This is a genomic window from Nonomuraea sp. NPDC049725 (genome assembly GCF_040674795.1).
GTDB lineage: Bacteria > Actinomycetota > Actinomycetes > Streptosporangiales > Streptosporangiaceae > Nonomuraea > Nonomuraea ceibae.
Genome location: NZ_JBFANJ010000001.1, coordinates 328,725 through 440,205 on the forward strand (window position 1 = coordinate 328,725; position 111,481 = coordinate 440,205).

The 111,481-nt window shown below is 71.4% G+C and carries 112 protein-coding genes and 2 pseudogenes (2 of these 114 only partly in view); 48 read left to right on the forward strand and 66 right to left on the reverse strand.

The features are described from left to right. From AB0J53_RS01755 to AB0J53_RS01795, 9 genes are all read right to left on the reverse strand, one after another. Positions 1 to 2,342: the 5' portion of an NADH-quinone oxidoreductase subunit G gene (locus tag AB0J53_RS01755; RefSeq protein ID WP_357584696.1), read on the reverse strand. The gene continues 40 nt to the left of window position 1, outside the view; only the first 2,342 of its 2,382 coding nucleotides appear in the window; the start codon lies at positions 2,340 to 2,342; its stop codon lies beyond the left edge, outside the window. Positions 2,343 to 2,344: 2 nt separating this feature from the next. Further along, positions 2,345 to 3,634 (reverse strand): NADH-quinone oxidoreductase subunit NuoF, encoded by a 1,290-nt coding sequence (gene nuoF, locus AB0J53_RS01760; RefSeq protein ID WP_219504495.1) that lies wholly within the window; start codon positions 3,632 to 3,634, stop codon positions 2,345 to 2,347. Beyond that, entirely contained in the window at positions 3,631 to 4,287 is a 657-nt protein-coding gene (gene nuoE / locus AB0J53_RS01765) for an NADH-quinone oxidoreductase subunit NuoE (RefSeq protein ID WP_364167872.1), read from the reverse strand. Before nuoE ends, nuoF begins: the two co-directional genes overlap by 4 nt. Further along, on the reverse strand, positions 4,284 to 5,609 hold the full coding sequence (locus AB0J53_RS01770; RefSeq protein WP_219504490.1) for an NADH-quinone oxidoreductase subunit D: 1,326 nt from the start codon (positions 5,607 to 5,609) through the stop codon (positions 4,284 to 4,286). The genes nuoE and AB0J53_RS01770 overlap by 4 nt, the downstream gene beginning before the upstream one ends. 46 nt (positions 5,610 to 5,655) lie before the next feature. Next, on the reverse strand, positions 5,656 to 6,309 hold the full coding sequence (locus tag AB0J53_RS01775) for an NADH-quinone oxidoreductase subunit C (RefSeq protein ID WP_364168539.1): 654 nt from the start codon (positions 6,307 to 6,309) through the stop codon (positions 5,656 to 5,658). 38 nt (positions 6,310 to 6,347) lie between these two features. Continuing rightward, positions 6,348 to 6,899: an NADH-quinone oxidoreductase subunit B gene (locus tag AB0J53_RS01780; protein ID WP_219504486.1), complete on the reverse strand. Its 552-nt coding sequence runs from the start codon at positions 6,897 to 6,899 to the stop codon at positions 6,348 to 6,350. A 2-nt stretch (positions 6,900 to 6,901) separates the two neighbouring features. Next, positions 6,902 to 7,297 carry an NADH-quinone oxidoreductase subunit A gene (locus AB0J53_RS01785; RefSeq protein ID WP_219504483.1) on the reverse strand — a complete coding sequence of 132 codons (396 nt, stop codon included), beginning with the start codon at positions 7,295 to 7,297 and terminating at the stop codon, positions 6,902 to 6,904. Positions 7,298 to 7,364: 67 nt separating this feature from the next. Further along, entirely contained in the window at positions 7,365 to 8,609 is a 1,245-nt protein-coding gene (locus tag AB0J53_RS01790; protein WP_219504481.1) for a geranylgeranyl reductase family protein, read from the reverse strand. Positions 8,610 to 8,758: 149 nt separating this feature from the next. Continuing rightward, positions 8,759 to 9,475, reverse strand: coding sequence for a demethylmenaquinone methyltransferase (locus AB0J53_RS01795; RefSeq protein ID WP_219504479.1), 717 nt, complete (start codon positions 9,473 to 9,475; stop codon positions 8,759 to 8,761). A 79-nt stretch (positions 9,476 to 9,554) separates the two neighbouring features. Between AB0J53_RS01795 and AB0J53_RS01800 the strand changes: the two genes are divergently transcribed. Next, positions 9,555 to 10,760, forward strand: a complete 1,206-nt coding sequence (locus AB0J53_RS01800) for a hypothetical protein (RefSeq protein WP_219504477.1) — start codon at positions 9,555 to 9,557, stop codon at positions 10,758 to 10,760. Here the strand turns inward: AB0J53_RS01800 and AB0J53_RS01805 are convergent. Then, entirely contained in the window at positions 10,757 to 10,975 is a 219-nt protein-coding gene (locus AB0J53_RS01805) for a DUF4229 domain-containing protein (RefSeq protein WP_364167875.1), read from the reverse strand. The two genes, AB0J53_RS01800 and AB0J53_RS01805, sit on opposite strands and share 4 nt — an antisense overlap. A 257-nt stretch (positions 10,976 to 11,232) precedes the next feature. Here AB0J53_RS01805 and AB0J53_RS01810 point away from each other — a divergent pair, with 257 nt between their 5' ends. Further along, the gene (locus AB0J53_RS01810; protein WP_181616591.1) at positions 11,233 to 11,454 is read left to right on the forward strand and encodes a BldC family transcriptional regulator; all 222 of its coding nucleotides are present in this window, start codon (positions 11,233 to 11,235) and stop codon (positions 11,452 to 11,454) included. 130 nt (positions 11,455 to 11,584) lie between these two features. Here AB0J53_RS01810 and AB0J53_RS01815 read toward each other — a convergent pair whose 3' ends face one another. Together AB0J53_RS01815 and AB0J53_RS01820 are read right to left on the reverse strand one after the other, a co-directional pair. Further along, positions 11,585 to 11,827, reverse strand: coding sequence for a hypothetical protein (locus AB0J53_RS01815; RefSeq protein WP_219504474.1), 243 nt, complete (start codon positions 11,825 to 11,827; stop codon positions 11,585 to 11,587). Between the two features lie 10 nt (positions 11,828 to 11,837). Next, the gene (locus tag AB0J53_RS01820; RefSeq protein ID WP_364167878.1) at positions 11,838 to 12,848 is read right to left on the reverse strand and encodes a hypothetical protein; all 1,011 of its coding nucleotides are present in this window, start codon (positions 12,846 to 12,848) and stop codon (positions 11,838 to 11,840) included. A gap of 123 nt (positions 12,849 to 12,971) precedes the next feature. Between AB0J53_RS01820 and AB0J53_RS01825 the strand changes: the two genes are divergently transcribed. Continuing rightward, positions 12,972 to 13,268 carry a PLD nuclease N-terminal domain-containing protein gene (locus AB0J53_RS01825; protein ID WP_219504470.1) on the forward strand — a complete coding sequence of 99 codons (297 nt, stop codon included), beginning with the start codon at positions 12,972 to 12,974 and terminating at the stop codon, positions 13,266 to 13,268. A gap of 147 nt (positions 13,269 to 13,415) precedes the next feature. On the opposite strand, the gene ccsA is transcribed toward AB0J53_RS01825, so the two are convergent. The 6 genes from ccsA to AB0J53_RS01855 form a co-directional block, all read right to left on the reverse strand. Beyond that, positions 13,416 to 14,360, reverse strand: a complete 945-nt coding sequence (gene ccsA, locus AB0J53_RS01830) for a cytochrome c biogenesis protein CcsA (protein WP_357584704.1) — start codon at positions 14,358 to 14,360, stop codon at positions 13,416 to 13,418. Then, positions 14,350 to 15,909, reverse strand: a complete 1,560-nt coding sequence (locus tag AB0J53_RS01835; protein ID WP_364167880.1) for a cytochrome c biogenesis protein ResB — start codon at positions 15,907 to 15,909, stop codon at positions 14,350 to 14,352. The genes ccsA and AB0J53_RS01835 overlap by 11 nt, the downstream gene beginning before the upstream one ends. Further along, positions 15,909 to 16,631 carry a cytochrome c biogenesis protein CcdA gene (locus AB0J53_RS01840; protein WP_219504455.1) on the reverse strand — a complete coding sequence of 241 codons (723 nt, stop codon included), beginning with the start codon at positions 16,629 to 16,631 and terminating at the stop codon, positions 15,909 to 15,911. Before AB0J53_RS01840 ends, AB0J53_RS01835 begins: the two co-directional genes overlap by 1 nt. Next, entirely contained in the window at positions 16,624 to 17,190 is a 567-nt protein-coding gene (locus AB0J53_RS01845; RefSeq protein WP_364167882.1) for a TlpA disulfide reductase family protein, read from the reverse strand. Before AB0J53_RS01845 ends, AB0J53_RS01840 begins: the two co-directional genes overlap by 8 nt. 56 nt (positions 17,191 to 17,246) lie before the next feature. Continuing rightward, the gene (locus tag AB0J53_RS01850) at positions 17,247 to 17,888 is read right to left on the reverse strand and encodes a histidine phosphatase family protein (RefSeq protein WP_219504451.1); all 642 of its coding nucleotides are present in this window, start codon (positions 17,886 to 17,888) and stop codon (positions 17,247 to 17,249) included. Positions 17,889 to 18,016: 128 nt separating this feature from the next. Then, positions 18,017 to 18,937 (reverse strand): LysR family transcriptional regulator, encoded by a 921-nt coding sequence (locus AB0J53_RS01855; RefSeq protein WP_219504448.1) that lies wholly within the window; start codon positions 18,935 to 18,937, stop codon positions 18,017 to 18,019. A 249-nt stretch (positions 18,938 to 19,186) separates the two neighbouring features. Between AB0J53_RS01855 and AB0J53_RS01860 the strand changes: the two are divergent. After that, positions 19,187 to 19,885 (forward strand): annotated as a pseudogene (locus AB0J53_RS01860) (EamA family transporter); the annotation flags it as partial. 59 nt (positions 19,886 to 19,944) lie between these two features. Here the strand turns inward: AB0J53_RS01860 and hemL are convergent. The 7 genes from hemL to AB0J53_RS01895 all read right to left on the reverse strand — a co-directional run bounded on the left by hemL (position 19,945) and on the right by AB0J53_RS01895 (position 27,379). Further along, the gene (hemL, locus tag AB0J53_RS01865; RefSeq protein WP_219504446.1) at positions 19,945 to 21,234 is read right to left on the reverse strand and encodes a glutamate-1-semialdehyde 2,1-aminomutase; all 1,290 of its coding nucleotides are present in this window, start codon (positions 21,232 to 21,234) and stop codon (positions 19,945 to 19,947) included. Between the two features lie 17 nt (positions 21,235 to 21,251). Continuing rightward, positions 21,252 to 21,881: a bifunctional DNA primase/polymerase gene (locus tag AB0J53_RS01870; RefSeq protein ID WP_219504444.1), complete on the reverse strand. Its 630-nt coding sequence runs from the start codon at positions 21,879 to 21,881 to the stop codon at positions 21,252 to 21,254. Between the two features lie 129 nt (positions 21,882 to 22,010). Then, entirely contained in the window at positions 22,011 to 22,994 is a 984-nt protein-coding gene (hemB, locus tag AB0J53_RS01875; protein ID WP_219504435.1) for a porphobilinogen synthase, read from the reverse strand. Further along, on the reverse strand, positions 22,991 to 24,535 hold the full coding sequence (locus AB0J53_RS01880; RefSeq protein WP_364167885.1) for a uroporphyrinogen-III synthase: 1,545 nt from the start codon (positions 24,533 to 24,535) through the stop codon (positions 22,991 to 22,993). The genes hemB and AB0J53_RS01880 overlap by 4 nt, the downstream gene beginning before the upstream one ends. Further along, a complete protein-coding gene (hemC, locus tag AB0J53_RS01885) occupies positions 24,532 to 25,452 on the reverse strand; it encodes a hydroxymethylbilane synthase (RefSeq protein WP_219504431.1) in 921 nt (306 codons plus the stop codon). The genes AB0J53_RS01880 and hemC overlap by 4 nt, the downstream gene beginning before the upstream one ends. Next, entirely contained in the window at positions 25,449 to 26,705 is a 1,257-nt protein-coding gene (locus AB0J53_RS01890; protein WP_364167887.1) for a glutamyl-tRNA reductase, read from the reverse strand. Before AB0J53_RS01890 ends, hemC begins: the two co-directional genes overlap by 4 nt. Next, positions 26,702 to 27,379, reverse strand: coding sequence for a redox-sensing transcriptional repressor Rex (locus tag AB0J53_RS01895; RefSeq protein WP_219504427.1), 678 nt, complete (start codon positions 27,377 to 27,379; stop codon positions 26,702 to 26,704). The genes AB0J53_RS01890 and AB0J53_RS01895 overlap by 4 nt, the downstream gene beginning before the upstream one ends. 125 nt (positions 27,380 to 27,504) lie before the next feature. Here AB0J53_RS01895 and AB0J53_RS01900 point away from each other — a divergent pair, with 125 nt between their 5' ends. Then, the gene (locus AB0J53_RS01900; RefSeq protein ID WP_219504426.1) at positions 27,505 to 27,741 is read left to right on the forward strand and encodes a glutaredoxin family protein; all 237 of its coding nucleotides are present in this window, start codon (positions 27,505 to 27,507) and stop codon (positions 27,739 to 27,741) included. Here AB0J53_RS01900 and AB0J53_RS01905 read toward each other — a convergent pair. Further along, complete coding sequence (locus AB0J53_RS01905; protein ID WP_364167888.1) at positions 27,738 to 29,192, reverse strand: antibiotic biosynthesis monooxygenase; 1,455 nt, start codon at positions 29,190 to 29,192, stop codon at positions 27,738 to 27,740. The genes AB0J53_RS01900 and AB0J53_RS01905 overlap by 4 nt on opposite strands. Positions 29,193 to 29,370: 178 nt before the next feature. Here AB0J53_RS01905 and AB0J53_RS01910 point away from each other — a divergent pair, with 178 nt between their 5' ends. The 3 genes from AB0J53_RS01910 (at position 29,371) to AB0J53_RS01920 (ending at position 31,692) form a co-directional block, all read left to right on the forward strand. Further along, positions 29,371 to 30,009, forward strand: a complete 639-nt coding sequence (locus tag AB0J53_RS01910) for a sigma-70 family RNA polymerase sigma factor (protein WP_219504424.1) — start codon at positions 29,371 to 29,373, stop codon at positions 30,007 to 30,009. 71 nt (positions 30,010 to 30,080) lie between these two features. Further along, complete coding sequence (locus AB0J53_RS01915) at positions 30,081 to 30,806, forward strand: DUF5667 domain-containing protein (protein ID WP_364167890.1); 726 nt, start codon at positions 30,081 to 30,083, stop codon at positions 30,804 to 30,806. A gap of 10 nt (positions 30,807 to 30,816) precedes the next feature. Beyond that, a complete protein-coding gene (locus AB0J53_RS01920) occupies positions 30,817 to 31,692 on the forward strand; it encodes an HAD-IB family hydrolase (protein ID WP_219509600.1) in 876 nt (291 codons plus the stop codon). A 21-nt stretch (positions 31,693 to 31,713) separates the two neighbouring features. Here the strand turns inward: AB0J53_RS01920 and AB0J53_RS01925 are convergent, their stop codons facing one another. The 9 genes from AB0J53_RS01925 to AB0J53_RS01965 all read right to left on the reverse strand — a co-directional run bounded on the left by AB0J53_RS01925 (position 31,714) and on the right by AB0J53_RS01965 (position 38,928). Then, a complete protein-coding gene (locus AB0J53_RS01925) occupies positions 31,714 to 32,709 on the reverse strand; it encodes an LCP family protein (RefSeq protein WP_364167892.1) in 996 nt (331 codons plus the stop codon). 2 nt (positions 32,710 to 32,711) lie between these two features. After that, a complete protein-coding gene (locus AB0J53_RS01930; RefSeq protein ID WP_219509598.1) occupies positions 32,712 to 33,296 on the reverse strand; it encodes an RNA polymerase sigma factor in 585 nt (194 codons plus the stop codon). 72 nt (positions 33,297 to 33,368) lie between these two features. Then, positions 33,369 to 34,163: an SDR family NAD(P)-dependent oxidoreductase gene (locus AB0J53_RS01935; RefSeq protein ID WP_364167894.1), complete on the reverse strand. Its 795-nt coding sequence runs from the start codon at positions 34,161 to 34,163 to the stop codon at positions 33,369 to 33,371. A gap of 67 nt (positions 34,164 to 34,230) precedes the next feature. Beyond that, entirely contained in the window at positions 34,231 to 35,106 is an 876-nt protein-coding gene (locus tag AB0J53_RS01940) for a lysophospholipid acyltransferase family protein (RefSeq protein ID WP_364167896.1), read from the reverse strand. Then, positions 35,103 to 36,158 carry an NAD-dependent epimerase/dehydratase family protein gene (locus AB0J53_RS01945; RefSeq protein ID WP_364167898.1) on the reverse strand — a complete coding sequence of 352 codons (1,056 nt, stop codon included), beginning with the start codon at positions 36,156 to 36,158 and terminating at the stop codon, positions 35,103 to 35,105. The genes AB0J53_RS01940 and AB0J53_RS01945 overlap by 4 nt, the downstream gene beginning before the upstream one ends. A 23-nt stretch (positions 36,159 to 36,181) precedes the next feature. Then, entirely contained in the window at positions 36,182 to 36,280 is a 99-nt protein-coding gene (locus AB0J53_RS01950; protein WP_018654693.1) for an AURKAIP1/COX24 domain-containing protein, read from the reverse strand. Between the two features lie 177 nt (positions 36,281 to 36,457). Further along, complete coding sequence (locus tag AB0J53_RS01955; protein WP_043629748.1) at positions 36,458 to 36,661, reverse strand: helix-turn-helix domain-containing protein; 204 nt, start codon at positions 36,659 to 36,661, stop codon at positions 36,458 to 36,460. Positions 36,662 to 36,972: 311 nt separating this feature from the next. Continuing rightward, the gene (locus tag AB0J53_RS01960) at positions 36,973 to 37,755 is read right to left on the reverse strand and encodes a phosphatase (protein ID WP_364167900.1); all 783 of its coding nucleotides are present in this window, start codon (positions 37,753 to 37,755) and stop codon (positions 36,973 to 36,975) included. Between the two features lie 9 nt (positions 37,756 to 37,764). Continuing rightward, positions 37,765 to 38,928, reverse strand: coding sequence for an acetoin utilization protein AcuC (locus tag AB0J53_RS01965; protein ID WP_364167902.1), 1,164 nt, complete (start codon positions 38,926 to 38,928; stop codon positions 37,765 to 37,767). 109 nt (positions 38,929 to 39,037) lie between these two features. Here AB0J53_RS01965 and AB0J53_RS01970 point away from each other — a divergent pair, with 109 nt between their 5' ends. The 4 genes from AB0J53_RS01970 (at position 39,038) to AB0J53_RS01985 (ending at position 42,553) form a co-directional block, all read left to right on the forward strand. Further along, positions 39,038 to 40,177 (forward strand): histidine kinase, encoded by a 1,140-nt coding sequence (locus AB0J53_RS01970; RefSeq protein WP_364167904.1) that lies wholly within the window; start codon positions 39,038 to 39,040, stop codon positions 40,175 to 40,177. Continuing rightward, positions 40,174 to 40,842 (forward strand): response regulator transcription factor, encoded by a 669-nt coding sequence (locus AB0J53_RS01975; protein WP_364167906.1) that lies wholly within the window; start codon positions 40,174 to 40,176, stop codon positions 40,840 to 40,842. The genes AB0J53_RS01970 and AB0J53_RS01975 overlap by 4 nt, the downstream gene beginning before the upstream one ends. An 80-nt stretch (positions 40,843 to 40,922) precedes the next feature. Next, complete coding sequence (locus AB0J53_RS01980) at positions 40,923 to 41,813, forward strand: ABC transporter ATP-binding protein (RefSeq protein WP_364167908.1); 891 nt, start codon at positions 40,923 to 40,925, stop codon at positions 41,811 to 41,813. Further along, positions 41,810 to 42,553 (forward strand): ABC transporter permease, encoded by a 744-nt coding sequence (locus AB0J53_RS01985; protein ID WP_364167910.1) that lies wholly within the window; start codon positions 41,810 to 41,812, stop codon positions 42,551 to 42,553. The genes AB0J53_RS01980 and AB0J53_RS01985 overlap by 4 nt, the downstream gene beginning before the upstream one ends. A gap of 45 nt (positions 42,554 to 42,598) precedes the next feature. On the opposite strand, the gene proC is transcribed toward AB0J53_RS01985, so the two are convergent. Beyond that, complete coding sequence (gene proC, locus AB0J53_RS01990) at positions 42,599 to 43,393, reverse strand: pyrroline-5-carboxylate reductase (protein WP_219509588.1); 795 nt, start codon at positions 43,391 to 43,393, stop codon at positions 42,599 to 42,601. Between the two features lie 19 nt (positions 43,394 to 43,412). After that, on the reverse strand, positions 43,413 to 44,267 hold the full coding sequence (locus tag AB0J53_RS01995) for a proline dehydrogenase family protein (protein WP_357584717.1): 855 nt from the start codon (positions 44,265 to 44,267) through the stop codon (positions 43,413 to 43,415). A 68-nt stretch (positions 44,268 to 44,335) separates the two neighbouring features. Here AB0J53_RS01995 and AB0J53_RS02000 point away from each other — a divergent pair, with 68 nt between their 5' ends. The 8 genes and pseudogenes from AB0J53_RS02000 (at position 44,336) to AB0J53_RS02035 (ending at position 56,345) form a co-directional block, all read left to right on the forward strand. Continuing rightward, positions 44,336 to 44,785: a hypothetical protein gene (locus tag AB0J53_RS02000; RefSeq protein WP_308125976.1), complete on the forward strand. Its 450-nt coding sequence runs from the start codon at positions 44,336 to 44,338 to the stop codon at positions 44,783 to 44,785. A gap of 115 nt (positions 44,786 to 44,900) precedes the next feature. Then, the gene (locus tag AB0J53_RS02005) at positions 44,901 to 48,698 is read left to right on the forward strand and encodes a LamG-like jellyroll fold domain-containing protein (protein WP_364167913.1); all 3,798 of its coding nucleotides are present in this window, start codon (positions 44,901 to 44,903) and stop codon (positions 48,696 to 48,698) included. A gap of 169 nt (positions 48,699 to 48,867) precedes the next feature. Next, positions 48,868 to 50,736 (forward strand): molecular chaperone DnaK, encoded by a 1,869-nt coding sequence (gene dnaK / locus AB0J53_RS02010; protein WP_219509586.1) that lies wholly within the window; start codon positions 48,868 to 48,870, stop codon positions 50,734 to 50,736. 7 nt (positions 50,737 to 50,743) lie between these two features. Continuing rightward, entirely contained in the window at positions 50,744 to 51,358 is a 615-nt protein-coding gene (gene grpE / locus AB0J53_RS02015; RefSeq protein ID WP_219509585.1) for a nucleotide exchange factor GrpE, read from the forward strand. A gap of 19 nt (positions 51,359 to 51,377) precedes the next feature. Then, on the forward strand, positions 51,378 to 52,556 hold the full coding sequence (gene dnaJ / locus AB0J53_RS02020) for a molecular chaperone DnaJ (RefSeq protein ID WP_364167915.1): 1,179 nt from the start codon (positions 51,378 to 51,380) through the stop codon (positions 52,554 to 52,556). A gap of 3 nt (positions 52,557 to 52,559) precedes the next feature. Beyond that, positions 52,560 to 52,862, forward strand: a pseudogene (locus AB0J53_RS02025) (helix-turn-helix transcriptional regulator); the annotation flags it as partial. A 54-nt stretch (positions 52,863 to 52,916) separates the two neighbouring features. Then, positions 52,917 to 55,487 carry an ATP-dependent chaperone ClpB gene (gene clpB / locus AB0J53_RS02030; RefSeq protein ID WP_364167917.1) on the forward strand — a complete coding sequence of 857 codons (2,571 nt, stop codon included), beginning with the start codon at positions 52,917 to 52,919 and terminating at the stop codon, positions 55,485 to 55,487. A 219-nt stretch (positions 55,488 to 55,706) separates the two neighbouring features. Further along, a complete protein-coding gene (locus AB0J53_RS02035; protein WP_364167919.1) occupies positions 55,707 to 56,345 on the forward strand; it encodes a hypothetical protein in 639 nt (212 codons plus the stop codon). A 358-nt stretch (positions 56,346 to 56,703) separates the two neighbouring features. On the opposite strand, the gene AB0J53_RS02040 is transcribed toward AB0J53_RS02035, so the two are convergent. Next, the gene (locus AB0J53_RS02040; protein ID WP_308125975.1) at positions 56,704 to 57,234 is read right to left on the reverse strand and encodes a tetratricopeptide repeat protein; all 531 of its coding nucleotides are present in this window, start codon (positions 57,232 to 57,234) and stop codon (positions 56,704 to 56,706) included. Between the two features lie 180 nt (positions 57,235 to 57,414). Between AB0J53_RS02040 and AB0J53_RS02045 the strand changes: the two genes are divergently transcribed. Further along, on the forward strand, positions 57,415 to 57,693 hold the full coding sequence (locus AB0J53_RS02045) for a hypothetical protein (protein WP_364167921.1): 279 nt from the start codon (positions 57,415 to 57,417) through the stop codon (positions 57,691 to 57,693). Positions 57,694 to 57,697: 4 nt separating this feature from the next. On the opposite strand, the gene AB0J53_RS02050 is transcribed toward AB0J53_RS02045, so the two are convergent. Beyond that, a complete protein-coding gene (locus AB0J53_RS02050) occupies positions 57,698 to 58,360 on the reverse strand; it encodes a TetR family transcriptional regulator (RefSeq protein WP_308125974.1) in 663 nt (220 codons plus the stop codon). Between the two features lie 69 nt (positions 58,361 to 58,429). Continuing rightward, a complete protein-coding gene (locus AB0J53_RS02055) occupies positions 58,430 to 59,506 on the reverse strand; it encodes a CapA family protein (RefSeq protein ID WP_364167923.1) in 1,077 nt (358 codons plus the stop codon). A 162-nt stretch (positions 59,507 to 59,668) separates the two neighbouring features. On the opposite strand from AB0J53_RS02055, the gene AB0J53_RS02060 reads away from it, so the two are divergent. Continuing rightward, a complete protein-coding gene (locus AB0J53_RS02060) occupies positions 59,669 to 60,073 on the forward strand; it encodes a Fur family transcriptional regulator (protein WP_219509579.1) in 405 nt (134 codons plus the stop codon). A gap of 23 nt (positions 60,074 to 60,096) precedes the next feature. Beyond that, entirely contained in the window at positions 60,097 to 61,545 is a 1,449-nt protein-coding gene (locus AB0J53_RS02065) for a catalase (RefSeq protein WP_219509578.1), read from the forward strand. A 194-nt stretch (positions 61,546 to 61,739) separates the two neighbouring features. On the opposite strand, the gene AB0J53_RS02070 is transcribed toward AB0J53_RS02065, so the two are convergent. Together AB0J53_RS02070 and AB0J53_RS02075 are read right to left on the reverse strand one after the other, a co-directional pair. Next, on the reverse strand, positions 61,740 to 61,964 hold the full coding sequence (locus AB0J53_RS02070; protein ID WP_364167925.1) for a DUF397 domain-containing protein: 225 nt from the start codon (positions 61,962 to 61,964) through the stop codon (positions 61,740 to 61,742). Positions 61,965 to 62,018: 54 nt separating this feature from the next. Next, complete coding sequence (locus AB0J53_RS02075; RefSeq protein WP_219509576.1) at positions 62,019 to 62,882, reverse strand: helix-turn-helix transcriptional regulator; 864 nt, start codon at positions 62,880 to 62,882, stop codon at positions 62,019 to 62,021. A 638-nt stretch (positions 62,883 to 63,520) separates the two neighbouring features. On the opposite strand from AB0J53_RS02075, the gene AB0J53_RS02080 reads away from it, so the two are divergent. The 6 genes from AB0J53_RS02080 to AB0J53_RS02105 all read left to right on the forward strand — a co-directional run bounded on the left by AB0J53_RS02080 (position 63,521) and on the right by AB0J53_RS02105 (position 69,186). Further along, a complete protein-coding gene (locus tag AB0J53_RS02080; protein WP_219509575.1) occupies positions 63,521 to 63,736 on the forward strand; it encodes a hypothetical protein in 216 nt (71 codons plus the stop codon). A gap of 1 nt (position 63,737) precedes the next feature. Beyond that, positions 63,738 to 64,406 (forward strand): hypothetical protein, encoded by a 669-nt coding sequence (locus AB0J53_RS02085; RefSeq protein WP_364167927.1) that lies wholly within the window; start codon positions 63,738 to 63,740, stop codon positions 64,404 to 64,406. A gap of 167 nt (positions 64,407 to 64,573) precedes the next feature. Beyond that, positions 64,574 to 66,784 carry a molybdopterin-dependent oxidoreductase gene (locus AB0J53_RS02090; protein ID WP_364167929.1) on the forward strand — a complete coding sequence of 737 codons (2,211 nt, stop codon included), beginning with the start codon at positions 64,574 to 64,576 and terminating at the stop codon, positions 66,782 to 66,784. A gap of 1 nt (position 66,785) precedes the next feature. Next, positions 66,786 to 67,397, forward strand: coding sequence for an HD domain-containing protein (locus tag AB0J53_RS02095; protein ID WP_219509573.1), 612 nt, complete (start codon positions 66,786 to 66,788; stop codon positions 67,395 to 67,397). A gap of 119 nt (positions 67,398 to 67,516) precedes the next feature. Next, positions 67,517 to 68,338 carry a Rieske 2Fe-2S domain-containing protein gene (locus tag AB0J53_RS02100; protein ID WP_219509572.1) on the forward strand — a complete coding sequence of 274 codons (822 nt, stop codon included), beginning with the start codon at positions 67,517 to 67,519 and terminating at the stop codon, positions 68,336 to 68,338. Between the two features lie 29 nt (positions 68,339 to 68,367). Then, complete coding sequence (locus AB0J53_RS02105; RefSeq protein ID WP_364167932.1) at positions 68,368 to 69,186, forward strand: NAD(P)H-binding protein; 819 nt, start codon at positions 68,368 to 68,370, stop codon at positions 69,184 to 69,186. 2 nt (positions 69,187 to 69,188) lie between these two features. On the opposite strand, the gene AB0J53_RS02110 is transcribed toward AB0J53_RS02105, so the two are convergent. The 3 genes from AB0J53_RS02110 to AB0J53_RS02120 all read right to left on the reverse strand — a co-directional run bounded on the left by AB0J53_RS02110 (position 69,189) and on the right by AB0J53_RS02120 (position 71,196). Beyond that, positions 69,189 to 69,407: a hypothetical protein gene (locus AB0J53_RS02110; protein WP_357584728.1), complete on the reverse strand. Its 219-nt coding sequence runs from the start codon at positions 69,405 to 69,407 to the stop codon at positions 69,189 to 69,191. 30 nt (positions 69,408 to 69,437) lie between these two features. Next, positions 69,438 to 70,193, reverse strand: coding sequence for a sulfite exporter TauE/SafE family protein (locus AB0J53_RS02115; protein ID WP_364167934.1), 756 nt, complete (start codon positions 70,191 to 70,193; stop codon positions 69,438 to 69,440). Positions 70,194 to 70,272: 79 nt separating this feature from the next. After that, positions 70,273 to 71,196 carry an SPFH domain-containing protein gene (locus AB0J53_RS02120; RefSeq protein ID WP_364167936.1) on the reverse strand — a complete coding sequence of 308 codons (924 nt, stop codon included), beginning with the start codon at positions 71,194 to 71,196 and terminating at the stop codon, positions 70,273 to 70,275. A gap of 121 nt (positions 71,197 to 71,317) precedes the next feature. Between AB0J53_RS02120 and AB0J53_RS02125 the strand changes: the two genes are divergently transcribed. The 6 genes from AB0J53_RS02125 (at position 71,318) to AB0J53_RS02150 (ending at position 77,024) form a co-directional block, all read left to right on the forward strand. Further along, the gene (locus tag AB0J53_RS02125) at positions 71,318 to 71,641 is read left to right on the forward strand and encodes a PadR family transcriptional regulator (protein WP_219509567.1); all 324 of its coding nucleotides are present in this window, start codon (positions 71,318 to 71,320) and stop codon (positions 71,639 to 71,641) included. Next, positions 71,638 to 72,537, forward strand: a complete 900-nt coding sequence (locus AB0J53_RS02130) for a hypothetical protein (RefSeq protein WP_364167938.1) — start codon at positions 71,638 to 71,640, stop codon at positions 72,535 to 72,537. Before AB0J53_RS02125 ends, AB0J53_RS02130 begins: the two co-directional genes overlap by 4 nt. A 79-nt stretch (positions 72,538 to 72,616) precedes the next feature. Further along, positions 72,617 to 73,489, forward strand: a complete 873-nt coding sequence (locus AB0J53_RS02135; protein WP_364167940.1) for a hypothetical protein — start codon at positions 72,617 to 72,619, stop codon at positions 73,487 to 73,489. Continuing rightward, positions 73,486 to 75,180, forward strand: coding sequence for a peptidoglycan-binding protein (locus AB0J53_RS02140; RefSeq protein WP_364167942.1), 1,695 nt, complete (start codon positions 73,486 to 73,488; stop codon positions 75,178 to 75,180). Before AB0J53_RS02135 ends, AB0J53_RS02140 begins: the two co-directional genes overlap by 4 nt. After that, entirely contained in the window at positions 75,173 to 75,844 is a 672-nt protein-coding gene (locus tag AB0J53_RS02145) for an ABC transporter ATP-binding protein (RefSeq protein WP_219509564.1), read from the forward strand. The genes AB0J53_RS02140 and AB0J53_RS02145 overlap by 8 nt, the downstream gene beginning before the upstream one ends. Before the next feature lie 4 nt (positions 75,845 to 75,848). After that, the gene (locus AB0J53_RS02150; protein ID WP_364167944.1) at positions 75,849 to 77,024 is read left to right on the forward strand and encodes an ABC transporter permease; all 1,176 of its coding nucleotides are present in this window, start codon (positions 75,849 to 75,851) and stop codon (positions 77,022 to 77,024) included. Here the strand turns inward: AB0J53_RS02150 and AB0J53_RS02155 are convergent. After that, positions 77,021 to 77,809 (reverse strand): ABC transporter ATP-binding protein, encoded by a 789-nt coding sequence (locus AB0J53_RS02155; protein WP_219509562.1) that lies wholly within the window; start codon positions 77,807 to 77,809, stop codon positions 77,021 to 77,023. The genes AB0J53_RS02150 and AB0J53_RS02155 overlap by 4 nt on opposite strands. Positions 77,810 to 77,877: 68 nt before the next feature. Between AB0J53_RS02155 and AB0J53_RS02160 the strand changes: the two genes are divergently transcribed. After that, a complete protein-coding gene (locus tag AB0J53_RS02160; RefSeq protein ID WP_219509561.1) occupies positions 77,878 to 78,603 on the forward strand; it encodes a hypothetical protein in 726 nt (241 codons plus the stop codon). On the opposite strand, the gene AB0J53_RS02165 is transcribed toward AB0J53_RS02160, so the two are convergent. Then, positions 78,604 to 79,221 (reverse strand): response regulator transcription factor, encoded by a 618-nt coding sequence (locus AB0J53_RS02165; RefSeq protein WP_364167947.1) that lies wholly within the window; start codon positions 79,219 to 79,221, stop codon positions 78,604 to 78,606. Further along, entirely contained in the window at positions 79,218 to 80,333 is a 1,116-nt protein-coding gene (locus AB0J53_RS02170; protein WP_364167948.1) for a GAF domain-containing sensor histidine kinase, read from the reverse strand. The genes AB0J53_RS02165 and AB0J53_RS02170 overlap by 4 nt, the downstream gene beginning before the upstream one ends. Before the next feature lie 93 nt (positions 80,334 to 80,426). On the opposite strand from AB0J53_RS02170, the gene AB0J53_RS02175 reads away from it, so the two are divergent. Genes AB0J53_RS02175 through serB form a run of 3 tightly spaced genes read left to right on the forward strand, consistent with a single transcriptional unit; the run spans position 80,427 to position 83,377 of the window. Further along, positions 80,427 to 81,083: an SDR family oxidoreductase gene (locus AB0J53_RS02175; protein WP_219509558.1), complete on the forward strand. Its 657-nt coding sequence runs from the start codon at positions 80,427 to 80,429 to the stop codon at positions 81,081 to 81,083. Beyond that, a complete protein-coding gene (locus AB0J53_RS02180) occupies positions 81,080 to 82,090 on the forward strand; it encodes an S-adenosylmethionine:tRNA ribosyltransferase-isomerase (protein ID WP_364167950.1) in 1,011 nt (336 codons plus the stop codon). Before AB0J53_RS02175 ends, AB0J53_RS02180 begins: the two co-directional genes overlap by 4 nt. Positions 82,091 to 82,141: 51 nt before the next feature. Beyond that, the gene (serB, locus tag AB0J53_RS02185) at positions 82,142 to 83,377 is read left to right on the forward strand and encodes a phosphoserine phosphatase SerB (protein ID WP_219509556.1); all 1,236 of its coding nucleotides are present in this window, start codon (positions 82,142 to 82,144) and stop codon (positions 83,375 to 83,377) included. Here serB and AB0J53_RS02190 read toward each other — a convergent pair. The 4 genes from AB0J53_RS02190 to AB0J53_RS02205 all read right to left on the reverse strand — a co-directional run bounded on the left by AB0J53_RS02190 (position 83,349) and on the right by AB0J53_RS02205 (position 88,750). Continuing rightward, positions 83,349 to 83,837, reverse strand: a complete 489-nt coding sequence (locus AB0J53_RS02190; RefSeq protein ID WP_364167952.1) for a histidine phosphatase family protein — start codon at positions 83,835 to 83,837, stop codon at positions 83,349 to 83,351. The genes serB and AB0J53_RS02190 overlap by 29 nt on opposite strands. 449 nt (positions 83,838 to 84,286) lie before the next feature. Then, positions 84,287 to 86,572, reverse strand: a complete 2,286-nt coding sequence (locus AB0J53_RS02195) for a sodium-translocating pyrophosphatase (protein WP_364167954.1) — start codon at positions 86,570 to 86,572, stop codon at positions 84,287 to 84,289. Positions 86,573 to 87,970: 1,398 nt separating this feature from the next. Next, on the reverse strand, positions 87,971 to 88,399 hold the full coding sequence (locus tag AB0J53_RS02200) for an ATP-binding protein (RefSeq protein WP_219509553.1): 429 nt from the start codon (positions 88,397 to 88,399) through the stop codon (positions 87,971 to 87,973). Beyond that, positions 88,400 to 88,750: an STAS domain-containing protein gene (locus AB0J53_RS02205; protein ID WP_020542579.1), complete on the reverse strand. Its 351-nt coding sequence runs from the start codon at positions 88,748 to 88,750 to the stop codon at positions 88,400 to 88,402. Positions 88,751 to 89,158: 408 nt separating this feature from the next. Between AB0J53_RS02205 and AB0J53_RS02210 the strand changes: the two genes are divergently transcribed. Further along, positions 89,159 to 91,726: a DEAD/DEAH box helicase gene (locus AB0J53_RS02210; RefSeq protein ID WP_364167956.1), complete on the forward strand. Its 2,568-nt coding sequence runs from the start codon at positions 89,159 to 89,161 to the stop codon at positions 91,724 to 91,726. 320 nt (positions 91,727 to 92,046) lie between these two features. On the opposite strand, the gene AB0J53_RS02215 is transcribed toward AB0J53_RS02210, so the two are convergent. From AB0J53_RS02215 to AB0J53_RS02225, 3 genes are read right to left on the reverse strand one after another with little or no spacing between them, the layout of a single operon-like run. Further along, positions 92,047 to 92,400: an Rv3654c family TadE-like protein gene (locus tag AB0J53_RS02215; protein WP_219499429.1), complete on the reverse strand. Its 354-nt coding sequence runs from the start codon at positions 92,398 to 92,400 to the stop codon at positions 92,047 to 92,049. Positions 92,401 to 92,444: 44 nt separating this feature from the next. After that, positions 92,445 to 92,816: a TadE family type IV pilus minor pilin gene (locus AB0J53_RS02220; RefSeq protein ID WP_364167958.1), complete on the reverse strand. Its 372-nt coding sequence runs from the start codon at positions 92,814 to 92,816 to the stop codon at positions 92,445 to 92,447. Next, positions 92,813 to 92,950, reverse strand: coding sequence for a DUF4244 domain-containing protein (locus tag AB0J53_RS02225; protein ID WP_219499474.1), 138 nt, complete (start codon positions 92,948 to 92,950; stop codon positions 92,813 to 92,815). Before AB0J53_RS02225 ends, AB0J53_RS02220 begins: the two co-directional genes overlap by 4 nt. 417 nt (positions 92,951 to 93,367) lie before the next feature. Here AB0J53_RS02225 and AB0J53_RS02230 point away from each other — a divergent pair, with 417 nt between their 5' ends. Beyond that, on the forward strand, positions 93,368 to 93,982 hold the full coding sequence (locus AB0J53_RS02230) for a DUF1707 domain-containing protein (RefSeq protein ID WP_364167960.1): 615 nt from the start codon (positions 93,368 to 93,370) through the stop codon (positions 93,980 to 93,982). Positions 93,983 to 94,164: 182 nt separating this feature from the next. Here AB0J53_RS02230 and AB0J53_RS02235 read toward each other — a convergent pair whose 3' ends face one another. The 5 genes from AB0J53_RS02235 to AB0J53_RS02255 all read right to left on the reverse strand — a co-directional run bounded on the left by AB0J53_RS02235 (position 94,165) and on the right by AB0J53_RS02255 (position 100,078). Next, positions 94,165 to 94,947 carry a type II secretion system F family protein gene (locus AB0J53_RS02235; RefSeq protein ID WP_364167962.1) on the reverse strand — a complete coding sequence of 261 codons (783 nt, stop codon included), beginning with the start codon at positions 94,945 to 94,947 and terminating at the stop codon, positions 94,165 to 94,167. 22 nt (positions 94,948 to 94,969) lie between these two features. After that, positions 94,970 to 95,680, reverse strand: coding sequence for a type II secretion system F family protein (locus tag AB0J53_RS02240; RefSeq protein ID WP_364167963.1), 711 nt, complete (start codon positions 95,678 to 95,680; stop codon positions 94,970 to 94,972). A 418-nt stretch (positions 95,681 to 96,098) separates the two neighbouring features. After that, the gene (locus AB0J53_RS02245) at positions 96,099 to 97,295 is read right to left on the reverse strand and encodes a TadA family conjugal transfer-associated ATPase (RefSeq protein ID WP_364167965.1); all 1,197 of its coding nucleotides are present in this window, start codon (positions 97,293 to 97,295) and stop codon (positions 96,099 to 96,101) included. Continuing rightward, positions 97,292 to 98,353, reverse strand: coding sequence for a septum site-determining protein Ssd (gene ssd / locus AB0J53_RS02250; RefSeq protein ID WP_364167967.1), 1,062 nt, complete (start codon positions 98,351 to 98,353; stop codon positions 97,292 to 97,294). Before ssd ends, AB0J53_RS02245 begins: the two co-directional genes overlap by 4 nt. Before the next feature lie 948 nt (positions 98,354 to 99,301). After that, positions 99,302 to 100,078 (reverse strand): oxidoreductase, encoded by a 777-nt coding sequence (locus tag AB0J53_RS02255; protein WP_219499415.1) that lies wholly within the window; start codon positions 100,076 to 100,078, stop codon positions 99,302 to 99,304. A gap of 242 nt (positions 100,079 to 100,320) precedes the next feature. Between AB0J53_RS02255 and acs the strand changes: the two genes are divergently transcribed. The 5 genes from acs to AB0J53_RS02280 all read left to right on the forward strand — a co-directional run bounded on the left by acs (position 100,321) and on the right by AB0J53_RS02280 (position 105,431). Further along, positions 100,321 to 102,294 (forward strand): acetate--CoA ligase, encoded by a 1,974-nt coding sequence (acs, locus tag AB0J53_RS02260; RefSeq protein ID WP_364167969.1) that lies wholly within the window; start codon positions 100,321 to 100,323, stop codon positions 102,292 to 102,294. A 151-nt stretch (positions 102,295 to 102,445) separates the two neighbouring features. Next, positions 102,446 to 103,636: a Na+/H+ antiporter NhaA gene (gene nhaA, locus AB0J53_RS02265; RefSeq protein WP_246643630.1), complete on the forward strand. Its 1,191-nt coding sequence runs from the start codon at positions 102,446 to 102,448 to the stop codon at positions 103,634 to 103,636. Between the two features lie 31 nt (positions 103,637 to 103,667). Further along, positions 103,668 to 104,081: a phage holin family protein gene (locus tag AB0J53_RS02270; RefSeq protein WP_219499409.1), complete on the forward strand. Its 414-nt coding sequence runs from the start codon at positions 103,668 to 103,670 to the stop codon at positions 104,079 to 104,081. Beyond that, complete coding sequence (locus AB0J53_RS02275; RefSeq protein WP_219499407.1) at positions 104,071 to 104,988, forward strand: alpha/beta hydrolase; 918 nt, start codon at positions 104,071 to 104,073, stop codon at positions 104,986 to 104,988. Before AB0J53_RS02270 ends, AB0J53_RS02275 begins: the two co-directional genes overlap by 11 nt. Next, entirely contained in the window at positions 104,985 to 105,431 is a 447-nt protein-coding gene (locus AB0J53_RS02280; RefSeq protein WP_219499406.1) for a DUF309 domain-containing protein, read from the forward strand. Before AB0J53_RS02275 ends, AB0J53_RS02280 begins: the two co-directional genes overlap by 4 nt. On the opposite strand, the gene AB0J53_RS02285 is transcribed toward AB0J53_RS02280, so the two are convergent. From AB0J53_RS02285 to AB0J53_RS02295, 3 genes are all read right to left on the reverse strand, one after another. Next, the gene (locus tag AB0J53_RS02285; protein ID WP_364167972.1) at positions 105,397 to 106,032 is read right to left on the reverse strand and encodes a TetR/AcrR family transcriptional regulator; all 636 of its coding nucleotides are present in this window, start codon (positions 106,030 to 106,032) and stop codon (positions 105,397 to 105,399) included. The genes AB0J53_RS02280 and AB0J53_RS02285 overlap by 35 nt on opposite strands. A 4-nt stretch (positions 106,033 to 106,036) precedes the next feature. Then, a complete protein-coding gene (locus tag AB0J53_RS02290; protein WP_364167974.1) occupies positions 106,037 to 107,011 on the reverse strand; it encodes an aldo/keto reductase in 975 nt (324 codons plus the stop codon). Between the two features lie 86 nt (positions 107,012 to 107,097). Continuing rightward, positions 107,098 to 108,288 (reverse strand): MarP family serine protease, encoded by a 1,191-nt coding sequence (locus tag AB0J53_RS02295; protein ID WP_219499400.1) that lies wholly within the window; start codon positions 108,286 to 108,288, stop codon positions 107,098 to 107,100. Between the two features lie 82 nt (positions 108,289 to 108,370). On the opposite strand from AB0J53_RS02295, the gene AB0J53_RS02300 reads away from it, so the two are divergent. After that, complete coding sequence (locus AB0J53_RS02300; protein ID WP_219499397.1) at positions 108,371 to 108,877, forward strand: HEAT repeat domain-containing protein; 507 nt, start codon at positions 108,371 to 108,373, stop codon at positions 108,875 to 108,877. Here AB0J53_RS02300 and AB0J53_RS02305 read toward each other — a convergent pair. Beyond that, complete coding sequence (locus tag AB0J53_RS02305; RefSeq protein ID WP_308125573.1) at positions 108,854 to 109,501, reverse strand: CoA pyrophosphatase; 648 nt, start codon at positions 109,499 to 109,501, stop codon at positions 108,854 to 108,856. The two genes, AB0J53_RS02300 and AB0J53_RS02305, sit on opposite strands and share 24 nt — an antisense overlap. Before the next feature lie 38 nt (positions 109,502 to 109,539). After that, on the reverse strand, positions 109,540 to 110,295 hold the full coding sequence (nth, locus tag AB0J53_RS02310) for an endonuclease III (RefSeq protein ID WP_364167977.1): 756 nt from the start codon (positions 110,293 to 110,295) through the stop codon (positions 109,540 to 109,542). A gap of 161 nt (positions 110,296 to 110,456) precedes the next feature. Between nth and AB0J53_RS02315 the strand changes: the two genes are divergently transcribed. After that, the gene (locus AB0J53_RS02315; protein ID WP_219499392.1) at positions 110,457 to 111,188 is read left to right on the forward strand and encodes a Crp/Fnr family transcriptional regulator; all 732 of its coding nucleotides are present in this window, start codon (positions 110,457 to 110,459) and stop codon (positions 111,186 to 111,188) included. Here the strand turns inward: AB0J53_RS02315 and AB0J53_RS02320 are convergent. Further along, positions 111,170 to 111,481 carry the final stretch of an MBL fold metallo-hydrolase gene (locus tag AB0J53_RS02320; protein WP_357584761.1) on the reverse strand. Its footprint extends 480 nt past the window's final position, so only the last 312 of its 792 coding nucleotides appear in the window; the start codon falls outside the window, past its right edge; its stop codon occupies positions 111,170 to 111,172. The genes AB0J53_RS02315 and AB0J53_RS02320 overlap by 19 nt on opposite strands.

Sequence of the window (111,481 nt, forward strand, 5' to 3'; positions counted from 1 at the left end):
GCGCCGAGGTCGCGCGTGACCGAGCAGCCGCCCGAGTTCGACGGCACCCAGACCACGCGGTCGGGCAGGTCGGCGATGCGGACGGGCAGCGTGACCGCGTTCGGGCCGGGCCCGCCGACGACGACCTTGTCACCGTCGGCGACGCCGATCTCCGCGGCCGTGCTCTCCGACAGCAGCGCCTCGGCCGCCCGCGCGGTGCCGGCCAGGTACGGCTCGCCGTCCTGGAGGCGGCCGTCGTCGAGCAGCAGGTGCCAGGTCGCCAGCACGGCCCCGCCGGCGGCGGGGGCGGCGGGCGAGCCGGCGCCGACGCTCGGCGCGGCGACGCGGGTGCCCCGGTAGGAGCCGATGCCCGACAGCTCGCGCCGGGCCGCCTTGGCGTCCGGCAGGCCCAGGTGCACGTCCATGCGGTCGGCCAGGTCGCCGACGACCGCGAGGTCGCTGCGCAGGCCGGGCACCTTGAGCGGGGCCTCGAACGAGCGGCCCCGGCCCTCCCAGTTGACGAACGTGCCGCTCTTCTCCTGCACGGTGGCGACCGGCAGCACCACGTCGGCCCGGTCGGTGACGGCGCTGGCGCGCGTCTCCAGGCTGACGATGAACGGCGTGTTCTCCAGCGCCTCCAGCGCGGCGACCGGGTTGGCCAGGTCGTAGGGGTCGACGCCGGCCACGACCAGCGCGTCGAGCTCCCCGTCACGGGCGGCGGCGAGCATCGCGTCGGTGTCGCGGCCTGGGGTGGCGGGCAGCGAGGACACGTTCCAGGCGCGGGCGATCTCGGCCCTGGCGCTCTCGTCGTCGACCGGGCGGCCGATCGGCAGCAGGTTGGGCAGCGCGCCAGCCTCGACCGCGCCGCGCTCGCCGGCCCTGCGCGGGACCCAGGCGATGCGGGCGTCGGAGGCGGCGCCCAGCCGGACCAGCGCCGACAGCGCGCCGGGGACGGTCGCCAGGCGCTCGCCGGCGAGCACGATCGTGCCCTCGGCCAGCGTGCCGACCAGGTCGCCGATCGCGTCGGCCTCCCCGCCCGGCGCGGTGCGGATGAGCGTGCCGCCCATCTTGGCCAGGCCGTTGGTGGCGAACGGGGCGATCGCGGTGACCTTGAGGCCGCGCTTCTGCCACGCCTTGCGCAGGCGCAGGAAGACGATCGGCGACTCCTCCTCGGGCTCGAACCCGACGAGCAGCACCGCGGGGGCGCTCTCCAGGTCGGCGTAGGAGACCTCGATCCCCTTGCCGGCGACCGCGTGCGCGAGGAAGCGGGCCTCCTCGGCGGAGTGCGGCCGGGCGCGGAAGTCGACGTCGTTCGTGCCGAGCGCGAGCCGGGCGAACTTGGCGTAGGCGTAGGCGTCCTCGACCGTGACCCGGCCGCCGACCAGCACGCCGGCCTTGCCGCGGGCGGCGGCCAGGCCCTGGGCGGCGACGCTCAGCGCCTCCGGCCAGGAGGCGGGCTCCAGCACGCCCTCCTCGTTGCGGACCAGCGGCGTCCTGAGCCGGTCGGGCTGCGTGGCGTAGGTGAACGCCCAGCGGCCCTTGTCGCAGTTCCACTCCTCGTTGACCTGCGGGTCGTTGCCCGCCAGGCGGCGGGTGACGCGGCCGCGCCGGTGGTCGGTGCGCAGGCTGCACCCGGAGGCGCAGTGCTCGCACGCGCTCGGCGTGGACACCAGGTCGAACGGGCGGGCCCGGAACCGGTAGGCGGCGCCGGTCAGCGCGCCCACCGGGCAGATCTGCACCGTGTTGCCCGAGAAGTAGGACTGGAACGGCTCGCCGTCGGCGACGCCCACCTGCTCCTTGGCCCCGCGCTCGAAGAACTCGATGAACGGGTCACCGGCGATCTGGTCGGAGAAGCGGATGCAGCGCGCGCACTGCACGCAGCGCTCGCGGTCGAGCAGCACCTGGGTGGACAGCGGCAGCGGCTTGGCGAACGTCCGCTTCTGCTCCTGGAAGCGCGACTCGCCCTGGCCGTTGGACATGGCCTGGTTCTGCAGCGGGCACTCGCCGCCCTTGTCGCAGACCGGGCAGTCGAGCGGGTGGTTCAGGAGCAGGAACTCCATCGCCGCCCGCTGCGCCTTCTCCGCCACCGGCGAGGTCAGCTGGGTCTGCACGACCATGCCCTCGGCGACCTCGATCGCGCACGACGGCTGCGGCTTGGGGAAGCCGCGGCCGTTGCCCGCGTCGGGGATGTCGACGAGACACTGGCGGCAGTTGGCCGCCGGGTCGAGCAGCGGGTGGTCGCAGAACCTGGGGATCTGGATGCCCAGCAGCTCGGCCGCCCTGATGATCAGCGTGCCCTTGGGGACGCTGACCTGGAACCCGTCGATCGTGAGGGTCACCAGGGTGGTCTCAGTTTCTGTCACGGTCACTGGTCACCCCACAGAGTGGACTTCTTCGCGTCGAACGGGCAGCCGCCGACCTCGAAGTGCTTGAGGTACTCCTCGCGGAAGTACTTCACCGAGGAGTGGATCGGGCTGGTGGCGCCGTCGCCGAGCGCGCAGAACGAGCGGCCCAGGATGTTGTCGGCGATGTCGGTGATCGTCGACAGGTCGTCCTCGGTGCCCTGACCCTTCTCCAGGCGCTTGAGCACCTGCTTGAGCCAGTAGGTGCCCTCACGGCACGGCGTGCACTTGCCGCACGACTCGTGGGCGTAGAACTCGGTCCAGCGCAGCACCGTGCGGACCACGCAGGTGGTCTCGTCGAAGATCTGCAGCGCCCGGGTGCCGAGCATGGAGCCCTTCGCGCCGACCGCCTCGAAGTCGAGCGGCACGTCGAGGTGCTCGTCGGTGAAGATCGGCGTGGACGAGCCGCCCGGGGTCCAGAACTTGATCCGGTGCCCGGCGCGGATGCCGCCCGCCATGTCGAGCAGCTCGCGCAGCGTGATGCCGAGCGGAGCCTCGTACTGGCCGGGCCTGGTGACGTGGCCGCTCAGCGAGAAGATGCCGAAGCCCTTGGACTTCTCGGTGCCCATCCCGGCGAACCAGTCGGCCCCGTTGGCGATGATCGAGGGAACACTGGCCACGGACTCGACGTTGTTCACGACAGTAGGCGAGGCGTAAAGGCCCGCCACAGCCGGGAACGGAGGCTTGAGCCGCGGTTGACCCCTGAAGCCCTCCAGCGAGTCCAGCAGCGCCGTCTCCTCGCCGCAGATGTACGCCCCGGCGCCGCTGTGCACGACGAGCTCCAGGTCGTAGCCCGTGCCGAAGATGTCCTTGCCGAGATAGCCCTTCTCGTACGCCTCGCGCACGGCCGCGTGCAGCCGCCGGATGACGTGCAGCACCTCGCCGCGCACGTAGATGAAGGCGTGGTTGGCGCGGATCGCGAACGCCGTGATGATGACGCCCTCGACCAGCGAGTGCGGGTTGGCCATCATGAGCGGGATGTCCTTGCAGGTGCCCGGCTCCGACTCGTCGGCGTTGACGACGAGATAGTGCGGCTTGCCGTCACCCTGCGGGATGAAGCCCCACTTCATGCCGGTGGGGAAGCCGGCGCCGCCGCGGCCGCGCAGGCCCGAGTCCTTGACGGCCTGGATGACGGCGTCCGGGTCCATGCCCAGCGCCTTCTTGGCCGCCTCGTACGGCCCGTAGCCGTCGATGGTGAAGGAGTCGGGGCGGTCCCAGTTGGCGGTCAGGACCGGTGTCAGGGTCGTGCTCATGCCTCGGGGGCCTTCCATCCGTTGGCCTTGGCCAGCTTGAGGCCCTCCAGCGAGGGGCCGGCGGCCGAGGGGCCGTCGCCCGCCAGCTCGTCGGGCAGGCCGGAGAGCACCCGCGACGCCTCCTTGAACGTGCACAGCTTCTTCGGACCGCGGGTGGGCCGCACGTCCTTGCCGTCACGCAGGTCGTCGACGAGCTGCTTGGCCGATTCGGGCGTCTGGTTGTCGAAGAACTCCCAGTTGACCATCATGACCGGGGCGAAGTCGCAGGCCGCGTTGCACTCCAGGCGCTCCAGCGAGATCTTGCCGTCGCCGGTCGTCTCCTCGTGGCCGACGCCGACGTGCTCGGACAGCTCGTCCCAGATCTCGTCGCCGCCCATGACGGCGCAGAGCGCGTTGATGCAGACGCCGACGTGATACTCGCCGGCGGGCTTGCGCTTGTACATGGTGTAGAAGGTCGAGACGCCGACGACCTCCGCCTTGCTCAGGCCCAGCATCTCCGCACAGAACTCGTGCCCGTCGTCGGAGACGTAGCCGTCCTCGGACTGCACCAGGTGCAGCAGCGGAAGCAGCGCCGACCGCGTCTTCGGGTAACGGCCGATGATCTCCTTGGCGTCGCGTTCGAGACGCTCGCGGACTTCCGGTGAATAAGTCACCGGTCCACACCTCCCATGACGGGGTCGATAGAAGCCACCGCGGCGATCACGTCGGCGACCTGGCCGCCCTCCGCCATGGCGGGGAAGCTTTGCAGGTTGCAGAACGACGGCTCGCGGAAGTGGACGCGGTAGGGCCGGGTGCCGCCGTCGCTGACGACGTGCGCGCCGAGCTCGCCCTTGGGCGACTCGATCGGCGCGTAGGCCTGGCCGGCCGGCACGCGGAAGCCCTCGGTCACCAGCTTGAAGTGGTGGATCAGGGCTTCCATGGAGCTGCCCATGATGTGCGCGATGTGGTCGGGGGAGTTGCCGAAGCCGTCGGGGCCGAGCGCGAGCTGCGCGGGCCAGCCGATCTTCTTGTCCTCGATCATCACCGGGTCGCCCTTGAGCGGGCCGGCGATCCGGTCCAGGGCCTGCTCGATGATCTTGAGGGACTCCTCCATCTCCTGCATGCGCACGAGGTAGCGGGAGTAGACGTCGCAGCCGCGCTGGGTCGCCACGTCGAACTCGTAGGTCTCGTAACCGCAGTAGGGCTGCGACTTGCGCAGGTCCCACGGCAGGCCGGCGGCCCGCAGGATGGGGCCGGTGATGCCGAGCGCCATGCAGCCGGTCAGGTCGAGGTAGGCGACGTCCTTGGTGCGGCGGACGTACACCGGGTTCTCGTCGAGGAGCTTGCGGATGTCCTTGATCCGCTTGGGCATCTCCTTGAGGAACTCGCCGACCTTGTCCACGGCTCCGGCGGGCAGGTCGACGCTGACGCCGCCCGGCCGCACGTAGGCGTGGTTCATGCGCAGTCCGGTGATGTACTCGAACAGCTCCATGACCATTTCGCGGTCACGGTAGCCGAACAGGAACGGCGTGGTGGCGCCGAGCTCCATGCCGAACGTGCCCATCGCGACCAGGTGCGAGGCGATCCGGTTGAGCTCCATCATCATGACGCGGATGGCCTGCGCCCGGTCCGGGATGCGGTCCTCGATGCCGAGCAGCTTCTCCACGCTCAGGCAGTAGGCCGTCTCGTTGAAGATCGGCGACAGGTAGTCCATGCGAGTGACGAACGTGGTGCCCTGCGTCCACGTCCGGTACTCCATGTTCTTCTCGATGCCGGTGTGCAGGTAGCCGATGACGCCGCGCGCCTCGGTGACCGTCTCACCGTCGAGGGTCAGGACCAGGCGGAGCACGCCGTGCGTGGACGGGTGCTGCGGGCCCATGTTGACGACCAGGCGCTCGTCGTCGGAGTCGCGGACCCCGCTGACGACCTCGTCCCAGTCGGCGCCGGTGACCGAGTAGACCTTGCCCTCGGTCGCCTCGTCATATGCGGTGCTCACGAGTGATCCTCCCTCCGGTCGTCAACGCGCTGCTCGAAGAACTCGCTCACGCGTATGACCTCCTGTGGTCGGGCGAGGGGATGGTCGCCCCGCGGTACTCGACCGGGATGCCGCCCAGCGGGTAGTCCTTGCGCTGGGGGTGCCCGTCCCAGTCGTCCGGCATCATGATCCGGGTCAGGCCCGGGTGGCCGTCGTAGACGATCCCGAAGAAGTCGTACGCCTCGCGCTCGTGCCAGTCGTGGCCCGGGTAGACGCCGACGGTCGACGGGATGTGCGGGTCGGCGTCGGGGCAGCTCGTCTCGACGCGGACGCGCCGGTTGTGGGTGATCGAGCACAGGTGGATCACCGAGTGCAGCTCCTCGCCCGCCAGGTGCGGGTAGTGCACGCCGGTGACGCCCAGCGACAGCTCGAAGCGCAGCGCCGCGTCGTCGCGCAGCTTCTGGCAGACCTCGACCAGCCGCTCCCGCTTGACGTGCAGGGTCAGCTCGCCGCGGTCGACGACCACGCGCTCGATGGCGTCGTCGAGGCCGAGAGCGTCGACGAGCTCGTCGAAGTAGCCCCCGTACGGGCGCGGCGTGGAGATCTGCGGCGCGCGGCGGACGACGAGGCCGCCGTAGCCGGAGGTGTCGCCGGAGTCGGCGGCGCCGAACATGCCGCGCCGGGCGACGGGCGCCTCGGGGGTCTTGGCGACCTCGGGCACCTCGGCGCCGGGGACCTCGGGGAGGTTGTCAGGGGAGGTCACTTGGCGGCCCCTTGGTCGATCAGCGGCAGCGTGCGCAGCGCCTTGAGCTCGAGGTCCTCGATCTGCTTGGCCCGGTGCGCGCCGAACTTCATGTTCTGGATCTTGTCGTGCAGCTTGACGATCGCGTCGATGAGCATCTCCGGGCGCGGCGGGCAGCCGGGCAGGTAAATGTCGACGGGCACGATGTGGTCGACGCCCTGCACGATGGCGTAGTTGTTGAACATGCCGCCGCTGGAGGCGCACACGCCCATGGCGATGACCCACTTGGGCTCGGCCATCTGGTCGTAGATCTGCCGCAGGACGGGAGCCATCTTCTGCGACACGCGGCCGGCGACGATCATCAGGTCGGCCTGCCGGGGAGACGCCGAAGCGCGCTCCATGCCGAAGCGCGCCAGGTCGTAGTGGGGGCCACCGGTGGCCATCAGCTCGATGGCGCAACAGGCGAGCCCGAAGGTGGCGGGCCATACGGAGTTCTTGCGCGCCCAGCCCGCGGCCTGCTCGACCGTGCTGAGGATGAACCCGCTGGGGAGTTTCTCTTCAAGTCCCATTTTCAGTCCCAGTCCAGACCCTTGCGGCGCCACACGTACGCGTAGGCCACGAGCACGGTGACGATGAACAGCAGCATCTCGACGAGCGCGAACACCCCGAGGCCGGAGGAGATCACGCTGCCCGCGTCGTTGGTGAGCGGAGCGAACGAGACCGCCCACGGGTAGAGGAAGATGATCTCGATGTCGAAGACGATGAAGAGCATCGCCGTGATCATGTATTTGAGCGGGAACCGTCCGCCACCGACAGGCTGGGGCGTCGGCTCGATGCCGCATTCGTAGGCGTCAAGCTTGGCGCGGTTCCAGCGCTTGGGACCGGTGAAGGGGGCGATGGCGACCGAGAAGATCGCGAAGCCCCCCGCGAGAACGGCGAGCACCAGGATGGGCACGTACAGGTCCATCGCTACGCCTCCTCCGGAGTCGCCGCGCGCGCGGGCGCGCAGCCTGATCTATGGATGGGTGTGGGATTCATGCTCGTGGCGCGACCTTCGAGAGTGCGTTGATGATCTTGTCCGACGCATCGCCTCGCCGGTCGGTGAGATTACCAAGGAGTTTGAGCGCGAAGCGCATCAGCCTCGGGTGGGGAAGCCCGTGCCTGGTGCCGAAGCTCATCACACCCGGCTTCCCGATCGCCTGCACGAACAACCTGCCCAGCGTGAAATATCCGCCATAGGCGTCCTTCAACGTCTGAGGATACGTCCGCAGGACACGTTCTCGCTGCGCCGGGGTGGTGCCCTTGAGGGCCTTGGCGACGACCTCGGCGGCGATCTCGCCGGTCTCCATGGCGTAGGCGATGCCCTCGCCGTTGAACGGGTTGATCGAACCGCCGGAGTCGCCGGCGAGCAGGAGGCCGCGCGTGTAGTGCGGCTGCCGGTTGAAGGCCATCGGGAGCGCGGCGCCGCGGATGGGGGCCGTCATGTTCTCCTCGGTGAAGCCCCACTCGGCGGGCATGGACCGGCACCACCGGCGCAGCAGGTCGCGGTAGTCGATGTTCTTGAAGTGGGTGCTGGTGTTGAGCAGGCCGAGCCCCACGTTCGCGGTGCCGTCGCCGACGCCGAACACCCAGCCGTAGCCGGGCAGCAGCGTCTGGTCGTCCCACAGCTCCAGCCACGTCTCCAGGTAGTCGTCGTCGTGGCGCGGGCTGGTGAAGTAGGTGCGCACGGCCACGCCCATCGGGCGGTCCTCGCGCCTTTGCAGCCCCATGCCGAGAGCCAGCCGGGTGCTGTTGCCGTCGGCGGCCACGACCAGCCGGCCGCGGTAGACCGTGCCGTCCTTGGTGGTGACGCCGGTGATGTGGCCGCTGCGGTCGTCGAGGACCGGCCCGGTGACGGTCACGCCCTCCATCAGGCGCGCGCCGGCCTTGACCGCGTGGGCGGCCAGGATCTCGTCGAAGTCCTGGCGGGTCCGTACGAGACCGAAGTCGGGGAAGCGCTCCAGCTTGGGCCAGTCGAGCTCGAAGCGCAGGCCGCCGCCGACGACGCGCAGGCCCTTGTTGCGCACCCAGCCGGGGGCGTCGACGTCGACGCCCATGTTGAGGAGCTGCTTGACGGCTCGCGGGGTCAGGCCGTCACCGCAGACCTTCTCCCGGGGGAAGCGGGTCTTCTCCAGGACCAGCACGTCGAGACCCGCCTGGGCCAGGTAGAAGGCGGTCGCGGAACCGGCGGGACCGGCGCCGACGACGATGACGTCAGCGTCAACTGCTGGCACGGTCACTGGACTGTCCTGTCCTACACGCTCGAAGGCCTGGCCTCGGGGTGTCTCGCCTTCGTTCCTTTGTGAACCCCTTCACAAACTTGTCGGCCCGCAGTCTAACCCTTTTCCTGGACAAAGTGGCAGCCGGGGGGCCGTCAGAGCCTAGTAGATCACGCGGCTTTGAACGCGCGGTGCATGGCCACGATCCCCAAGTCGAGGTTGCGCCAGGCGACCCGCCGCCATCCGGCGTCCTGGATGATGCGCGCCAGCGTCGCCTGGTCCGGCCAGTCACGGATCGACTCGGCCAGATATTCGTACGAATCGTCGTTGGAGCCGAAAATCTTGGCCACCTTCGGCAGCAGCCGCATCAGATATTCGCGGTAGACCAGATCGAACGGCGCGAACGTCACGTGCGAGAACTCCAGGATCACCAGCCGGCCGCCCGGCTTGGTCACCCGCAGCATCTCGCGCAGCGCCTGGCCGGTGTCCTGCACGTTGCGCAGCGCCACCGAGATCGTCACCGCGTCGAAGACGTCGTCGGCGAACGGCAGCCGCATCGCGTCGCCCGCGACGAACGGCACCCCCTCGCCCGTGAGCGCGTTGCGCCCGCGGCGGCGCACGCCGGTGCTCAGCATGCCGAGCGAGAAGTCGGAGGCGATCGCCCGCGCGCCCAGCGTCGTGAACGTGTCGGTCGAGGTGCCGGTGCCGGCTCCGAGGTCGAGCACGACCTCCCCCGGCCCGGCGTCGACGGCCGCGGCGACGGCCTTGCGCCACACCCTGACCTGGCCCATCGAGATCACGTCGTTGACGAGGTCGTAGCGCCGGGCGGTGCGATCGAACATCGCGGCGACCTCGTCCGGCTGCTTGTCCAACTGAGCGCGCGTCATGCAGAACAGCCTAGGGCCATTCCCGACAATCAACGGAAAGTAGCGGCACGACTACATTGCGTCTGCTAAGAATGGGCAAATGCTTGCCCGAGTCGCCCTTGCGGCGATCATCGCAGCGGCCCCCGCCGCGCACCCTCGCGTGGTCTCGGCCAACCCGGTCGACCACACCCCGCACGTTCTCGACGGCATCGTCAACGCCATCACGCTCGTCGGCGACACCGTGGTGGTCGGCGGCTCGTTCTCGGCGGTCGCCGACGCCACCAGGACCACCACCTACCGGCGCGACAACCTGTTCGCCTTCGACCTGACGACCGGGCGGGTGCTGCCCCGCTTCGCCCCCGGCGTGGGCGGGCCCGTGCACAGCCTGGCCGCCGGCGACGACGGCACCGTCTACGTCGGCGGCGACTTCCACGAGGTCGACGGCCACCGCGCCAGGTCGCTGGCGCAGGTGAGCCTGGCGACCGGCCGGCCGGTGCCCTCGTTCCGCCCGGCCGTCTCCGGAGGCGCGGTCGCGACCCTGGCCAGGCGCGGCGCCCACCTCTACGCCGGCGGCGACTTCACCCGCCCGCGCACCGCGCTGGCCCGGCTCGACGCCACGACCGGCCGCGCCGACCCCGCCTTCACCATCACGCCGGGCGATCCGCTGAGCCGGCGGGTCCGGGTGCACGCGATCGCCGCCACGGCCGACCGGCTGGCCGTCGACGGCAGCTTCACCACGCTCGACGGGCAGTCACGGCCGCAGCTCGGCCTCATCGACATCGGCGGCCCGGCGCCCAAGCTCGCCCCGTGGCGGACCGACGCGTACACAGGCAAGTGCATGGACGTCTTCCCGTGGTACGTGCGCGGCCTCGACTTCGCGCCCGACGGCCGGTATTTCGTGGTCGTCACCACCGGCGGGCCCAGGCGCGGGACGTGCGACAGCGCGGCCAGGTTCGAGACGTACGCCACCGGCAGGAACGTCAAGCCCACCTGGGTCAACAAGACAGGCGGCGACTCGCTCTACGCGGTGTCGGTCACGGGCAGCGCGGTCTACGTCGGAGGGCATCAGCGCTGGCTGGACAATCCGCAGGGCCATGACTCGGCCGGCCCGGGGGCGGTGCCGCGCGAGGGCATCGGGGCCATTCATCCACGGACGGGAAAGGCGCTCAGTTGGAATCCCGGCCGCGAGCGCGGGATCGGCGTCAAGGCTTTTCTGGCGAACAGGACAGGACTACTAGTCGGTAGCGACACAACCCGACTCGGGCGGGAGTACCATGCCCGGATTGGCATGTTCCCTCTGCCCTAGTCGTCCTGCGGCTTGGCGCGGTCGATCCTGCCGCTGATGCGCGCGCTCATGGCGTCGCGCTGCTTGGAGAGCAGGACATAGCTGGCGATGCCGCTGAGCGCGAACGCGGCCACCAGCAGGACCAGCAGGTTCGGCACGCCGAGGAGCCAGAGCACCAAGAAGGCGATGCCGAACAGGCCGATCCTGGACAACGTGTAAACGAGAACGGGATGCACGGGTTCGAGATTACTCGGCCCATGCCTCCGGTCGCTCTTCGCATCGGGCACGAGCGCTGCTACTGTGCCCAGTAAGGGTGTTTCGTAAAGAAACACCCACGAGAGCCCCAAAGAGGCTCTATCATATAACAATCGGGCAGTCAGCTGATAACAACCCGTGATCTTTGCAGAAAACCACGGATAAATCAGGCTTCGCTCGACACACTGGTTACCTGTCCGCCCGCTGGCAGGAAGCGGGATGCGAGGGGGAGAGATTGGTGGAGAGTAGCAGCGAGCGTCTGCTGACCCCTGGAGAGGTTGCCGCCCTCTTCCGGGTAGACCCAAAGACGGTTACGCGCTGGGCTGCGGCAGGCCGCATCAGCAGTATCCGCACCCCCGGAGGGCACCGGCGCTTCCGTGAATCGGAAGTGCACGCCCTTCTTCGAGGCGAGGACGTTCTGACGGCCGACAGGCCGACAGGGGAGTCCCCGCGTGTTTGACGTACCGCCCAGTCGGTGATCCTGCCAGCCAGGATCACCGAGACGGCGTGCTCGCCGGCCCATCCGTAAGGCGAGCGCGGGAAGGCGCCATCCGCCGACCGTGGCTGGCGCCTTGGCGGAATCCTGCCTCTCAGTCGCCGTCCTGGTCGGCCTTGTACGCCAGGAACTCCCGCTCCAGCTCGTCGTTCTCCTCCGCCCAGCGGCGCCGCCGCTCGGCCGCCTCCTCCTCGGTCAACGACTCCTGCAACCACTCGTCGTAACCGGGCTCGCCGGGCTCCACCTCGACATACGCGTTCCCGATCAGGCGCCCGTCTTCGCTGGCCAGGCTCCTCGGCACCCGCAGGGTCCCGTCAGCGAGCCGGATGACGTACATGGCCGATCACCTAGATTCCGTAGCGCCGGTTGAAGAACAGCATGACGTCGAGCGCCATCCGCGTGTTGCCGCCGAGCATGTCGACCAGCGCGGGGCGCTGCCGTGAGGCGATGGCGGCGAACGCGTCGGCGAAGAACTCCTTGCGGCCCAGCCCCCCGCCCTGGCGGTGGAACGACGACGCCAGCAGCGGCGTGACCCTCTCGAACAGTGCCACGAACTCCGGCGTGTCCGACACCCATACGCCGAACACCGAATCGATGTCGTCGATCGCGTGCCCGACCTCGTGCATCATCACGTCCGGCGTCGGCGAGGGCCGGTCCCCCACCACGACCTTCCGGTCCCCGTACGCGCCCGCGCACACGTCCCACGTGGCCCGGCCCGACGGCAGCGGCGCGCCGCGCAGATAGCCCATGTCGTCCAGGTCCGGCACGCCGCCCGGCCCGACGTAGATGCCCTCCAGCCCCTCGGCCAGCCGCTCCTTCAGCCGGTCGGGCAGCCTGGCCAGGCTCTCCACGGCCCGGACGAGATCAGGCGGCGGCGGCCCCAGCCGGGCGTCCCACTGGCGGTGCAGGATCGCCTCCAGCTTCCCGCAGTGCCGCAGCCCGTCGCCCAGCGGCGGCACGTCGGGCGGATGCGGCCGGGCCCGCGCGTGGGAGCCGTCGAGCTCGAAGTCCTGCCACGTGTAGCGGGGCCGCTCCGGGGCCGTGGCGGGCGTCCGCTCCGGCCGCCGCCTCCCTTGCTCGTCCGGTCCCCCGCCCTCCCAGGGACGGCGGTCGGCGTCGGGCCGGCGCGCCGGCTGGTCGCGGCGCTCGCGCTCGCGCCGGCGGAAGCCCGGCGTCTCCGTGCCCTCCCCGGCGGCCCGGCCCACCTCACTGTGGCCCCGCCGATAGGCTCCCCGCGCGTTGGCCCAGAAGGACCGGTCAGCGTCGGGCGGGGCCTCGGTGCGGCGCGAGAAGAGGTACGACCCGCGCCGCCACCAGCGACCTCGCCGATGGCGCCCCTTGTCGTTGGAAATGGCCATCGCACCCCTCACCGCCCCGTGGCGCCGAATCGGGTTCCACGGTACGACGCTGATCTTCGCCAGTCATCCGAAATGCGACATCAGGTGGCACGAACACGCTGGAGATGGCTTACAGTTCGGGGCATGGCAGGTGTCATTGTCGGCCTGGCTCTGCTGGCCTTCTGGCTGTTCACGTTGTTCGACGTCATCACCACCCCCGAGGAAGAGGTCAGGCACTCCCCGAAAGCCGTGTGGCTCATCGTCGTCGCCGTGCTTCCCCTCATCGGCGGGCTGTTCTGGATGCTGCGCGGACGTCCCCGGCCCATCCAGGAGTCCTGGCCGGTGCAGCCGCGTTCCACCGCGGGCATCCCCAAGGGCCCCGACGACGACCCCGATTTCCTTCGCGAACTCGACCGTCGCATGCGCGGCGAAGAGAAGTAACCGCCCCTCCGAAACGCCTGTCACCCACTCTTTCAGGTAAATCTTTTCAGCGTCCGCCTTCTGGAAGCGCCGCAGACGCCCCCAGAAGGCGGAGCGAGGCTCCGGGCGGAGGGAACCGCCCGGAGCGCCTCCACAGCGCTCTCAGCCTCAGGCGTAGCTGTGCAGACCCTCGATGAAGATGTTGACGCCGACCAGGTTGAACAGCAGCGCCAGGAACGCCACGAGCTGCACGACGGTCGCCGCCCGGCCACGCCACCCGGCCGTCACCCGGGCGTGCAGGTAGGCCGCGTAGCCGACCCAGGTGATGAACGACCACACCTCCTTGGGGTCCCAGCCCCAGTAGCGGCCCCACGCCCGGTCCGCCCACAGCGCGCCCGCGATGACGGCGAACGTCCACAGCGGGAACGCCAGCACGATCGCCCGGTGCGCCGCCTTCTCCAGCTCGGCCTTGGCGGGCAGCCGCGACAGCCCGTCGCCGCGCACCAGGAAGAGCACCCCCGCCACGCCCGCGAGCACGAACAGCCCGCTGGCGATGATGGCGGCGGTGACGTGGATGGCGATCCAGTAGGAGTTGAGCGCGGGCACGACCGGCCCGGCCGAGGTGTAGAAGACCTTGGACGCGAGCCCCAGCCCCAGCGCCGCCGGCACCATGACGAACCCGCCGAGGAAGCGGATGTTGGTGCGCGTCTGGGTGATGAGGAACGCGGAGACGGCGGCGAAGCAGATGGCGACGATGAACTCGTACATGTTGCCCCACGGCCACCGGTCGACCGCGAGGCCGCGGGTGACGATGGCGCCGAGGTTGGCCGCCCAGCCGAGCCAGGCCAGGACGAGCCCGGCGATCCCGCCGCGCAGGGCGAACGCGGGGACGGGCTGCTGCGGCGCGTCGTCGGAGGGCGCACCGGCCTCCGCCTCCGAGGAGGAGGCGGCGCCCACCGTCACGGGGGTGCGCGCGCGGCCCTTGACGGGCGCGTCGGCACGGGCGCGGCCGAAGGCCAGCTCTAGCGCGAAGCCCACCATCGCGAACAGATAGAGCAGCACTGCCGCGACCACGAACAGGTCGCTCAGCTCCGCGAGTGGTTCAGCGCTCATCCTTGTCTCCTGCTGCTAGAACCTTGACGATGTCGTCGAACTCCTCCGCGAACCCGGCCGCGGACCCTTCGGTGCGGGTCAGCCCGCCCACGTCGACGGTGCCGTCCTTGACCCGCACCCACACCCGCCGGCGCCGGATGACCAGCGAGAGCACGATGGCGACGGTGGCCGTCGAGGCGGCGAGCAGCGCGGGCAGCCGGCCGGGATCGTAGGCTATCTGGAGCGTCATCCACTCCTTGACCTCGACGAACTCCAGCTTGCCCGCCCCGTCGGGCAGGTCGAGCGTTTGGCCGGGAGCCAGCGGCGCGGGCACGTCCTTGCCCATGACCAGCGGCTTGAGCTTCTTCATCAGCTCGGGCGGCGCCAGCTCGTAGACCGACCGGGGCTCCCCCGAGCGCATGCCGAGGTCGCCGGAGAACGCCCCCAGGACCTGCACGCCGGGCTGGATGGCCCCGGGGAACGCCGAGGCGTAGCTGCCGTCGGTCAGCGGCACGCTGGTGGGCAGGAAGCGCATCAGGAAGCCGAGCGGGGTCGGCTGCGCGTCGGGGACCTTGACCACGCAGTCGGAGGTGAGCGTGGGCTTGTCGGCGATGATGCACGGCACCGGCCCCTCGAACGCGACGTGCCCCTTGGCGTCGGTGACGCGGAAGACGGGGGCGTAGCCGTGGCCGATGAGGTAGGTCTGGGTGCCGTCGACCTCCAGCGGCTCGTTGACCTTGAGCTCGTAGTCGCGGGGCGCGGCCCCGGGAGCGTCGGTGACCTTGAGGAAGGCGGAGTAGTCGAGCTCCTGCCCGCGCTTCTCGCCCTCGACCTGGTAGGTGGCCTGGAAGTCGGTCATCTCGAAGCTGAACGGCTCCAGCGACTCGGCCGACACCTGGGGGCCGGGGATGAACCGGTCGTAGGCGGCCACGGTGTTGGCGAACCCGTCGCCCTCGGCGACCAGCACGTTGCCCCGGTAGCCGTACAGGGAGCCGAAGCCGACGGCGACCAGCACGCCGAGCAGCGCGATGTGGAAGAGCAGGTTGCCGGTCTCGCGCAGGTAGCCCTTCTCGGCGGCGACCCAGCCGTCGCCGGTCTCCACGCGGAAGCGCAGCTTGCGCAGCCGCCTGGCGGCCTCGGTGACCGTGAGGTCGCCGTCGAAGGAGGCGGAGTGCGGCAGCCTGGTCAGGTTGCGCGGCGCGGCCGGCGGCTTGCGGCGCAGCTCGCGCAGGTAGGTGGCGGTGCGCGGGATGATGCAGCCGATCAGCGAGGTGAACAGCAGCAGGTAGATGGCCGCGAACCAGACCGAGGTGAAGACGTCGAAGAGCTGGAAGCGGTCGTACCACTCGGCCAGCGCCGGGCTGTCCTTGTAGACCAGCGCGACCTTGTCGGGCTCGACGCTGCGCTGCGGGATCAGCGAGCCGGGCACGCTGGCCAGCGCGAACAGGAAGAGCAGGATGAGCGCGGTCTTCATCGAGGTGAGCGTGCGCCAGCACCAGCGCAGCCAGCCGGTCAGGCCCATGCCCGCGGGCTTGGCCGCGCGCTCCCTCTCCAGCTCGTCGACGCTCATCAGATCACCGGCCGGAAGTTGCCGATCAGGCCCTGCATGGTGGCGATCATCTCTCCCCAGAGGCCGGTGACCAGCGCGATGCCGACGGCCACCATCATGCCGCCGCCGATCCGGGTGATCAGGCGCGAGTGCTTGCGGATCGCCCGGAACGTGTGCAGCGCCTTGCTGTAGGCCAGGGCAGCGGCCACGAACGGCAGCCCGAGCCCGAGCGCGTAGGCCACGGCGAGCAGGGCGCCCCGCGAGGCGCTGCCCTCGTTGAGGCCGAGGGTGAGGACGACGGCCAGGGTGGGGCCGATGCACGGCGTCCAGCCCAGCCCGAACACCACGCCGAGCAGCGGCGCGCCGGCCAGCCCCGCGGAGGGCATCCTGTGGATGCGCACGTCGCGCATCAGCCCGGGGACCACCCCGAGGAACGCCAGCCCGAGCAGGATCGTGAGCACGCCGAGCACCCGCGTGATGATCTCGGCGTTGCCGAGCAGCGCCGCGCCGAGCCCGCCGAACAGCGCCCCGCTGACGACGAACACGGCGGCGAACCCCGCCACGAACAGCAGCGTGCCCAGCACCAGCCGCCCCCGCTTGGGGTCGGCGCTCATGCCCGTGACGTACGACAGATAGCCGGGGACGAGCGGGAGCACGCACGGCGACAGGAACGAGACCACGCCGGCCAGCACCGCGATCGGCACCGCCAGCAGCAGCGAGCCGGACGCGACCACGTCACTCATCGCGCACCTTGGTCACCGTGTCCATCAGGTCGGTGTAGCGGACGGCGCCGAGCGCCCGGGCGGCGATCCGGCCCTGCTTGTCGATGATCAGCGTGGACGGGATGGCCGCGGGGGGCACCGTGCCCTGGAAGGCGAGCGCGATCTTGCCGGGCTGGTCGAAGATGCTCGGGTAGCCGGTCTTCTCGGTGCGTTCGAAGGCGAGCGCGTCGGCCTTGCGGTCCTTGAAGTCGATGCCGATGAACTCCACGCCGGTGCCCTTGGTCTTGGCCGCGACCTCCTTGAGCACGGGCGCCTCGGCCCGGCAGGGCCCACACCAGGAGGCCCAGAAGTTGAGCACGACGACCTTGCCCTTGTGAGCGGCCAGGGAGGCGGTGCCGTCCTCCAGCGTGGGCCCTTCGACGGCGGGCGCCGGCTCGCGCTCGGCCGCCGCGAACACCTGCATCTTCCCGTCGCCGGCGACGAAGCGGGTGTCACCTGCCGCAGGCTGACCGCCCTGGTCGCCCGCGCAGCCCGCGGCCAGGACGGCGATGAGGGCCAGTGAGATTGACGTCGCGCGCACGGGAGGATGATCTCCTTGTACTACAAGCGGTAGAGCTTGCAACTCTACCGGCGCTGTCATGCGCCCGGGACGCTGGGTCCCCGGTCCAGCGACCCCGCCGGCTCGCTGTAGCCGACGCTGACGAGCCGGTTGCCGTCGAAGGTGAACGTGGTGAGGCTGGCCAGCGCGCACTGCCTGCGGCGAGGGTCGTGCCAGAGCCTGCGCCGGCCCTCGGCCGCCATCCGGATCGCCCAGATCGGGAGCTGGTGGCTGACGAGCACCGCCTCGTGCCCGCGCGCCGCCTCCCTGGCGTCCTCGACCATCGACTTCATCCGCGCGACGATCACCGGGTAGGGCTCACCCCACGAGGGCCGCATCGGGTTCCAGAAGTAGCGGTAGTTGCGCGGGCTGCGCAGCAACTGCAGGCCGGGCCCGGAGATCCGGCCCTCCAGCAGGTTGCCGGCCTCCAGCAGCCGGTCGTCGCTGACGATGTCGAGGCCGAGCGTGGCGGCCAGCGGCGCGGCGGTCTCCTGCGCGCGCTCCAGCGGCGAGCTGTAGAGGGCGACGATGTCGCGCCCGGCCACGGACTTGGCGACGGTCTTGGCCATCAGCTGGCCGGTCTCGGACAGGTGGTAACCAGGGAGCCTGCCGTAGAGGATGCCGCCAGGGTTGTGCACCTCACCGTGGCGCAAAAGGTGAACGACAGTGGTTTCAGCCATGGTGGGCTTCAGCTTAGCCGCTCGCCGGGCCCGGCTCGCGGGTGGATGGAGTCTGGCCGGTCGGAAGGAGACCACCGGCTGCCGGCCGCGGGGGTCATCCTGGGCGGCCTGGTGGCCATCGCCCTGTCCTAGGTGACCGCCCAGGCGTTCTCGTGGCGGCTGCTGGAGCGTACGAGCGCCTCGACGGTGGCGCGGATCGCGGGGCGGCGGGCGGCGTCGGTGCGCCAGAGCGCGTAGATGCGGCGGCTCTGGCCAGGGCGGATCGGAATGAACCGGATGCCGTCGGGCACCGGGTCGCGGCCCATCCTGGGCACGATCGCGCAGCCCAGCCCGGCGGCCACGAGGGCGAGGTGGGTCGGGTATTCGTCGGCCATGCAGGCGATCTCCGGCTCGACCTCGGCGCTGCGCAGCGTGAACACCAGCCAGTCGTGGCAGATCGTGCCGGGCGTGGAGCTGATCCAGCGCTCGCCCTGGAGCGCCGACAGCGCGATCTCCTTGTGGCCGGCCAGCGGGTGGTCGGCCGGGACGGCCACGTCGGCCACGTCTTCGAGCAGCGACTTCCTGGACAGTCCTTCGGGGATGGCGATCGGCCGGTTGAGCCAGTCCTGGACGATGACCAGGTCGAGCTCGCCCCTGGCCACCTCGCGGATCACCCGCTCGGGCTCGCGCTCGTACAGCTGGATGAGCAGGTCGGGGTGGCGCTCGCGCAGCTCGGCGAGCGCGGCGGGCATCAGGCCGCGCGCGGCGGTGGGGAAGGCGCCCACGTTGAGCCGGCCGACGACCTGGCCGCGCAGCGCCTCGAAGTCGGCCTCGGCGGTCTCGACCAGGGCCAGGATGCGCTCGGCGTGCTCGGCGAGCAGCCCGGCGGCGTCGGTCAGCCGTACGCCGCGCCCGTTGCGCTCGACCAGCCTGGCCCCGGTCTCGCGCTCCAGCTTGGCGATCTGCTGCGAGACGGCCGACGGCGTGACCATCAGCGCGTCGGCGGCGGCGCCGACCGAGCCGTAGACGTGCACGGCATGTAGGGCCTTGAGCCGGTTCAAGTCCAACATGTAAGCCAGTCTAAAGGGTTAAGCATAGAAAGTCTCGCTTGTCGTTAAAGGTGTAGCGTTGGAAAATATATGCATGCGAATCCTTAAGACGAAGAAGCAGACCCACCAGACCACCTCCTACCTGAAGGCCCTCGCCGAGCAGGCCCGCGAGCAGCGCATCCGCTACCGCAAGACGTCCGCCGCGTGAGACCTGGCCACCTGGCCCTCGCCGTCGGCCTCGCGGCCGTCTGGGGAGTGAACTTCGTCGTCATGCAGGTGGGGCTGGAGCACTTCCCGCCCCTGCTGTACGCGGGCCTGCGGTTCGCGCTGGCGGCGTTGCCCGCGCTGCTCCTCGTGGGGCGGCCCGGAGTTCCCTGGCGATGGGTCGGCGCGGTGGCTGCCACTCTCGGAGTCGGCCAGTTCGGGCTGTTGCTCATCGGCATGCGCGCCGGGATGCCGGCCGGGCTGACTTCCCTGGTCCTGCAGGCGCAGGTCCTGTTCACCATCGTGTTCGCGGTGACGCTCCTCGGCGAGCGGCTCACCGCCCGTCGCGTCGCCGGCCTGGCCGTCGCCTTCGGCGGCCTGGCCCTGGTCGCCGTCGACTTCGGCCTCTCGGGCCCGGCCGGCGCCTTCGCCCTCTGCGTGGCCGCGGCCGCCGCCTGGGGCCTCGGCAACGTCGCCCAGCGCAAGGCCGCCCCGCCCGACTCCCTGCGCTTCATGGTCTGGGTGAGCGCCCTGTCGGCGCCCCCGCTCCTGCTGCTGTCGCTGCTGGTCGAGGGCGTCCCGTCACTCGCCGCCCCGGCCGAGGGCTGGCTGTCGCTGGCGTACGTGGCGTTCGTCTCGACGCTCGGCGGCTTCGGCGTGTGGGGCTATCTGCTGCGCCGCTACGACGCCTCGACCGTGGCCCCGTACACGCTGCTCGTGCCGGTCTTCGGCATGTCGTCGGCCGCCCTCTTCACCGGTGAGCCGCTGACCTGGCTCAAGGCGGTGGCGGCCGTGCTCATCGTGGCCGGGGTGCTGTTCGCCAATCAGAGGACCGCGGCGGCCGCCTTGGCGGCGGCGGGCAGCGCGTCGGCGACCCGCTCCAGCGCCTCCTCGTCGTGCGCCGCCGACAGGAACCACGCCTCGTACGCCGACGGCGGCAGGTAGACGCCCCGGTCGAGCATCGCGTGGAAGAACGCCTTGTACGCGGCCGTGCTCTGCGTCTGAGCGTCGGCGAAGTTCGTCACCTGCCGGTCGGTGAAGAAGATCGAGAACAGGCTGCCCGCCGTCTGCAGCCGGTGCGGCACCCCCGCCTCCGACAGCGCCTCGGTGGCCGCCCGCGCCACCGCGGAAGCGGCCGCGCCGACCTTCGCGTAGGCGTCGGCGTCGAGCGTGCGCAGCGTGGTCAGCCCGGCCGCGCAGGCCAGCGGATTGCCCGACAGCGTGCCCGCCTGATAGACGGGACCCTCAGGCGCCAGATGGGCCATCACCTCGGCCCGGCCGCCGAACGCCGCCGCCGGCAGCCCGCCGCCCATCACCTTGCCGAACGTCATCAGGTCGGCCTCCACCGGGTCCAGCCCGTACCAGCCCGACGGCGAGACGCGGAAGCCGGTCAGCACCTCGTCGACGATGAGCAGCGCCCCGTTGGCCGTGCACAGCTCGCGCAGCCGGGCGTTGAACCCGTCGAGCGGCGGCACGATGCCCATGTTGGCCGGGCACGCCTCGGTGATGACGCAGGCGATCTCGGCCGAGGCGAACGCCTCCTCCACCGCCTTGACGTCGTTGTAGGGCAGCACGATCGTGTCGGCCGCCGACGCCCCCGTCACCCCCGGCGTGTCCGGCAGCCCGAACGTCACGACGCCCGACCCCGCCGAGGCCAGCAGCGCGTCCACGTGCCCGTGATAGCACCCGGCGAACTTGATCACCTTGGACCGTCCGGTGAACCCGCGCGCCAGCCGCACCGCGCTCATCGTCGCCTCGGTGCCGGAGCTCACCAGCCGCACCTTCGCCACCGGCGCGACCCGGCGGACGATCTCCTCCGCCAGCTCCACCTCGCCCGGCGTGGCCGTCCCGTACGAGAACCCGTGGGCCACCGCCTGCGACACGGCCTCCACCACGGCCGGATGCCGGTGCCCCAGGATCATCGGGCCCCACGAGCACACCAGGTCGACGTAGCGGTTGCCGTCGACGTCCGTGATGTACGGGCCCTGCCCGGAGGCCATGAAACGCGGAGTGCCGCCCACCGCCCCGAACGCGCGGACCGGCGAGTTGACACCCCCCGGCACGACGGCGCTGGCGCGGGCGAACAGGTCCTCGGAGATGCGTGTACGGCTCACCAGACCAGGTTAGTCCCCTAGTCGGCCAGCCACTCAAGCAGGCGGAGCGGGTCGGGCAGCGGCCGGCCGTCGGGCGGGCGCAGCCACGAGACCGGCTGTCCGGTGGGCAGCGTGGAGGGCGGGGCCAGCACGTAGCTGTCGCGGCAGTGCCAGCGCAGCCCCGGCGTGTCCTCGATCGTGGCCGGGTCGCAGTCGAGCTGGCACGACCACCACTCGTCCTCGTCCTCCGGGTTGCCGCGCGTGGCCACGTAGAACAAGACCCGGTCGCCGTTTGCGGCGACCGGGCCGGAGTCCGCGCCTGCGTTGTCGATCCGGGTGAGGGCCGACAGGCCGAGCGCGAGGGGCACGTCGAAGACGTCGAACACCCGCCCCGTGGGCAGGATGACGTTGGCCTCGGGCTCGCGCTGCCACCAGCGGGTGAGCTGGGTGGCGTCCGTGGTGGCCTGAATGCTCCAGGCGGGGGAGATGGGGTGCGCGCCCGGGTCGGGACAGCCGAGCCGGTCACAGGAACACGCTCGGGTGCCCCGCCGCAGCGGGAAGGCTCCCGGCACGCTCGGCCAGCCCAGTGCGGCGTAGCCCAGCACGGCGTCGATCCGCGTCGGCCGGGACCGTTTCCTGGTACGCCGAGCCAGAGGTACCCCCACCATTGGTGTCTCCCGTCGATTCGGTGCCTGAGGAGGCCCCGGCTCTCCGGGCTCAATAGCCACGCGGGACACACCAGCACTTGTCATGGCACTCTAACGCACAGGTCCCAGGACCCGACGGGAAACCCCCTGTTAGAGGCGGCGTGCCACCTCGGTCGCCCAGTAGGTGAGGATCAGGTCGGCGCCCGCGCGCTTGATCGCCACCAGCGACTCCATGATCGTGCGCTCGCGGTCGATCCAGCCGTTGGCGGCGGCGGCCTCGACCATCGCGTACTCGCCGCTCACCTGATAGGCGGCCACCGGCACGTCCACCTCGTCGCGGAAGGCGCGGATGACGTCGAGGTAGGCCAGCGCGGGCTTGACCATGACGGCGTCGGCGCCCTCGGCCAGGTCGAGCCGCACCTCGCGCAGCGCCTCCTCCAGCGGCCCGGCGGGGTCCTGCTGGTGGGTGCTGCGGTCGCCGAACTGCGGCGCGCACTCGGCGGCGTCGCGGAAGGGCCCGTAGAAGGCGGAGGCGTACTTGGCGGAGTAGGCGAGGATCGGCACCCCGGAGAAGCCCTCCGCGTCGAGCGCCGCCCGGATCACGCCCACCTGGCCGTCCATCATGCCGCTCGGCGCCACGACCTGGGAGCCCGCCCTGGCCTGCGCGACCGCGATCGAGGCGTAGCGCTCCAGCGTGAGGTCGTTGTCGACGTCGCCGGACTCGGTGAGGATCCCGCAGTGCCCGTGGTCGGTGAACTCGTCGAGGCAGGTGTCGGCCATCACCACGATGGCGTCGCCCACCTCGGCGCTCACCTCGCGCAGCGCCACCTGGAGGATGCCGTCGGGGTCGTCGCCCGCCGAGCCGCGCGCGTCCTTGACCGCCGGGATGCCGAACAGGATCAGCCCGCCGACCCCGGCCTCGGCGGCCTCGTGGGCGGCCTTGCGCAGCGAGTCACGGGTGTGCTGGACGACGCCGGGCATCGACGCGACCGGGCTCGGCTCGTCGATGCCCTCCTTGACGAACATCGGCAGGATCAGGTCGGCGGGGTGCAGGCGGGTGCCGGCGACCATCCGGCGCAGCGCCGGGGAGCGGCGCAGCCGTCGCGGACGGGCGACGGGGAACTCGGCACTCACTTGGCTCTCCTCCTGGCTCCTCTGCGGTTCTGCGACGGCCTGCGCGGCGTGTCACCGGCGGCCAGCGCGGCGCTGCGCTGCTTGGCGCCGTACTCGGCGAGCGCGGCCGCCAGCGCCGACGCGGACGCCTTGTCGGCCATCACGTCGACGCGCAGCCCGAACTCCTCGGCCGTCTTGGCCGTCTGCGGCCCGATGACGGCGATCACGGTGACGTTGTGCGGCTTGCCCGCGATGCCCACCAGGTTGCGGACCGTGGAGGACGAGGTGAACAGCACCGCGTCGAACCCGCCGCCCTTGATGGCCTCGCGGATCGGCGCGGGCGGCGGCGCGGCCCGCACGGTGCGGTAGGCCGTCACGTCGTCGCACTCCCAGCCCAGCTCGGTCAGCCCGGCCACGAGCGTGTCGGTGGAGATGTCGGCGCGCGGCAGCAGCACCCGGTTGATCGGGTCGAGCATCGAGTCGTAGGGCGGCCACTCGGCCACCAGGCCCTCCGACGACTGCTCGCCCGACGGCAGCAGATCGGGCTTGACGCCGAACTCGACCAGCGCCCGCGCGGTGGCGTCGCCCACGGCGGCCACCTTGAGCCCGGCGAACGCCCGCGCGTCGAGCCCGTACTCCTCGAACTTCTCGCGCACCGCCTTGACCGCGTTGGCGCTGGTGAAGGCCACCCACTCGTAGCGGCCGGTGACCAGGCCCTTGATCGCGCGGTCCATCTGCTGCGGGGTGCGCGGCGGCTCGACCGAGATGGTCGGCACCTCCTCGGGCACCGCGCCGTAGGAGGTGAGCTGCTCCGACAGGCTCTTGGACTGCTCCTTGGTGCGCGGCACCAGCACCCGCCAGCCGAACAGCGGCTTGGTCTCGAACCACGACAGCTTGTCGCGCAGCCCCACGGCCTCGCCGACGACGATCAGCGCCGGCTCGGTGAAGCCCGCGTGCTTGAGGTCGGCCTGCAGCCTGCCGAGCGAGGAGACGACCGTGTACTGCTCGGTGGTGGTGCCGCCGCTGCTGACGGCCACCGGGGTGCTGTCGGGCTTGCCGCCGGCGATCAGCGCCTTGCCGATCGCCACGGCCTCGGTGATGCCGTTGTAGATCACCAGCGTGCCGGGACAGGCCGCGTGCGAGGACCAGTCCTGGTCCTGCGCGGCGTCGACGACCCGGAACTCGGGCACCGACGACGCCGGCGGGATGCCCGCGTAGCCGAGCACGGCCGTCGCGGGCGGCACCCCGGGCACGATCTCGAAGTCCACCTCCGCCGCGGCGAGCGCCGCGGCCTCCTCGGTGATCGAGGAGAACAGCATCGGGTCGCCCTCGCACAGCCGCACCACGAGCCGGCCTGACTTGGCGTGCTTGACGAGGTCGTCGTCGGCGACCTCGACCCCGGGGCGGCAGTGCTTGAGCAGGGGGCCGTGCAGGTCCTCGTCGAGGATCACCACGTCGGCCTTGCCCAGCAGCTCGGCGCCGCGGAGCGTGAGAAGGTTCGGGTCGCCGGGCCCCGCGCCTACGAACGCGACGAAACCGGAGGTCGGACTATCGGAGCTCAATGGGAATGCTCCCCCATCAATCTGTCGGCCCCTTCGTGAAGCATCTCGGCCGCGAGCCGGCGACCCAGATCTTCCGCCTCCGAAGGAGAGCCGGCGGTGGACTTGCGCACCGCGCGGGCGCCGTCGATGGCGACGACCGCTGCGGTCAGGTTCAGAGTGTGCCCGTCATCGAGCGCGAACGCACCCACGGGCGCCGAGCAGCCTGCCTCCAGGGCGGCCAGCACCGACCGCTCGGCGGCCACCGCGGAGCGGGTCCGCGGGTCGTCGAGCTGCCCGAGGAAGGCGACCAGGTCGTCGCGGTCGGCCAGGCACTCCACGGCCAGCGAGCCCTGGCCGGGGGCCGGGAGCAGCTCCTCGACCTCGAAGATCTGGGCGATCTCGGCGGTCCGCCCGATCCGGGTGAGGCCGGCCGAGGCCAGCACGACGGCGTCGAGCTCGCCGGAGGTGACCTTGCCGATCCGGGTGTCGGCGTTGCCGCGGATCGGCACGTACTCCAGATCGGGGCGCATGGCCCGGAGCATGGCGACGCGGCGCGGCGAGCCGGTGCCGACCTTGGCGCCGGCCGGGAGGTCGGCGAAGGAGCAGCGGCCGACCAGCGCGTCGCGGTGGTCGTGGCGGGCGGGCAGCGCGGCCAGCGCGATGCGCGGGTCGGGCTTGGTGGGCAGGTCCTTCAGCGAGTGGACGGCGAAGTCGACCTCGCCCTCGATCAGCTTGTCGCGCAGCGCGCTGACGAACACGCCGGTGCCGCCGAGCTGGGCCAGGTGGGCCTTGCTCACGTCGCCGAACGTGGTGACGCCGACCAGCTCGATCGCCCTGCCGGTGCGCTCGGTGTAGGCGTCGGCGACCATCTGGGACTGCGTCGTCGCCATCAGGCTGCGCCTCGTGCCGAGCCGCAGCGGCCCCGTCTGCGGAGTCACAGCTCCACCTCCCTCACGGCCTCGGGCATCTTCGGATCCAGGTCGAACAGCTCGCGCAGCGCCTCGGCATAATGATCGCCTCCGGGCGAGGTGGCGAGCCGCTTGACACGCACGGTCGGCTCGTGGAGCAGTTTGTCAACGACCCGTTGCACGGTGAGCGTCACCTCGTCCTTGATTTTGCCGTCAAGCTCGGGGACCCGCATCATCAGGCGCCCCAACTCCGACTCGACCACGCCGGCCGCCTTGCTGCGCAGCGCCACCACGGTGGGGGTCACCCGGGCCGCCCGCTCGGCGTCGAGGTAGGCCGTCAGCTCCTCGGCGACCAGCGCGCGCACGGCCCTGACCGCGTCGCCCTCGCGCGAGCCGATGCCGGACTCCTGGATCGTCTCCAGGTCGACCAGCGTCACGCCGGGGACGGCGCGCACGGCCGGGTCGATGTCGTGCGGCAGCGCCAGGTCCAGCAGGAACGCGCCGCGCGTGACCATGTCGGCGGTGATCACGTGCTTGCCGGCGCCGGTGCAGGTGATCACCAGGTCGGCCTCGGCCAGCTCCCTGGCGACCGCGGCGAACTCCACCGCCCGGCCGCCGACGGTCTCGGCCAGCCGCGCGCCGCGCGAGAACGTACGGTTGGCGATCACGATGTCGGTGACGCCGGCGCGCGCCAGCGTGGCGGCGGCCAGCGAGCTCATCGAGCCCGCGCCGACCACCAGGGCGCGCAGGCCGGTCAGGTCGCCCGCCAGCGCCAGCCCGGCGGTCACCAGGGAGGCGCCCGCCTGGTCGATGCCGGTGTCGGTGTGGGCGCGCTTGCCCACGCGCAGCGCCTGCTGCGCCAGCTCGTTGAGGGTCGCGCCGACCGTGCCCTGCTTCTGCGCCAGCTTGAGCGCCCGCCGGACCTGGCCGAGGATCTGGCCCTCGCCCACGACCATCGAGTCGAGGCCGCACACCAGCGAGAACAGGTGCTCGACGGCCCGCTCCTCGTAGTGCACGTACAGGTGCGGGGTCAGCTCGTCGACCGGCACGCCCGAGTGGAGGCTGAGCATCCCGGTGACGGCGTTGACGGCGGCGTGGAAGCGGTCCACGGCGACGAAGACCTCGACCCGGTTGCAGGTCGAGACCACGAAGGCCTCGGCCACGCAGGGGTCCTGCTGCACGTCGTGCAGGAGCTTGACGAGCGCGTCACCCGTTACGGAGACACGCTCCAGCAGGGCCACCGGCGCCGTGCGGTGGCTGAGCCCGATCGCCAGAACACTCATTGACTGTCCACTGCCATGAGTGGCCCCCCAGCTTTGCGTTGCTCGTGGAACGCAAGGATCTGCAGTTCGATGGATAGGTCGACTTTACGGACATCGACGCCGTCCGGAACGGTGAGCACGACCGGGGCGAAGTTGAGGATGCTGGTCACCCCGGCGGCCACCACACGATCGCATACTTCCTGTGCGGCCGCCGCCGGTGTCGCCAGAACCACGATCGAGACTCCACGCCGCTTGATCACGGCTTCCAGTTCGTCGATGTGCTCCACATTCAACCCCGCGATGTCGTCGCCCACGATTTCGGGGTCGGCGTCGAACACGGCGGCGATGCGGAACCCCCGCGACACGAACCCGCCGTAACCGGCGAGCGCGCGGCCCAGGTTGCCGACGCCGACGATGGCGACGGCCCAGTCCTGCGTGAGACCAAGCTCACGGGAGATCTGGTAGACGAGGTACTCGACGTCGTAGCCGACGCCACGGGTGCCGTAGGAGCCCAGGTGTGACAGGTCCTTGCGGAGTTTGGCCGAGTTGACGCCGGCGGCCACGGCGAGGTCCTCCGAACTCACGGTCGCCACCCCGCGCTCGGCCATCCCGTGCAACGCCCGCAGGTAGAGCGGCAGCCGGGCGACCGTTGCCTCGGGGATGCCGCGATCACGGGGGTGGGACGGGCTCTTCACGTGCCGGAGCTCCAGGGGAACGGGCGGCCTCAGGCCGCGTGAGTGGATTAGAACCGTCTTTCAGGTTAATCCTTTTGTGAACCGATGCACAAAGTCACCTTCCAGCGAGCGCTACCGTGGAGGCCATGCACCGCATCACCCTGCTCGGAAAGCCCGGCTGCCACCTGTGTGACGACGCGCGCGAGATCATCGCCCGCGTGGCCGGCGAGCTGGGCGTGCCGTGGGAGGAAGTGAACATCGACTCCTCCGACGAGCTGCGCGAACGCTACTGGGAGATGATCCCGGTCACGTTGATCGACGGGGAGCAGCACGACTTCTGGCGGGTGTCCGAGGAGCGCCTGCGGGCGGCGCTCACCGGCTAGAACATGGCGGTCGGCAGCGGCACGACCTTGGCCGCGTTGACGTTGAGCTCGATGATGTTGGTGGCCAGCACCATCGACTGCCGGTCGGCGATGAAGCGCTCGATGTGCGGCTGCCGCTGGTGGTCGCGGTAGGCCACCTCGTCGCGGTAGAGCTCGTAGACGATACGCTGCAGCGGCGCCGACTTGACCGAGTGGCAGGCGTAGACGAGCGTGTCGGGCTCGCCCCGGCGCACCGCCTCGACGGTCTGCTCGGCGAGCCGGTCGAAGGCCGCGCCCGAGCCGTCCATGAGCGTGAAGACGGTGAGCATGCCGTAGATGCTCGGCGACAGCCTGCCGGTCTGCGGGGCGGGCTGCACGACCGGCTGGGGCACCGACTGGGGGCCGGTGCGCGGGGAGAACAGCTCGGCGCCCGAGAAGGCGGCGCCGGCGGCGGGCATCGAGCCGGTGGACGGCATCGTGGGATCGGGCCGCTCGCTCGGCGCGGGCATGGCGTAGTCGGCGCGCTCGCCGTTCATGATGTAGCCGGTCGACGGGCCCGGGTCGGACGGCGGCGACATGCGGGCGGCGTAGTCGACGTCGTCGGTGGCCCGGTATTCGGCCACCAGGTCGCCCAGCCCCGACTTGCGCGGCCGTACCGGCTCGGCGATCGGATCCGGCGCCTCGCGGCGGCCCACCGGCTCCTGGCGGTGCCCGGCCACCGGCCGGTCGTCGCGGTGCCCGGCCGCCCGCTCGGCGCGCCGGCTCTCCGCCGCCGCGAGCTCGTCGTCCTCGTCGTCGTCCTCGTACGGGGCGAGCGGGCGCAGCACGCAGTACCAGATCGCCGCGGCGGCGACGAGGAGCAGCACGATGATGAAGAACCCGTTGCTCAGGAACTGCATCGCGCCCATCAGCGCGAGCCCCGAGGGGGCGATGATGACGGTGGCGTGGAGGTTGTCGGTGTCGTACTCGTCGCCGTTGCGCCAGCGCAGCGCGGCGACCACCACCGCCGCCAGCATGATCAGCGCGGCGATCGCGTGCACGCCGGTCAGCAGCGACGACGGGATGAGCGCCCAGTGCGCCGACGCGTCGGGCAGCGACTTGCCCATCTCGTCGCTGACGAGCGGGTCGACGACCATGATGACCAGGGCGACGAACGTGTAGGCGATGCCGAACAGCCAGCCGAGGAACTTCGGCGGCGTCTTCTCCGCCAGGAGCTGGATCAGCCCGATCGCCAGCCAGAGCGGCGCCAGCAGCGATCCGGTGATCTGGACGAGCTTGAACGTGACGGTCCCGAACCCCATGAGGTGGCCGAATCCCGCCACGCCCAGCGCGAGGCAGAGCGCCGCCGCTGAAACGGTCCAGGCGATCAGCCAGCCCTCGGGCTCCTCACGCAACCGGCTGACCAGGGCGCCCGAGGCGACTCCTGCCAGGATGGCTCCGGCGAAGGCGATGACAGCAACGAGGATCTCCATGGTGACTCCAATGCTGCCGGACTACGCCTCTCAACCGGTAGCCGAAAAGGGAACGGGTGCGTCCACACCGTATCTGCCGATTGCGGGGAGTCTTACCAGCAGGATGCGGATTGTGGAATTTCCGGTTGATTTCTAGAGTGTTCGAGCACGCCGCACCCCTTCGCCCTAGGGATAACGGATGCCTGACTCGTGGCCGTTCGCCGGGCTGCTCGCGCCAGCAGTCGCTGGCCCCGCTCCGGCGACCGAGCCTGCCGTGCGCGAAGACCTCCCCGACGACCTGCGCACCCTCGTCCTGCACGCCAAGACCGGCGATTCGGACGCCTTTGGCACGCTCTACGACCGCTACGTGGACCTCGTCTACCGCTACATCTACTTCCGGGTCGGCTCCCACCCGCTCGCCGAGGACCTGACCAGCGAGACCTTCCTGCGGGCGCTGCGGCGCATCGCCGACTTCACCTGGCAGGGCCGCGACTTCGGCGCCTGGCTGGTGACCATCGCCAGAAACCTGGTGACCGACCACTTCAAGTCCGGACGCTACCGCCTGGAGGTCCCGACCGGCGAGGTGCTCGACGTCCCCCTGGACGGCTCGCACATCCCCGAGAACGCCGTGGTCACCGCCATCATCAACGACCGGGTGCTGCGCGCCGTCCGGGATCTCAACCCCGAACAGCAGGAGTGCGTCGTCCTGCGATTCCTGCACGGCCTGTCGCTCGCGGAAACCGCGCTGATCATGGGGAAGAAGAGTGGAGCGATCAAAGCGCTGCAGTTCCGTGCCGTCCGGGCGCTGGCCAGGGCGCTCAAACACGACCTTGCGTAACCTTTCGCCACGGAACGTCGTTAGGCAGGTATCACCACAGGACCGAGCCGCGGGGGCGTCAGGGGGCCGCCATGAGTAGGGCGCGCAGATCGCAGGAGCGGGTGCTGGAGCATCTGGCCGAGCTCGGCAGGACCCCGCTGGGCGGCGGCCCGGACCCGGCCTTCCGCTCCCGCCTGCGCGACGAGCTCGCCGCCGCCCGCGCCGCGACCGCCCCGGCGGCCACCACGGCGGCCACCGCGGCAGCCACCGCGGCAGCCACCGCCGGGGCCGCCGGGGTCGCGTCCCGGCCGCGCTCGGCGAACCGGGCCGGCGGGCGTCACTCCCGCCGCAGACCGCGCCCTCGGCGGCGCTCGCCCGCCTCCGCGCTGGTCTCGTTCGGGCTGGTGACCGCGATGATGCTGACCGCGGTCGTCACGTACGACTCGGTGCCCGGCGACGCCCTCTACCCGCTCAAGCGGGCCGCCGAGAGCACGCTGGTCCGCCTCAGCACCGACGACGTCGTACGGGGCGAGCGCGAGCTGGTGTCGGCCAAGACGCGCGCCGAGGAGGTCGCCCAGCTCCTCGGCTCGTCGGAGGCCGGCCCGCTCGTCAGCAGGACGCTCAAGGACATGGAGCGCGCGACCCGGGCCGGCATCAGCAGGCTCCGCCGCGCCGAGCCGCGCTCCCCCAAGATCGACAAGTTCGCCGAGGACCAGCGCAACATGGTCGGGCCGATGCTCGAACGCCTCGACGGCCCGCAGCAGGACCAGGCGGTCGGCTACCTGGACTACATCGAGGGGCTCGTCCCGCCTAGGTAAGCTGAGGCCCATGTGGCGCCTAATCCGACGACGACACGAGGTCGAGGCGGAGATCGCCGGGGAGGCCGCCGCGGCGGCCGCCGTCGTGGCGCCTCCCGCCGAGCCCGACCTCCAGGCCGCGGCCTTCTTCGACGTCGACAACACGATGATGCGCGGGGCGTCGATCTACCACTTCGCCAGGGGGCTGGCGACGCGGGGCATGTTCAACACCTCCGACCTGTTCAAGTTCGCCGTGGGGCAGGCCGTCTTCCGCATGCGCGGCAACGAGAACCCCGAGCACATCGCGGTGGCCCGCGAGACGGCGCTGGCGTTCGTCGCCGGGGCCAAGGTCGACGACGTCGTCAGGCTGGGCGAGGAGATCTACGACGAGGTCATGGCCGACCGCATCTGGGGCGGCACCAGGGCGCTCGCGCAGAGCCACCTCGACCAGGGGCAGCGGGTGTGGCTGGTGACGGCCACGCCGGTCGAGCTGGCCCGGGTGATCGCCCAGCGGCTGGGCCTGACCGGCGCGCTCGGCACGGTGGCGGAGACCAGCGAGGGCATCTACACCGGCCGCCTGGTCGGCGACCTGCTGCACGGCCCGGCCAAGGCCGAGGCGGTGCGCGCGCTGGCCCGCCGCGAGGGCCTCGACCTGACGCGGTGCACCGCCTACAGCGACTCCTCCAACGACCTGCCCATGCTGTCGCTGGTCGGGCAGGCGGTGGCCATCAACCCCGACAGCGAGCTGCGCGAGCACGCCAGGAAGCACGACTGGCCGATCAAGGACTTCCGCACCGGCCGCAAGGCCACGATGACGGCGCTGCCGATCGCCGCCGGGGTCGGCGCCGTGGCGGGAGGAGTGGCCGCCGGCCTGGCCCTGCGCCGCCACTACCGCTCCTCCCGCTGACCCCCGCGCTCGCCGATTCCGTCAGCGGAAGCGGGCGAAGAGCCGGTCGGCGTCCGGCTGCTGCCAGGCCACCCGATTCGGGTCCTCCGGGTGGGGGCGCCAGGGGACCGTCACGAGGCTGACCTTGCTCCCCCGCACCGCGCCGGCCAGCTCGATCAGCGTGTCCACGTTCAGCCCCGCGTCCGTCCTGACCGCCCGCGACGCCGCCGTCACGAACTCCCGCAGCCGGTCCGGGTCGGCCAGCTCGCTCTTCGCCTTCTTCAGCATGGCCATCACCACCGCGTGCTGGCGCTTGATGCGGGCGATGTCGGAGCCGTCGCCGACGTGACGCAGCCGCATGTAGCCGACGGCCTGCTCACCGTCGAGCTCTTGCCGGCCCGCGGGCAGGCGCAGCTTGGCGGCCCGGTCGTCCACCGCCTGCGGCAGCTTGACCTCGACGCCGCCGAGCGCGTCCACCAGGGCGGCGAACCCGGAGAAGTCCACCTCGACCGTGTGATCGACGCGCACCTCGGTCAGCGACTCGACGGTCTTGACCGCGCACGCCATCCCGCCGATGTCGTAGGCGGAGTTGATCAGTCCGTCCCGCGCCGGCTTGCCGCCGCACGACGGGATCTTCACCAGCGAGTCGCGGGGGATGCTGAGGATCGTGACCTTCTCGCGGTCGGCGGTCAGGTGGACGAGCATCATCGCGTCGGTACGCGCGCCGTTGCGGAAGCGTTCGGTGCCCGCCTGGCTGTCGGTGCCGACCAGCAGCACGTTGAGCGCGCCGGTCGCCTTCGCCCCGAGCGGCCCCGTGGCGACGCCCGCCGTGTTGTGGCCGCCGACCAGCAGCGCGGGCACGGCCACGGCGAGTGCGGTGGCGACCGCGACCAGCCCGGCCGTCATCCAGCCGAGCCTGCGCCGCCCCGGCCCGCGGGTCCCGGACCGCAGCAGGCGGTCACGCTGGCGGACCAGCGTGGGAGGCGGCTCGTGCTCCAGTCGCCGGCCGAAGTCACGCAGCAGCTTCAGATCGTCCATCGTCACTCCTCCCCCAGCAGCGGATTGGTGTCGCCGAGCGCCGCGCGTACCTTCCGCCTGCCCCGGTTGAGGCGGGAGCGCACGGTCCCGATCGGGATGCCGAGCGCCCGCGCGGCCTCCTCGTACGTGAGATCGCCCCAGGCGATGAGCAGCAGGACGTCGCGGTCCTTGGCGGGCAGCGCGGCCAGCGCGCTGGCGAGGCCGGGACCGGCCGCCTGCGCGCTCACACCGGCGGCCACCCGGTCGGCGGGCGACTCCACGTCCCGGTCGGCGGCGACGCGCATCAGCGCGCGGTAGCGGGCGGCCTCGGTGCGGCGGTGCCGGGAGATGAGCTTGGTGAGGATGCCGAACAGCCACGGCCTGGCGTCGGGGCAGCTCAGGTCGTAGCTCGTGCGGCGGGAGAAGGCCACCAGGAACGTCTCCCCGACGACGTCCTCGGCGGGCTCGGGGCCCAGACGCCGGGAGGCGTACCGGTAGAGCATGGCGGAGTAGCGGTCGAACAGGTTCGCGAACGCTTCGGGTTCGGTCAGCGAAGCGTTGATCAGTTCGGCGTCCGCACCCCTGGCGACGGCGGGTTGTGTGATCATCTCCGCCCTTCTGCGCGGGAATCGGTCGAAGATATCTCGCCACAACCCGCCGCCGGGGTTCACGCGGGCGGCTTACAGCTCCTTGAGGAAGCCGCCGTCCACGGCGAAGTCGGCGCCCGTGGTGCTGGCCGAGCGCGGCGAGGCGAGCAGCGCCACCGCGTCGGCGATCTCCTGCGGGTGCACCAGGCGGCCGGTGACCAGGCGCATCATCTCGGGAGCCGCCTTGGTGATCACGCTGCCCTTGTCGGCGCCGACGAACCCGGCGATGACGTCGGCGGCTCCGCCGTCCTTGGTCCACCAGTCGGTCAGCACCGGGCCGGGCGAGACGGTGTTGACCCGGATGCCGCGCGGGCCGTACTCCTCGGACAGGGCCTTGCTGATGTGGTTCATGGCGGACTTGGCGGCGCCGTAGTCGACGTTCATCGCGCCGGGCTGCCGGGCCGAGCCGGAGGAGACGTTGACGATGGCGCCGCCACCGAGCTCCAGCATGACGGGCAGCGTGGCGCGGATCAGGCGGACCACGGCGAACAGGTTGAACTCGAACATCGCCTGCCAGTCGCCGTCGTCCGGCGTCAGGAAGCCGACGCGCGGCAGCGTCACGCCGGGGGGCGGCCCGCCCGCGTTGTTGACCAGGATGTCCACGCCGCCGAACGCCTCCACGGCCCGGGCGACGATCTCGGCGGGGGCCGCCGGGTCCATCAGGTCCACGGGCACGTGCAGCGCCTGCTCGGGCAGGTCGTCGCCGCGGGTGCGGGAGACGGCCACGACGTGGACGCCCTCCTCGGCCAGGGTGCGGGTGACGGCCAGGCCGATCCCCTTGGAGGCGCCGGTGACGACCGCGACGCGGCCGGAAAGCTGCAGATCCATGACATGTCCCTTTCGGTGTTCTCTATCGGTCGTAAGAACACCGGCCGGACCGGAGCGGTTGCACTTTCTAGAGGAACGGCGGGAACGCGTGGCCGCGACGCAGCCTGAGCTGGTCGAGCAGCTGCTGGATGACCTCGCGGACGTGGTCGGTCAGGTTGAAGACGAGCATCGGGTCGTCGGCCGCGCCCGGCTCGTACTCGTCGGTCCGGATCGGCTCGCCGAACTCGATCATCCACTTCGACGGCAGCGGCACCAGCCCGAGCGGCCCGAGCAGCGGGAAGAACGGCGTGATCGGCAGGTAGGGCAGCCCGAGCAGCCGGGCCAGCGAGGGCAGGTCGCCGATCTTCGGGTAGATCTCCTCCGAGCCCACGATCGCGGTCGGCACGATCGGCACCCCGGCGCGGATGGCCGAGGCGACGAAGCCGCCGCGGCCGAACCGCTGCAGCTTGTAGCGCTCGGAGAACGGCTTGCCGACGCCCTTGAAGCCCTCGGGGAACACCCCGACCAGCTCGCCCTTGCGCAGCAGCCGGTCGGCGTCCTCGGGGCAGGCCAGCGTGTGTCCGGTCTTGCGTGACAGGTGGCCGAGCACCGGGAGCTGGTAGACCAGGTCGGCGCCGAGCAGGCGGAGCGCCCGACCCGCCTCGTCGTGCAGCGCCACCTGCATCATGAGCGCGTCGACGGGCAGCGTGCCGGCGTGGTTGGCGACGACGAGCGCGCCGCCCTCGTCGGGGATGTGCTTGAGCTCGGCGGTCTCGACCCGGAACCAGTGGCGGTAGAGCGGCCGCAGCAGCTCCAGCAGCACCTTGTCGGTCAGCTCGGCGTCGTAGCCGAACTCGTCGACCTCGTAGTCGCCGGTGAGCCGCCTGCGCAGGAACGCCAGCAGCTCGGCCGTCCGGTCGGCTGCGGGATCGGCTCCGGGATCGACCGCGGGATCGGCCGTCACAGGTGCGCACCTCCCACGAGCGGGCGCAGCTCGCGCGAGCGCAGGAAGTCGTCGAACGCCGCCCCGGTGCTGAACTTGGGCTTCCAGCCCAGCTCGGCCTCCAGGTCGGCGGTGTCGACGGCCCGGCCGTGGCTCATCAGCCGCAGCTGCTCGGGCGAGTAGTCGACCAGCCCGGCGCGGCGCACGGCGGTGCCGAGGAGCCGGAAGGCGGGCGAGGGCAGGGGCAGCGACAGCCGCCCGGCCCGGCGCACGCACTGCGAAAGCAGCAGCACGCCGGCCCCGGCCACGTTGTACGTGCCGGGGTGATCCTCGGTCGCCATCCGGCGCAGCACCTCGACCGCGTCGTCCTCGTGGACGAACTGCAGCCTCGGGTCGAAGCCGAACACGGTCGGCAGCACCGGCTGGGTGAAGTAACGGGTGAGCGGCGAGTCGACGCCCGGCCCGAGAAAGTTGGCGAAACGCAGCAGCGACACGGTGACGTCGGGCCGGCGGCGCGCGAAACCGCGCACGTAGCCCTCGACCTCCACCGCGTCCTTGGCGTAACCGTGGCTGGGGCCGTCGTGCGGCTCCAGGTCCTCGGTGAAGACCGCCGGGTCCCTGGGCGAGGAACCGTAGACGGCGGTGGTGGAACGGACGACCACGCGGCGCACCGTCGCCGACCGCTGGCAGGCGCCGAGCAACTGCATGGTGCCGATGACGTTGTGCTCTTTCATGGCCGCCCGGCCGGTGCTCCGCGAGGGAGCGCTCACCAGGCTCATGTGCACGACGGTGTCGATGTCGGCGGCCGCGATCACCTGAGCGATGTCAGGGCTGCGCAGATCGACCCGTACGTACTCGATCCGGCCGGCTGTGCCGTCGTCCCGGTTGTCCGGGGGAGGCGACAGCCCATCGGACGCAACATCGGACCCTGCGTCGGACACAGAATCGGGTCCTGCATCGGACACAGCGTCCACTCCGATGACGCGGCTGATGTCCGGGTCGGCCGCGAGAACACTCGCCACCCGGGCGCCGATGTGGCGCGAGACCCCGGTGACGAGCACGGTGTGGGTCATCAGCGCCTCGCAGCTGCGTCGTCTTACTTCTTGTTACGCCGCTGGATGCGCGTCTTCTTGAGCAGCTTGCGGTGCTTCTTCTTGGCCATCCGCTTGCGGCGCTTCTTGATCACAGAGCCCACGGGACCCCCAGGTACTGATAGCAAGTCTGAATCGATGTGCGAGCGCACACCGGGTGACAGACTACCGGCGATCGGCGGTGGATCGCCCCTCGGGGTGAGGGCCCGGCACCGCAATCGGCGACCGGGCCTCTCCCGCGACCGTATTCACGGCGCGCCCGGCGCGCCGCTACGCCTGTCTCACCCTGCTTCGATGTAGGCTTCGCGAAGATAATCGTGCACCGCCTGCTCGGGCACTCTGAACGAGCGGCCGACCCGGATGGCCGGCAACTCTCCAGAGTGCACCAGCCGGTAGACGGTCATCTTCGACACTCGCATGACCGTGGCCACCTCGGCCACCGTCAGGAACTTCACCTCGCTGAGAGGTCTTTCGCCTGCAGCCATCGGACGCCTCTTCCGCACGTGTTTCCGGGTTATCCCCACTGGTGCCATTGCTCACGCACGTGTACTGCCGTCAGCGTAAGTCGGGACTCCGAGCGCGCAAACCCCCTAGTTTCTCAGTCCCCGCAGCCGCCTGTCAGCCGAACCCGCAAAGCCGCTGGCCAGACATCGCACCGAGCACTCAATCGGACGTTGGAACTGTCCAATTTGTCACCTATAAGAGTCGCCCGGGCTCCATCAAAAGTTGGCAAAGGGACGGCGAGCCTCTGGGAATGCAGGCGCGAAAAGACGGTATGGGGATGACCGATTTCAACTCATAGGGCTCGTGAGACTCGAGTGACGAGTCGTTCGGTCAACGGCGCGTAGTAGCGCGGTAGCACATTGTCGTCAAGCGGCACCACCACATCGATCTTGCCCTCGGCCTCTCCGACGAAGAGCCCGGGATCGTTGCTGTCGGCGAAAGCCACAGTGGGCACTCCCGCCTCTCCCGCTGCCCCTGCCCACCCGTGGTCGGCGATAACCAGATCGGGCCGGTCGTCGCCCAGCTCGGCCAGCATGTGCTCCATCGGCGCGGCGTCGTGGGTGTGGACGAACGCGCCCTTGTCGTCGAGCATCGCCACGTCGCCGAGATAGCGGATGCGGCGCGGACGCCCGAACCCGGAGCCCGAGTAGGTCCAGCCCTCGGCGGGCGACAGCAGCACGGCCCCCCGCTCGGCGGCGAGCCTGGCCAGCGGCAGGTGGACGGCGAGCAGGCCGGTCGGGTGGCCGGTGGCGAACAGCACGCGCGGACTGTCCTGCGACAGCGCCGCGGCGATGCGGTCGGCCATGGCGTCGAGCGCGTCGATGGTCCGCTCGGGGTCGATGGTGTCCTGCCCCCAGCGGTGGCCCGGGTCGGCGACCACGCCCGCGGCCTTGGCCATCAGGGCCAGCACGTCGCGGTAGGTCCACGGCTGGTCGAACGTCAGCCCCAGCATGTAGTAGGGATCACGGTTGGCCAGCGAGCTGTAGTGATCCAGGTTGTTCTCGCGCGGGGTCGCGACGTCGCCGGCGATGCGGCTCATGATCAGGTGCTCGCGGAGTTCGTCGCGGGTCAGCACTGCGTGTCCTTAGGGCATCGGGTCGAGGCCGTGCAGGGGGAACACCGCGTGCCGGGTCGCCATGACCGCACGGTCGATGGGGTCCGCTGGGTCATAACCATGTGAGATGTCCTGAAATTCCGGGTCTCGGCCGTCTGTCATGGTGAGCGGGGCCGTCTCGCCTGTACGTTCCCGTACCAGCCGTTGCCAGGCCTCGCCCGTCGGGGTGGAGGGGGCGAGCGGGTGGCCCGACAGCTCCGCGATCAGGTGGGTCCACGCCCGGGGCACCACCTGGACCAGCTCGTAGCCGCCCCCGCCGGTGGCGATCCAGCGCCCGCTGGCGGTCTCGTGCGCCAGCCGGTGCAGGGCCGCGTAGGCGGTCCGCTGGCCGTCGAGGCTGAGCATCAGGTGGGCGAGCGGGTCGAGCGCGTGGCTGTCGCAGCCGTGCTGGGTCACCAGGACCTCCGGCGCGAACTCGCGCAGCAGCGGCGGCACCACCGCGTGGAAGGCCCGCAGCCAGCCGGAGTCGCCGCACCCGGCGGGCAGCGCCACGTTGACCGCGGTGCCCTCGGCGCCGGTCTCCCCCGGCCTGCCGGTGCCGGGGAACAGCGTCAGCGGGCTCTCGTGCAGGCTGATCGTCAGCACCCGCGGGTCGTCGTAGAAGGCCGCCTGCACCCCGTCGCCGTGGTGCACGTCGACGTCCACGTACGCGACCCGCCTGGCGCCCTGGCGCAGCAGCCAGGCGATGGCCAGCGCCGGGTCGTTGTAGACGCAGAAGCCGCTGGCCGAGGCCGCCATCGCGTGGTGCAGCCCGCCCGCGACGTTGACCGCGTGCTCCGCCTCGCCCTCCCAGACCGCCCGGGCGGCGGCCAGCGACGCGCCCGCGATCAGCGCGGACGCCTCGTGCACGCCCGCGAACGCCGGGTTGTCGCTGCTGCCGAGCCCTGCCGACAGGTCGGGGGCCCCGGTCGCGGAGACGCGCTTGACCGCCTCGACGTAACCGGGGTCGTGCACCATCGCCAGCTCGGCGTCCGTGGCCGGGTCGCAGCCCGCCAGGTCCACCTTGTCGAGCACCCCGAGCGCCCTGGCCAGCTCCATCGTGAGCGCCACCCGGACGGGAGCCAGCGGATGGCCGGGGCCGAAGTCGTAGGAGGTGAGGGCGTCGTCCCAGATGACCCGTGCCGACTGGCTCATGCATGCTCCCGTTTCCCGCGCCTTGAGGTGACGTTACCGCAGCGTCAACGGCACCGGTCCAGCCGGATCGCCCGGTCGCACGGGAGTTTCGTGACGTAATCTCGATCCCATGCGCATCGTGCGACGCGTCAAGGCCGCATGGCGGTTCTTCCGGCGTCCGCGGGTCTTCGACATCACGCTCGTGATCGCGCTCCTCCTGCCGGGGATCATCGGCGGGCTGGCCGTCCTGCTCCAGGGCGCGCCGATGTCCTTCAGCCTGCACTACCTGCTGACCGTGCCGCCGCTGCTGATGCGGCGCAACCGGCCGGTGCTGACGGCGGCGCTGATCACGGCGCTCGACGTCGTCGCCGTCTCCGCCGACATCGTCTCCCCCGGCAGCCCGGTCACCATGATCGCCGCCTACAGCCTGGGCCGCTACACCTCCGGCCGCAGGGTCTGGATCGCCGCCGGGCTGATCTCCCTCCTCTACGCGACCGCGAACGAGCTCGCCACCCGCTTCCAGCCCGGCCCGCAGCCTCAGGGCGCGTGGCTGACCGGCCTGACCCTCACCGCCATCCCCGTCGTGCTGGGGCAGTTCAACCGCGTACGGGCCGAGCTGCGCGAGCGCGGCAAGCGGGAGGCCGCCGAGAGCGCGGTGCGGGCCGAGCGGCGGCGGATCGCCCGCGAGCTGCACGACGTGGTCTCCCACCACCTGAGCGTCATCAACGCGCTGGTCGGCGGGGCGCGGGCGACGCTCGCGCCGGGCCAGGAGGTGACCCGCGAGGCGCTGTCCGGGGCCGAGCAGAGCGCCCGCCAGGCGCTGTCGGAGATGCGCGAGCTGCTCGACGTGCTGCGGGCCGACGACGGCGGCGGCTCCGACGCCGCGACCGGGGTGGGCGCGTCCCGGCTGCCCGCGCTGGTCGAGGAGGTCAGGAGCGCCGGGCTGCCCGCGAGCCTGGTCGTGACCGGCGAGCCCGTCCCGCTGCCCACGACCGTCGACCACGCCGTCTACCGGATCGTCCAGGAGGCGCTGACCAACACCCGCAAGCACGCCGAAGGCGCGCGGGCCAGCGTCCGCCTGGTCTACGATCCGGGTGCCATCGAGGTCGAGGTGCTCGACGACGGCGCCCCCAAGCACCCCGCGACGGCGGGGTTCGGGTTGGGCGGGATGGCCGAGCGCGTCGCCCTCTGCGGCGGGCAGTTATGGACCGGTCCCCGGCTGGAAGGCGGTTTCCGCGTGCACGCGCGCATCCCCCTGGAGAAGACGTGATCTCGGTGTTGCTGGTGGACGACCACGCGCTGGTCCGCAAGGGCTTCCGGCTGATGCTCGACGCCCAGCCCGACCTGACGGTGGTGGGCGAGGCCGCCGACGGTGACGAGGCGGTCGACCTCGCCACCCGGCTCAGGCCCGACGTGGTGCTGATGGACCTGCACATGCCCGGCCTCGACGGGGTGCGCGCCACCGAGCGGATCACCGGCGGCGTGCCGGGCGTGCGGGTGCTCGCGCTGAGCACGTTCGACCTGGACGAGAACGTGGTGGCGGCGCTGCGGGCGGGCGCCGACGGGTTCCTGCCCAAGGACGTCTCCCCCGAGGAGCTGGTCGAGGGCGTACGGATCGTGCACCGGGGCGAGGCGGCCGTGGCCCCCCGGCTGCTCACCCGCCTGATCGGCGCCTACGTGCGGGCGCCCCGGCCGCAGCGGCACACGGCGCCCCTGCACCGGGCCGGGCTGACCGGCCTGACCGACCGCGAACGGGAGATCCTGGTGCTGATCGCGCGCGGCAGGTCCAACGCGGAGATCGCCGCCGAGCTGGGCGTGTCCGCCTCGACGGTGAAGAACCACGTGACGAGCGTGTTCGCCAAGATCGGGGTCAGGGACCGGGCCCAGGCGGTGATCGCGGCCTACGAGGCGGGGCTGATCAACCCAGGAGAGTAGGACCACGCTCCTACCGGCCCGCCCGCAGGACTGTCCCGCAGCAGGAAGATTCGGCCCGCGCCGCCGATCATCCTGAACATATGACCGCGATTCGGGCAACGAACCTGAGCAAGCATTACGGGAAGACCGCGGCCGTGACCGACCTGTCCTTCGACGTCGAGCCCGGCCAGGTGACCGGCTTCCTCGGCCCGAACGGCGCCGGGAAGTCGACCACCATGCGCATGATCCTCGGACTCGACCGCCCCACCGGCGGCGGCGTGCTCGTGGACGGCAAGCCGTACGGGGAGCTCAGGCACCCGCTGCGCAAGGTGGGCGCGCTGCTGGACGCCAAGGCGGTGCACGGCGGGCGCAGCGCCCGCAACCACCTGCTGGCCATCGCGCAGAGCAACGCGATCCCGGCCGCCCGGGTCGAGGAGGTGCTGGAGCTGGTCGGCCTGAGCACGGTGGCCAAGCGGCGCATCGGCGGCTTCTCGCTCGGCATGTCGCAGCGCCTCGGCATCGCCGCCGCGCTGCTCGGCGACCCGGAGATCCTGCTGTTCGACGAGCCGGTCAACGGCCTGGACCCGGACGGCATCCTGTGGATCCGCACACTGATGCGCAAGCTGGCCGCCGACGGGCGCGCGGTGTTCGTCTCCAGCCACCTGATGAGCGAGATGGCACAGACCGCCGACCACCTGGTGGTGATCGGCAAGGGCCGGCTGATCGCCGACACGAGCGTGCAGGAGTTCATCGGCCGCAGCTCCCAGGGGTACGTGCGCGTACGGTCGCCGCGCCTGGCCGAGGTCGCCGAGCTGATCAAGGGCGCCGAGCTGCACCAGGACCACCTGCGGGTGACCGGGATGGAGCCGCTGGAGATCGGCACCGCGACCGCGCGGGCCGGACTGCCGCTGGAGGAGCTGACGTTCGTGCGGCCCTCGCTGGAGGCCGCGTACATGGAGCTGACCAAGGACAGCCTGGAGTTCTCGTCATGATGGACGTCATCAGGTCCGAATGGACCAAGATCCGCTCGGTGCGCTCCACGATGTGGACGCTGGCCTGCGCCGGGCTGCTGCTGATCGGGTTCAGCATCCTGCTGACCGTGTCGATCGCCAACTCGGCGGGCGAGCCGCCCACGGGGATCGAGGCCGCCAGGGTCACCCTGTCGGGCACGCTGTTCGCGCAGCTCGCGCTCGCCACGTTCGGGGTGCTGGTGATCTCGAGCGAGTATCGGACGGGATCCATCAGGACGACGTTCATGGCCGTGCCGCAGCGGCTGCGGGTGCTGTCGGCGAAGATCGTCGTGTTCACCGTAGTGACGCTGGTGGTCTCGGCCGTCTCCGCCCTGGCGGCGTTCCTGGTGGGCGGACCGCTCATCCTCGGGACGGCGGCGCTGGGGGACCCGGGCGTCGCGCAGGTGGTGATCGGCACCTCGCTCTACCTGACCGCGAGCGGGCTGTTCGGGCTGGCCCTGGGCGCGCTGATCCGGCACACGCCGGGCGCCGTCGTGTCGGTGATCGCGCTGATCCTGGTGCTGCCGCAGGTCACGTCCATGCTGCCGGGCGACCTGGGCAGGACCGTGCACCACCACTTCACCTCGAACGCCGGCCTGCAGGTGATAGCGCCGAACCCGGACAACCCGCTGGGCCCGTGGTCCGGCTACGGCGTCTATCTCGCCTGGATCGCGGTCACGCTGGTCGTGGCGGCCGTGCTGATGAGGCGGCGCGACGCCTGACCCCATGACTCGCCGGCTGGGGACGACCGTGTCGAGGCGGTCTCCTCAGCCGGCGGCGAGCTCGCGGCCCCGGTCGCGGGCCGCCTCGATCGCGGCCAGGAAGGCGGCGCGCACACTGTGGCGCTCCAGCTCGGCGATGGCGGCGATCGTGGTGCCGCCCGGCGAGGTGACCGCCTCGCGCAGAATCACCGGGTGCTCGCCCGAGTCGCGCAGCATGACGGCCGCCCCGACGATCGACTGGGTGACCATGTCGAGCGCGGCGGCGCGCGGCATGCCGAGCAGGATGCCCGCGTCGACCATGGCCTCGACCAGGTAGAAGAAGTAGGCGGGCCCGCTGCCCGACAGCGCGGTCGCGGCGTCCTGCTGCGACTCGGGGATGCGCAGCACCTTGCCGACCGGCCTGAGCAGGTCCTCGGTGAGCCTGAGGTGCTCCTCGCCGGCGTGGGACCCGGCCGAGATCACGCTCATCGCCTCGTCGAAGCGGATGGGCGTGTTGGACATGACCCGGACCACCGGCGCGTCGACGCCGAGGCGCTGCTCGACGAAGGCCGTGGTGATGCCGGCGGCGGCGGTGATGACCAGCCGGTCGGCGGGCACGCAGGGGGCGATCTCGGCCAGCAGCGCCGCCATGTCCTGCGGCTTGACCGCGAGGATGAGCGTGTCGGCGGACTTGGCGGCCTCGGTGTTGGACACCGTGCGGACCCCGTAGGTCTCGCGCAGCGCCTGGGCGCGCTCGGCGCGGCGCGCGGTGGCCAGCACGTCGCCGGGCTTGAACCCCGCCCGCAGCAGCCCGGACAGCAGCGCCTCGCCCATCTTGCCGGTGCCGAGAATCGCAATCATGTGCGCAGCCTACCGGCGGCTATCGGCGTGACAGCAGCGTGCGCGCGAAGAAGGCGGGGCGCTCGGCGAGGCGGCGCATCAGGTACGGATACCAGCCGGCGCCGTAGGGGACGTGGACGCGCACCCGCGCGCCCTGCCCGGCCAGGCGCCGCTGCTCGTCGGGGCGGACCCCGTACAGCATCTGGTATTCGAACCCGGCGGGTTCGAGCCCTTCGAGGACGGCCAGGGCGGCCGTGACGCGCAGCAGCCGGGGGTCGTGGGTGGCGATCATCGGGTAGCCGGCGCCGGACATCAGCACCCGCAGGCAGCGCGCGAAGGCGCGGTCGACCTCGGCGGGCGCGGTGCGGGGGCCCTTGACGAGCCGGACGCGGGCGCCGTCGAGGCGGGCGCAGCGCTCGGCGGAGCCGGGCTCGCCGGCGCGCACCACGACGCCAACGGCGGGGTGCTCCTTGCGCAGGGTGGCGTGGATGGAGTGCAGGCCGGTGGCGGCGCCGGGCCCGCTCGCGTCGAGCGTGAGCGTGACGCCGCGCTCGGCGGCGCTCTCGCAGAGGGTGGCCGCGTTGTCGAGCGCGAGCTGCTCCGACAGGCGCAGCCCGAGCGCGGTGAGGTCGACCGACACGTCGGCGTCGGCGGGCAGGCTCTCGACGAGCCGCTGGTGCGCCAGGACGTTGCCCTCGGCCTCGGCCCGGTCGCCGGCCTCGGCGACGAGGCTGCCGACGGTGACGAGCAGGCCCCTGCGGGTCAGCTCCGTCACGGCGGCCCCGACGTCGTCGGCGACGTAACGCCTGACCATGGTGCCGGTGAGCGGCGAGGCGGACACGACGCGCTCGGCGCGGTCGCTCCGGGATGCGGCGAGCAGGGCCTGACGAAGCACGCCACAACCCTAGCTTCGCCGACGCTGAACCGGTGGCCGATCTGATCCGTCGTAGAGGTATGCGCACTGTGACGACGACTCTCGTGGCCGGATGCCTGCTGCTCGCGACCGGGTGCGGCTCGGCCACGCCGCAGGAGCGGCCGCTGTCCAAGGCGCCCGGCGCGCCCGTGACCAGCGCCTCGGTGGCCACGACCACGCCGCCCGACGCCAAGCCCAAGCCGGTCAAGCCGACCGGCGACGCGCTCAACACGCGCAAGGTCCGCTGGACGAAGGCCAAGGCGGTGTCCAAGGGCCACAAGGTGCAGCTCAGGTGGTGGTCGGGCGTGGAGCCCTGCACGGTCCTGGACCGCGTCAAGGTCAAGGAGACGAGGAAGCGGGTCACGATCACGCTGTACGAGGGCACCTCGCCCAAGGCGAAGGGCGTGTCCTGCATCATGATGGCCGTGGAGAAGACGACCACGGTCAAGCTCAAGGCCCCTGTCGGCAAGCGGAAGATCGTGGACGGCGCCAAATCCTGATATGTCCACATGCGGACAACCCCAGTGACATTTGATCGATTTGTTGCGATACATCGATCAAGGCACCTAAGGCGCGGGGGCGCCCCGGTGAAGGTGTGCGTGACTGGGGGAACCCGTGAAGCGGCTCGCTCGTGCCCTGCTGCCCGTCATCCTCATGACCACCGGACTGATCGGGCTGACCGCGCCGCCCGCGCAGGCCCTGCCGGAACGCTTCGAGAAACAGACGATCTTCAGCGGGCTGACCAGCCCCACCAACGTCGAGTTCGCCGCTGACGGGCGGGTGTTCGTGGCCGAGAAGGGCGGCTACGTCAAGGTCTTCGACTCGCTCACGGACACCACGCCCACCGTCTACGCCGACCTGCGCACCAAGGTGCACGACTTCTGGGACCGCGGCCTGCTCGGCCTCGCCCTGCACCCGGACTTCCCGCAGGACCCCCGCGTGTACGTGCTCTACTCCTACGACGCCGAGCCCGGGGGCGGCGCGCCGCGCTGGGGCCAGGCGAACGACGACTTCGACGAGTGCCCCTCGCCGCCCGGCCCGACCGGGGACGGCTGCCGCATCACCGGCCGCCTGTCGGTCATCTCCCCCACCGGCGCCGAGACTCCCCTGATCACCGACTGGTGTCAGCAGTACCCCAGCCACTCCATCGGCGACCTGCAGTTCGGCCCCGACGGCATGCTCTACGCCTCGGCGGGCGACGGGGCCAGCTTCCAGTTCGCCGACTACGGGCAGGACAACCTGCCGGGCTCGGACGTCGTACCGGACAACCCGTGCGGCGACCCGCCGACGGCGGTGGGCACCTCGCCCACCCCGCCCGCGGCCGAGGGCGGCGCGCTGCGCTCCCAGGACGTGCGCACCGGCGGCGACCCGGCCACGCTGGCCGGCAGCATCATCCGCATCGACCCCGACACCGGCGCCGCCGCCCCCGGCAACCCGAACGCCGGCGCCGCCGACCCGAACGTGGCCAGGATCGTCGCCCACGGCCTGCGCAACCCGTTCCGCATCACCAACCGGCCGGGCACCGGCGAGATCTGGGCGGGCGAGGTCGGTTGGGGCTCCTTCGAGGAGATCAACCGCGTGGCCGACCCCACGGGCGGCGTGGCCAACTTCGGCTGGCCCTGCTACGAGGGCGCGCCCCGCGAGGACGGCTACGACGCGCTCAACCTGACCCTGTGCGAGAACCTGTACGCCGAGGGCGCGGCGGCCCACGCCAAGCCGCACTTCGCCTGGAACCACGGCCAGCGCCTCTACCCGGGCGACCCGTGCGCCCCCGGCGGCCAGTCGTCCTCCAGCGGCGTCGCCTTCTACCCGGGCGGGCCCTACCCGCAGGCGTACGACGGCGCGCTGTTCTTCTCCGACTACAGCCGCAGGTGCGTCTGGGTGATGACCGAGGGCGCGAACGGGCTGCCGGACCCGGCGACGGTGACCGCGTTCGACACCGGGATCGGCACGGTCGAGCTGGAGAGCGGGCCGAACGGCGACCTGTTCGCCGTCGACCACGACGGCGGCGCGGTCGTGCGCTACATCTACGACAACGCCCCGCCCACCGCGGTGATCGACGCGACGCCCACCTCCGGCGCGGCCCCGCTGGCCGTGACGTTCTCCGGCACGGGCTCCAGCGACGCCGACGGCGACCCGCTCACCTACGCGTGGGACCTCGACGGCGACGGCGAGCTGGACGACTCGACCTCCGCCACCCCGTCCCGCACCTACGCGCAGAACGGGTCCTACCAGGTCAGGTTACGGGTGAACGACGGCAAGGGCGGGCAGGGCGACGCCACCGTCACCATCAACGTCGGCAACAGCGCGCCCACGGCCGCCATCACCACCCCGGCGGCCACCACGACCTGGGCGGTCGGCGACACGATCGGCTTCTCGGGCGCCGGGACCGACGCCGAGGACGGCGCGATCCCCGGCTCCCGCATGACCTGGACGCTGATCATGCACCACTGCCCCGGCGCCTGCCACGAGCACGAGATCACCCGCTACACCGGCGCGTCCGGCTCCTTCCAGGCCCCCGACCACGAGTATCCGTCGCATCTGGAGCTGCGGCTCACCGTCGCGGACGGGCACGGCCTGACCGACACCGCGAGCGTCCTGCTCCAGCCCAGGACCGTCGAGCTGACCTTCAGGACGGACCCGCCTGGGCTGCGGATCGGGTTCAACCAGGAGCAGACGATCGCGCCGTTCACCCGGACCGTGATCGCCGGGTCCAGCAACTCCGTCACCGCGCCGTCACCGCAGGGCGACCAGGTGTTCGACGCCTGGTCCGACGGCGGCGCGGCCACGCACAACGTCACCGCCCCGGCGTCGGCGGCCACCTACACGGCGACGTTCGAGACCTCGCACTCCCCGGCGGGCCTGGTGGCCGCGTACGCGATGAACGAGGGCTCGGGCACCGCCGTCGGCGACGCCTCCCCGGCCGGCAACCCCGGCACGGCGGCGAACACGACCTGGGCGGCGACCGGCAAGTTCGGCAGGGCGCTGGCCTTCGACGGCTCGTCGAGCTGGGTCACGGTCGCCGACTCGGCCAGCCTGCGCCTCACCACCGGCATGACGCTGGAGGCCTGGATCAGGCCGGAGACGGTGACGAGCTGGCGGACGGTCGTCATGAAGCAGTACGGGACCGACCTGGCCTACACGCTGTCGGCCGGCAGCTACACCGACCGGCCGCACGCCGTCATCCACACCACCGGCGAGGTCGGCGCGGGCGGCACGGCCTCGCTCCCGCTGAACGCCTGGAGCCACCTGGCCGCCACCTACGACGGCGCCACGCTGCGCCTGTACGTCAACGGCACGCAGGTCGCCGAGCGCGCCGCGGGCGGCCCGATCCGCACCGACGGCGGCGTGCTGCGCATCGGCGGCAACAGCCTGTGGGGCGAGTTCTTCGACGGCCTCATCGACGAGGTCAGGATCTACGACCGGGCACTCACCCCGGCCCAGATCCAGCTCGACATGACCACCCCGATCGGCGCCGCGCCCGAGCCGGACACCACGCCGCCGAGCACCCCCGGCTCCCTCGCCGCCACCGGCGGACCCGGCCACGCCCAGCTCGCCTGGACCGCGTCCACGGACGACAGGGGCGTGGAGGGCTACACCGTCCACCGTTCCGCCACCTCCGGCTTCACCCCCTCGGGAGCCAACCAGGTCGGCTCGTCGCAGACCACCGCGTTCACCGACCCGGGGCTGGCCGAGGGCACGTACTACTACCGCGTGGTGGCCTTCGACGCGGCGGGCAACACCAGCACGCCGTCCGCCGAGGACCCGGCCGCCGTCACCGCGCCGCCCAGCAGCCAGGGCCTGGTGGCGGCGCTCGGCATGAACGAGGGCGCCGGGACCACCACGGCCGACTCCTCCGGCCTGGGCAACGCCGGCACGCTGAAGGACGCGACCTGGACGGCCTCCGGCAGGTACGGCCAGGCGCTGTCGTTCAACGGCTCGTCGAGCTGGGTCACGGTCGCCGACTCGCCCGGCCTGCGCCTCACCACCGGCATGACGCTGGAAGCCTGGGTCAAGCCGTCGACCGTGACGAGCTGGCGTACGGTGATCATGAAGGAGTACGCGGGCAACCTGGCGTACGTCCTGTCGGCAGGGAGCTACACCGACCGGCCGCACGCCGTCATCCACACCACCGGCGAGGTCGGCGCGGGCGGCACGGCCTCGCTGCCGCTGAACACCTGGAGCCATCTGGCCGCCACCTACGACGGCGCCACGCTGCGCCTGTACGTCAACGGCACGCAGGTGAGCCAGCAGGCCGCCGGAGGGCCGATCCGCACCGACGGAGGAGCCCTGCGCATCGGCGGCAACAGCCTGTGGGGCGAGCACTTCGACGGCCTGATCGACGAGGTCCGCGTCTACAGCGAGCCCCTGACCGCCGCCCGGATCCAGTCGGACATGAACACGCCCGTCTGAGCCCTCGAGCCGTCTCCCGGGAGTCCCCTCCTCGCCCCCTCTCCCGGGAGACTCGGGGGCTTTTCGCGCACCGGGGGTTGAGCCGAGTAGGCTCAAGTCGTTTGACAAAGACGGCACATATTCGTAGGTTGAGTCCAACCAACTCAACTTTGACCACAAGGACGTACTCATGGCACGTGCGGTAGGTATCGACCTTGGGACGACCAACTCCGTCGTCTCGATCCTCGAGGGCGGTGAGCCCACCGTCATCGCCAACGCGCAGGGCTCGCGGACCACGCCGTCCGTGGTCGCCTTCGCGAAGAACGGCGAGGTCCTGGTCGGCGAGGTCGCCAAGCGGCAGGCCGTCACCAACGTGGACCGGACGATCCGCTCGGTCAAGCGCGAGATCGGCACCAACTGGTCCCAGGAGATCGACGGCAAGAAGTTCTCCCCGCAGCAGATCAGCGCCTTCGTGCTGCAGAAGCTCAAGCAGGACGCCGAGGCCTACCTGGGCGAGAAGATCACCGACGCGGTGGTCACCGTCCCGGCCTACTTCAACGACGCCCAGCGCCAGGCCACCAAGGAGGCCGGCACCGTCGCGGGCCTCAACGTGCTGCGCATCATCAACGAGCCGACCGCGGCCGCCCTGGCCTACGGGCTCGACAAGGAGGAGGACCAGACGATCCTGGTCTTCGACCTCGGCGGCGGCACCTTCGACGTGTCCCTGCTCGACGTCGGCCAGGAGGACGGCCACGGCTTCGTCGAGGTCAAGGCCACCTCGGGCGACAACCACCTCGGTGGTGACGACTGGGACCAGCGCGTCGTCGACGAGCTCGTCAAGCGCTTCCAGAACGCCCACGGCGTCGACCTGGCCAAGGACAAGATGGCGCTCCAGCGTCTGCGCGAGGCGGCCGAGAAGGCCAAGATCGAGCTGTCCAGCCAGTCCGAGACCAACATCAACCTGCCCTACATCACGGCCTCCTCCGAGGGCCCGCTGCACCTGGACGAGAAGCTCACCCGCAGCGAGTTCCAGCGGCTGACCGCCGACCTGCTCGAGCGGACCAAGGGCCCGTTCAACCAGGTCATCAAGGACGCCGGCATCAAGGTCTCCGACATCGCCCACGTGGTGCTCGTCGGCGGCTCGACCCGCATGCCCGCCGTCTCCGAGCTCGTCAAGGAGCTGACCGGCGGCAAGGAGCCCAACAAGGGCGTCAACCCGGACGAGGTCGTCGCCATCGGTGCCGCCCTGCAGGCCGGCGTGCTCAAGGGCGAGGTCAAGGACGTCCTGCTGCTCGACGTGACCCCGCTGTCGCTGGGCATCGAGACCAAGGGCGGGATCTTCACCAAGATCATCGAGCGCAACACCACGATCCCGACCAAGCGCTCCGAGGTCTTCACCACGGCCGAGGACAACCAGCCGTCGGTGCAGATCCAGGTCTACCAGGGCGAGCGCGAGATCGCTTCCTACAACAAGAAGCTGGCCACGTTCGAGCTGACCGGCATCGCCCCGGCGCCGCGCGGCATCCCGCAGATCGAGGTCACCTTCGACATCGACGCCAACGGCATCGTCAACGTCTCCGCCAAGGACCTGGGCACGGGCAAGGAGCAGACGATGACGATCACCGGCGGCTCCGCGCTGCCGAAGGACGACATCGAGCGGATGATGCGCGAGGCCGAGTCCTACGCCGAGGAGGACAAGAAGCGCCGCGAGGAGGCCGAGGTCCGCAACAACGCCGACGGCCTGGCCTACCAGACGGAGAAGTTCCTCCGCGAGAACGACGACAAGGTCCCCGGCGACATCAAGACCGAGGTCAACGACGCGCTCGCCGAGCTGAAGAAGGCTCTGGAGGGCACCGACACCGACGTCATCCGCACCTCGGCCGAGAAGCTCGCCACGGTCAGCCAGAAGATGGGTTCGGCGATCTACGCCCAGGGCCAGCAGGCCGCCGGCGGTGAGGGCGCCCCGCAGGACGCCTCCGCCCCTGGTCAGGAGCAGAAGGCCGACGAAGACGTCGTCGAGGCCGAGATCGTGGACGACGAGCCGAAGAAGGACAAGTGATCAAGTGATGCCGCCGCGTGACAACGGGCACGATGAGCCGGTGATCCGCGACAATCGCAAGATCGACCCGGAGACCGGGGAGGTGCGGACGCAGGCCGAGGAGACCGAGGAGGCCGAGCAGCCGCCCGCGCCGGCCGCCGGAAGCGCCGCGGACGGCGCCGTCGACGGCGAGCTGCAGGCGCAGCTCGCCGAGCGGACCGCCGACCTCCAGCGTCTTCAGGCCGAATACACCAACTACCGCCGCCGGGTGGAGCGCGACCGCGTCGCGGTCCGCGAGCTGGCCGTGGCGGGAGTGCTCACCGAGCTGCTGCCCGTGCTCGACGACATCGGCCGGGCCCGCGACCACGGCGAGCTCACCGGAGGCTTCGCGAAGGTGGCAGAGTCTCTGGAATCGGTGCTCACCAAGCTCGGCCTCAGCCCCTACGGCCAGAAGGGCGACCCCTTCGACCCGACGGTGCACGAGGCCCTGATGCACAGCTACTCGCCGGAGGTGACCGAGCCGACCGCCGTCGAGGTGCTGCAGCTCGGCTACCGCATGGGCGAGCGGGTGCTGCGCCCCGCGCGGGTCGCGGTCGCCGAGCCCGGGGACGCCCCCTCGGCGTCCGATGACGAAGACAACTGACGAGGACGAAGGGCGTTAGATGAGCACCAAGGACTACCTGGAGAAGGACTACTACGCCGTCCTTGGTGTGCCCAAGTCCGCCAGCGCCGAAGACATCAAGAAGGCCTATCGCAAGCTGGCCCGCCAGTATCACCCCGACACCAACCAGGGTGACCCGTCCAAGGAGACCAAGTTCAAGGAGGTCTCCGAGGCGTACGACATCCTGTCCGACAGCAAGCGCCGCAAGGAGTACGACGACGCGCGCACGCTGTTCGGGTCGGGGGTGGGCGGCCAGCGCGCGGGCGGCGGCTTCCCGTTCGACTTCGGCGACCTGTTCGGCGGGACGGCCGGGCAGCAGCAGCCCGGCCAGGGCGCCGGGGAGCGCTTCAGCGACCTGTTCGGCGGCCTGTTCAACCGGGGCGGCGCGGGCACCCGCAGCACCGGCGCGACCAGGCCGCGGCGTGGGCAGGACATCGAGTCCGAGGTCACGCTCTCGTTCACCGAGGCGGTCGAGGGCACCACGGTCTCGCTCCGGCTGACCAGCTCGGCGGCGTGCACCGGGTGCAGCGGCACGGGGGCCAAGGCCGGCACCACCCCGCGGGTCTGCCCGACCTGCGAGGGCACCGGCGCGGCAAGCCGCAACCTGGGCAACTTCGCCTTCTCCGAGCCCTGCCGCGACTGCAAGGGCCGCGGCCTCCTCGTGGACGACCCCTGCCCCGTGTGCGAAGGCAGCGGCCGGGCCAAGAGCACCCGCACGATCCAGGCGCGCATCCCCGCGGGGGTCGCCGACGGGCAGCGGGTCAAGCTCAAGGGCAAGGGCGCACCGGGCGAGAACGGCGGCCCGGCGGGCGACCTGTACATCCAGACGCACATCAAGCCGCACGCCGTGTTCGGCAGGTCGGGCGACAACCTGACCATCACCGTGCCGGTGACGTTCACCGAGGCCGCTCTGGGCGCCGAGATCAAGGTGCCCATCCTCAAGGGCATGCCCGTCACGCTGCGCATCCCGCCGGGCACGCCCAACGGGCGCACGTTCCGGGTCCGCGGCCGGGGCGCCGCCCGCAAGGACGGCACCAAGGGAGACCTGCTCGCCAGCGTCGAGGTCGTCGTGCCCAAGACGCTGGACGACAAGTCACGCGAACTCCTGACGGAGTTCAACACCGCGACCGCGGCCGAGGACCCGCGGGCTGATCTCATACAGAGAGCCAGAAGCGAGTAGCCGATGGACGCCAACTATTTCGATCTCTCAGACGACACACCCGTCTACGTGATCTCGGTGGCCGCGCAGCTGTCGGGGCTGCACCCGCAGACCCTGCGGCAGTACGACCGGCTCGGGCTCGTGTGCCCGGGCCGCACCGCGGGGCGCGGCCGCCTCTACTCCACACGCGACATCGTCCAGCTGCGCGAGGTCCAGCGGCTCTCCCAGGAGGAGGGCATCAACCTCGCCGGCATCAAGCGGATCCTGGAGCTGGAGAACGAAGCGCTGCGACTGCGCGAGGAGGTTCACCGGCTGCGCGCCGAGATGCAGATGGTCAGGGCGCTGATCCGCTACGAGCTGCCACCGGGGGCCTAGAAAGCAATGGACTACAAGCTCACCCAGAAGAGCCAGGAGGCTCTCGCGGGTGCCATGAGGCGCGCCGCCGCCGAGGGCAACCCCGAGATCGCCCCGGCTCACCTGCTCACCACGCTGCTCGGCCAGACGGGCGGCACCGCCGTGCCGCTGCTCGACGTCGTCGGCGCCGACTGGCGCACGCTGCGCGCCAAGGCGGAGGAGCAGCTCGCGACGCTGCCCAAGGCGCAGGGCGCCACCGTCGGCGCCCCGTCGAGCTCCCGTCACCTCCTCAAGGTGATGAACACCGCCGCCCAGCACGCCAACCGTCTCGAAGACCTCTACGTCTCCACCGAGCACCTGCTCGTCGGCCTCGCGGCCGACGGCGGCCCGGTCGCCGACCTGCTCAAGGCGCAGGGCGCGACCCCGCAGGCGCTGCTCGACGCGTTCGAGAAGGTACGGGGCAACGCCCGCGTCACCAGCGAGACCCCCGAGGACACCTACCAGGCGCTGCAGAAGTACGGCGTCGACCTGACCGAGCGCGCCCGCGCGGGCAAGCTCGACCCGGTCATCGGCCGCGACTCCGAGATCCGCCGCGTCGTCCAGGTGCTCAGCCGCCGCACCAAGAACAACCCGGTGCTGATCGGCGAGCCCGGCGTCGGCAAGACCGCCGTCGTCGAGGGCCTGGCCCAGCGCATCGTGGCCGGCGACGTGCCCGAGTCGCTGCGCAACAAGCGGCTCATCTCGCTCGACCTGGGCGCGATGGTGGCCGGCGCCAAGTACCGGGGCGAGTTCGAGGAGCGGCTCAAGGCCGTGCTCTCCGAGATCAAGGAGAGCGAGGGGCAGATCGTCACGTTCATCGACGAGCTGCACACCGTCGTCGGCGCGGGGGCCGCCGAGGGCGCCATGGACGCGGGCAACATGCTCAAGCCGATGCTGGCCCGCGGCGAGCTGCGCATGATCGGCGCCACGACGCTCGACGAATACCGCGAGCGCATCGAGAAGGACCCGGCGCTGGAGCGGCGCTTCCAGCAGGTCTACGTGGGCGAGCCCACGGTCGAGGACACGATCGCGATCCTGCGCGGCCTCAAGGGCCGCTACGAGGGCCACCACCAGGTCCAGATCGCCGACGGCGCCCTCGTGGCCGCCGCCGCGCTGTCCGACCGCTACATCACCAACCGCTTCCTGCCCGACAAGGCCATCGACCTGGTCGACGAGGCCGCCTCGCGGCTGCGCATGGAGATCGACTCCCGCCCGGTGGAGATCGACCAGCTCCAGCGCAACGTCGACCGGATGAAGATGGAGGAGCTCGCGCTCTCCAAGGAGACCGACGACGCCTCCGTACAGCGCCTCGAACGGCTCCGCCAGGAGCTCGCCGACCGCCAGGAGGAGCTCAACGCGCTCGTCGGCCGCTGGGAGAACGAGAAGGCCGGCCTCAACAAGGTCGGCGAGCTGAAGAAGCAGCTCGACGAGGCGCGCGGCACCGCCGAGCGGGCCCAGCGCGACGGCGACTTCGAGACCGCTTCCAAGATCATGTACGCCGAGGTGCCCCGGCTGGAGCAGGCCATCAAGGCTGCCTCCGAGGCCGCGCCGCCCGACAACGCCATGGTCAAGGAGGAGGTCGGGGCCGACGACATCGCCGAGGTGATCTCGTCCTGGACCGGCATCCCGGCGGGCCGCCTGCTGGAGGCGGAGACGGCCAAGCTGCTCCGGATGGAGGAAGAGCTGGGCCGGCGCCTGATCGGCCAGCAGCAGGCCGTACAGGCCGTCTCCGACGCCGTCAGGCGCAGCCGGGCCGGCATCGCCGACCCCGACAGGCCGACGGGCTCGTTCCTGTTCCTCGGGCCGACCGGCGTCGGCAAGACCGAGCTGGCCAAGGCGCTGGCCGAGTTCCTGTTCGACGACGAGCGGGCGATGACCCGCATCGACATGAGCGAGTACGCCGAGAAGCACAGCGTCGCCCGGCTCGTCGGCGCGCCTCCCGGCTACGTCGGCTACGAGGAGGGCGGCCAGCTCACCGAGACCGTCCGGCGGCGCCCCTACACGGTGGTGCTGCTCGACGAGGTGGAGAAGGCCCATCCCGAGGTCTTCGACGTGCTGCTCCAGGTGCTCGACGACGGCCGGCTCACCGACGGGCAGGGCCGCACCGTCGACTTCCGCAACACGATCCTGATCCTCACCTCCAACCTGGGCTCGCAGTTCCTCGTCGACCCCCAGCTCGAGAACGGCGCCAAGCGCGAGGCCGTCATGACCGCCGTACGGGCCGCGTTCAAGCCGGAGTTCCTCAACCGGCTCGACGACGTCATCCTGTTCGACGCGCTCGGCTCCGAAGAGCTGACCAGGATCGTCGACCTCCAGGTCGACCGGCTCGCCCGCCGCCTGGCCGACCGCAGGCTCGTCCTGGAGGTCACCCCGGCGGCCCGCGAATGGCTGGCGCTCACCGGCTACGACCCGCTGTACGGCGCCCGGCCGCTGCGCCGGCTCGTCCAGTCGGCCATCGGCGACAAGCTCGCCAGGGCCGTGCTCGCCGGTGACGTCGTCGACGGCGACAAGGTCCTCGTCGATCTCGGCGACGACGAGCTCACCGTCCAGCGCGGCTGACCACAGCCCGCACGCAGCGCCCGGAGGCCGGTCGGCCCCCGGGCGCACGCGTTCCACGCCCCGGTCATCGGCGCCCCGCGTGCGTAAGGATCGGCCCAGCCTTCGGGCAAGCCGCCCACCCCGCGCCGCGGGCCTGGCTAGCTTCAGCGTTCGTCAGATCACCGAGCACGATCAGGGGGACGTGAAATGTCATCTCGGAGCATCCGAAGCATCCTTGCCATGGTCACTCTGACCGCGGGGGTCACCTGGCTGGGGGCGGGCGCCGCCGAGGCTGCCGCTCCGTGCCAAGAGCGGTCGGCGACCGTACGCGCCCAGCGAACCGTCACCACGATGTGCGACGGCGTCACCCGGTTCGGGGTGGACGACCCCACCGGCACCGCCGAGCTCGTCGAGTCCGAGACCTCCCGCCTGGCCCACAGCGCCGCCCGGCTCGCCCAGCGCATCGGCCTGACCGGTCTCGGCTCCGTCCGCGCCATGGGCCTCTCCGACCTCGGCGGCTTCGCCGCCTCCTCCGCCATGCCCGCGCTCTCCCACGGCGTCCCCCTCTCCGGCGCGCTGCCCAGCCTCACCCGGCTGCCCGAAGTGCCGGACCTGCCCAACCTGCCCACCATCCCCGGCATCCGCGACCTGCCCGTCGGCGCCAGCGTCGGCAAGCTGCCCGACCCCGCCAAGGTCGCCGCCGAGGGCTTCAAGGCGCCCCTCAACCTGCCCCAGCCGGTCAACAAGCTCAAGGACGAGCTCGTCAACAAGATGCTGCCGCAGGTCCCGGCGGCCGTCGGCGGCATCAATGACGCCACCCGGCTCCCGGACGCGCACACCTCCCTCACGGGCCTGCTGGACGCCCTCGACCTGAGCTGACCACCGGGCCTGCCTTCCCCGGCCGCCCACCGACCGCACCGGCGCGGCGCCCCGGGAGCACGCCCCCCGCGAACCGTGGCGCGGGCCGCGCCACCCGCCCACGGTTTCCTGAGGGGCCGCGACCCCGCCGTCGCGGCCCCTCAGCACGTACGCGCCCGCCAGGCCCCAACGCAGGACGGCGGGGCAACGAAGGACGGCGGTGTGTCGGCCCCGTCTTACCGGCCCTCGGCCCGTCTTGCCGGGGGTCGGCGGGCAGGGGGCAGCGCGGCGCCGCGCAGGTCGCCCCCGGGAGGCCGCTCGCAGGTGGCCACGGCCGGGGGCGGCTCCCTCCGCACGGAGGGCATCGGCCCCGGCGGGGTCAGGAGATCAGGGCGTCGAGGTCGTCTTCCGGCAGGCCGAGGTCGACCCGGATGCGGTAGCGGGTGCGGAGCATCGCCTTGTGCTCCGGGTCGTCCTCGTCACAGGCCAGCACCGCCTGGGTCACCCATTCGAGCCCGCCCTGGAGGTCACCGTAGGCGACCAGGGTCTCGGCGACGGTGTGGGCGGTGGCCGCCGAGGCGGCTCCTTCGGCGCGGATCGTCTCGATGACCTCCCTGGCCTCGTCGTGCCGGTCGAGCTCGAACAGCGTGTCGGCGATGCCGGCACGCGGGTCGAAGCTGACCTCGCCGCCGTCTTCGAGCGCGCGCTGGAAGCATTCCAGGGCACGCGCGGGCTGCCCGGCGGCTCTCCACTCCTCGGCGGCCTGGACCAGGATGGACGCCCTGGAAACGTCGCCGGTGGAATAGCTGAGCGCCACGTCGTACAGCCGCCTGGCCAGCGAGCTGTGGTCGTCGGCCAGCAGCGCCTGCTCGAGCAGGCGATCAAGGTGCTCACGGGTCACATGCGCCACAACGCGAGACTACCGAGCGCGCTGCGGTTTCGCCCGGTCAATGCGTATCGCGGATGACGATCGGCTATGGCAACGCGTTGGCCAAGGCTGCCCATGCCGTGCGTATCACCGCACGTCAACGGGCAGGTACGGAGTGTGCCTCCGCGACGGAAGGGGCTGACGATGGGCAGGTCCAGGCAGTTGACCTTCACGTTGGCCTGTGCCGTGGTGCTGTCGGCGCTGGTGCCGGGGGTGTCCGGCTACCTGTCGGCCCGGCTGGAGGCGATCGAGTCGGCGGAGCGCAACCTGCGGGCGTTGGAGGCGAGGCTCGACGCCCGGCAGGCGCGTCACGTCCGTCCGGTGTCGTTCCCGGCGCCGTGCGACCTGCCGGGCCGGCGTCCTGACTGGCTGCCGGAGTTGCTGGAAGCGCTGAAGGGTCAGGACCGGCCGGCGGTCGCCGATCGTCCGGGGCACGGCTGACGGGTCAGCCGGCCTGCCGGGCCCAGGAGGCGAGCTGGCGGGACAGGAAGCCGCAGACGAGCTGTTTCGCGGCTTCGATGATCTCCGGTGAGCCGTCGGGGTCGCGGCGGAAGGCGAGCTTGAGCACGGCGTCACCGGCCTCGACGGCGACCAGGACGGCCACGTCGAGCTGGTGGCTGTCGGCCAGCCCGAACTCCTTGAGCAGCAGCCCGCGCAGCCGCCCGGCGATCACGGTGTTGTTGTCGGAGTCGGAGTCGAGCAGGTTGAGGTCGACGACGTCGCCGAAGTGGAGGCTCTTGAAGCCGGCGACGGACCGGTGCATGGAGACGTACTCGTCGATGATCGCCTCGACGGCCTCCCACCAGCCCCGGTAGTCCTCCTCCATGAACCTGCGCCCGACCCTCGTGACGAACTGCTCCACGTTGCGCCGGGTGAGCTCCTGGGTGATGGCGCGCTTGTCGGGGAAGAACTGGTAGACGGAGCCGATCGCGACCCCGGCCCGTTCGGCGATGCGGGTCGTCGACAGGGCCTCGTAGCCGATCTCGTCGAGGAGCTCGGCACAGGCGTCGAGCATCCGCTCGACCCGGCGGGCGCTGCGGCGCTGGGTGGGCTGGCGGCGCAGCGGCTTCGGTGACGCACAGTCATCTTCTGCTAGCGGCGAGGACACAGGAAACATCTTCCCCCCATGGGGCCGATCGTTACCTGCGATTCTGCGGATTTCCTGGGAGCCGGTCCGTCAGCGTTCGGCCGACAGCCCGGCGCAGGAGCGCAGGGCCTTCCAGTCGGCGATGGCGCCGGTCCGCGCGGTGCCGGTCATGGGCACCGGGACGCCGCCCTGGATGGTGGCGGGGGTCCAGGAGTCCTTGAGCACCTTGCGGCCGTTGATCGTCAGCGTGAGCACGCCGGTCCGGCCGGTGGTGGCCGGGTTGGAGTTGTAGAAGACGAAGTTGCCGAGCCCGTAGCTGACGTAGGCGTTGTCCAGGTAGCCGGAGCCGAGCAGGATGTGCGCGTGCCCGCCGACGATCACGTCGGCGCCCGCCTTGATGAGCTTGGGGGCGAGGGAGAGCTGCGCCTGGTTGGGGCACTTCTGCATCTCGGTGCCCCAGTGCAGGTGGACGATCACGGTGTCGGAGTTGCGGCGCGCCTGCCGTACCGCCTTGATCAGGCGGGGCTCGTTCTTCGCGGAGGCCAGCCCGCCCTTGTCCGGCGTGGCCGTCCACGCCTGGATGAACTCGTCGTCGAGCACCTGGGTCGCGCCGATGATCGACACGCGGTTGCCGTTGACGACCTTCCGGTACGGCTTGTACGCCTGGGCCTCGTCGGCGCCGATGCCGACGACGGGGAACTTCGACCGCTTGACGGCGGCCAGCGAGTCCTGGAGGCCGCTGTCCATGTAGTCCATGCCGTGGTTGTTGGCCATCGACGCCACGTCCACGCCGGCGGCCTTGAGCGCGGTGAGCGCGCTGGCCGGGGCGCGGAAGGTGAACTGCTTGCCGGGGGCGGGGGTGCCGCCGGTGGTGATCGCCGTCTCCAGGTTGACCATGGCCAGGTCGGCCTTGCGCAGCACCTTGGCGATGGGGCCGAGGGCGGTGCGGGGGTCGTTCAGCCGCGGTCTGAGGATGCCCTCGAAGTGCACGTCCCCGCCGAAGGCGATGGTGTACGGCTTGCGCTGCGGCTTGGGGGGAGCGGTCGGCTCGGCGGACGTCTTGCCCGCGAGCTGCTCACGTCCGGGGGCGGCGGGTTCGGCTGATGAGCAGGCGACGAGGGACGCGACGACGACGGCTAACGCCGGGAGGACGCGGGGGAGGTTCATCGGTCGCCATTTCCGCTCGATTCAGACTTTCAGGGATGAGCATGCCATGTGCGGATGTTCCCCGCGCGGCTCGGCATCCCAGTCGAGAGCAGACCGTGACCAGCCAAACTGGATTCGTTCTCAAAGTTGAATGATTCAGGTTTAGGGCATAGCCTGAGCCGCATGAGGGACGATGACCTGCTGCGTCAGGCCGGACTCCGCGTCACGGCGGCCCGCCTGGCGATCATGCACACCGTGCGCGCCGGCGACCACCTCGACGTGGACGCCGTCTGCCGCGGGGTGCGCGAGCGCGTGGGTCAGGTGTCCCTCCAGGCCGTCTACGACTCGCTGCACGCGATGCACGGGGCCGGTCTTCTGCGGAAGATCGAGCCGATGGGCAGCCCGGCCCGCTACGAGGCCAGGGTGGGCGACAACCACCATCACCTCGTGTGCCGGCAGTGCGGATCGGTCACGGACGTCGACTGCGTCGCGGGGGCCGCCCCCTGCCTCGACCCGGTCGACTCCGCCGGTTACGTCGTGGACGAAGCCGATGTCACGTTCTGGGGCGTGTGCCCGAGCTGTCAATGATGATGATTCCGGAGGATCACGCTATGCCGACCAGGCCTCTCACCACCGACGACGCGGGCGTTCCCGCGCCGAGCGACGACCATTCGCTCTCCGTCGGCGCGAACGGCCCCCTGCTTCTTCAGGACCACTACCTGATCCAGAAGATGGCGCACTTCAACCGTGAGCGCGTGCCCGAGCGCGTGGTCCACGCCAAGGGCGGCGGCGCGCACGGCCGGCTGCGGATCACCGAGGACGTCAGCCAGTTCACCCGCGCCGGGCTCTTCCAGAAGGGCAAGGAGACGCCGCTCTTCCTGCGCTTCTCCACCGTCGCCGGCGAGCTCGGCAGCGCCGACACCGCCCGCGACCCGCGCGGTTTCGCGATCAAGTTCTACACCGACGAGGGCAACTACGACATCGTCGGCAACAACACGCCGATCTTCTTCATCCGCGACCCGCAGAAGTTCTCCGACTTCATCCACAGCCAGAAGCGGCGCGCCGACAACCACCTGCACGACCACAACATGCAGTGGGACTTCTGGACCCTGCACCCCGAGTCGGCCCACCAGGTGTCGTTCCTCATGACCGACCGCGGCACGCCCGCCTCCTGGCGGCACATGCACGGCTTCGGCTCCCACACCTTCCTGTGGTACAACGCCGCGGGCGAGAAGTTCTGGGTCAAGTATCACTTCAAGACCGACCAGGGCATCCGCAACTTCACCGCCGCCGAGGCCGACGCGCTCGTCGCGACCGACCCCGACTACCACATCCGCGACCTGTACGACTCGATCAAGCGCGGCGACCACCCGTCATGGACGGTCAACGTGCAGATCATGCCGTTCGAGGACGCCGCCGACTACCGGTTCAACCCGTTCGACCTGACCAAGGTGTGGCCGCACAGCGACTACCCCGAGATCACGATCGGCAGCTTCACCCTCGACCGCAACCCGGACAACTACTTCGCCGAGGTCGAGCAGGCGGGCTTCGAGCCGGCCAACCTGGTGCCGGGCATCGGCCCGTCGCCGGACAAGATGCTGCAGGGCCGCCTGTTCTCCTACCCCGACGCGCACCGCTACCGCATCGGGCCCAACTACCTGCAGCTTCCGGTCAACCAGCCGAAGTCGCCGGTCAACTCCTACAACTTCGACGGCCCGATGACGTTCCGGAACCCGCAGGACCCGGTCTACGCGCCCAACAGCTACGGCGGCCCGGCGGCCGACCCGTCGCTGTACGAGGGCTCGCACTACAGCGTCACCGGCGAGATCGTCCGCTCGGCCTACACCAAGCACGCCGAGGACGACGACTTCACCCAGCCGCGCGCGCTGTGGGAGAACGTGCTGTCCGACACCGACCGCGCCCACATGGTGTCCAACATCATCGGCCACGCCTCCAAGCCGGAGGTCACGGGCGAGATGAAGAAGCGGGTCGTGGACTACTGGACCAACGTCCACAAGGACCTCGGCCAGGGCGTCGCCCAGGGCCTCGGCCTGCTCTGACCTGACGAATCCGGCGGCGCGTCCCTCCCGGAGGCACGCGCCGCTCCCGTGCGGGGGAAGTTCGCACTCGGGGAGCGGGGAGGCGCGGCACGAATGGCCGTGTCGCGGGTGATCTTGGGGCGGGTGCTGTGCCAGGATGTGGCTCCTGCGAACGGCCCTGCGGGTTGCTGCGACCAACACGCCAGGGCCGTTCGTCACGCTCCGGCCGTCAGGGCCTCCAGGTCGAACTCACCGTCACGGACGCCGGCGGTGAAGGCCGCCCATTCGGCCGGGGTGAAGACCAGGATGGGGCCGTCCTGCTCCTTGCTGTCCCGCAGCGCGACGTTGCCGTCGGCCAGGGGGGCGACTTCGACGCAGCTGCTCGCGCCGTTGCAGAAGCTGCTCTTCTGCCATGCCGCCATCGTGGGTTGGGTGCGCATTTTCTCCCCAAATGGGTAAAGGGGCGCCATTGCCCCTTGATGTTGTTCTTTTCGCTAGCCCCGCCACATCATGGCCTTGCGCTGGATGAGCACGCGTGATTCGTCCTCGTCAAGCGCCTGCGACCTGATGTGCTCGAAGGCGGTCTCGTAACCAGCCACCCGTTCGAGATCTTCGACGAAGTGTGCAGTATAGAGCTGCTCCAGGTAGACCACATCGTCGAACTCCGCGAACTTCAGGTGAATGAACGCCCCGGTGTTGACCGGATGGAGCGCGTCCATCGGCAGCACCTGGACACTCACGTGCGGCAGCAGGGACAGCTCCAGAAGGTGCTCCATCTGCTCTCGCATCACCGAGGGCTCGCCGAATCGGCGCATCAGGGCCGGCTCGTCGAGCACGAAGCGCATCTGGCAGGGATCCGCCCGGTGCATGACCAGCCGCTGACGGTCGAGGCGGGCCTCGACCCGGCTCCGGACACCGCTGTGCGTGATGCGCACGATGCCGCGGACGGCCAGGATGACCTCTCGCGCGTAGTCCTCGGTCTGTAGGAGGCCGGGCACGATCTGGGGTTCCCAGTTGCGCTGAAAAGTGGCCTCCGCCTCCAACCCGAGGAATCTTGTGTATTCCTCGGGCAGAGCGTCTTCGTAATCCTCCCACCACCCACGCTGGTCCGCGTCTCGCAACAAGCCGAAGAGTTCTTCAAGTTTGTCGCCGTCGGCACCGTAGAGCTTGGCCATCGCCTTGACGTCTTCGGTGCTGGGCATGGTCTTGGCCGCTTCGATGCGGCTGATCTTGCTGGGCGACCAGCCGAGCTCGTGGGCGGCCTTGGAGCCGGTCAAACTGCGCCGCTCGCGCAGGAGGCGCAGCTCCTGGCCGAGTCTCAGCCTGCGGACGGTGGGGCTGCCCTGCTTCGATGGCACCGTCGACTCTCCTTGCCGGGAATGAAGGTGTAGCCGGAAGGGATCGTTTCGAGCCCGCCGTTCTGGGCCGTTCTCTTAATCTTACACTGCAACTTGCACGAGTACTGCCGCGAGGCCTTGCCAGAAGGCTGACATGGGTAGAGCGTAGAGGCAAGCAACGCTCCTCAGGGGAAAGGAGCCGGGGGCCGTGTTCGCCGTGTTCATCAACCCATTCCGCGCCTCTATGCGCCCGCGCTTATTGCGTGCAAGTTGCATTGACCTGTGCACCGCAAGACGTCGCACAATCTGCGAAGAAATTCCAATCTTTCTTGCGAAAGGTATTGCAGCAGGGCAGGGGCGGGAGGACGATCGTCCCAGGAAGGTTCACCTTCTCGCTGAAAGCGGCTCAGGCCGCCACACCGGCAACGTCGCCGTCCCGGATTCGAATCACCGCCCCAGGGAGGCCGCCTGCCGGAGGGATCTCGCACTCGCCTGAAGAATCGCCGCCGTCATCGCTCATCAGAGCACAGCGAATGCCGGACCGAGGCCAACGTACGCGCCCGCCGCATCAAGGGCTGCCACCCTGCGACGCGGCCGTCATCGGCCTGCAGTCCGGCGGAAAGAAGCCACCTCGAGTAATGCCGCGAAAGGGGTCTTCTATGTACTCACAAGGTACCAAGGGACTCGGTCGAATCAAGTCCCGGCTCCTGGAACACATCGCCTGGGCCGACAGGGAGATCTGCTGGGAGCCCGACGAGTTCGCCATGCGCAGGGGCTGGACCGTGACCAGGACCGGTTTCGGCGCCCGTCGCTACCGCGACCCACGCTTCGACCAGCTCAGGATCGCGCTCAAAGTGCCGGAGGAGGTGTCCTGACATGCCGAGGAACCCGCGCAACCAGATCTTCCCGGCCAACGAGGACCTGCCGGCCGCGCGCGGCGCGGGGCCGCTGGTGCGGCTCTGGCGCGCCCGCAGCGAGCTGCTGCTGGCCGCCGCACTCGCGCTGTTCGCGCTGACCACGCTGGGAGCCGCACAGGAGGGCAGCTGGCTGCCGTTCATCCTGCTGACCAGCGCCGTCTCCATGCCGGCTGCCACGAGGGCCGGCCGGTGCTGGCTGACCGCGCACTTCTGGTGCGTGGTGTCCCGGCACCGGCTGCAACGCACCTGCCTGGAGACCACCATGCACACCAGGGCGGGCCGGATCCCCCTGGTGCTGTGGATCACCCCGACCACCACGGGCGAGAAGGCGCTGATCCTGACCAGGGCCGGCATCAGCGCCGAGGAGTTCGGGGCGTACGCGGAGGAGATCGCCGCCGCCTGCTGGGCCAGGAGCGTCACGGTGCACCGGCACCGGGAGCGGGCCAACCTGGTGATCGTGGAGATCGTCCGGCGGGACGAGCTGCCGGGCGCCGTCTCCCCCGGGCTCGACCGGCTCTTCGGCCGCAGCGCGTGGGAAGCGCTCCGGCCCGGCCTCCGCGGCGATGTGCGCGAGGTGGAGGAGCCGCCCGATCTGAGCCGGCGGCTGGCGCTGCCGCAGCCGGGCTGAGGCTCCGGCGTCCGCCCGGGGCCAAGGGGCGGACGCCGGTACGAGGCCCCGGGGACCGCGGGGGCTCCGGGGCTTCCCAACGCCCTCTGCACCGAACGACGCGCCACCGAACGAGCATGCGGAACGGGCCTTCCCCGCGGAGGGCGTACGGGTGAAGATGAGTTCAGATGACGAACTCAGGAGTGGCGATGACCTCGACCGTCCACCGGACCTGCCCGCTGTGCGAAGCCGTCTGCGGGCTCACGCTCACCCTCGACGACGGCGGCCGGGTCACGAGCGTGCGCGGCGACCGCGACGACCCCTTCAGCAAGGGCTTCATCTGCCCCAAGGGCGCCAGTCTCGGCAAGCTGGACGAGGACCCGGACCGGCTGAGCAGGCCGCTGATCCGCGAGGGCGACGTGTGGCGCGAGGCGGGCTGGGACGAGGCGTTCGCCGCCGTGAAGCAGGGTTTCGACCGGGTGGTGGCGGCGCACGGCCGCCAGGCGACCGGCGTCTACCTGGGCAATCCGAACGCGCACACGATGGCCGGGACGCTCTACGGCACGCCGCTGATCAAGGCGCTGGGCACCCGCAACGTGTTCTCCGCCAGCACCGCGGACCAGATGCCCAAGCACGTGGCCAGCGGGCTGATGTTCGGCCATCCGATGACCGTCGCGGTGCCGGACCTGGACCGCACCGGCTACCTGCTCATGCTGGGCGCCAACCCGCTGGAGTCCAACGGCTCGCTCTGCACCGCGCCCGACTTCCCCGGCCGGCTCAAGGCCCTGCGGGCCAGGGGCGGGCGGCTGGTCGTGGTCGATCCGCGCCGCACCAGGACCGCCGCGCTGGCCGACGAGCACGTGTTCGTCCGGCCGGGCTCCGATGCGTACCTGCTGGCCGGGATCGCCCACACGCTGTTCGCCGAGGGTCTGACGGCCGTGCGGCAGCGGGTCAACGGGCTGGCCGAGGCGCGCGACGCGGTCAAGCACTTCCCGCCCGAGGCCGTCGCCCGCCGCACCGGCGTGCCGGCCGAGGTGATCGTACGGCTGGCCAGGGAGCTGGCGTCGGCCCCGGCCGCTGCCGTCTACGCCAGGATCGGCACCTGCACGGCCGAGTTCGGCACCCTGGCGCAGTGGCTGGTGGACGTGCTGAACGTGCTCACCGGCAACCTCGACAGGCCGGGCGGCGCGATGTTCCCCAAGCCCGCCACGGGTTCGGCGGGCCGGCGCAGGACGTACACGGTGGGCCGGTGGCGGAGCCGGGTGCGCGGGCTGCCTGAGGCGAACGGCGAGCTGCCGGTGGCCACGCTCGCCGACGAGATCGAGACGCCGGGCGAGGGCCAGATCCGGTTCCTGGTCACCGTGGCGGGCAACCCGGTGCTGTCCGCGCCGCACGGGTCCCGGCTGGACGAGGCGCTGGCCGGGCTCGACTTCATGGTGAGCGTGGACCCGTACCTGAACGAGACCACCCGGCACGCGCACGTCATCCTGCCGCCGCCGCGCGTGCTGCAGTCGGGGCACTACGACTTCGCGCTGCTGGGGTTCGCGGTGCGCAACTACGCGCGTTACTCGCCGCCGGCGCTGCCGCTGGACGGGCGGCCGTCCGAGGCGGAGATCCTGGCCAGGCTGACCATGATCGCCTCGGGGCTGGAGGGCGATCTGGACGAGTTCGTGATCGGGCAGACGCTGGCCAGGGCGGTCGGCACGCCGGGCTCCGGGGTCGAGGGGCGCGACGTGGCGGAGCTGCGGGCCGCGCTGGACGGCGACACGGGCGCGGAGCTGCGGCTGGACCTCATGCTCAGGCTCGGGCCCTACGGCGAGTGGTCGGGCGAGGGGGACCTGTCGCTGCGCAAGCTGCTGGACCATCCGCACGGGCTGGATCTCGGGCCGCTGGAGCCGCGCCTGGACGAGGTGCTCAACACCGCGTCGGGGCTGGTCGAGCTGGCCCCGCCCGAGATTCTCGGGGACGTGGAGCGGCTGCGTGCCGGGCTGGAGTCGGAGCCGCCCGACCTGGTGCTGATCGGGCGGCGGCACCTGCGCTCCAACAACAGCTGGATGCACAACGTGGGCCCGCTGGTGGGCGGCAGCAACACGTGCACGCTGCAGATCAACCCGGCCGACGTGGCCCGGCTCGGGCTGGGCGACGAGGCCGAGGTGCGCTCGGCGACGGGCCGGCTGACGGTGACGCTGGAGCCGACCGACACGATCATGCCGGGGGTGGTGAGCCTGCCGCACGGCTGGGGGCACACGGGGGGCGGCCAGCGCGTGGCGGCCGAGCACGCCGGGGTCAGCGCCAACGTGCTGACCGACGCGTCCACCCTGGATATTCTGTCCGGTAACGCAGTGTTCAACGGAGTTCCGGTAAGTATTTTGCCAACTGGGGTGATCACCGCACATTAGGGTGTCGCGCGTGACTATCGCACCAGAAGAGGACCGCCTGAACACACAGATCGCCTTCGCCGTCGAGATCGACAAGTTGAAGCGGATCATCCGCCGCAACCTGCTCATGGACGGCTCCAGGCGGGAGAACGACGCAGAGCACTCCTGGTACGTGGCCACGCTAGCCATGGTCCTGGGCGAGCACGCCCCGCCCGGGACCGACCTGCAGCGCGTGACGGCGATGCTGCTCGTGCACGACCTGGTCGAGATCGACGCGGGTGACACGTTCATCTACGACCCCGTCGCGGTGGCCGCGCAGGCGGAGGCCGAGCGGCAGGCCGCCGACCGGATCTTCGCGCTGCTGCCCGGCGACCAGGGGGCGCGGCTGCGCGAGCTGTGGGACGAGTTCGAGGCCAGGGAGACGCCCGAGGCGAGGTTCGCCAAGGCGCTCGACAGGTTCGCGCCGATCCTGGCCAACCATCACACCGAGGGCGGCACCTGGCAGCTGTTCAAGGTGACCTCGGCGATGGTGCTGGAGAAGGTCCGGATCATCGAGGAAGGCGCGCCCACGCTGGGCGCGTACGCCCGCGAGCTGGTCGAGCTCTCCGTCGCCCGGGGCCACCTGCCCGAGTGATGCCGGTAAGGCTGGGGTAGGGGAATGCCGTGAAAGAGACAGTTCGGGCGAGACGTCGGCAGTTGCGGCGTTTCGTGGGGCCGATCGACCTGACCGATCGGCTCGAGAGGTCCAAGTCCATGGACAGGCCGATCAGAGGGCTGGCCAAGGCCGTGCGCGCGCGCATCCGCCCGGGGCTGTTGCGTGACCTGCTGCACGGGGTGCCGACAGGCAAACCCGTGCATCCCCCGCTGGCCACGGTCACGCTGGGCTGCTGGATGTCCGCCACCCTGCTCGACGCGGCGAAGGCCGATCCCCGGGCGGTGCGGCTGCTGCTGGCCACCGGGATCGCCACCTCCCTGCCGACGGCGGCGGCGGGCATGACCGACTGGTCGTCGCTGCACATCGAGCAGCAACGCGTCGGCTTCATCCACATGCTGGCGAACGTGACCACGCTGGGCCTGTTCTCCGCCTCGCTGCTGGCCAGGATGCGCGGACGCGAGCAGGCCGGCCGGGCGCTGTCGTACGCCGGGCTCGGGATGGGGGCGCTGGGCGGCTATCTGGGCGGGCACCTGGCCTACCGGCTCGCCGCCGGGGCCAACCACGCCCCGCAGGTCACCCACCTAGTGCCGCTGGGCTGGCATGATCTGTGCCTGCTGACCGACCTTCCGGAGGGCAGGCCCGTCTCGCGGCGGCTGGGTTACATCGAGCTGTTCGTGCTGCGCCGCAACGACGCCGTCACCGTGCTGGTCGACCGGTGCCCGCATCTGGCCGGGCCGCTGCACCAGGGCAGGATCGTCATGGACGGCGACGAGCCGTGCGTGGTGTGCCCGTGGCACGGCAGCACGTTCCGGCTGGACGACGGCTCGGTGCGGCACGGGCCCGCGACGGCGCCCGCGCCGATGTTCGACAGCCGGGTACGCCGTGACGGCACCGTGCAGGTGCGGCCGAGCTTGACCTGAAGTCCACTTGAGATTTTATCGTCGGTCACATGATTCTGGTAACCGGTGCGACCGGCAACGTGGGCAGACATGTGGTGGCGCAACTCGCGGGAGCGGGCCTGCGGGTACGCGCTCTCGTGCGTGATCCCGGGCGGGCGGACCTGCCCGAGGGCGTGGAGGCGGTCAAGGGCGATCTCACCGCCCCGGAGACCCTGGCGCCCGCCCTCACCGGGGTGGAGAGCGTGTTCCTGGTGTGGCCCGGCTTCTCCGGCGAGGCGGCCAGGCCCGTGGTGGACCTCGTCGCCGCGCACGCCCGCCGCGTGGTCTACCTGTCGGCGAACGTCCCCGCCGGCACGCCCACCTTCCACGCCGACGTCGAGCGGCTGATCAGGGGCTCGGGGATCAACTGGACGTTCTTGCGGCCCGGCGGGTTCGCCGCCAACACGCTCGGCTGGGCCGACCAGATCAGGACCGGTGTCGTGCGCTGGCCGTACGGGCAGGCGTCCAGGTCGCTGATCCACGAGAAGGACATCGCGGCGGTCGCCGTGCACGTGCTGACCTCCGCCGGCCACAACGGGGCCGCCTACACGCTGAGCGGGCCGACCAGGCTGACGCAGGCCGAGCAGGTGGCGGTCATCGGGCGGGCGGTCGGGCGCGAGGTGCGCTGGGAGGACCAGGAGCCGCAGGAGGCCCGCGAGGCGCTGATGGCGGCCTGGGGCGACGCCGCGTTCGTCGACGGCGCGCTGAAGGCGTGGGGGCGGCTGGTGGACGAGCCCGAGGAGGTCACGCCCACCGTGGAGCGGCTGATCGGCCGGCCGGCGCTGCCGTTCGAGCAGTGGGCGGCCGATCACGTGGCGGACTTCCGCTGACGCTACTGCTCGTCGGCGGGGTGCTCCACCAGGGCGAGGATGCGGCTGGACATGAACCGCGCCGTGCGGATGGCCGTGCCGCTGCGGGTGACCTCGCTCACCTCGACGAGCCCCCGCCGCGTGGCCACCTCCACCCGGCGGCCCGCCCGGGTGGCGGCGACCTCGTAGGTACGCGGGGTGCCGCCCGCGTCGATGACGATCTCCACCCGATCACCCTTCATGTACGGATTTATACCCACAAAGCCCGAAATTTATCCGTACACCAGTTTGACAATCGCCACGACTCCCACCACCACGATCACCCCGCGCAGCACCGGGGCCGGGATGCGGCGGCCCACCTTGGCGCCCAGGAAGCCGCCCAGCATCGCGCCCAGCGCGACCGCCAGCACCGCCCACCAGTCGACCTCGGCGATCAGCGTGAACAGGACGGCGGCGGTGCCGTTCACGATCAGCGACAGCACGTTCTTGGCCGCGTTCACCCGTTGCAGTCCCTCGTCCAGGAACGCGCCGAGCAGCCCGATCAGCAGCACGCCCTGGGCCGCGCCGAAGTAGCCGCCGTACATGCCCGCGCCCAGCACGCCCAGCCAGAGCGCCATCCCGCCGTGCGGGTGCGCGTGCTCGCGCCGGGCCGCCAGCCAGCCGTTCAGCTTCGGCTGGAGCACCACCAGCACGCACGCCAGGCCGATGAGCACCGGCACGACGACCTTGAACACGTCCGGGTCCAGGTAGAGCAGCAGCACGCCGCCGGCCGCCGCGCCGATGGCCGACGCCACGCCCAGCCGCGCCAGCCTGGCCCGCTGCCCGCGCAGCTCGGCGCGGTAGCCGTAGGCGCCGGTGAACGAGCCGGGGACGAGCCCGACGTTGTTGGACACGTTCGCCACGATCGGGTCGATCCCGACCGCCACCAGCGTGGGGAACGTGATCAGCGACCCGGACCCGACAACCGCGTTGATCGCACCGGCCGCCACCCCGGCCGCCCACACGGCGACCACTTCCCACACTGTCACGCTGACCCTCCAGACCCGGCCGTTCGTGCCACCAGAGCCTAGAGGGGCGCCTTCCTGGGACAACGCCCGAGGGTGGGGCTCAGGCGGGCTTGTCGGGGTCGCGGGGGGAGAACAGGCCGCCCAGGCCCTCCAGCACCTTGCCCATCTCGGAGGGGACGATCCACAGCTTGTTCGCGTCGCCCTTGGCGATCTCCGGCAGGGTCTGCAGGTACTGGTAGGCGAGCAGGCGCTGGTCCGGGTTGCCCTCGTGGATGGCCTTGAACACCATGCCGATCGCGTCCGCCTGCCCCTTGGCCCGCATCGCCTCCGCCTCGGCCTCGGCCTGGGCGCGCAGCACGGCGGCCTCGGCGTCGCCGCGCGCCCGCAGGACGGCCGCCTGCTTGTCGCCCTCGGCGGCGAGGATGGCGGCCTGGCGCTGCCCTTCGGCGGTGAGCACGGCGGCGCGCTTGTCCCGGTCGGCCCGCATCTGCTTCTCCATCGAGTCCTGGATGGAGGCGGGCGGGTCGATGGCCTTGAGCTCGACCCGGTTGACCCGGATGCCCCACTTGCCGGTGGCCTCGTCGAGGGAGCCGCGCAGCTCGGTGTTGATCTCCTCGCGGGAGGTGAGCGTGCGTTCCAGGTCCATCCCGCCGACGACGTTGCGCAGGGTCGTGACGGTCAGCTGCTCGACGCCGACGAGGAAGTTGGCGATCTCGTACGTGGCGGCCTTGGGGTTGGTGACCTGGAAGTAGATGACGGTGTCGATGGAGACGACGAGGTTGTCGGAGGTGATCACCGGCTGCGGCGGGAACGAGACCACCTGCTCGCGCAGGTCGATCAGGTCCTTGATGCGGTCGATGAACGGCACCACCAGGTTGAGCCCCGGGGTCAGCGTGCGGTGGTAGCGGCCCAGGCGCTCGATGACGGCGGCCGTGGCCTGGGGGATGATGCGGATCGTCCGGGCGAGGCCGAAGCCCACCACCGCGACCACGACGAGGGCGACGATGAGCTGCTGCGTGGTCATGGCGACGCTCCGAAGCCGATATAGCGCGACTCGGTTGATGATATTTGGTTTCGCCGTTCCGTGACCGTTTTGATCGATTCCGGTTGACCATACTTCGCGAGCCGAAGTATGGTCCTGCGTCATGGCTGAAGGATCACGTGGGCTCAGCGAGCCCGCGTACTTCGTGCTCGCGGCGCTGCTCGACGGCCCCAAGCACGGGCACGCGATCATCAAGACGGTCCTGGCGCTCTCCGAGCACCGGGTCAAACTCCCCGTGGGCACGCTCTACGGCGCGCTGGACCGGCTGGCGGCCGGCGGCCTGGTCGTCCTGGACCGGGAGGAGACCGTCGACGGCCGCAGGCGCCGCTACTTCCGGCTCACCGAGGAAGGCGGCACGCAGCTCCGTGCCGAGGCCCTGCGCCTGCGCCAGGCGGCCTCGATCGTCATCGGGACGGCCCTGGCATGACGACGCTGGAACGCCAGTACCGGCTGCTGCTGCGCGCCTATCCGCACGGCTACCGGTCCGACCACGGCGGCGAGCTGCTGGACGTGCTGCTGGAGAGCACCGAGCCCGGCCGCCGGCTGCCCCCGGCGCGGGAGGCGGTCGCCCTGCTCGTCGCCGGCGCCCGCACCCGGCTCACGCAGGCCGCCCGCGGACGCGCCTGGCCGGACGGGCTGCACCTGGGCGTCACCGTGCTCACCCTGATCCAGCTCGCGACGCTCGTCCCGTACGCGGGGCGCGTCCCGCTGTGGGTCGCCGTGTCGGCCGCCGCCTTCCTGGCCGTGCTGCGCGGCCGGGTGCTGCTCGCGCTCCCCCTCGTCGCCGCCGCCGGGGTCAAGGTCTGGGGCATCACCCACGGCCGTCCGGTGCTGGACCACACGATCCTGCCCGTCTACCCCGATCCGCTCTGGGACGCCCCCGCGCTGTACGGCACCGGCGGCCCGATCGCCCCGGCCGTCTCGTACCTGGTGGCGGTCGCCGGGCTGGCGGTCCTGGCACTGCGGCGGGAGCCGGTGCGCGCCAGGTCGTGGGCCTGGGTGGCGGCGGCGCCGGTGCTCGCGGGCGCGGACCCCGCCTGGCTCGACGTGGGCGGCGGGCTGGGCGGCGGGTCCGTGCCCGTCGTGGCCCGGGTCGCCCTGGAGTCCGCCCTGCTCGCGGGGGCCGCCTGGGCGGGCCGGCTCACGGGCGACCACCGGTGGGCGATCGCCGCCGGCGCCTACCTGCTGCCCGCCCTCGCGATCCTCTTCGAGAACCTGGCCGCGCAGACCCGCCAGGACGCCGTCCACTGGATCGTGCTCCTCACGCTGACCCTGGTCGCCGCCGCGATGCCGCATCGCGGGCGCCGTCACGCCGTGCTCTGACCCCCTCCACTCCCCCAGGCGGCGTCGCTCCCGCGACGCGCGCCCGGTTCGCCATGCCCTCGAACGCAAGGAGCTCACCGTGCACCGACGACTCGCCGCCGCCGCCCTGCTGACCCTGGCGCTCGCCGCCTGCGGAAGCACGCCCGCCGCACAGCCCGAGGCGGCCCAGCCGTCACCCCAGGACCGCCAGCGTCAGCTCCAGACCGTGCTGGCCGACTGCATGAAGCAGAAGGGCTTCGAGTACGTCCCCTACGTCCCCCCGGCCGCCACGGTGACCGACGAGGAACGCAGGCGGGACTCGGGCGACTACGAGGCCACGAAGGCGCACCGGGCCAAGTACGGCTTCGGCGTCTGGTCGAGCATCGTCTACCCGAACGGCCCCGGCACGATGCCCCGAGACGCGGGCCCCTCGAACCCCAACGACAAGATCATCAGCTCACTGTCGGAAACCCAGACCGGCGCCTACTACGCGGCCCTGGACCCCTGCTACGCCAAGGCGGCCAAGCAGGCCCTCGGCAAGGACGTGAAGAGCAAGATGGACCTGTTCAAGCAGGGCGCCCAGACGGTCAAGCGCAACGTGGCCCGCGAGATCGACGGCGACCCCGGCCTGGTGGACCTGGCCGCCGCCATGGGCGACTGCCTCAAGGGCAAGGGCTACGCGGTCGCCTCGGCCAAGCCCTCGGCCCTGGCCCGGCGGGGGCCTGACCGGTTCCAGGACGAGATGACCGAGATCGGCCGCGAGCAGCAGCCGGGCATGGCCGGGTCCAAGAACGAGAACGCGATCATCATCCCGGAGATGACCGCCGACCAGGCCAGGCCGCACCTGGACAAGGAGATCAAGGCGGCACTGGACGACCTGGAGTGCGGCAAGGACTTCTACGCGGCCTACCAGCCGAAGAAGACCGAGATCGACCGCCGCATGCTGGAGGAGTTCGCCCTGGAGCGGTCGTGACCCGGCGTCCCCGGCGGGTGCTGGGCGGCGTCCTGGCCGGCGTGCTCGTCATCGCGGGCGCCGGCTGGGCGGTGGGCTCCCGGCTGCGCTCCCCCGCCGACGAGGCCGCCGCCCGCCAGGCGCCCGTGCCGTCGCTGGTGACCGCGCCGGTGCGGCGGCAGAAGCTGACCAGCACCGTCGCGGTCAGCGGCACCCTGGAGTACGGCTCGCCGCTGCCCGTCACGCTCGCCGGGGCGGTCGGCGGCTCGGCGGAGGCGCAGCGCGTCACCCGCGCCCCGCGTCCCGGCCGGCTCGCCGAGGGGTCGGTCCTGATGGAGGTCAACGGCCGGCCGGTGTTCGCGCTCGAAGGCAGGGTGCCGATGCACCGGACGATCGCCCCCGGCACCGAGGGCGCCGACGTCCGGCAGCTCCAGCGGGCGCTGCGGCGCTTCGGCCACGGCACGGCGGCCACCGGGGTGTTCGACGCCGCCACCGCCTCGGCTGTCCGGCGCTGGTACGCCAGGAAGGGCTACCGGGCCCAGGAACCCGACCTGACCGCCCGGCAGACGCTCGACCAACTCCGCCAGGCCGTACAGACCGCCGAGGAGACGCTGCTGACCGACCGCAAGGCGCTGGAGGCGGGCCGCGAGGTGCGGCCGCTCAAGGTCGCGCTTGACCACGCCCGCCAGGACCTGGCCGAGGCCGAGAGCGCGCTCGCCGAGGCCGAGCAGGCGGAGACGACCCCCGCGGACGAGGGCAGGCTCGATGCCCTGCACCAGGCCGTACGCGCCGCCGAAGAGGAACTGCTGGCCGCCCGCCAGGCGCTCGGCGCGGCCAAGCCCGAGGACGACAGGCGGCTGCTGGAGCTCAAGGCGGCCAACGCCGAGCGGGACCTGGAGTCGGCGCGGCGGGCCGTGGACCTCTTCCTGGAGGAGGCCGCGACCGCCAGGGACGCGCGCCTGGCGGAGCTCCGCAAGGCCGTCAGGACCGCCGAGGAGGCCGTGCTCACCGCAGGCCAGGCGCTGAAGCGCGCCAAGGAGACCTCGCCGCTGCGCCTGAAGATCGCCAACGGGCGCCGGAACGTGGCGAGCGCGCGGGCCACGCTGGCCGAGTACCGCAGGACGTACGGGGTCAGCGTCCCGCCCGGCGAGATCGTGTTCCTCCCGAAACTGCCCGCCCGGCTGCACAAGGCCGAGGCGCGGGCCGGCGAACGGGTCGAGGACGAGGTGGCCACCGTCACCAACACCGCGTTCATGGTCACCGGCTCCGTCGGCGAGGCCGAAGGCAGGCTGCTCAAGCCCGGCATGGCCGCGGTGGTCGAGCTGTCCGACGGCCGCGCGTACCGGGCGCGGCTGACCGCCAAGGGCCCCGGCGCGCGGGTGGACAAGGCCGCGGACGCGGAGCCCGGCGTGGGCACGGTGCCCGTCCTCATCACGCCCGCCGCCGCGAAGGGCCTGCGCGCCGCCGTGGGCGCGCCGGTGACCGTGAAGATCGCCGTGGGCTCGACCAGGAGCGCGGTGCTGACCGTCCCCGTCACGGCGGTGGTCACCTCGGCCGACGGCCGGGCGCGGGTGCGCGTGGAGAGCGCCCCCGACCGCGCCCAGGACGTCGAGGTGCGCACCGGGCTCACCGCGCACGGAACCGTCCAGATCACCCCGGTACGGGCGGCCGCGCTCAAGGAGGGCGACCGGGTGGTGGTCAGCGATGGATGACCCGGTCATCCGGCTCACCGACGTCAGCCGGGAGTTCCCCGCCGACCCGCCCGTGCGGGCGCTGCACCGGGTGTCGCTGAGCGTGGCGAAGGGCGACTACGTGGCCGTCGTGGGCCCGTCGGGCTCCGGCAAGTCCACGCTGCTCAACACGCTGGGCCTGCTCGACCGGCCCACCTCGGGGTCGTACCGGCTGGACGGGATCGAGACGACCACGCTGAAGGACGGCGCCAGGACCCGGGTGCGCGGCAGCCGGATCGGCTTCGTGTTCCAGGCGTTCCACCTGCTCCCGCACCGGACCGTGCTGGAGAACGTGGCCCTGGCCGAGGTGTACGGCGGCGACCGGCGCAACCGGTGGCGGCGCGCCGAACGGGCGCTGGAGCGGGTGGGGATGACGCACCGCGCCGGGTTCATGCCCGGACGCCTGTCGGGCGGCGAGAGGCAGCGCGCCGCCATCGCCCGCGCGCTGATGGGGCGGCCCTCGCTGCTGCTGTGCGACGAGCCCACCGGCAACCTCGACAGCCGCAACACCGCCCTGGTCCTCGACCTGCTCGACGAGCTGCGCGAGCAGGGGCACACGATCGTGGTCATCACCCACGAGGACGAGGTGAGCGCGCGTGCCGGACGGCGGGTGCGCATCACCGACGGCATCCTGACGGAGGAGTGAACGGGTGGATCCGCGCGATCTCTGGACGGAGGCCCTCGCCGGCGTGCTGGCCCGTCCGCTGCGCTCGGCCCTGACGACGCTCGGCACCGTGATCGGCATCGCCACGCTGGTCGTCACGCTGGGCGTCGCCGGCACGGCGGGCAACCAGATCGTCGGCCGGTTCGACGAGCTGACCGCGACCGCGCTCACCGTCGAGGTGCCGCGGGACGACGACCCGCTGGTCACCTGGGAGGCCGCCGATGAGCTCACCCGGCTGCGCGGCGTCGCCGCCGTCACCGCGATCGCCCAGACGGAGGAGAGCTCCAACCTGACGGTGACGGCCAACGCCCTGGTGGACCCCACCCGGATCACCGGCCAGTCGCTCGCCGTCGTGGCCGCCACGCCGAGCCTGCCGCAGGCCGCCCGGGGCCGGATGGTCCGGGGCCGCTTCTTCGACGCCGGGCACGTGCGGCGCGGCGACCGCGTGGCCGTGCTCGGCGAGCAGGCCGCGCGGATGCTCGGCATCAGCGGCCTGGACGGACAGCCCGCGATCTTCGTCGACGGCCGCCCCTACAGCGTCATCGGCGTCGTCGGCGACCTGAAGCGGGAGCGCATCCTGACCGGCGCCGTCATCGTGCCGCCCACGGCCGGCGCCGAGTTCGGGCTGCGCGACGTCACCCGCGTGCTGGTCGCCACCGACCTCGGGGCCGCCGACCTGGTCGCCCGCCAGGCCCCGCTCGCGCTCAGCCCCGCCGACCACGCCCTGCTCCAGGTCGTCAAGCCGCCCAGCCCCGAACGGGCCCGCGACGGCGTCCAGAACGACCTCAACGGCCTGTTCCTCGTCCTCGGCCTGGTGTCGCTGGTGGTCGGCGCGGTCGGCATCGCCAACGTCACGCTCGTCACCGTGATGGAACGGGTGCCCGAGATCGGGCTGCGCCGGGCGCTCGGCGCCGCCCGCAGGCACGTCGCCGGCCAGTTCCTGCTGGAGTCGACGCTGGTCGGGCTGGCCGGCGGGGTGATCGGGACCAGCGTGGGCGTCGCCGCCGTCGTCACCGTGTCGGCCGTCCAGCGCTGGACGCCGCTGCTCGACGTCCGCCTCGCCCTGGCCGCGCCGGTCGCGGGCGCGCTGGTCGGCCTGCTGGCCGGGCTCTACCCGGCGCTGCGGGCGGCCCGGCTGGAGCCGGTCGAGGCGCTGCGCTAGTACGGCCTGACGTACCAGCGGCCCTGGGCGCTGCGGTCGAGGGCGAGCGGCACGCCGAACGTCTGCGACAGGTTGTCGGCCGTCATCACGTGCTCCAGCGGCCCCTGAGCCACCACCGAGCCGTGACGCAGCAGCAGCCCGTGCGTGAACCCGGCCGGGATCTCCTCCACGTGATGCGTCACCAGCACCAGCGCGGGCGAGCGGTAGTCGCCCGCGAGCACCGACAGCCGCCGCACCAGGTCCTCGCGCCCGCCCACGTCGAGCCCGGCCGCCGGCTCGTCGAGCAGCAGCATCTCCGGGTCGGGCATGAGCGCGCGGGCGATCTGCACCCGCTTGCGCTCACCCTCCGACAGCGAGGCGAACCGCCGCCGGATCAGGTGGGCGGCGCCCATCATGTCGATCAGCTCGACGGCCCGCGTGACGTCGTTGGAGTCGTACTCCTCCGTCCACCGCCCCAGCAGCGCGTAGGAGGCGGTGAGGACCAGGTCGATGACCTTCTCGTCCGGCGGGATGCGCTCGGCCAGCGCGGAGCTGGCCAGCCCGATGCGCGGGCGCAGGTCGAACACGTCGGCCACGCCGATGCGCTCCCCCAGCACCTCGGCCACCCCGTCGCTGGGATGCAGCAGCGTGGCCGCCACCTGCAGCAACGTCGTCTTCCCCGCCCCGTTCGGCCCGAGCACGACCCAGCGTTCGTCCTCCTCGACCGTCCAGTCGATGCCGCGTAGCAGGGTCGCCCCGTCGCGCCTGTAGGCGACATCCTGGAACCGCAGCACCTGACCACCCATCCCCGTTCCTCCTCCAGGAGTGACCCTTGGGACAAACCTATTGCAGGGCGAGCGCTTATCGTGGATCGGTGCACCCTGAATCGCCTGTCTGTGCCGCGCTCGTCGCCTGGGGGAACGCCTGGCTCGCCGGTCATGTCGGTCTTGACGAGGCCGTCGACCACGTCGAAGCCGTCGGCGGGCCTACCGTCGCCGGCGAGGTGCCGCTGCGCCGCTACCTGGCAAACCTGCGTGCCGACCGGCTCGCCGAGCTCCGCCTGGCGCTCCCGGCGCCCGGCGACCCGCTCGGGCTGTCCGGGCCGCCGTCGTTCAACTCCGCCGCGGTCGACGCCGGGCAGGCCGTCATCGCGGTGCTGCCCGACCGGTGTCTCGGCCTGGTCCCGTCGCTCGATCTGCGCGGGTCGTCCTATGTCGGCGTACGGCTGGACGTACAGGAAACCGGGCCCGCCCGGCAGGACCTGCCGTCGGTGGCCGAGGCCGAACGGGAGCTGTCGGAGGCCATGCGGTCGGCCACGCAGGCGCTCACGTCCGTCGGCGGGCCCGCGCAGAGCCGCCCCGAACACGTCGGGCAGGGCGGCGAGCTCGCCCCCGGCTATCCGGGGCGCGCCCACCGCGTGTCGGCGCTCGCCACGCGGCTCGGCGCGGTGCTGCGGCTGGCCGAGGAGCGCGGGCTCACCGCGGGCCAGCTCGCCGACGCCGGGGCCGCCCTGCGTGAGCTGGACCGCGCCGTGCGCCGCGCCGTCGTGGCCGCGCACCACGCGATCTTCGAGCCGGTCAGGAACGAGCAGGGACGCTGATCAGGTCAGGCCGTGCCGGACCGCGTAGAGCGCGGCCTGGGTCCGGTCCTGCACACCCAGCTTCATCAGCACGTTCGACACGTGCGTCTTGACCGTCTTCTCCGCGACCGCCAGGCTGCGGGCGATCTCCCGGTTGGACCGGCCCGCCGCGATCAGCGCCAGCACCTCCCGCTCGCGCTCGGTCAGCGGCACCGACGTGGGCACGCCCGAGCCGCCGCCGTTGAGCATCGCCTCCGCCGCCTCCGGCGCCAGCAGCACCTGGCCCTCGTGCACGGCGCGCACGGCCTGCACGAGCGCGGTCGGGTCGACGTCCTTGTAGAGGAACCCCGACGCGCCCGCGCGCATCGCCGGCCCCACGTCGGACCGGTCGCTCACCGAGGTCAGCACCAGCACCCGGGTCGCCGCGCCGGTCAGCCTGCCGAGCGCGCCGAGGCCGTCGAGCACCGGCATCTTCAGGTCGAGCAGCAGCACGTCGGGCGCGAGCTCGCCGACCAGGGCGACGGCCTGCTCCCCGTCGGCCGCCTCGCCCACCACCGTGATGTCGTCCTGCAGGTCGAGGAAGGTGCGCAGCCCCTGCCGCACCACCGGATGGTCGTCGGCGATCAGCACCCGGATCACACGTCCACCTCCACGCGTACGGTCGTCCCACGGCCGGGGGCGGACTCGACGCTCATCCGCCCGCCCACCGACTCGGTCCTGTCACGCATCGACACCAGGCCGAGCCCCCGGGTCTCGCCGTGCTCGAAGCCGCTGCCGTTGTCGTGCACGGTCAGCACCAGCCTCCCGCCCTCGTGCGACAGCTTGGCGGCCACCTCGGAGGCGCCGGAGTGCCTGAGCGCGTTGTGCAGCGCCTCCTGCGCCACCCGCAGCACCACCACCTCCGACTCCGAGCCCAGCGGCGGCACCTCGGCGCACTCGTAGCTGACCGAGGCCGGGTGCAGCCGGTCGAGCATGCGCACGTGCTTGCGCAGCGTCTCCGACAGCCCGTGCCGGTCGAGCTCCGCCGGGCGCAGCTCCACGATCACCGCGCGCAGCTCCGCCAGCGCCTCGCCGGCCAGCCGCTGCACCCGCTCCAGCTCGGCGGCGGCCTTGTCCGGGGCGCTCTCCACCAGCGCGGCGGCGGCCTGCGCGGTGAGCCGGAGCGAGAACAGCTTCTGCGTGACGGCGTCGTGCAGGTCGCGCGCCATCCGGTTGCGCTCCTCCAGCATGGCCAGCTCGCGGCCCCGCTCGTACAGCCTCGCGTTGGTCAGCGCGATGGCCGCGTGCGCGGCGAACAGCGTCAGCAGCTCCTGGTCGGCCTGGGTGAAACCGCCGGGCGTGCGCTTGTTGGCCAGGAAGATGATGCCGAGCGTCTGGCGGCCGTCGAGGATGGGGACGCCGAGGAAGTCCTTCATCACCGGATGCGCCTTCGGCCAGTATTCGAACCGCTCGTCCTCGCGCAGGTCGGGCAGCCGGACCGGGACCCCGTCGCGGAGCATCGCGCCGAGCATGCCATGCTGGCGGGGCAGCGGGCCGATCGCGTCCCACTGCTTGTCGGTGATGCCCTCGGCGACGAACTCGGCGAACGAGCCGTCGTCATCGGGCACGCCGAGCGCCGCGTAGCGGGCGTCCAGCAGCCGCTGCGCCGAGCGCACGATGACCTGCAGCACCTCCCGCACCGACAGGTGCCGGGTGACCGCGAGCACGGCGGAGCTCACCGCCTGCAGGATCTCGTCTCGGTCCGCCGTCACGCGGTCCACTCTAAGGTCCTAGGACGAAGTGCCCAGCCGCGGGCGGGGCCAGCGGCCGATGTGCCCGCGTCCGCCGGTTCCTACCGTCGAGTCATGACGAACACCGCACTCATCACCGGCGCCTCCCGCGGTCTCGGCCTCGCCCTGGCCAGGTCCCTGGCGGGCGCCGGCTGGAACCTCGTGCTCACCGCCAGAGGAGCGGCCGACCTCGACCGGGCCGCCGCCGAGCTGGGCGCCACCGCGCTGCCCGGCGACGTGCGCGATCCGGCCCACGTCGCCCGCCTCGCGGCGGCCGTACCCGAGCTGGACCTGCTGGTGAACAACGCCAGCGGGCTCGGCGCGACCCCGCTGCCGTCGCTGGCCGCGTATCCGCTGGCCGAGTTCAGGGAGCTGCTGGAGACGAACGTGACCGCGCCCCTGGCGCTCGTCCAGGCCACGCTGCCCGCGCTGCGCGCCCGGCGCGGCGCCGTCGTGAACGTCTCCTCCGACGCCGCCACCGGCGCCTACCCGGGCTGGGGCGGCTACGGCGCCACGAAGGCCGCGCTCGACCAGCTCTCCAACGTGCTCGCCGCCGAGGAGCCCGGCCTGGCCGTCTGGTGGGTCGACCCCGGCGAGATGAACACCCGCATGCTGGCCGACGCCGTGGGCGCCGACGAGGCCGCCGCCGCGGGCGACCCCGCCAAGGTCGCCGCCACGCTGCACGACCTGATCAGGACCCGGCCCGCGAGCGGCAGGGTGAGCCTGCAATGAGCACGGCACTCGACTTCGCGCTCCCGCCCGCGCTGTCCGCCCACGAGCCGCCCGAGGCGCGCGGGCTGACCAGGGACGGGGTACGGCTGCTGGTCTCCCCCGGCGCGGGCGAGCCCCTGCACCGGCGCTTCACCGACCTGCCCGGCCTGCTCTCTCCCGGCGACCTGATCGTGGTCAACAACTCCGCGACCCTGCCGGCCGCCGTCCGGCTGGACCGGCTCGCGGTGCACTTCTCCACCGCGCGCGACGACGGCACCTGGCTGGTCGAGCTGCGCCGCCGTACGTCCACCGCGTCGGAGCCGTACCTGGGCGGCGAGGCAGGCGAGTGGCTGCCGCTGCCGGGACGCGCCACGCTGCGGCTGCTCGGCCGGGAGACGCCGCGCCTGTGGCGGGCCGCCCTCGACCGCGACGTGCCCGCCTACCTGCGCGAGCACGGCGCTCCCATCCGCTACTCGTACGTGGAGCGCGACTGGCCGCTGGACGCCTACCAGACCGTGTTCGCGACCGTGCCGGGCAGCGCCGAGATGCCCAGCGCCGGGCGGCCGTTCTCCGCCGAGCTGGTGACCGCGCTGGTGGCCGGCGGCATCGGCATCGCGCCCATCACCCTGCACACCGGCGTGGCCTCACCCGAGAAGGACGAGCCCCCGTACGCCGAGCGCTACGAGGTGCCCGAGTCCACCGCCCGGCTGGTCAACCTGGCCAGGCGGAGCGGCGGCCGGGTGGTGGCGGCGGGCACGACCGTGGTGCGCGCGCTGGAGACCGCCGCGGGCGCCGACGGGCGGGTGTCGGCCTCGACCGGCTGGACCACCCGCGTCGTCACGCCCGACGACGGCGTCCGCGCGGTCACCGGGCTGATCACCGGCCTGCACGAGCCGCGCTCCAGCCACCTGCAGATGCTCACCGCCATCGCCGGCGAGGAGCCGCTCAGGCGGGCCTACGAGGCGGCGATACGGGAGGGGTACCTGTGGCACGAGTTCGGCGACACCCACCTGATCCTCTCGGCATAGGAGGGCACCTGGTACGCGAGCACACGAACGGGCGCAGTACCGTGGCTGAATGTGGACCAGCGCACCCTCCTGATCACATTTACCGGCCCTGACCGCCCGGGCGTTACTTCGAGACTTTTCTCCGTCCTGTCTGGTTTTCCGGTGACCGTGGCCGACATCGAGCAGGTTGTCATCCGCGGCAGGCTCACCCTCGGCGTGCTCGTCGCCTACGCCGGCGGCCCCTCCACCGGCACCGGCACCACGCTCGGCGCCATGTGGACCGCCGTCGAGCAGATCGCCGAGGACCTCGGCATGGAGGTCGAGCTCTCCACCGGCTCCACGGCCAAGGAACAGCGCCGCCGCGGCCGGCTGTCGGTCAGCGTCCTCGGCCCCACCCTCCAGCCCGCCGCCATCGCCGGCATCGCCGGGCGCATCGCCGCCGCCGGCGCCAACATCGACCGCATCGAACGCCTCGCCCAGTGGCCCGTCACCTGCATCGAGCTGTCCGTCTCCGGCGCCAACCCCGACGCCCTGCGCATCGAGCTCGCCGCCGAGGCCGCCCTCCAGCAGGTCGACGTCGCCGTGCAGCGCACCGGGCTGTCCCGGCGGGCCAAGCGGCTCATCGTCATGGACGTCGACTCCACCCTCATCCAGGGCGAGGTCATCGAGCTGCTCGCCGCCCACGCCGGCTGCCTCGACGAGGTCGCCCGCGTCACCGAGGAGGCCATGCGCGGCGAACTCGACTTCGCCGAATCGCTGCGCCGCCGCGTCGCCCTCCTCGAAGGGCTGCCCGCCGAGGTGTTCGAGCAGGTGCGCAAGGAAGTCGTGCTCACCCCCGGCGCCCGCACCCTCGTCCGCACCCTCAAGCGGCTCGACTACCGCTTCGCCATCGTCAGCGGCGGCTTCACCCAGATCACCGACGCGCTCGTCGACGACCTCGGCATCGACTACTCCGCCGCCAACGTGCTCGAAGTCGTCGACGGCAAGCTCACCGGCCGCGTCGTCGGCGAGATCGTCGACCGCCCCGGCAAGGCCAGGGCCCTGGAGCGGTTCGCCAAGGAGGCCGGGCTGCCCATCAGCCAGACCGTCGCCATCGGCGACGGCGCCAACGACCTCGACATGATCGCCACCGCCGGGCTCGGCGTCGCCTTTAACGCCAAACCCGTCGTCCGGCAGGCCGCCGACACCGCCGTCAACACGCCCTACCTCGACTCCATCCTCTACCTGCTCGGCATCTCCCGGGACGAGGTCGAGGCCGCCGACGCCGAGGACGCGCTGCTCACGGCTCCTTGGGGTCCCACAGCGTGACCAGGCGGCCGCCGCCCGGCCACAGCTCCGCCCACGCCGACTCCACCTCCACCACCGCGAACGCCCCAGGCCGGAAGCCGAAATCGCCGCCCGTGAGCTGCATCGCCAGATCCAGGGCGCCCGGATTGTGCCCGCACAGCACCACCGTCCGGCGCTCCGGATCCGCCCTGCGCACGATCTCCAGCAGCTCCTCCGGCCAGGCGCCGTAGACGTCCCGCTGGTAGTCGACCTCGACGCCCGGGAAGGCCAGCTCCGCGGTGCGCGTGGTGCGCCGGCTCGGCGAGCAGATCACCAGGTCGGGCTCCAGGCCCAGCGCCCTGATCTCCGCCCCCGCCCGCACCGCGTCACGCTCGCCCCGCTCCGTCAGCGGCCGCTCCCGATCCGAGACGCCGGCGTCCTGGGCGGCCTTGGCGTGCCGCAGCACGATCAACGTACGCGGCCCCGTCATCTCGACGCCCACACGGCCAGCCCTACGAGCACCGCCAGGATCGCCAGCATCGCGAGCAGGATGATGGCCAGCGTCTTCCCGCCGTTGGGCGGCTTCTCGTCCATCCGCCCAGTTTCCCATCGGGGCCGCCCGCCCGGCGAACACCCCTCCCGGATGACCACGGCCGCACCGTAAGAACGCCCGGGGGCGGGCGTTCGCGTGCGGGTCGGGAGGGGACGGGGCCGGTCGGGAGGGCTGCGCGCCGACACCGTCTCCGGCCGCATCACCGCCGACCTGCGGCTGCGTCCGACCGGGCACGTCACGCGCCCGGGGCGGGGCGCTCCTGGGTCGGTCGGGAGGCCACGGGGACGGGGCGGGGCCCCCGCTCACGGGCCGGTCGGGAGGCTACGGGGCGGGTGCTCACCGGGGCCGGCACTGCGAACGCCCGCCCCCAGGTTCGGGAGCGGGCGTTCGCGGGCGGGTCAGGAGGCTACGGGCTCCTGCTCGCGGTGGTTGTCGTTGTTGGCCGGCTCGGCGTTCACCGAGCGGCGCTTGGAGACGATGATGGCCACGACCACCACGCCCACGGCCACCACGGTCATCCCGATGCGCAGCATCGCGTTGTCCGCGTACAGCACCACGGCCGGCGCGACCAGGAGCGCCACCAGGTTCATCACCTTGATCAGCGGGTTGATGGCCGGACCGGCGGTGTCCTTGAACGGGTCGCCGACGGTGTCGCCGATGACCGTGGCCGCGTGGGCCTCGGACCCCTTGCCGCCGTGGTGACCGTCCTCGACGAGCTTCTTGGCGTTGTCCCAGGCGCCGCCCGAGTTGGACAGGAACACCGCCATGAGCGTGCCGCACGCGATGGCCCCGGCGAGGAACGCGCCCAGCGGCGCGTAACCCATCGCGAAGCCGACCGCGATCGGCGTCATGACCGCCAGCAGGCCGGGCGTGGCCAGCTCGCGCAGCGAGTCGCGGGTGCAGATGTCGACGACGCGCCCGTACTCGGGCTTCACGCTGCCGTCCATGATGCCCGGGTTGTTGCGGAACTGGTCGCGTACCTCGAAGACCACGCGCATCGCGGCGCGGCCGACGGCCGAGATCGCCAGCCCGGAGAACAGGAACACCACCGCGGCGCCGATGATGAGACCCACCAGCACGTTCGGCGCGTCGATGCCCAGGTTGAACCCGGCGCCCTGCGGCAGCTCGCTCTCCACGGCCGTCCGGAACGCCCCGAACAGCGCCGTGGCCGCGAGCACCGCCGTGGCGATCGCGATGCCCTTGGTGATGGCCTTGGTGGTGTTGCCGACCGCGTCGAGACTGGTGAGGACGCGGGCGCCCTCGCCCTCGACGTCGCCGGACATCTCGGCGATGCCCTGCGCGTTGTCGGAGACCGGGCCGAAGGTGTCCATGGAGACGATGACGCCGACGGTGGTCAGCAGGCCGGTGCCGGCGAGCGCGACCGCGAACAGCGCGACCGTCACGTTGCCGAACCCGAGCAGGAACGCGCCGTAGACCGCGCCGCCGATGATCAGCGCCGAGTAGACGGCCGACTCCAGGCCGACGCTGATGCCGGCCAGGATGACGGTCGCCGGGCCGGTCGCCGAGCTCTCGCCGATCTCGCGCACCGGGCGGCGGTTGGTCTCGGTGAAGTAGCCGGTGAGCAGCTGGATGGCGCTGGCCAGGACCAGGCCGATGAGCACCGCGCCGATGGCGATGATCCGCGGGTCGGCGTCGGACTGCACCGCCGCGCCGCTCAGGCCGCTGAAGCTGCTGGGCAGGTACCAGAACGCGGCGGCGGCGACCAGCACCGCCGAGATCGCCGCGGAGATGAAGAAGCTGCGGTTGATCGCGGCCATCCCGTTGCGGTCGCGGTCGCGCATGCGGGTGACGAAGATGCCGATGATCGCGGTGAGCACGCCGATCATCGGGACGATCAGCGGGAAGATCAGCCCTTCCTCGCCGAAGGCCACCCGGCCCAGGATGAGGCTCGCGACGAGCATGACGGCGTAGGACTCGAACAGGTCGGCCGCCATGCCGGCGCAGTCGCCGACGTTGTCGCCCACGTTGTCGGCGATGGTCGCGGCGTTGCGCGGGTCGTCCTCGGGGATGCCCTGCTCGACCTTGCCGACCAGGTCGGCGCCCACGTCGGCGGCCTTGGTGAAGATGCCGCCGCCGACACGCATGAACATCGCGAGCAGCGCGGCGCCGAAGCCGAAGCCTTCGAGCACGCCCGGCGCGTTGCCCTGGTAGAAGAAGACGACGACGGCCGCGCCCAGCAGGCCGAGGCCCACCGTGAACATGCCGGCCACGCCGCCGGTGCGGAACGCGATGCGCATCGCGCGCTTCTCGCCCGATTCGCGGGCGGCCGCGGCGACGCGCACGTTGCCGCGCACGGCCAGCCACATGCCCATGAACCCGGTCAGCGCGGAGAACACCGCCCCGACCACGAAGAAGATCGAGCGGCCGACACGTACGTCGGTCTCGCCCGGAAGCAGCAGCAACAGGAAGGGGATCACGACGACGAAGATCGCCAGCGTACGGAACTGCCGCGTCAGGTATGCGGCTGCCCCTTCCTGCACGGCACGGGCGATGTTCTGCATGCGCTCCGTGCCCTGGTCAGCGGCCAGCACCTCGCGCACCAGACCGCCGGCGACGGCTAGCGCGATCAGCGCGACCGCGGCGACCACGATCACAATGGTGAGATTGCTCGAACTCAGGGCCAGATTGGACGCTGGCTCCAGTGCCAGCAGATGGCTTGACATCGTTCTCCTCGGCAAGACCGGTCGTCCTGCCCGGGCGGTGCTGCAATATCGGCGGGCGGTGCGGCACCATCCGGGTTGTGGGTGCCGCTTCCGGTTGAATCCGCAGTGTGCGCCGGATCACCTTGGCCGGTGCCGGGAGTCTACGCAGGGGATTCGCAGATATGAAGGCTCTGAGGGCGGGCATTTGCGCGCCTGTCCAGTAAGCCCCAGACAGGACGGCGATTCGCGAAGTAGAAGATGATATTTCCGGCACTTTACGGGCGTGACTACTGCGAGAAAAGTGCTGACCGAAAATACCGCCCGGGCGTTTCGCCGATCTTCCCCAATGCCGGGCCCGAGCCACGTCGCAGCCCCGCGCCGCCCATTGGCCACCGGTCAGAGGCGGGTGCACTGGCGGTGGCAGCTCCAGGTTCGCCCGAAGGCCCCCAGAAGCTCGTACGTGCACGCACCGCCCCCGGACCGCACAACTGCCCTCAACCGACCGCACGGCCGCCTCTGACGGCCCTACAGCGCCCCCGACGCCTCGTCGAGCCGGCGAAGACCAGACACCGAGCTCTCACCCAGCGGCCCTGGGCCCCCAAACCCTCCCACATCGGCCCCAAGGGCTCCGCACCATCCCCCCCAGCACCCCCACCGATCGCCCAAGCCCTCGGCTGATGACCCCGCCAGGCACCTCGCACGCCGAACCCACCGGCCGCCTCGCTTGGCCACCCCACCGGCCGTCCCACAGGCTGACCCCGCCGCCACCTCGCGTGGCCACCCCACCGGCTGCCCAGTCCGGGCGGCGGGCTAGCCACAACGCCCGTTCACTCGCTTCGCGGGTGTCACACCCCTGCGGCAGCCTCCTGCGCCCGTCCCCGTTCACCGCTTTCGCCGGATCGGCACGGAGCCCGCCTTCGCCTCTCCCCTGCGGTTCGCGGCGGCCCCGACCGCATGGCACCCGTACCGACGCTCCTGCACACAGCCCCACGCTTACGGCGGGCCGGGGGGCCGAAGGCCGGGACCGGGACCGGAGCCGGAGGGCCGGGACCGGAGCCGGAGGCCGGGGCCGGGGGGCCGGGGCCGGAGGGCCGGGAGGCCGAGGGCATCGGGGCAGGATGGCCGGGGGCATCGGACGCCCACGCACCGCATGCCTGGCTCCGTCACCCCGTACATCAATACATCGCGCCGTACATCACGGGCGGGACCGTACGCCGCTCAGGCCGGGCGGAGGGCAGAGGGCGCGGGAGAGCACCCCGCCCATCCCCCACGCGGAAGAGGGCCGAGGGACGGCCTCAAGTGCCACGGGAGGCCGGCAAACACGGCGATGCGATCCAGGCAGACATGGGGGCCAGGCTGGAATCGATGAACGCCCTGCCCCTCCCTCGCGTTGGGGGTGCGCGGGAGGGGGGTGGGTGGTCAGCCGGTTCGGCCGTTGGCCACGGCGGGCCAGCTCATGCGGATGCGCATGCCCTTGGGGCTGGGGAAGACCTCGACGTCGTCCGCCAGGCCCGCGATGACCGCGATGCCGAAGCCGGACATGAACGAGTCGGAGAGCATGCCCAGATCGAGGGGTTGTTCCTGTTTGATCTCGTCGCTGGGCGCCTGGTCGCTGACCGTGACCTCGAAACGCCCGGAATCGTCTCGGAGCTCGATGCGGATGGGCTCGCCCGGGCAGTGGACGCGATGCGCCTCGACCGCCCGGGAACACGCCTCACCCACGGCGAGCCTGACTTCGTCCAGCAGGGACTCCTCCACGCCGGTGCGCCGGGCTATCGCGGTCGCGACCAGCCGGGCGGTCCGCACATGCGCGGGAAGAGCGCTGAACGTCAGCTCGACAGTGGCCATCTACTTGTCTTTGCCGTGAGCTTCCTTGGCCTCGTCGACCGAAGCGTAGATCCCGAAGACCTTGGTCAGACCGGTGATCCGGAAGATCTTGAGGATGCGCTCCTGGGTGCACACCAGCTCAAGGGAGCCGTCGTGGGCGCGGACCCGCTTGAGCCCGCCGACCAGGACGCCAAGACCGGTCGAGTCGAGGAAGTCGACCTTCTCCATGTTGACGAGAAGGTGGAAGTTGCCCTTGTTCACCAGGTCGATGAGAAGCTCACGCAATCTCGGCGCCGTGTAGACATCGATCTCACCCTCGACCTCGACGATGGTGAGTCGGTCCTCGTTGTGGTGATCCAACTTCAGATCCACAGATCCTCCAGCGCCTCGCCTGCGAAAGTACTCTTGCGGGCCTGGCAGTCTGGAGCGGGGCTCCCGACTGTCGGACCCTGACGCGCGGCATTCAACCACGCGTCTGGCTTGTGTCTATACGAAATCACGATTCCCGGCGACTTTGCCCACGGACGCAGACTGGAAACAGTGACTTCCTCCGCTTCCTCCCCACACCGAACGGGTCCACTCCTCCAACACCTGCTCGGAGTTCCCGCACGTCATGAGCGTGTCACCCATGTGGAGCATGTTCCAGCACGTCAAGCGGGTCAAGTGGGATGGCCGAAATGGGCGCCGGAAGTCCTGGTTACGCGCTTGGCGAACCGGGGCGTGGCGGGGCTCTGGTCACATCAGTACGAAGCGGCCGACCTGGCCCACCGTGGCCTAAACGTGATCATCTCCACAGGAACGGCGTCCGGGAAGTCGCTCGCGTACCTCACCCCGGCAGTCGCCTCATGTCTCGACGGCGGCACCGTCCTCTATCTCACGCCGACCAAGGCGCTGGCCGCCGACCAGCTCCGCAGTCTCCGCGACCTGCGCATCACCCAGGTGCGCGCGGCCTGCTTCGACGGCGACACACCGTTCGAGGAACGTACGTGGGTGCGCAAGCACGCCAACTACGTCCTGACCAATCCCGACATGCTGCACCGGAGCATCCTGCCCCGGCATGCGCAGTGGTCGTCGTTCTTCCGGCGGCTGCGGCTCGTGGTCGTCGACGAGTGCCACGGCTACAGGGGCGTGTTCGGCTCCCACGTCGCGCAGATTCTGCGCCGCCTGCGCCGCATCGCGGCCCGCTACGGCAGCCGCCCGGCGTTCCTGCTCGCCTCGGCGACGGCCAGCGAGCCGGGAACGTTCGGCAAGCGGCTCACGGGGCTCGACATGGCCGAGGTGACCGAGGACGGCTCACCCAAGGGCGCGACCACCATCGCGCTGTGGGAGCCGCCTCTGACGGAGCTGCGCGGCGAGGGCGGCGCCCCCGTCCGCCGCACCGCCACGGCCGAGGCCGCGGACCTGCTGGCGGACCTGGTCCTCGCCGACGTCCGCACCCTCGCCTTCGTCCGTTCGCGACGCGGCGCCGAAACGGTCGCCCTCACGGCCCGCGCCAAACTCGCCGACGTAGCCTTCTCCCTCTCCGCCACCCACCCCCACCTCGCCACGAGCACCCCCAACACCACCGCCCACACCGGACCTGACCCCACCCCCGCCAACGACCCCGCCCCCATCCCCACCGCCAACCTCGACGCCACCCCCGCTCCCGCCCCCGACCGAGGCCACGCCCCCTCCCCTGGATTCAGCACCACCCCGAGCCATAGCGCCACCTTTACTCCCGACCCCGACCCCCACCAGGGTCACGACACCAGCCGTGAGTTCAACGCCGGGCCCGACGAGCGGCCAGGACCCGGCGCCGGCACCCACGAGGGCCAGCACGCGGACCAAGCCCCGGACGGATACGCGCCGGCGTGCCGGGACCAGGACGCGGACCAGGCCCGGGACCAGGACGGATACCGGGACCGGGACGAGAACCGGCACCAGGAGCGGGACGGGCATCAGAACGGATCCCCGGATCCGGACCGGGTGGCGGCGCCTTCGGACACGTTGTCTTGGGCGCTTCCCGAGACCACTGACTGGGCCGCTCTTCCCGAGAAGGTCGCCGCGTACCGGGCGGGCTATCTGGCCGAGGACCGCAGGCTCCTGGAGAAGGCCCTGCGCTCCGGGACCCTCATGGGCCTGGCCACCACGAACGCCCTGGAGCTGGGCGTGGACGTGTCCGGCCTGGACGCCGTGCTGATCGCCGGGTGGCCGGGGACTCGCGCCTCCCTGTGGCAGCAGGCGGGCCGGGCCGGGCGCGACGGCAGGGACGCGCTCGCCGTGCTCATCGCTCGTGACGACCCCCTCGACACCTACCTCGTCCACCACCCCCAAGCCCTGTTCGGCCAGCCCGTCGAGGCGATCGTGCTGGACCCCGGCAACCCGTACGTCCTCGGCCCTCACCTGTGCGCGGCCGCCGCCGAGATCCCGCTGACGGAGGACGACCTGCCGCTGTTCGGCGACACCACGGCGGACGTCCTCGACACCCTGGTCTCCGACGGGCTGCTGCGCCGGCGGCCCGCCGGATGGTTCTGGACCAAGCGCGAGCGCGCCACCGACCTGGCCGACATCCGGGGCGGCGGCGGTGCGCCGATCCACGTGGTGGAGTCGTCGACCGGCCGCCTGTTGGGCAGCGTGGACGAGCCGTCCTCGCACACCACCGTCCACACCGGCGCCATCTATCTCCACCAGGGCGAGACGTACCTGGTGGAGCTCCTCGACCTGGAAGCCGGCGTGGCGCTGGTCTCGCGCTCCGAACCTGACTACTCCACGTTCGCCCGCGACATTACGGACATCTCCATCCTCGCCACCCTGCGCTCCCAGCCGCTCGGCCCCGGCACCCTTCACTTCGGCGACGTGGAGGTGACCCGGCAGGTCGTCTCCTATCTCAAGCGCCGCCTCCAATCCGGCGAGATGCTCGGCGACGAGCCCCTCGACCTGCCGCCGCGCACCCTGCGTACCCGCGCGGTCTGGTGGACGCTGCCCGCCTCCGTGGTGACCACCCTGGCCGAGGACGGCTTCGACCTGGGCGGCGCCGCCCATGCCGCCGAACACGCCGCCATCGGCCTCCTCCCGCTCTTCGCCACCTGCGACCGCTGGGACATCGGCGGCGTCTCCACCGAACTGCACGCCGACACCGGCCTGCTCACGGTGTTCGTGTACGACGGCCACGAGGGCGGCGCCGGTTTCGCCGAACGCGGTTTCGCCCGCGCCACCGATTGGCTCACCGCCACCCGTGAAGCCATCGCCTCCTGCGAATGCGAACGCGGCTGCCCGTCGTGCATCCAATCCCCCAAGTGCGGCAACGGCAACGACCCCTTGGACAAACGCGGCGCCCTCCGCCTCCTCGGCACCCTCCTCAGCTCCTGACTCGGAGTACGTATTGCGGGCGAGGCGCGTAGCGGCTTAATCGTCCCTTGAACGATAAGCTCCGCGGCCTCCTGTCATCGTGTGACTATGAGTTACCAACAGCCCGCTCGATCACGCTCCAACGGGCCGTGCTGGGGAGCAGTGAATAGGCCGCATGAAGCGCTGGATATAACAACATCTGAACCTGACGACTTTTGCGATCTTCCATAAATTCGAGGGGTTTTGGGGCGCAGAAATAGCCAAATCGCTAGGCCGAAACACACAGGTTCTGGCAGCGCCGGATAAGGCTGTAAGGACGCGGGGGCACGTAAGCGACGGATTCATGGGGCGGGGCCTGCTCTGGCTCTGCCGGTGAGGGTGCGGGGGCCGAGGGCGGGGAGCGTGATCTGGAGTGAGGTCCAGACGTCCGCCACCTGGCCGGTGATCGTGCAGTTCGCCAGGTGGACGCCGTTCTGGGAGGCCACCGTCTCTGCGTGGGTGCAGGCGGATTCGGGGTCGATCAGGGCGAGTTTGGCCGCCGCCAGGGCGCTCAGGTCGGCGGCGGCGTTGACGCGGTGGCGGGCGACACGGGCGGCGCCCACTATGGCGAAAGCGGTGGCCACGGCCATCAGGAGGGCCATGAGGGCCACGCCCCAGAGCGTGGCTGAACCTCGGTCGGCGCGTTGGGCGGGCATGTCGTCCTTCCTCCCTGCTGGGGCGAGGGGCAAGGGGGCGAGGGTCAGGGTTCTGTGGCGGCTGTGGCTGATGCCGTTACGGGGACCGCCGGGAGGGCGGGGCCCCACGGGGGGCGTACGTCCACCGAGATCTTCACGGAGGTCTGGTCTGCGTTGCGCGTTATGTCTACGAGGGCTGAGTGGCGGACGGCTGAGTGGACGAGGGCGCGTACCTGGTCGAGTGGCTCGCCTCGGGCGGCGGCCCTGGCTGCCGTACGGGCGGCGTCGACGCACTCCAGGTGGACGGTGACCGCGTGGATGGCCCACAGCGCGGCGGCCAGGACGATCATGAGGGCCGGCAGCATCGCGGCGGTCTCGGCGGTGACCGAGCCGCGCGATGCTGACCGGCTCCCACGGTTGGAGGCGGACCTGGTCATCCGTTGGTGTTGAGCGCCTGGTCTATGAGCTTGGAGAGCATTTCTTGCACTTCCGGGCTGCTGACCACCTTGAACAAGAGTGCGGCGAACGCGCAGGCGGCGATCGTGCCGACGGCGTACTCGGCCGTGGACATGCCCCGGTCTCGCAGAGGGCCGGTGCAGCGGGACCAGCGGCTGGCCCACCATCCGGAGTTGCTTTGGTCAGTGGTGATGATGGGGGCGGTCTCTGAGGTCTCGTCGGGAGTGGGGACGCGCATTTTGCCTCCAGGTGCTCGGTGCCGGAGTGAGGTAGGACCGGCGTTGCCGGGTGCAAGCGTCGCTCAGGAGGGGCCTGCGATTGCGGGCCGAGTGGCGTTCTGGGGATTGCCGGAGGTTCGGTTGTCCCAGGCTGTGGATATCGCGTGTCCGGCGTGTAACTGGACCGACAGAGAGCTCCAGCGGGATGGTTAGGGCGATTTGGGCGGTCCGTAGTTCGTTGACCAGGGCGTGGAGATACGCGGGAAGTTAAGCTCAAAAGGCGGCCCGGCCTTGGCGACGGAAGGAAGCGCCCGATGTCAGACGACTCGCATCTTTCGGTCAGGGCTTCTGATGCCGAGCGTGATTCGGTTATCGACCTGTTGAGCGAGCAAGCCGCGCAGGGTCGTTTGACGCTGGCGGAGCTGGAAGAACGCATCGAGCACGCCCACTCCGCCAGGACCATGGGCGAACTGCAGACGCTCACCCACGATCTGCCGACCGGCACCGAACAGCCGCCGGCGCACAGGAAGGCGACGCGATGGCTCGTATCCGTGATGGGCAGCTTCGCCAAGGTGGGCCGATGGCGAGCGGGACGCCGCGTCACGGCGCTGTCCCTGATGGGCAGCGGCGACATCGACCTGCGCGGCGCGGAGATCGAAGGCGGAGAGGTCACGTTGACCGCCATCGCCGTCATGGGAGGCTTCGACATCTACGTGCCCGACAGCATCGACCTGGAGGTCACCGGGTTCTCGCTGATGGGCGGACACGACCAGCGGGGCAGCCGCCAGCCGCCGCGCACCGGAGCGCCGCTCGTACGGGTGCGTGTCTACGCCCTCATGGGTGGTACGGACATCTGGCGGGTTCCGGCCGAGATGGAAGCGGCGTCGTTGAAGCGGTTGAGAAAGGCCGCCAAGGCGCTCGAGAAGTGATTCCTTCCGTCCCGCCCCGCTGCCGGCCTCCGACCAACAGTTGGAACGTACGCCGACCGTGGCGGGGCCGCCCGTTGCACGCCTGGCCCATGCCCGCTGCCACGGCTTCGGACCGCTCCATCGCCGGGTGGCGCAAGAGCGACGGACTCTGGGGATGCCGGTTGCTGTCGTGGGCTGGGTGGTCAGGGGAGGACGATGCTGGTCGCGAGGCCGGCCACCACGGGAATGATGCCCAGCAGGACGAAGGCCGGTAGGAAGCAGAGGCCCAGGGGCGCCACTGCCTTGACGCCGACCCTGCGGGCCGCGGCCACCGAGGCGGCTCGGGATGATTCGCGGGCGTCGTCGGCGAGGCGGGTCAGTACGTCGGCCACCGGGGCGCCGCTCTGGGCGGCTCGGCTCATCGCCCTGGAGAGTTGCGCCGTAGCGGGGTCGCGGGCGAGGAAGGCCCAGGTGGGTTCGGGGTCGGCGCCGAGGCGCAGCTGAACGCTCACCCAGGTCAGGCGGTCTCCCATTGGGCCGCCTATCGCGGTGGCGGCGATCTCCGTGGCGGCGCTGACCGGCTGACCCGCGAGCAGGCACGACGCCATGAGGTCGGCCGCGAACGGCAGGTCGATGGCTATGCGGTGGCGGTCTCGTTGGAGCTCTGGGGGTTCCTTTCGGTGGAGTACGGCGGCGGCCACCGGGGTGACGAGCGCTGCCGTCAGGATGCCTGGGATGCCGCCGACGAGCAGGGCTGTAAGGAGTCCCAGGCAGGCTGCGGAGGTGAGGGTGCGGCCGGTCAGGGGGCGTTTGGGGAGGGTGGGGGTCAGCCAGGAAGGGGCTGGGGGCTCGTCCGGGGGTGGGTGGGTTTGGTGGGGGTTGGCGGGTTCGGGGAGGAGGGCGGCCAGGCGTTGGGTGGTGGTCGTTGGTGCGGTCCACAGCCAGGCGGCTGAGGCGGCGCAGCAGGCGGCGAGGAGCTCCAGCATCTATGTCCTCACTGTGTAGGGCTCAGGAGTCGGCTGCTCGGATGGCCATGCGGTGGGTCCACCACAGGCCGCAGGCGTCCAGGGCGATGCCGGCTGCCAGGCAGAGCAGGCCGGGGATGCCTCCGAGGAGGAAATCGAGGGGGTGCATGCCCAGGGCAACGCCCATGAGGAGGCCCAGGGCGGGGAGGACTGCCAGCATTCTGGCCGTGGCGCGGGGGCCGGCGAGTTGGGCCGCCACGTCCTGACGGTGGGCTTGGGCGGTGCGCAGGGTGGCGGCGACGCGTTCGACGAGGGCGGTCAGGCCGGCGCCCACGGTGATGCTGACGTCCCAGCAGGCGGCCAGGCGGCGCAGGCCCTCGCCGCCCTGGACGGGGGCTGCTGACAACAGGGCCGCCGATACGTCGCCGCCGTCTCTCGCGGCGGCGAGAACCGGGCGAAAGGGCTCGGGGTCGGGGAGGTCGACTGCGGTGATGGCCCGGGTCAGGGCCTCACCGGGGGTACGGCCGGCCGACAGTTCGGCGGAGAGGGCATGGCAGAGCTCTATGGAGGCGCGCCGCCAGGCGTCGGCGCGGCGGGCTTGGCTGGTGCGGCGCAGGAGTTGGCCGAGCGGTGGTCGCCCGGGGTTCGTCTGTGGGGCGGTGAGCCTGGTCAGGCGGAGGATGGCGACGTCGGGGCCGGTCCACAGCCAGACGGCCGTGGCTATCAGGGACGCCGCCACCAGAGCGGCCGTCATCGCGGTCTCCAGAGCGCGGCTTCGGCGGGTTCATAGGCGGGTTCATAGGCGGGGACGGGTGCGCAGGCGGCGATGGGTTCGCTTGCGGCGATGCGCGGCGCGGTGGTGCAGCCGGGCGTCCTGTCCTCGGAGGTGGGCGCTCCGGCAGTGGACGGGGAGGGGGAGGTGGGCGCTTCGACCATGGGCGCGCTGCTTGCGGGGGTTGCCTTGGAGGGCGGCATGCCGATCGTCCCTGCGCCGGTCCTGGTGCCGGTTCCGGTTGAGAGGCGGGTCCTGGGGCCGGTGCCTGCTGTGCGGCCGGTCCTGAGGCTGGTGCCTGCCGTGTCGCCGGTTCTGGGGCCGGTGCCTGCCGTGTGGCCGGTTCTGGGGCCGGTGCCTGTTGGGAGGCCGTTTCTGGTTCTGGTTGGAGGGTGGGGAGTCATGTGGGTGGTGGGGTGGTCAGGGCGGGGTAGCCGGGGCCTGGGTGGGGGCGGCCGTCGGGGGTGAAGGTCACGGCAGGGATGGCTTCGACCAGGCCGTTCGGGGACCTGGACAGCAGGCAGATTTCCGAGACGCGGCGTTTGCCGTCGCCTCGGCCGCGGGTGAGGTGGATGACGACGTCGAGGGCCGCCGCCAGTTGGCTGTGTACGGCCTCCCGGGTGAGGCCCGCCGCGCAGCCCAGCGCTTCGAGGCGGGGTGGGACGTCGGCGGCTCTGTTGGCGTGGAGGGTGCCGCAGCCGCCCTCGTGGCCGGTGTTGAGGGCGGCCAGCAGGTCGACGACTTCGGCACCCCGTACCTCTCCTACAACCAGGCGGTCGGGGCGCATGCGGAGGGCCTGGCGGACGAGGTCGCGCAGGCCGACGCCGCCGACGCCTTCGAGGTTGGCCGGTCTGGATTCGAGGCGCAGCACGTGCGGGTGCAGGGGGCGGAGCTCGGCCGAGTCCTCGACGAGGAGGAGGCGTTCGCCGGGGTCGGCCAGGGAGAGGAGGGCGGACAGGAGGGTGGTCTTGCCGGTGCCGGTGCCGCCGGTGACGAGGAAGGCGCGTCTGGTCGACACCAGGGTGGTGAGCAGGGGGACGGCCTCGGGGGTAATCGTGCCGGCCGACACCAGGTCGTCGAGGGTGAAGGTGCGGCGGGGCGGCAGGCGTAGGGAGATGCTGGTGCCGCCGGAGGCGATCGGCGGGAGGACGGCGTGCAGGCGTACGCCGCCGGTCAGGCGGGCGTCGACGTACGGTGAGGCGTCGTCCAGGCGGCGGCCCGCGGCGGCGGCGAGGCGCTGGGCCAGCCTGCGGACGGCGCCGTCGTCGGTGAAGGTGACCGGGGTGAGGCGTAGGCCTTTGCCGTCGTCGACCCAGACCTCGCGGGGGCCGTTGACCAGGACGTCCGTCACGTCGGGCTCGGTCAGGAGGGGCTCCAGGGGGCCTGCGCCGATGAGGTCGGCGCACAGGGCGCGGGCGACGGCGAGGATTTCGGCGTCGCCGTAGACGGACTTCTCGGCGCGCAGGGCGACGGCCACCTGGGCGGCGGTTGGTTCCACGCCGGCGCGGGCGAGGCGGACCCGTACGGCCTCGACGAGGTCGGGAGAGACGGCGCGGGGCAGATCGCGGGGTTTGTCGGGGGGCGTGGCCGGAGTCATGCGGCGTCCTCGTTCCTGGGGGTCGGGAGCAGGTCTTGGAGGAGGGCTGTGCAGAGGGTGCCCAGGGCGGTGCGGGGGCCGAGCTTGGGGAGTTCGCCGCGGTTGAGGGTGGCGGTCAGGCGGGGCTGGTCGGGCAGGCGGCCGGCCAGGGGGATGCCGAGGGAGGCGGTGGCCGTGGCGTCGTCGACCACGCCCGGGCGGATGACGGCGCGGATGTCGGCCGTGTGGCGGCGGGTCTGGCCGAGCACCTGGGCGGCGGCCAGGATGCCGCGTACGTCGGCGGGGGTCAGCAGGAGGGTGCGATCGGATCTGCCGAGGGCTTCCACGGCGGACGGGTCGAGGTGGCGCGGGAGGTCGACGACCACGAGGTCGAAGCCGCGGCGGCCGGCTTCGAGGACCGAGCGCATGGCTTCGGCCGGGATAGGGCGGATCTCGCCCCGGTGGAACGAGAGCACGGCCAGGTCTCCGAAGGCGGGCAGCGCGGCGCGCAGGGCGCGGGGGCTGATGCGGCCCTGCCGGGCGACGAGGTCGGCCCAGCGGGCTCCCGGGGTCTCTTCCTGGCCGAGGACGGCATCGAGGCCGCCGCCCAGCGGATCGGCGTCCACGAGCAGGGTGCGCAGGTGGTCGTGGGAGGCGCGCAGGGCCAGGCAGGCAGCCAGGACGCTGGTGCCCGCGCCGCCCCTGCCGCCGATCAGCGACACGACGGCGCCGGCGCGAGGCTCGGGCTCCATCGCGTCGGCGAACCGGTCGACCAGGTGACGCTCGTCGGCGGGGAGGGCGACGACGGCCTGGGCTCCGGCGGCTACGCAGCGCCGCCAGGTGTCGGGGTCGTCCGGGTCACGGGTGACGAGGAGGACCTGGTCGCGGGCCGGGGGTGAGGCGGCGGCCACGGCTTCGGCGAGGTCGGCGCCGATGACCACGAGCGGGGCCTGGCTCCAGAACGGGCGGGCGTGAGACGGGACGTGGGCGACGTCGAGCTGGGCGCCGGCTGCGGCGGCTATGCGTACCAGGTCGTCGAGCAGGTCGCGGTCTTCGGAGATGACGAGTGGGCGGGGCATCGGGCCTCCCTGTCGGTTCGGGGAGGACCCACCTTGCGCCCGGCGGGGGTGGTCGCGCGGAGGCGAACGCGGTTCTGGGGATAACGGGCGATGACGGTGCACAGCCTGGGGATAACCAGCAGCCGGGGGTAGCCGTGAGCTGGGATGGCTGGCTGGACGACCAGCGGGCCGGGCGCGACGGGCAAGCCGGGCGCGACGGGCGGGTCCAGCGGGCCGGGCGTGACAGCGCGGCGGGCGGACGGGGGGACCCTCGGCGGGCTGGGCGCCCAGCGGGCCGAGGGCGACGGACCGCCCCGGTGCACACGGCTGGGGATGGCCACGGTCGCGGCGCGCACAGGCGGGCTGACAGCGCGCCGATCGGGCGGGGATGGGGAGGAAAAGAGGCGACCCCCGCCGGGGGGGAGAGCGGGGGTCGCCGTACCGGTCCGGCTCCGGGGGGGTAGAGCCGGGCCCGTTTCAGAAGAAAGCTTTCATCACTTGACCAGAGCATGGCAAGGCATTGGAAACCAATCCCGTGCACAGCCGAGCAAGTTTCTGGTGATACCACCGTATGCTGCCCGATGGACTCGAGTTTCGTCGAGGAGCAATCTCGCATTTTCGCCAAGTTTTTTCGCCACGACATAACGATCACATAAAGGAGATCACTCAGAGTGATCGTCACGGCTTGGTAACCGGACGGTCGAGGCGGGATGACCGGCGCGGGGGCCTCGGGCGCCTCAGGTCCGGGTAAAGGTCTTGGACCGAGGGCTTCCCATCAGGGCGGATCCGACGTACAAAGGTGTCACGGACCACTTGTCCGGGTGCATCAGCCGGGCACCCACGCGCGACCAGCCGCGGGAGGCGTGTCGAGACGGGCTTGACCCGATCCGACGAATTCAGGTGCACGCTTGGTAACCCGGTGTGATGCACGGCAGACGGCGTCTCATGACTGGGACGCCGTCAGCTATGTCAGCCTCGCTGCATGGCCTCGCAGACGGCTGTCGTCTCGCGTACGCCCAGGGTGACCGCGGAGGCACACTGCTGTATCCATTGCGACACCCCCTCCTGCGTCCCGGTCAGGTAGGCGCGCAGGGCCTCGGCGTACGGCTGGTCCAGGTGACCCACCTCGACGGCGACCAGGGATTTCGGGTCGAGCCCGTACTCCACGAGCGTGAGTCGTTCGGCGGCGCGGGCGACGACGCCGTCGGCCGAGCCGAACGGGCGCAGGACCGCGAGCTCGGCGTGCACGACGGCGGCGAGCACCAGCGCGGGGGCCTTGGTGGGGCCGGCGAGCAGGTCGAACAGGCTGTCCATCCGGGCGACGGCAGCGGCGGCGCTCGGGGCGGGGCCGAGGCCGAGCGGGTCGGGGGCGTCGTCGCCGGCGCGCGGGCGGCCGAGGTCGTCGGAGGTGAGGCCGGCGGCGGCGACGGTGTGCAGCCGGGCCAGGACCTGCCGGGGCGCGGTGCGCCAGGTGGGGCCGAGGCGGCCGAGCTCGGCGGAGGCGCGCAGCGCACCCTGGACGACGGGGTCGTGCACCTCGTCCTTGCGCAGGGCGTCGAGCGGCACGTCCACGCCTTCGAGTGCGGCGGAGGCGCGGGCGCCGCGCAGCGACGACTCGGCGGAGACCGCCGGGCTGGCCCGCCGCAGGACGCGGTGGCGGTAGAGCCGGTCGACGGCCTGGCGGGCGGCGTCGACGGCTTCGGGCACGCCGGGGAACCCCGCGATGACGGCCAATGGGTCACTCACGGAACCCGACACTACCCGTGGCCGCCGGGCGTCGTTCTAAGAGGGGGACCCATAAACCCTGGGCCGTGTCCCGTTCCATAATTTACGGATTTCGAGATGACAACGTTTCAGTTGCTATTGTCACGCGCGGAGATAAAAATCCATCCGACGGTACGGACCTGTCTAGACCTCTTGTGGTAGGTGGGCGTGAGCTGGTGAAGTGGGACACGACCTAACCAATCTGGCCATAGAAGGAGCACGAGGTGGCCCCGGAAACCCCTGGCAACGAGCCCCAGGCGCTGTCCAACCTGCTGCAGGAGAACCGCCGGTTCGCACCACCGGCCGACCTGGCAGCGGCCGCTAACGTGACCGCCGCCGCCTATGCCGAGGCGGCGGCCGACCGCCTCGGGTTCTGGGAGCGTGCTGCCGAGCGGCTGACCTGGGCCAAGCGGTGGGACACCACGCTGGAGTGGGAGCCCCCGTTCGCCAAATGGTTCGTCGGCGGCGAGCTCAACGTCGCGTACAACTGCGTCGACCGTCACGTCGAGGCGGGGCGCGGCGACAAGGTCGCCTACCACTGGGAGGGCGAGCCCGAGGGCGACTCCCGCACGCTGACCTACGCCGACCTGCAGCGGGAGGTCTCCAAGGCGGCCAACGCGCTGCAGGAGCTGGGCGTGGGCAAGGGCGACCGGGTGGCCGTCTACCTGCCGATGATCCCCGAGCTGCCGATCACGATGCTGGCGTGCGCGCGCATCGGCGCGATCCACTCGGTGGTGTTCGGCGGTTTCTCCTCGGCGGCGCTGAAGAGCCGTATCCACGACGCCGACGCCAAGCTGGTGGTCACCGCCGACGGCGGCTACCGCCGTGGTGCGCCGTCGGCGCTCAAGCCGACGGTGGACGAGGCCGTGGCCGAGTGCCCGCAGGTGGAGAACGTCCTGGTGGTGCGCCGCACCGGCGAGGAGGTCGCGTTCAACGAGCGCGACAAGTGGTGGCACGAGGTCGTCGACCGTCAGAGCGACCAGCACACGCCGGTCCCGCACGACGCCGAGGACCCGCTCTACATCCTCTACACCAGCGGCACGACCGGTAAGCCGAAGGGCATCCTGCACACGACGGGCGGCTACCTGACGCAGACGGCGTGGACCCACGACGCCTGCTTCGACCTCAAGCCCGAGACCGACATCTACTGGTGCACGGCCGACATCGGCTGGGTGACCGGGCATTCCTACATCGTGTACGGCCCGCTCGCCAACGGCGCGACGAGCGTGATCTACGAGGGCACGCCCGACACCCCGCACCGCGGCCGGTTCTGGGAGATCATCCAGAAGTACAAGGTCACGATCCTCTACACCGCGCCGACGGCGATCCGGACGTTCATGAAGTGGGGCGACGAGATCCCCGCCAAGTTCGACATGTCCAGCCTGCGCGTGCTGGGCTCGGTGGGCGAGCCGATCAACCCCGAGGCGTACGTGTGGTACCGCGAGCACATCGGCGGCAACCGCTGCCCGGTCGTCGACACGTGGTGGCAGACGGAGACGGGCGCGATCATGATCAGCCCGCTGCCGGGCGTCACCGCGGCCAAGCCCGGCGCGGCGATGCGCCCGCTGCCGGGCATCAGCGCCGACGTGGTGGACGACCAGGGCAACAGCGTGCCCGACGGCGGTGGCGGCTTCCTGGTCGTACGTGAGCCGTGGCCGGCCATGCTCCGCACGATCTGGGGCGACGACCAGCGCTACATCGACACCTACTGGAGCCGGTTCGACGGGATGTACTTCCCCGGCGACGGCGCCAAGAAGGACGAGGACGGCGACCTGTGGCTGCTGGGCCGCGTCGACGACGTCATGCTCGTCTCGGGCCACAACATCTCCACCACCGAGGTGGAGAGCGCGCTGGTCAGCCACCCGAAGGTGGCCGAGGCCGCGGTGGTGGGCGCGACCGACCCGGTGACCGGCCAGGCCATCGTGTCGTTCGTGATCCTGCGCGGCAGCGTCGAGGAGAACGACGACATCGCCGCCGAGCTGCGCAACCACGTGGCCAGGACGCTCGGCCCGATCGCCAAGCCGCGCCAGATCCTGGTGGTGCCCGAGCTGCCGAAGACCCGCTCGGGCAAGATCATGCGCCGGCTGCTGCGCGACGTGGCGGAGAACCGGAGCATCGGCGACGTCACGACGCTCGCCGACAGCACGGTGATGAACCTCATCTCGGAGAAGCTCCCGTCCGCAAAATCTGAGGACTAATCACCCGTACGGCCACATGTCCTGAAATTTCGGGACATGTGGCCGGGTAGGGTGGGTGTCTGGTGTGCCGGGAAGTCGGGTCGGCGTCATGGGGAGCCGTTCCCCCTGACCTGACATCCGAGAGGGCTTTCACGTGCGCCGTGCCACCGATATGTGGCCTTTCACACCCACCATCCGCTATGCCCGCACCCTGACCGAGGCGCTCCGCACCGAGACACTGGGCGGCATCGTCATGCTGGCCGCCACGGTCGCCGCGCTGGTGTGGGCCAACGTCTCCCTCGACTCCTACACCGGCCTGGTCAAGACCGAGATCGCCGGCATGGAGATCTACAAGTGGGCCCAGCACGGCCTGCTGACGATCTTCTTCTTCGTCGCCGGGCTGGAGGTCAAGGAGGAGTTCGTCCACGGCGAGCTGGCCAGCCCGCGCAAGGCCGCGCTGCCCGTGCTCGCCGCCGTGGCCGGCATGGTCGTCCCCGCCGCGATCTACCTGCTGGTGAGCTGGGGTGCTCCCGGTGCGGGGCGGGGCTGGGCCATCCCCACGGCCACCGACATCGCCTTCGCGCTCGCCGTGCTCGCCGTGACGGCCAGCGCCATGCCCGCCGCGCTGCGCGCGTTCCTGCTCACCTGCGCCGTGGTGGACGACCTCGGCGCGATCACCATCATCGCGGCCTTCTACACCGACCACCTCGACCTGCCCATGCTGCTGGCCGGAGCGGCGCTGATCGGCGTGTACGGCGTCCTGCAGCGGCGTGGCGTACGCACGCCCTGGATCCACCTGCCGCTGGCCGTGGCCGCCTGGTACGCCGTCGAGCAGAGCGGCGTGCACGCGACCGTCGCCGGGGTCGCGCTCGGCCTGCTGACCCGGGTGCACGCCCGCGACAGCGAGGAGCGCTCCCCCGCCGAGGCCGCCGACCACTACATCCGGCCGATCTCGGCGGGCCTGGCCGTGCCGGTGTTCGCGTTCGTGTCGGCAGGGGTGAAGCTCGACGCCGAGAGCCTCGGCGCTATGTTCTCCGATCGGGTAGTTCTGGGAGTGATTGCGGGGCTCGTGGTGGGCAAGTTCCTGGGGGTGTTCGGCGGTGCCTGGCTGGCAGTGCGGCTGGGGCTGGCGAGGCTGTCGCAGGAGCTGCGCTGGCGGGACATGGCGGCGGTGTCGTTGCTTGCCGGGATCGGGTTCACGGTGTCGCTGCTGATCGGCGATCTGGCCTATGGTGCCGATCAGGAACGGGCAACCGCCGTGACCACCGGGATCCTCGCGGCCAGCGTCATCGCCTCCGTCCTGGCAGCGGTGCTGCTGCACACCCGGGTGCGCGAGCGCCGCAGCGCACTGGATGATGATTGACACGGCCACCAGGCCTCGATAGGAGACGTTCATGCCGCAGACTCCCGAGGAAGAATCCCTGGGCTCGCTGGTCGCCCAGGCGAGCAACCACATCTCGACCCTGGTCCGATCCGAGATCGAGCTGGCCAAGGCCGAGTTCCGGTTCGACGCCAAGCGGGTGGGCATGGCGGGCGGGCTGTTCGCGGCCGCCGCGTTCATGGCACACCTGTGCCTGATCCTCGCCTCGTTCACGATCGCCTACGTGCTGGAGCAGTGGCTGCCCAAGTGGGCGGCGTTCCTCATCGTGACCGTGTTCTACCTGCTCGTGGCCGGGCTGCTCGTGTTCATCGGGGTGCGCAGGCTCAAGGGCCTGGCCGGCATGAAGCGGACCGCCAGATCGCTCAAGGGACTGAAGGAGATCGCCTCACCGGAGGAGCTGCCGGCGGGGAGCCGAGATGGCACCTGACGAGGCGGTCGTCCGGATCGAGGGGCCGTGGAAGCACCGGGCGGTCCACGCGGGCGGCACCAGGTTCCACGTCGTGGAGGCCGGTGACGGGCCGCTGGTGCTGCTTCTGCACGGGTTCCCGCAGTTCTGGTGGACGTGGCGGCACCAGCTGGCGTCGCTGCCCGCCGCGGGTTACCGCGCCGTCGCGGTCGACCTGCGCGGCTACGGCGGCAGCGACAAGCCGCCGCGCGGCTACGACCTGCCGACGCTGGCCGCCGACGCGACCGGGCTGATCCGGGCGCTGGGCGAGACCGGCGCGATCGTCGTCGGCCACGACTGGGGCGGGCTGCTGGCCTGGACGATGGCGGTGCTCGACCCGAAATGCGTGCGCCGGCTCGTCACGGTGTCGGCGCCGCATCCGCTGCGGCTGCGCAACTCGCTGCTCACCGACCCGTTCGGCCAGCTCAGGTCGAGCCGGGTGCTCGGCTTCCAGCTTCCGCTGCTGCCCGAGCGCAGGCTGACCCGCAAGAAGGCGGCGCTGGTCGGCAGCCTCCTGGACGGCTGGTCGGGGCCGAACTGGCCCGACGCCGACGTCTCGCGGACCTACCGCGAGGCGTTCCGGATCCCGGCCGTGGCCCACTGCGCGCTGGAGTATCACCGCTGGTTCGGCCGCTCGCAGCTGCGGCCCGACGGCCTGCGTTACGCGCGTGCCATGCGGACCGAGATCGAGGCCCCCACCTTGCAGTTGCACGGCGCGCTCGACCGGTGCATCCTGCCGCGGACGGCGCAGGGGTCGAGCCGTTACGTGGCGGCCCCGTACCGGTGGCGGCTGCTCGAAGGGGCGGGCCACTTCCCCCACGAGGAGATTCCCGACGTGTTCGACACGGAGTTGCTCGGCTGGCTGGCCGATCCGGAGCCCGACCGATGAGAGACCGCGACCCCGAGGGCCGGCCCCGCAACGCCAGGCCGCGCGACGAGTACGGCAGGCCGCTCCCCTACGGCTCGCCCGGCGTGGCCCGGGTGCCCGACGACTACGCGCCGAGCACGGAGCAGGCGCTGGCCGACGGCCGCCGCTTCCTGGCCGAGGGGCTGCCGTTCAACGCGCACGAGGTGTTCGAGGGGCGCTGGAAGTGCGCGCCTGAGGAGGAGCGCGAGCTGTGGCAGGGGCTGGCGCAGATCTGCGTGGGCCTGACCCATCTGCAGCGGGGCAACGGCCGGGGTGCGCTGACGCTGTTCGCCCGGGGCGCGGCGCGCGTGCAGGGCTTCGGCGAGCCGTACGACGCGGTGGGCCGGGCGGCGTCGGGCCTGGGCCACGACAGCGACCCGGCGGCGGCCGTCAGCCTGATCCTGGAGTCGTTGCCGGGCCGGTGAGCGCCGCGCGCCCGGCCAGCAGGGCGAGCGTGGCGTCGGCGGCCCGGGCGACGGCGATGCCGACGGCCTCGTCGCCGGCGCCGAACATGCCCAGCCGCAGCAGCCCGGCGTAGCCGTGGGCGACGGCGGCCACGGCGACGCCGAGCGTCTCGGCGGCGGGCCGGTCGCCGCCCGACAGGGCGAGCGCGGCGTCGTGGAAGGCCTCCTTGACGGGCCGGGCGGCGTGCTCCAGCTCGGGGGCGGCAACGGCGGAGAAGGTCGGCCCGGCCAGCGCCTCGAACAGCGCGGGATGCCCGGCGGCGAAGCGCACGTAGCCCCTGGCGACGCCGACGAGCCGCTGCTCCGGCGTGGTGCCGCGGCTCTCGGCGGTGACGGCGGCGACCAGCCGCTCGCCCGCGCGCACGCCCACGGCCAGCAGCAGCTCGTCGCGGTCGGCGAAGTGGCGGTAGGGGGCGCTGGGGGCGACCCCGAGCCGCCTGCTCGCCTCGGCCAGGGAGAAGCCCTGGACACCGTGCTCGGCGATGAGCTCGACCGCGGTGTCGATCAGCGCGGCGCGCAGGTCGCCGTGGTGGTAGCGGTCGCGTTTGGTGGTCCGGGGCATCCCCTCAGGTTAGCGGCCGGGACAGTTCGTCCAGGAGGTCGCGTTCGGCCCGGTCCAGCTCGAAGGCCATCGCGCCGGCGGCCTCGGCGGCCTGGGCGGGCCTGGAGGCGCCCGGGATCGCGACCACGGTCTCGCCGTAGTGGGTGATCAGCCAGTTGAGCGCCACCTGGGCGGGTGAGACGCCGTGGGCGCGGCCGAGGTCCTTCATCGCGGCGACGAGCGGCGCGGTGCGCGCCAGGCCCTTGGCGGTGAGCCGGCTGTGGCCGAACACCCTGCGCATCGGCGGCAGGTCCCTGACCCGGGCGGGATCGTCGTGGAAGCGGCCGGTGAGGATCCCGCCCTCCAGGGGCGAGTAGGCGATGAGCGTGACGCCGAGGCGGCGGGCCGTGTCGAGCACGCCGTCGCGCTCCACGTTGCGGTGCAGCAGGTTGATCCGCACCTGGTTGGCGGCCAGCGTGACGCCTTCCTGGGCGAGGACCCGGTGGGCGAGCTCCATCTGCCGGGCGGAGAAGTTGCTGACGCCGACGTGGCGGACCTTGCCGGCGCGTTGCAGCGCTGCCATGGCCCTGAGCTGGGCGGGGATGCTCGACAGGCTGCCGGTGGGCATGTGGATCTGGTACAGGTGGATCGGGTGGCCGCCGAGGTGGCGCAGGCGGCTGCCGATGCTGCGGCCGATGTGCCCGGCGGTGCGGCCGAGGGGCGGCCACTTGGTGGCGACGGTGACCTCGCCGGGGGCGATGCCGCACTCCTTGAGCGCGGTGGCCAGCATGCGCTCCGACTGGCCGCCGCCGTACATCTCGGCGGTGTCGAACCAGGTGACGCCGCCGTCGAGGGAGGCGCCGACGACGGCGGTGACGGTCTCCTGGCCGATGTCGCGGACGATGTACTTCGCCACGGACCGGCCGCCGGTGAACTGCATGCACCCCAGGCCGATGGGGCTGATCTCGATGTCGGTCGTGCCGAGCGTACGTGCCTTCATGCCGACCCCCATGTGATGGACATTCACAATGTGATGGACATTAACATCTGAGCATGGCGAACGAAAGCCCCGGCGGGGAGCAGGGGTCAGTCGCAGCTCTGGGTGTTGGCCGGCGAGGTGTCGGTGCGGCCCTGGTCGGCGTCGGGCTTGACCTCGGCGGCGGTCAGCGCGTAGCCGGTCTCCTCCTGGCTGATCGCGGCCGCGAAGATCACGCCGAAGACCCGGCCGTCGGCCGTGAGCAGCGGCCCGCCGGAGTTGCCCGGCAGCACCTTGCCGCGCACCGCGTAGACCGACCGGGTGACGTTGGAGGAGCGGTAGATGTCGGGCCCCTCGGCGTCGAGCTGGTTGCGGATGCGGGCCGCCTCGGCGGTGAAGCCCTTGCCCTTGGGATAGCCGGCGATGATGGCGTTGTCGCCCTTCTCGGCGGTGCCGTCGAAGGCGAGCTGCGGCAGGTTGAGCCCCGGCACGTACAGGACCGCGATGTCGCGGCTCGGGTTGTAGCGCACCACGGTCGCCTTGTGCCGCCGCGACCGGTGGTCGATCACCTGGAGGTCGCGCGTGACGCCGGCGACCACGTGCGCGTTGGTCATGATCCGGTCGCGGGCGTAGACGAAGCCGGTGCCCTCGATGTGCTTGTTGCAGCTCTCGGCGTTGCCCTGCACCTTGACGATGGCCCGCTGGGCGCGCGCCAGCCGCTCGCCCTGCAGCACGCTCTGCGCGGGCGGCGGCACGTCCACGAACGAGCCCGCCCCGATGGCGTCGAAGACCGGCGGGAACTCCGAACGGTCGATGAGCTTCTTGAACGGCTGCTGCCAGTTGCGCGCCGACTGCGGGATGGCGTCGTCGATGGTGGTGAGCAGCAGTGACTGCCTCACCTGGTCGACCAGCGGCGTGAAGGAGGTGGAGACGACCAGCGACCCGATCAGCCAGGCGATGACCAGCACCGACAGCGCGCTGGCGAACGTGCCGCCGACCGCGTCGGCGACCCTGGCGGGCTCCCAGGTGACGTGGCTGCGCACCACGGCCCCGATGGTCGAGGAGGCGAACTGCCCGATCGTCGCGGCGAGGAAGACGATCACGATGGCGAGCAGCGCCTGCGGGGTGTCGCCGTCGACGATCGCCTTGGAGATCGGCGGCGCGATGAACACCCCGAGCAGCGCCCCGCCCACGAACCCGACGAAGCTGGTGACGCCTATGATGAAGCCCTGCCGGTAGCCCGAGACGCCGAAGGCGATCACGAGGCCAATCAATATGAGGTCAAGCAGATCGCCGCGCACCCTTCAAAGCTAACCAGGGATACGGTCAAGTGTGCACGTCTTCCGCCAGGACGGCGTCACCCTGCGGGTTACCTTGATCCCTATGCCGCCGGTCAGAGATCTCATCGACGCAGCTCTCGACGACCCCGACCCCGACGGGCAGGTGCGCTGGCAGGTGATCTCCGCCCTTCGGGAGCGGGGCGACCTGGAGTGCTTCATCGAGGCGCGGCGGCTGTGCGCGGCCGACTCCGTCACCGAGCGGCTGCTGGGCGTCGACATCCTCGGCATGCTCGCCGCGTACGTGGACCGCACGCTGCCCGTGCTGCGCTTCCTGGCGGCGGGCGAGGACGACGTCATGGTGCTCTACTCGGTGCTGATCGCGTTCGGCCACCTAGCGGACCCGCGCTCGCTGCCGTCGGTGATCGACCTGGCCGGGCACCACGACCCGCGCGTCAGGTACGGCGCGGCCTACGCGCTCCAGCACGTGCTGGGCGACCCGCCGGACCGGACCGGGCTCGACACGCTGCGCCGGCTGACCGCCGACAGCGACGCCGACGTGGCGGGCTGGGCCGCGCTCGGCTTCGCGCTAACCACGGGCCGTGAGGTTTAGCACCTCCGGCGGGATGTCCTCCACGCGCGTCGCGTCCCACGGCCGCTCCAGGCCGCCCACGCGCAGCACCGAGTCGAGCACCACCGCGGTGAACCCCCACACGAGCATGCCGCGCACCCGGAACGCCGGGCCGGCCATCTCCTGCGAGAGCCGCATCGTGAGCCGGTTGCCCGGGTCGACCAGCTCGGCGACGGGCACCCGCTCGACGGAGTCGACCTCGTCGGGAGAGGCGGCGTGCACCGCCGACGGGGTGTGCCACCAGCCGAGCACCGGGGTCACCCGGTTGTCGCTGTGGGACAGGTAGAGCTCGGGCATCGTGCACAGCACGCGCACGCCGCGTGGGTCGAGCCCGGTCTCCTCCTCGGCCTCGCGCAGGGCCGCGCCGACCGGGCCGCCGTCGCCGGGGTCGACGCCGCCGCCGGGGAAGGCCGGCTGGCCCGCGTGCCTGCGCCCGCGCATGCTGCGCTGGATGAGCAGCACGTCGGGGCCGAGCGGGCCCTCGCCGAACAGCATCAGCACCGCCGCCTCACGCCCGCCCTCGCCCGGCGGGCGCATCCGCTCGGGCACAGGGGTGCGTACGGCCTTGGCCGCGAGGTGGTCCAGCCATGCGGGGACGTGGGTCACGCAACCTCCAACACACCGAGCCTCCGGGGACTTCCCGGTCAGGAGAACGGGCCGGGCCGGACGAGCTTCCGGGCCTCCTCGGCGCTGGTGGGGCCGGTGCCGTAGGAGGGGCAGAGGGCGGCGAGCGGGCAGACGCCGCAGGCGGGCCGGCGGGCGATGCAGATGCGGCGGCCGTGCCAGATGATCCGGTGGGAGAAGACCGTCCACTCCCGCTTGGGGATCAGCTCGCCCACGACGTGCTCGATCTTGACCGGGTCGGTCTCCTCGGTCCAGCCGAACCGCCTGACCAGCCGCTGGAAGTGGGTGTCGACGGTGAGCCCCGGCACCCCGAACGGCTCGCCGGTCTCGGGGTCGACGGCGTTGCCGAGCACCACGTTGGCGGTCTTGCGGCCCACGCCCGGCAGCGTGACGAGGTCGTCGAGCTTCTTCGGCACCTTGCCGCCGAACCTGTCGCGCAGCCCGGCCGACAGCCCGAGCAGCGAACGCGCCTTCGCCCGGTAGAAGCCGGTCGGCTTGATGATCGCCTCCAGGTCCTCCGGGTCGGCCGCCGCCAGGTCGTCGGCCGTCGGGTACTTGGCGAACAGCGCGGGCGTCGTCAGGTTGACCCGCACGTCGGTGGTCTGCGCCGACAGCACGGTGGCGACCAGAAGCTGGAAGGGGTTGTCGAAGTCGAGCTCGCAGTGGGCGTCGGGGTAGGTCTCGGCGAGGATCCGGTTCATCCGGCGGGCCCTGCGCACCAGGCCCAGTCGTGTCTCGGGCCTGCGCCTGCGGGCACCCGCCACATTCGTCGCCATGCCGGAAAGGGTATGTCTCCGCGGCACCGCCGCGTGCCGGTACGCCCAGGACGGGCTCGGGAGAGCTGGCGATGGCGATAGATCCCCTCTTTTGGGGATAAGCCCGCGTCTGTGCCTGAATGCAGCCGAAGGTCAGGCGCACGAAAGGGTACGAGTAACCTATGTGTGCCGCATGCAGTGGGGTGAGTCACAATGGCAGCAGAGGAGGACGCGTGAACACGGAAGAAGTGCTGGGCAAGGCCCCTCTGTTCGCCGCGCTCGACCGCGAGAGCGCAGCGGCGTTGCGGACGAGCATCACCGAGGTGCAGCTGTCCAAGGGGCAGACGCTCTTCCACGAGAACGAGACGGGCGACCGGCTCTATGTCGTCCTCGACGGCAAGATCAAGCTGTCCCGCACCTCCCCCGACGGGCGCGAGAACCTGCTGAGCGTGCTCGGCCCGAGCGAGATGTTCGGCGAGCTCTCGCTGTTCGACCCGCGCCCGCGCACCGCCACCGCGACCGCGCTGACCGACGTCCGGCTGGCCGGGCTCGGCCACGACGACCTGCGGCCCTGGCTGACCGGCCGCCCCGAGGTGGCGCTCCACCTGCTGCGCGCGCTCGCCCAGCGGCTGCGGCGCACCAACGACGTGCTGGCCGACCTGGTCTTCACCGACGTGCCCGGCCGGGTGGCCAAGCAGCTCCTCGACCTGGCCGAGCGGTTCGGCACCAAGACCGACGACGGCCTGCGCGTCCACCACGACCTCACGCAGGAGGAGCTGGCCCAGCTCGTCGGCGCCTCACGTGAGACGGTCAACAAGGCGCTGGCCGACTTCGCGCAGCGCGGCTGGCTGCGCATCGAGGCCAAGGCCGTGGTGATCCTCGACATGGACCGGCTCTACAACCGCTCCAGATAGTCGAGCTGGGCCCGCACCGACAGCTCGGCGGCGGGCCACAGTGACCGGTCGACGTTCGCGTACACGATCTTCACGATCTCCCTCGGCGTGCGCGCGCCCTGCTCCCGCGCCTGCCTGATCTGGTCCAGGCGCTCGCGCCGGTGCGCGATGTAGCCGTCGAGCGCGCCGATCGGGTCGGGCAGCACCGGCCCGTGGCCCGGCAGCAGCGCCCGCGCCTCCAGGCTCTCCGCCACCGCCCTGAGCCGGTCGAGGCTGCGCAGGTAGTCGGCCAGCCCGCCGTCGCCCGCGATGAT

Coding starts and splice junctions, on each gene's coding strand:
- nuoF (WP_219504495.1), bottom strand. CDS start 3,634: ATGAGCACGACCCTGACACCGGTCCTGACCGCCAACTGGGACCGCCCC.
- AB0J53_RS01780 (WP_219504486.1), bottom strand. CDS start 6,899: ATGGGACTTGAAGAGAAACTCCCCAGCGGGTTCATCCTCAGCACGGTC.
- AB0J53_RS01785 (WP_219504483.1), bottom strand. CDS start 7,297: ATGGACCTGTACGTGCCCATCCTGGTGCTCGCCGTTCTCGCGGGGGGC.
- AB0J53_RS01795 (WP_219504479.1), bottom strand. CDS start 9,475: ATGACGCGCGCTCAGTTGGACAAGCAGCCGGACGAGGTCGCCGCGATG.
- AB0J53_RS01800 (WP_219504477.1), top strand. CDS start 9,555: ATGCTTGCCCGAGTCGCCCTTGCGGCGATCATCGCAGCGGCCCCCGCC.
- AB0J53_RS01815 (WP_219504474.1), bottom strand. CDS start 11,827: ATGTACGTCATCCGGCTCGCTGACGGGACCCTGCGGGTGCCGAGGAGC.
- AB0J53_RS01820 (WP_364167878.1), bottom strand. CDS start 12,848: ATGGCCATTTCCAACGACAAGGGGCGCCATCGGCGAGGTCGCTGGTGG.
- AB0J53_RS01825 (WP_219504470.1), top strand. CDS start 12,972: ATGGCAGGTGTCATTGTCGGCCTGGCTCTGCTGGCCTTCTGGCTGTTC.
- ccsA (WP_357584704.1), bottom strand. CDS start 14,360: ATGAGCGCTGAACCACTCGCGGAGCTGAGCGACCTGTTCGTGGTCGCG.
- AB0J53_RS01835 (WP_364167880.1), bottom strand. CDS start 15,909: ATGAGCGTCGACGAGCTGGAGAGGGAGCGCGCGGCCAAGCCCGCGGGC.
- AB0J53_RS01840 (WP_219504455.1), bottom strand. CDS start 16,631: ATGAGTGACGTGGTCGCGTCCGGCTCGCTGCTGCTGGCGGTGCCGATC.
- AB0J53_RS01850 (WP_219504451.1), bottom strand. CDS start 17,888: ATGGCTGAAACCACTGTCGTTCACCTTTTGCGCCACGGTGAGGTGCAC.
- AB0J53_RS01855 (WP_219504448.1), bottom strand. CDS start 18,937: ATGTTGGACTTGAACCGGCTCAAGGCCCTACATGCCGTGCACGTCTAC.
- AB0J53_RS01870 (WP_219504444.1), bottom strand. CDS start 21,881: ATGGTGGGGGTACCTCTGGCTCGGCGTACCAGGAAACGGTCCCGGCCG.
- AB0J53_RS01890 (WP_364167887.1), bottom strand. CDS start 26,705: ATGAGTGTTCTGGCGATCGGGCTCAGCCACCGCACGGCGCCGGTGGCC.
- AB0J53_RS01900 (WP_219504426.1), top strand. CDS start 27,505: ATGCACCGCATCACCCTGCTCGGAAAGCCCGGCTGCCACCTGTGTGAC.
- AB0J53_RS01905 (WP_364167888.1), bottom strand. CDS start 29,192: ATGGAGATCCTCGTTGCTGTCATCGCCTTCGCCGGAGCCATCCTGGCA.
- AB0J53_RS01910 (WP_219504424.1), top strand. CDS start 29,371: ATGCCTGACTCGTGGCCGTTCGCCGGGCTGCTCGCGCCAGCAGTCGCT.
- AB0J53_RS01915 (WP_364167890.1), top strand. CDS start 30,081: ATGAGTAGGGCGCGCAGATCGCAGGAGCGGGTGCTGGAGCATCTGGCC.
- AB0J53_RS01920 (WP_219509600.1), top strand. CDS start 30,817: ATGTGGCGCCTAATCCGACGACGACACGAGGTCGAGGCGGAGATCGCC.
- AB0J53_RS01925 (WP_364167892.1), bottom strand. CDS start 32,709: ATGGACGATCTGAAGCTGCTGCGTGACTTCGGCCGGCGACTGGAGCAC.
- AB0J53_RS01930 (WP_219509598.1), bottom strand. CDS start 33,296: ATGATCACACAACCCGCCGTCGCCAGGGGTGCGGACGCCGAACTGATC.
- AB0J53_RS01935 (WP_364167894.1), bottom strand. CDS start 34,163: ATGGATCTGCAGCTTTCCGGCCGCGTCGCGGTCGTCACCGGCGCCTCC.
- AB0J53_RS01945 (WP_364167898.1), bottom strand. CDS start 36,158: ATGACCCACACCGTGCTCGTCACCGGGGTCTCGCGCCACATCGGCGCC.
- AB0J53_RS01955 (WP_043629748.1), bottom strand. CDS start 36,661: ATGGCTGCAGGCGAAAGACCTCTCAGCGAGGTGAAGTTCCTGACGGTG.
- AB0J53_RS01965 (WP_364167902.1), bottom strand. CDS start 38,928: ATGAGCCAGTCGGCACGGGTCATCTGGGACGACGCCCTCACCTCCTAC.
- AB0J53_RS01970 (WP_364167904.1), top strand. CDS start 39,038: ATGCGCATCGTGCGACGCGTCAAGGCCGCATGGCGGTTCTTCCGGCGT.
- AB0J53_RS01980 (WP_364167908.1), top strand. CDS start 40,923: ATGACCGCGATTCGGGCAACGAACCTGAGCAAGCATTACGGGAAGACC.
- AB0J53_RS01985 (WP_364167910.1), top strand. CDS start 41,810: ATGATGGACGTCATCAGGTCCGAATGGACCAAGATCCGCTCGGTGCGC.
- proC (WP_219509588.1), bottom strand. CDS start 43,393: ATGATTGCGATTCTCGGCACCGGCAAGATGGGCGAGGCGCTGCTGTCC.
- dnaK (WP_219509586.1), top strand. CDS start 48,868: ATGGCACGTGCGGTAGGTATCGACCTTGGGACGACCAACTCCGTCGTC.
- grpE (WP_219509585.1), top strand. CDS start 50,744: ATGCCGCCGCGTGACAACGGGCACGATGAGCCGGTGATCCGCGACAAT.
- dnaJ (WP_364167915.1), top strand. CDS start 51,378: ATGAGCACCAAGGACTACCTGGAGAAGGACTACTACGCCGTCCTTGGT.
- clpB (WP_364167917.1), top strand. CDS start 52,917: ATGGACTACAAGCTCACCCAGAAGAGCCAGGAGGCTCTCGCGGGTGCC.
- AB0J53_RS02035 (WP_364167919.1), top strand. CDS start 55,707: ATGGTCACTCTGACCGCGGGGGTCACCTGGCTGGGGGCGGGCGCCGCC.
- AB0J53_RS02055 (WP_364167923.1), bottom strand. CDS start 59,506: ATGAACCTCCCCCGCGTCCTCCCGGCGTTAGCCGTCGTCGTCGCGTCC.
- AB0J53_RS02060 (WP_219509579.1), top strand. CDS start 59,669: ATGAGGGACGATGACCTGCTGCGTCAGGCCGGACTCCGCGTCACGGCG.
- AB0J53_RS02065 (WP_219509578.1), top strand. CDS start 60,097: ATGCCGACCAGGCCTCTCACCACCGACGACGCGGGCGTTCCCGCGCCG.
- AB0J53_RS02070 (WP_364167925.1), bottom strand. CDS start 61,964: ATGCGCACCCAACCCACGATGGCGGCATGGCAGAAGAGCAGCTTCTGC.
- AB0J53_RS02080 (WP_219509575.1), top strand. CDS start 63,521: ATGTACTCACAAGGTACCAAGGGACTCGGTCGAATCAAGTCCCGGCTC.
- AB0J53_RS02085 (WP_364167927.1), top strand. CDS start 63,738: ATGCCGAGGAACCCGCGCAACCAGATCTTCCCGGCCAACGAGGACCTG.
- AB0J53_RS02090 (WP_364167929.1), top strand. CDS start 64,574: ATGACGAACTCAGGAGTGGCGATGACCTCGACCGTCCACCGGACCTGC.
- AB0J53_RS02100 (WP_219509572.1), top strand. CDS start 67,517: ATGGACAGGCCGATCAGAGGGCTGGCCAAGGCCGTGCGCGCGCGCATC.
- AB0J53_RS02105 (WP_364167932.1), top strand. CDS start 68,368: ATGATTCTGGTAACCGGTGCGACCGGCAACGTGGGCAGACATGTGGTG.
- AB0J53_RS02110 (WP_357584728.1), bottom strand. CDS start 69,407: ATGAAGGGTGATCGGGTGGAGATCGTCATCGACGCGGGCGGCACCCCG.
- AB0J53_RS02120 (WP_364167936.1), bottom strand. CDS start 71,196: ATGACCACGCAGCAGCTCATCGTCGCCCTCGTCGTGGTCGCGGTGGTG.
- AB0J53_RS02125 (WP_219509567.1), top strand. CDS start 71,318: ATGGCTGAAGGATCACGTGGGCTCAGCGAGCCCGCGTACTTCGTGCTC.
- AB0J53_RS02130 (WP_364167938.1), top strand. CDS start 71,638: ATGACGACGCTGGAACGCCAGTACCGGCTGCTGCTGCGCGCCTATCCG.
- AB0J53_RS02145 (WP_219509564.1), top strand. CDS start 75,173: ATGGATGACCCGGTCATCCGGCTCACCGACGTCAGCCGGGAGTTCCCC.
- AB0J53_RS02155 (WP_219509562.1), bottom strand. CDS start 77,809: ATGGGTGGTCAGGTGCTGCGGTTCCAGGATGTCGCCTACAGGCGCGAC.
- AB0J53_RS02175 (WP_219509558.1), top strand. CDS start 80,427: ATGACGAACACCGCACTCATCACCGGCGCCTCCCGCGGTCTCGGCCTC.
- AB0J53_RS02180 (WP_364167950.1), top strand. CDS start 81,080: ATGAGCACGGCACTCGACTTCGCGCTCCCGCCCGCGCTGTCCGCCCAC.
- AB0J53_RS02195 (WP_364167954.1), bottom strand. CDS start 86,572: ATGTCAAGCCATCTGCTGGCACTGGAGCCAGCGTCCAATCTGGCCCTG.
- AB0J53_RS02200 (WP_219509553.1), bottom strand. CDS start 88,399: ATGGCCACTGTCGAGCTGACGTTCAGCGCTCTTCCCGCGCATGTGCGG.
- AB0J53_RS02215 (WP_219499429.1), bottom strand. CDS start 92,400: ATGCCCGCCCAACGCGCCGACCGAGGTTCAGCCACGCTCTGGGGCGTG.
- AB0J53_RS02220 (WP_364167958.1), bottom strand. CDS start 92,816: ATGACCAGGTCCGCCTCCAACCGTGGGAGCCGGTCAGCATCGCGCGGC.
- AB0J53_RS02225 (WP_219499474.1), bottom strand. CDS start 92,950: ATGTCCACGGCCGAGTACGCCGTCGGCACGATCGCCGCCTGCGCGTTC.
- AB0J53_RS02230 (WP_364167960.1), top strand. CDS start 93,368: ATGTCAGACGACTCGCATCTTTCGGTCAGGGCTTCTGATGCCGAGCGT.
- AB0J53_RS02235 (WP_364167962.1), bottom strand. CDS start 94,947: ATGCTGGAGCTCCTCGCCGCCTGCTGCGCCGCCTCAGCCGCCTGGCTG.
- AB0J53_RS02240 (WP_364167963.1), bottom strand. CDS start 95,680: ATGACGGCCGCTCTGGTGGCGGCGTCCCTGATAGCCACGGCCGTCTGG.
- AB0J53_RS02245 (WP_364167965.1), bottom strand. CDS start 97,295: ATGACTCCGGCCACGCCCCCCGACAAACCCCGCGATCTGCCCCGCGCC.
- ssd (WP_364167967.1), bottom strand. CDS start 98,353: ATGCCCCGCCCACTCGTCATCTCCGAAGACCGCGACCTGCTCGACGAC.
- nhaA (WP_246643630.1), top strand. CDS start 102,446: ATGTGGCCTTTCACACCCACCATCCGCTATGCCCGCACCCTGACCGAG.
- AB0J53_RS02270 (WP_219499409.1), top strand. CDS start 103,668: ATGCCGCAGACTCCCGAGGAAGAATCCCTGGGCTCGCTGGTCGCCCAG.
- AB0J53_RS02275 (WP_219499407.1), top strand. CDS start 104,071: ATGGCACCTGACGAGGCGGTCGTCCGGATCGAGGGGCCGTGGAAGCAC.
- AB0J53_RS02280 (WP_219499406.1), top strand. CDS start 104,985: ATGAGAGACCGCGACCCCGAGGGCCGGCCCCGCAACGCCAGGCCGCGC.
- AB0J53_RS02285 (WP_364167972.1), bottom strand. CDS start 106,032: ATGCCCCGGACCACCAAACGCGACCGCTACCACCACGGCGACCTGCGC.
- AB0J53_RS02290 (WP_364167974.1), bottom strand. CDS start 107,011: ATGAAGGCACGTACGCTCGGCACGACCGACATCGAGATCAGCCCCATC.
- AB0J53_RS02300 (WP_219499397.1), top strand. CDS start 108,371: ATGCCGCCGGTCAGAGATCTCATCGACGCAGCTCTCGACGACCCCGAC.
- nth (WP_364167977.1), bottom strand. CDS start 110,295: ATGGCGACGAATGTGGCGGGTGCCCGCAGGCGCAGGCCCGAGACACGA.
- AB0J53_RS02315 (WP_219499392.1), top strand. CDS start 110,457: ATGTGTGCCGCATGCAGTGGGGTGAGTCACAATGGCAGCAGAGGAGGA.